Source organism: Vibrio sp. N418 (genome assembly GCF_000222565.1).
Lineage (GTDB): Bacteria > Pseudomonadota > Gammaproteobacteria > Enterobacterales > Vibrionaceae > Vibrio > Vibrio scophthalmi.
In genome coordinates this window covers 1-115,343 of the sequence record NZ_AFWD01000040.1, presented here as the reverse complement: position 1 = coordinate 115,343, position 115,343 = coordinate 1, and the positions used below count along the sequence as shown (strand labels likewise).

Here is a 115,343-nt window from a genome sequence, read left to right as displayed (position 1 = left end):
CGTGCTTGACCCTATCGATATGATCGATGGTATCGGCCTTGAAGAGCTAGTAGAAAAACGTTGTGGCAACATGATGCAGCCTCAGCTAGCGAAGAAGATCGAAAAAGCAACGCGTAAGACATTTGAAAACGGCATCGAACCATACGGTACAGATGCACTGCGTTTCACGCTTGCAGCAATGGCATCAACCGGTCGTGATATCAACTGGGATATGAAGCGTCTAGAAGGTTACCGTAACTTCTGTAACAAACTATGGAACGCTAGCCGTTACGTACTGATGAATACTGAAGAGCACGATTGTGGCATGTCTCTAGCACCTGCTGATCGCGCTAACATGGAATTCTCACTGGCAGACAAATGGATTGAATCTCAGTTTGAAATCGCAGCGAAAGAGTTTAACGCTCACCTAGACAACTACCGTCTAGACATGGCAGCAAACACGCTGTACGAATTCATCTGGAACCAATTCTGTGACTGGTACCTAGAGCTGACTAAACCGGTTCTATGGAAAGGCACTGAAGCGCAGCAACAAGCAACGCGTTACACGCTAATCACGGTTCTAGAGAAGACACTTCGTCTTGCTCACCCAGTGATTCCTTACATCACTGAATCAATCTGGCAAAGCGTTAAGCCTCTGATTGACGGTGTTGAAGGTGAGACAATTATGACTCAAGTACTGCCTCAGTTTAATGCAGACAACTTCGACGCTGAAATCGTTGCTGATATCGAGTGGGTGAAAACTTTCATCACCGCTATCCGTAACCTACGTGCAGAATACGACATCGCCCCAAGCCAAGGCCTAGAAGTGATGATCAAAGTGGCAGATGAAAAAGATGCCGCGCGCCTAGAAGCGAACAAGATCGTACTAACCTCTCTAGCAAAACTTGATGAGATTAAAGTACTGGCAACGGGCGAAGAAACTCCTGCTTGTGCAACCAAGTTGGTTGGCAAATCAGAGCTAATGATCCCAATGGCCGGTCTAATCGATAAAGATGCAGAGCTTGCTCGTCTTGATAAAGAAGTCGCTAAGACTCACGGCGAAATCAAGCGCATCGAAGGCAAGTTAGGTAACGAAGGTTTCGTTGCTAAAGCACCTGAAGCGGTTATCGCTAAAGAGCGTGAGAAGCTAGACGGTTACAAAGAAATGCTAGTGAAACTGGAAGAGCAAAAAGCGACTATCGCTGCGCTATAATTCGTTTCTCTACTGCGTTGTAAGTTAAAAAAGACCGGTCTCTGACCGGTCTTTTTGTTTCTATCATTCAATACATTCAATCGGTAAAAATCAAACCACGCGATTTTGCGACTCTCCGTCGACATAAGCACGAATATTATCCAGCAAAATTTCTACCAACCGTTGGATTGCAGAATCACTGCCCCATGCCACATGTGGAGTTAACAGCAAGTTAGCTAACCCGGCATTAGCGATCAAAGGGTTCGTTTCATCGGCCGGTTCTTGGCTAAATACATCAACCCCTGCCGCGCCTATGCGCTGAGTTTTCAATGCCTCCACCAGAGCCTGCTCATCCACTAATCCGCCACGGCCAGTATTAATTAAAATGGTGCTAGGCTTCATTTGGTACAACTCAGCAGCGCCAATCAAATTACGTGTTTCATTATTCAATGGGCAATGCAAACTGATCACGTCAGCCATCATTAATAGCTGTTCAAATGGCACATAACCCTCTCGACACTCTGTTGCGCCTTTACGCTCAGCAAACACAACCTGCATACCTAAAGCTCTAGCCAGTGTGGCTGTAGCCTGACCGAGCTCGCCGCTGCCAATGATACCCAACGTTGTCCCAGCAATATCGCCAATCGGATGAGTAAAGAAACAGAACTGCTTTTCACGCTGCCATTCACCCGCAACAATGTCATTGTGATAACCACGTAAATTGCGCCTAAGAGCAAACATCAGCGCGATCACATGTTCAGGGACCGATTGAGTGGCATAACCACGTACATTGGCGACAGCAATTCCCTGCTGCTGGCAATAACGTGTATCAACATTGTTGTAGCCAGTGGCACACACCGCTATCAGTTCCAACTTGGGAAGCTGAGACAAAATCGCCTCGTCCAATACCACTTTGTTACTAATCACAATCTGTGCTTGGCTGAGACGTTCAACGACTTGCTGCGGCTCAGTGGTATCGTATTCGATCCATTGATGGTCAAACGGCAATTTGGCAAGCTCAATGTGAGCGGGAATGGTCGAACGATCAAGAAAGACAACGGTAGGTAGCGACATAGATTCTCCTTACACTACCTAACCGTAAAGGGAGGTTTAACGTCGAGTTACAACGCTATGGCTTAGGCAGTTTTTTATAATCTGGCAATTTTCGCACAGGATCGAAATAGGTAAAGATCATCTCTTCCGCTTCAGGATAAAAGTCACAAGGAACAAAAACAGTGCGCAGCCAATCACTCTTAGGATGATAAAAACTTAATTCAGCCGCATGCAGTGCCAAGCGATCAGAGCAAGTAAACGCCTCACCTTCGGAATAAAATTCATCACCAACAATCGGATGACCTAACGCTTGCATGTGCACACGCAGTTGATGCGAGCGTCCCGTTATCGGCAATAAACGAACAATGGTCGTTTTCTCTTCACGTTTAGCCACTTGGAACAAGGTTTTTGACGGTTTACCCGTTTCATGACACACCATCTGTCTTGGGCGATTTGGCCAATCACAAATCAACGGCAGATCAATTTCGCCCTCTTCTTGCTCTACATGCCCCCATACGCGCGCATAGTAAACCTTATGAGTTAAGCGATATTGAAATTGTTTTTTCAGTGCGCTTTCAGCACGTTTGTTCTTCGCTAGCACCATTAGCCCTGACGTATCCATATCTAAACGATGGACGATTTGTGCTTCTGGATGCGTTTCTTGTACTCGGCTCCATGTGCTGTCGTGGTGCTCAGGCAAACGGCCAGGCACGGATAACAATCCCGACGGCTTGTTCACCGCTAAGATATGTTCATCTTCAAACACAATTTCAACCCACGGATCTCGTGGTGGGTTGTACTCCAGCATCGCCATAATTTTTCTCTAAGCTAAAATTTCGCGCTGATTATAACCACAACCATCAATAATGACAGAGTAGAACTCAATTCTGTCTATTTTCATCTCTATCAAAAAAGAAGACAAAATTAACCACTTGTTTGACCACTTTTGTTTGTCAAATTTCAGGCTATAACACCAATATAAGTGAATTACTCAACAGGATTAATTAGTAACAAGGATTGAAAACAGACTTTGCTCTTTACGATAAATTTCTTATCGATTTGATTGTAAAACAAAATTGACGAGATCGTCTTGATTGCGGTTTATTTGAACGATTAACAAGGATGTAAACACAAGGATAAATAATGGAAAACATCTCAGAGGCAAGTACCGCACCTGCGCGCCAAAACTCATTGACACAACTGGTTCGCTCAATGGGCCCTGGCATTATGATGGCCGCTGCGGCTGTTGGCGGTTCACATCTCGTCGCCTCAACGCAAGCGGGGGCGATTTACGGCTACCAACTCGCTTTGCTCATTTTATTGGTCAACTTATTTAAGTACCCATTTTTCCGTGCAGGTATTCAATACACAATGGGAACAGGGGAAAGCTTAGTGGAAGGCTATGCCAAAATGGGCAAGGCGTATCTCTGGCTATTTTTCCTGCTTTGTGTTTTTTCAGCCATCATAAATACAGCCGCACTACTTTTATTTAGCGCCAGCTTACTTGGCTACTTTATCCCGTTTGAGCTATCTACGATTGCACTGTGTTTTATTGTACTCATTACCTGTTTAGCGATTTTATTTGCTGGTCACTACAAAGCACTCGATGGGCTTTCAAAAGCTATTATGGCGGTACTCACAGTCGCCACGGTGGTCGCGGTTATCATGGCGGCAAGCAACCCTGTGGTACCCAGTAGCGACTTTGTCTCACCATCACCTTGGACATTAGCGGCGATTGGTTTCATTGTGGTCACCATGGGTTGGATGCCAGCGCCTATCGAGATCTCAAGCTTAACGTCTATGTGGCTCAAGAGTCAGCGCCGTTATCATAATGTCACCGCAAAATCCGCCTTATTTGATTTCAATGTTGGCTATATCGGCACCGCATTGCTCGCCATTGTATTCCTCGCTCTGGGTGCGTTGGTATTGCATGGTAGCGGAATTAGCCTATCCAAATCTGGGGCGGGCTTTTCTCACCAATTAATCAATTTGTACGCGTCAACAATTGGGGAATGGTCACGCTATCTAATTGCCGTCATCGCATTTTTCTGTATTTTTGGCAGTACCATTACCGTCATTGATGGCTACGCTCGGGTGATTTCAGAATCGCAACGTCTATTGCGTAAACAACCTGAAATGAACCCAAGAACGACGCAAAATTGGATGTTAGTCATTTCGGCTTTGGCGATCGCCATCATTCTATTCTGGGCTGGAGCACTATTGCCAATGCTCGACTTTGCTATGGTGATGGCATTCATTACTACGCCATTTTTCGCTCTATTAAATTATATTTTGGTGACAGGTACTCAATTACCCGCAGAGCTTGCGCTGAGTAAAAGTCAAAAATGGCTCTCAATTAGCGGCCTGATTTACTTATTTGGTTTCCTAGCACTGTTTGTTTGGTGGAAATGGCTAATTTAAGATATTGAATAAACGCATTAAATTCAGAAACAAAAAAGGCCTTTGCAATGAAGGCCTTTGAATTTATTTAAATCTCGATTACTGGTGAGACACCACAATCATACGCAGCGAATCTAGTTGATACTGAGCCTTGCTAATGTAGCCAGTCAGTTCTTTGATTTGCGCATCAATCGCATCAATCTCTTCATCACGAATGTTCGGGTTAACCGCTTTCAATGCTTGCAGACGTTCAAGTTCCGCATTCAAGCTCACCTGCATCTCTTTTTCTGCTTGCTGACGAATAGCATCAACTTTGCTCACCACTAACGCGTCTCCGGCGCTGATCAGTTGATGTACTTGACCTTGCACTGATGTCACCAATTTCGCCGCGATATGACGACCAATTGGGCTCAATTGACGGTTAAAGCTTTCAAACTCTACCTGCTCAGACAGATCGTTACCTTTACCATCCAGCATCACGCGAATCGGTGTTTTAGGTAAGAAGCGACTGATACCGCTACGTTTCGGTGCCTGTGCATCAACGCTGTAAACCAACTCAAGCAACATAGTACCAACGGGTAGTGCTTTATTCTTCAGTAATGAAACCGCCGCAGTGCCCACGCCTTCGCTCATCAATAGGTCAATACCACCTTGGATCATTGGGTGCTCCCAACTGATAAAGTGCATATCTTCACGAGAAAGTGCCGTATCGCGATCAAAAGTAATCGTCGCACCTTCGTAAGGCAAGCCTGGGTAGCTTGGTACCATCATGTGCTCCGATGGTGTCACAACCAGTGCATTCTCACCTTTGTCATCTTGGTTCAGCCCGATGGTATCAAACAGGCTTAAAGCGAACGTAACGAGATTGGTATCACCATCGGTTGCCGAGATTTTCTCAACGATTTCTTGCGCGCGCTCACCGCCATTAGAATGCATTTCAAGTAGACGGTCACGACCTTGTTCAAGTTGCGCTTTCAGCTCTTTGTTCATCTTAGCTGATGCATCGATCACTTCTTCAAGCCCTTCGCTAGTGCCTGAAGCCAGAATGTTAATCAAATCATCTGAGAAACGGTCATACACGGCACGTCCTGTTGGGCAGGTTTCAGCAAAAGCATTTAGGCCTTCATCAAACCAGCGAGCAAGGATCGCTTGCGATGTACCTTCAAGGTATGGCACATGAATATCGATATCACGATTTTGACCAATACGGTCCAAGCGACCAATACGCTGTTCCAACAAATCAGGGTTGAACGGTAGATCGAACATCACCAACTGGTTGGCAAATTGGAAGTTACGACCTTCAGAGCCAATTTCACTACAGATCAATACCTGTGCACCGCCCTCTTCCTGTGCAAAGTAAGCCGCGGCTTTATCACGCTCAAGAATCGACATGCCTTCGTGGAATACGGTAGCACGAATGCCTTCACGCTCGCGCAAGGCTTGCTCTAATTGCAGAGCAGTGCTGGCACGAGAAGCAATAACCAGAATCTTCTCTGCTCGCTTATCTTTAATTTTTTCCAGCAGCCAATTCACACGAGAATCGAATTGCCACCAGCTTGAATCTTCCCCTTCAAACTCTTGGAAAATCTCTTCTGGGTACAAGTTTTTCAACGCACGAGCTTCTGGGCTCATCTTGCCGCCAATCAAACCTGCTACACGCATTGAGGTGGTGTATTGCTGCGGGATCGCCATTGGCAGAAGGTTAACATTACGCTTAGGGAAACCTTTGATTGCCGCACGAGTGTTACGGAATAAAACGCGCCCCGTACCATGGCGATCCATCAAGTTGTCAATCAACTCTTGGCGCGCGCTTGCTTTCTCTGCTTCATCACTGTTGCTTTCAATAATGCGGAACAACGGCTCTACATCTTGCTCTGATAACAGTTCAGTAATTTGATTTTTAGCGTCATCAGGCAATGCTTGGCCTGAGAATAACGCGCTAACAGAATCTGCCACTGGTGCGTATTGCTCTTCTTCTTCAACAAACGCTTGGTAATCGTAGAAGCGGTCAGAATCTAATAAACGTAGACGAGCAAAGTGGCTCTCACGACCTAACTGCTCAGGCGTGGCGGTTAGTAATAGGACGCCCGGCGTACGCTCTGCCAGCCCTTCAACTACTTGGTATTCACGGCTTGGTTTGTCTTGGCTCCACTCTAGGTGATGCGCTTCATCGACTACTAACAGATCCCACTCACCTTCAACCGCTTGTTCAAAGCGCTTACGGCTCTTACGTAGGAAATCAAGTGAACACAAAACATATTGCTGGGTATCAAATGGGTTTTCTGCATCAGCAAAAGCTTCAATACAGCGCTCTTCATCAAAAATAGAAAAATGCAGATTAAAACGGCGCATCATTTCCACTAACCACTGATGTTGTAGCGTTTCTGGTACCACAATCAGAATACGCTCAGCACGACCTGCCAGCACTTGCTGGTGAATGATCATGCCCGCTTCGATGGTTTTACCTAGGCCAACTTCATCAGCCAGCAAAACGCGTGGCGCATGACGACGACCAACTTCATGAGCAATGTATAGCTGATGGGGAATTAGACCTGCACGCATACCACATAAGCCACGCATTGGGCTTTTATGTTGCTCGTATTGATTTTTTAGCGCGCGGTAACGCAAAACAAAGTTGTCCATACGATCGATCTGACCGGCAAACAGTTTATCTTGCGGTTTGTTAAAACGAATTTGATTGCTAAGCATGATTTCACGTAGTGTGATTTCTTGCTCGCCGCTATCTTCACGAGTGCCGATATAGGTATAAATACCTTGATTCTCGATAACTTGCTCAACTTGTAGTGACCAACCTTCTTGGCTTTCAATCACATCACCAACGTTAAATGTCACGCGAGTGACAGGCGCTTCGCTACGGGCGTAGACACGGTTTTCTTCTGAAGCAGCAAACATTACTGTCACTGTACGAGCATCCAATGCCACTACGGTTCCTAAACCAAGATCACTTTCCGTATCGCTGATCCAACGTTGGCCCAAAGCAAATGTCATGTATCGACTACCTCATTTCATAAATTTATTATTTATATTCAAGTGACTTCAAGATGTAGAGTTGAGAGTCTTATCACCGATTTCAGCGTACGAAAAATATCGCGCTGAAGCTGAGCCTATAACCGCTCCTCAAAGGATGAGTTCGAAGTGACTTGAGTATATTTTAGCTCTTCTTACGCCAATTCAAAGGCGGCTGATGATAGAAAATACCATTCAGCAATAGCGTAGAAAAAGGTCGCTAATATTACTCGAAGCTGTGACATTGGTCACGTGCCTACCCCACATTTCGTCGTGATTTTTTGCTGTACTTTCGCTTGACATCAAAGTGTAAGAAACCCGTGGCACAAAAGAAAAGGATGATTGCCTATACTTTTAATAGCACAAGGCGTGGCAGCCCTGTGTGCTTAGGACGATCAACATGGGTTTGCTTTAGATGCACAGCTCAATCAACCGCCTAAAGCAAACAGTTAATACCAATCGTGGCAAGTCAGTGACCGGGAAAAACGGTTCAACGTACTTATTATGATTGGCATCAGTCAGCCTCACAGCAGTGAGCATTGTGCCGCATGCGGCAGGAGACGCTTATGGGTGATACGGACAGAAAATTTTTTGTACTCGATACCAATATCCTTCTTCACGAACCTTTCGCCATCTATTCCTTTCAAGAGCACGACGTCGTCATTCCGATGACCGTATTAGAAGAACTCGACCGAATTAAAGACAGTAAACGCGATGTCGCACGCGATGCTAGAGTGGCCATTCGCGCTTTAGAGGCGCTATTTAAAGAGGCGACGCCCGATGAAATTTCTGCCGGCATTCCAATTAATCGCGACAAGGAGAATGCTGGACATATTGCGATTTTAGCTGACTTTGAATTGCAAGAAACCATCAAGGCTTTTGCGGACAAAGCCGGAGATAACCGCATTCTTAACGCAGTGTTGTACTTGCAAAATAAACGCGCTCCACGTGAAGTCATTCTAGTGACCAAAGACATCAATATGCGCCTGCGCGCTAAAGGAGCGGGAGTTCGATTTGTTGAAGATTATCGCACCGATCAATTGATTGATGATGTGCAATACCTTACCAAGGGCTTTCAAACCATCGAAGGCGATTTTTGGGCACAAGTTGATCAAGTGGATAGTCAGAATCTCGCCGGCAAAACCTATCACACCTTAGCGAAAGAACCTTTTGACCCGACTTATCTCAACCAATATATCATCGATGAAGAGAGTGATTTTGTTGGTCGGGTGGCACAAATTGAACCCGATAACCTAACCCTTAAAGATCTCAGTCGTGAACGATTAATGCATCGCCGAGCTTGGGACATTACGCCGAAAAATATCTATCAAGCAATGGCACTCGATGCACTGCTCGATCCGGAAATTGATTTAGTCATTCTAACTGGCGCAGCCGGCAGTGGTAAAACACTCCTCGCGCTTGCTTCGGCCCTAGAGCAAACCATCGAACACAAAAAATTCGATAAGATCATCGTCACTCGAAATACCCCTGACATTGGAGAATCGATTGGCTATTTACCCGGTAGTGAAGAGGAGAAAATGTTGCCCTGGTTAGCGGCAGTAACAGACACACTCGAAGCTCTGCACAAAAACGATCACTGCACAGAGGGATCGCTCAAATACATTTGTGATAAAGCCAACATTCAATTCAAATCAATCAACTTCATGCGCGGTCGGTCGATTCAAAATGCTTTTGTACTGCTCGATGAGTGCCAAAACCTCACCGCTTCACAAATTAAAACCATCATCACTCGTTGCGGTGAAGGCACAAAAATTGTGTGTTCTGGCAACCTTGCGCAAATCGACTCTCACTATCTGACCCCGGTCACGTCTGGGCTCACTTATATGGTCGAACGATTTAAAAACTTCGAAGGGAGCGCTAATATCCATCTTAATGGCGTCGTACGCAGCCGTTTAGCGGAGTACGCTGAAGAGAATTTGTAGTCAAATCATAACGCCATAACAGGCGAGTTAATTTGACTAACTCGCCTTTAATTCAAAATAATTATTCACTTTTTGTGAGTTTTTATGTTTTACTGTCATTCAGTAATCTTCACCCTCAAGGACTAGAGCATGGCGTTCAATCTTCGTAATCGTAATTTTGTTAAATTACTCGACTTCTCCCCTAAAGAGATTCAGTTCCTACTCGACCTCTCGGCAGATCTAAAAAAAGCCAAATACTGTGGCACTGAACAAAAAAGGCTACAGGGGAAAAACATCGCCCTGATCTTTGAGAAAGCCTCCACACGAACCCGCTGTGCTTTTGAAGTAGCCGCCTTCGATCAAGGAGCGCAAGTTTCTTATATTGGCCCTTCAGGTTCGCAAATTGGCCATAAAGAATCGATGAAAGATACCGCTCGTGTACTTGGCCGTATGTACGATGGCATTGAATATCGTGGCTTTGGTCAGGCGATTGTTGAAGAATTGGCTGAGTTCGCGGGAGTGCCCGTATGGAATGGCCTGACTGATGAATTCCATCCAACCCAAATTCTCGCCGATTTCCTAACCATGCTAGAGCATGGTCAAGGTAAGCAACTCAGTCAAATGACTTTTGCTTATTTGGGCGATGCGCGCAATAACATGGGCAATTCCTTAATGGTTGGCGCCGCTAAAATGGGTATGGATATCCGCCTAGTAGCACCAAAGCAATTTTGGCCAGAGGCGCACCTTGTCGCCACTTGCCAAGAGATCGCTCAGCAAACCGGCGCAAAAATCACTTTAACTGAAAATGTCGATGAAGGCGTGAAAGGCTGTGATTTCCTTTACACCGATGTTTGGGTATCAATGGGGGAACCTGCAGAAGCATGGGATGAGCGCGTAGCACTAATGACCCCTTACCAAATTAATATGGAAGTAATGAAAAAAACCGGTAACCCACAAACCAAATTTATGCACTGTTTGCCGGCCTTCCATAACGATGAAACCACAATTGGTAAGCAAGTGGCTGAGAAATATGGCATGAAAGGCTTAGAAGTAACAGAAGAGGTGTTTGAATCGTCTCATTCTATTGTTTTTGATGAAGCGGAAAACCGACTCCACACAATCAAAGCTGTGATGGTAGCAACCCTAGGTCATTAAGTTACTTACTGTTTTGCACAAAAAAACCGCTAGGTAATCGCTTGCGCTTCCATTTCTACCGCGTATAATGCTCGGCAATTTGTCTGGAGGTTGTAATCATGCCACGTAACATTTGCACTGTGATGCGCTGCCAATCGCGCGCAACATCGCGTAAGCAACATTGCTTACTGGCTGTTTATTTTACAGCTTCCTCCTCTTTTTAAAGCCTCCCCTATTGGGAGGCTTTTTTATTGCCTAAAATTTTATTCTTTCATCAGATAGGGATGACGATTATGACCAACACGCTTTACAACAAGCATATCATTTCGATTCCAGAGCTATCCCGTGCAGAGCTCGAATTAATAGTCCAAACCGCAGGGCAACTGAAAGCAGAACCTAACCCAGATCTGATCAAAAATAAGGTCGTCGCGAGTTGTTTTTTTGAGCCTTCAACCCGAACTCGCCTCTCTTTTGAAACCGCCATTCAACGTGTTGGTGGTGATGTGATTGGTTTTGATAATGCCGGTAATACTTCTTTAGCCAATAAAGGGGAAACACTTGCAGACTCGATTCAAGTCATCTCTACCTATGTCGACGCTTTTGTTATGCGTCATCCTCGTGAAGGTGCTGCTCGCCTAGCGGCTGAGTTCTCCAATGGCGTGCCAATTATCAATGCTGGAGATGGGGCCAATCAACACCCAACTCAAACCTTGCTTGATCTCTACACCATTGCAGAAACACAAGGCCGCTTAGACAACCTCAATGTCGCCTTTGTCGGCGACCTTAAATATGGTCGTACAGTGCACTCACTGACTCAAGCACTCGCGAAATTCAACAACATCCGCTTTTTCTTTGTCGCGCCTGATGCACTGGCAATGCCCGATTATATTTGTGAAGAACTCGATGAAGCAGGCATTCAATATAGCCTGCACACCGATATGGAAAGCGTGATCCCTGAACTGGATATTCTTTACATGACACGAGTACAAAAAGAGCGCTTTGACGCCTCTGAATATGTACACATCAAATCAGCATACATCCTAACAGCCGCTTTGTTAGAAGGCGCTCGTGAAAATCTAAAAGTGCTACATCCATTACCACGTGTGGATGAAATCACCACCGATGTAGATAAAACCCCACATGCCTACTATTTTCAGCAAGCAGAAAATGGCGTCTATGCACGTCAAGCATTGCTAGCACTAGTCCTTAACCAAACCCTGTAATCGAGGAGCAAGCATCATGACTAAAGAAACTCAATTGCAGGTAGAAGCAATTAAAAACGGCACGGTGATTGACCATATTCCGGCTCAAATCGGCATTAAAGTACTCAAACTGTTTAGCATGCACAAAAGTAATCAACGCGTTACTGTTGGCCTAAACTTACCCTCTTCAGCACTCGGTCATAAAGATCTGATCAAGATTGAAAATGTCTTTGTCAGCGAAGAACAAGCGAGCAAGCTAGCGCTTTACGCTCCGCATGCAACCGTCAATCAAATCGAAAACTACCAAGTAGTGAAAAAGCTCGCATTAGAACTGCCTGAGCAAGTGACTGGCGTTTTTGAGTGTCCAAACAGTAACTGTATTACCCATGGTGAGCCCGTTGATAGCAGCTTTAAAGTGTTTGCTAAAAACAATGATGTTCGCTTGAAATGCAAATATTGTGAGAAAGTGTTCTCAAGAGAAATCGTCACAGAACGTTAGGCTAAAACCAAAGCTCTAAACAGCATGGTCTAACGCTGAACGACACCAATACCTCGCCTTGGCGGGGTATTTTGATCTTTACCTAGTTTCTGAATACAGGCACACTGACGTTCTTTGTTTCAGTGAATTGATTGGAAAACCTCATGACTAAAGTACTTCACACAGAATCTGCTCCAGCAGCAATTGGCCCATACGTACAAGGTGTAGACCTAGGCAATATGGTTCTAACTTCAGGCCAGATCCCAGTAAATCCTGTGACTGGTGAAGTATCTGCTGATATCGCAGTACAAGCACGCCAATCTCTAGAGAACGTAAAAGCGGTGGTTGAAGCTTCAGGCCTTAGTGTCACTGACATCGTAAAAATGACGGTATTTGTAAAAGATCTCAACGACTTCGGCACTGTTAACGAAGTGTACGGTAAATTCTTTGATGAGCATAACGTTGCAAATTACCCTGCTCGTTCATGCGTTGAAGTTGCTCGCCTACCAAAAGATGTGGGTATTGAAATCGAAGCGATTGCGGTACGCAAATAGTCCTAGCAAATCAGAACAATTAAAAAAGGCGAGCTTATGCTCGCCTTTGTTTTTGGTGTTTGAATTATCTTGTGCTAATTCAAAAGCTATTTAAAGCCTTTGGCCTTTTTGATCAAATCATAGGCATTTTGAATCTCTTGCGATTTCTCTTTCGCAACATTCATCATTTCCGGTGGCAGACCTTTGGCCATCAACTTATCTGGGTGATGCTCATTCATCAATTTACGGTAAGCACGTTTCACCGACTTCGCATCCGCATCTGCACCCACACCCAGCACATCATAGGCATCACTCACCTGACTTGCTGAAGAAGCTTGCTGCCATGAACCCGATTTCTGTCCACCAGCCGAATGCCCATTAAAGCCACCACGTTGAAAACGGAAGGCCGCTTCTTGCATGCGTAAACGCTGCTCAAGTTGCTGAGCAGAGAAGCCCAGCTTTTCGGCTATGCGGTGTAAAACGTCACGCTCACTCGGATGCAAATCACCATCAGCAAAAGCGGCTGAGATTTGCAGCTCTAAAAAGAACTGCAGCAGATCAAACCGTCCACCTGATGAGATCTTAACTCGGTTCAGAACTTCGTTTAGAGGAAAATCTGAAGCTTTACCATCGCGAAACGCTTCCTGTGCGGCGGTGCGTTGTGCACCATGCAAGTTCATTCGCTCCATCATGGTACTGGCTAATTGGATCTCTTCACGAGTCACTTGCCCTTTCGCTTTCGCTACGTGTCCCATCACGGCAAAAGCCGCTTTAAAAAACTCTTCTTGTTTTTGTGCTTGGCTTGGGCCTCCGCCAAAAGGTGAAGAGTTAAACCCCGCCTGACTTAAGCGGCGAGCTTTATCAAACTGATGCCCCAAAAATAGGCCAAATAGCGCACCTAGTGGCCCGCCGAACATAAAGCCAAAAAAAGTGCCAAGAATTTTGCCAAAAATATGCATTATGTGCTCTCAATCTCTGAATTTTTTCATCGTTACGCGGTCTGATAGTGCCGGATGAGTTAAATTCCTTTATGATAAAGACCGTTTTATTTCTTAATTCGGTCGTTAGTCCCCAAGTAACCCTGAGATACTCGGCTCAGCGTGAAGATATCGGGATATATTAGCCGAATTTGTCTAGTTAAACAGGATAGTAAAACTCGATGCCACGTTTTCCCCGATCGTTACTTGCCGCTTCAATTAGCGCTGCAGTGTTTACACCACAGATTCAAGCTAGTGAAGCACTAGTTGACGATAGTGTGCAGGAACTACCTGCTATAGATCAATGTTTGATCGATCAACCTGATGCCGAAAATCCAACTCAACAACCAATCAACGTCGAAGCGGATAGCTTAGAAGGCATTAATGGCGATAAAGCTACTTATAGCGGTAACGTGATTGTCGTTCAAGGCAAAAAGCGTATGCAGGCTGATAATGTCACTCTGCATCAGAAAGAGAACGTCGTCGTTGCTGAAGGTAACGTGATGTTCAGTGATGGTGAAGTCAAAACCATTTCTGACAAAGCCGTTAATCATCTCAATACAGAGCATGTTGAACTCAATAATACCAAATACCAATTCCTGTGCGAACCAGGCCGTGGTGAAGCGGTATACGTAGCAAAAACGGGTAAAGCAGTATACGAAATTGAAGATGGTTCAATCACCTCATGTCCAGAAGGCGATAACTCTTGGCGCATGGTGGCATCCAGCATTGACATCGACCAAAACGATGAAGAAGCAACGTTTTACAACCCACGTTTTGAAATTCAAAGCGTACCAGTTTTCTACCTGCCGTTCTTAACCGTGCCGATTGGCGATACGCGTAAAACAGGCTTTTTATACCCAACCGTATCTTACGGTTCGAGTGATGGCTTCGAGATGGAAGTGCCAATTTATTGGAACTTAGCGCCTAACTACGATCTCGAAACAACCATCAAGTACATGCAAAAACGTGGTACTCAGCTGAATAGTAATTTCCGTTACTTGACTGATCTTGGTCAAGGTCAAATTGAATCTGAATATCTGCCCGATGATAAAAAACACCCTGAAAAAGGCGATCGATGGGGCTTCCAATATACCCACAGCGGTATTTATGACCAAGCGTGGAAGTTTGATATTGATTACTCAAAGGTAAGCGATATCGACTATTTCACTGACGTCGATTCAGGCATCGGTAATCGCGAAGACGGGCAGCTGATACAAGAAGGTCAAGTCACGTACCGCAGTCAAAACTGGGATGCATCAATCTTAGCGCGTGATTTCCAAGTGTTAACCGAAGAAGGCAACTTACCTTATCGTCTGTTACCACAATTAAAATTTAACTATTACGCCCCTGAGTTAACCCCATATCTAGACTTCGATATGGTGAGTAGTATTTCACATTTCGATACCGATGCGACCAATAAACCCTCAGCAACTCGCGTGCATGTGGAACCAGGGCTGACGATTCCGATTGGCACCACTTGGGGCACATGGACGACTGAAGCTCGCTTGTTAGGCACTTATTACCAGCAAGACTTAAGTGGTATCAACCTAAATGATGAGCAATTTAATGGTTATAACTTAAAAGAAAATGTGACGCGTGTTATTCCTGAGTTTCGCTCCCATGCAGGTATCGTACTTGAACGTGATACCTACGTCTTAGGAGGTTACACCCAAACACTTGAACCACAGGTACAATACCTCTACGTACCTAAAGAAGATCAGAGTGATATTTATTTATACGACACCACATTGCTACAAACCGACTACTATGGTCTTTTCCGTAGCCGTAAATACAGTGGCGTAGACCGAATCGCACCAGCTAACCAATTCAGTTATGGCGCCTCAACGCGTTTCTTTGATGATCAATATAAAGAACGTTTGAATATCTCTTTTGGGCAAATTTTCTATTTTGATAAATCAACCAAAAATTCAACGTCTTTAGGTGAAAACGAAGACGAGTCTACTAACTACTCAGCATGGGCAGTAGAAATGGACTTCAACTTCAACGATTATTTGTTCTACCATGGCGGAATTCAATACGATATTGATTCCAGCGAAATGCAACTAGGTAATAGCACCTTAGAATACCGCTTTAACGGCGGTTATATTCAAGGTAACTACCGCTACGTAACAAAAGAATATATAGAACAAACCGTCGATCTGAATAGTATTGATAGTACTAATGGCATAAATGGCATCACTCAAGAAGGCATTTCACAAGCTGGTTTCTTGGCTGGTTATACGCTATCACGTAACTGGAATGCCAGTGCGCAATATTTTTATGACTTAACCACCGAGCAATCTCTAGAATGGTTAGCGCGCTTAAACTACCTCGATGACTGTTGGTATATTGGTTTTACTTATAGTAACCAATTACGTGGTTGGAATCCTGATTTCGCCAGTTACCCTAATGCAGAGCCAGATTACGAAAGCAACTTCAGCATCAACTTCGGCATTATTGGTTTTGGTACCAATATCGGCGCCGGTTCTGGTCTATCAGGGCTCGATAGTGCGGGGAACTCGCTTGGCTACGGTCGCCCATTCTACTTAAACAACTAATTTTTTAGCCAGCCGAGATGGCTGGCCAAACGTCTATTTAAAGGGTTATTGATGAAAACTTGGAAATACACGCTGCTTACCCTGGTAGCGGCATGCCATATCGGAACGGCTTCTGCCGAGATGGTTGAAATGGATAAAGTCGCGATTATCGTTAACGAGGGCGTGATTCTTGATAGCGATATTGACACTGCGGTTAAAACACTCAAGTTTAACGCATTAGAGAATGGCCAAGCGCTGCCAAACGAAGATGTATTGGTTGAGCAAGTAAAAGAAAAATTGATCCTAGAAAACCTTCAACAGCAAGAAGCTGAGCGTATTGGTGTACGTATTGATGACAATCGCTTAAACGATGCCATTGCAGATATCGCAAAAAGAAACAATCAGACAATCGAGCAACTGAGCGCTGCTATTACCGCTCAAGGCATTAGCTACCCTGAGTTTCGTGAACAAGTTCGCAATGAGATCGCAGCCAGCGAAGCACGTAATGCATTAGTTCGCCGCCGCATCAATATTTTGCCGGCGGAAGTTGAAAACCTCGCGGAAGTGCTAGCGCAAGAGACCAGTGCGACCGTGCAGTACAAAATTGGCCACATCCAGTTGCGTGTCAACGATGGTGATGACAAAGCACAAGTCGAAGCACAAGCAAAAGAGCTAGTTAAAAAACTCAATAATGGTGAAGATTTTGCCAAGCTCGCTTACGCCTATTCAAAAGGGCCGAAAGCACTACAAGGTGGCGATTGGGGCTGGATGCGTAAAGAAGAGATGCCAACCATCTTTGCTGATCAAATCAAACTGCAGAATAAAGGGACCATTATCGGCCCATTCCGCAGTGGTGCTGGCTTCCATATTCTAAAATTAGAGGATGTTAAAGGTCTTGAAACTGTCGCGGTAACAGAAATCAATGCGCGTCATATTTTGATTAAGCCGACAGTAATCTTAAGTGATGACGGTGTTCAAAAGCAGTTAAATGAATTTATTCGCCAAATTAACGCTGGCGAAGCAACGTTTGCAGAACTTGCTCAACAATACAGTCAAGATCCTGGCTCAGCGGCTCAAAATGGTGAACTTGGCTACCAAACCTCTGATCTCTACGTGCCAGAATTTAAGCACCAAGTGGACACTTTAGCGGTTGGCCAAATTAGCGCACCATTTAAAACGGTACACGGCTGGCATATTGTTGAAGTACTGGATCGCCGCGAAGTAGACCGCACCGATTCAGCAATGAAGAACAAGGCTTACCGTATTTTGTTCAATCGTAAGTTCAACGAAGAAGCCAGTGCATGGGTACAAGAATTGCGTGCCGGCGCTTACGTTGAAATGGTCAAGGATCAACGTAATGTCAATTAAGCGCATTGTTGTCACCGCAGGTGAACCTGCAGGCATTGGCCCAGATTTAGTCTTAGCACTTTCAAAAGAGAGCTGGGATCATCAAATTGTGGTTTGTGCCGACAAAACAATGCTCGCCGAGCGCGCTCAGCTGCTCGGCATTGATGTGACACTACAAGATTACGATGCGACCCTTCCTGCATCACCACAGCAAGCAGGTTGTTTGATTGTTGATCATGTTGCCACCGAGCAAGCTGTTGTTGCAGGTAAACTTGATGAAGCGAATGGCCACTATGTGCTCAACACATTAGAACGTGCAGCCGTAGGCTGTATGAACCATGAGTTTGATGCGGTAGTAACTGGCCCAGTGCATAAAGGCGTGATCAATAGAGCAGGCGTCGCGTTTAGTGGTCATACTGAATTTTTTGCCGAAAAATCGAACACCCCTTTAGTGGTAATGATGCTGGCAACAGAAGGACTACGCGTTGCTTTAGTGACGACACACATCCCACTCGCCTACGTTTCGAAAGCCGTTACTGAGGAGCGATTGGAAAAAATCATTGATATTTTACATCGTGATTTGGTAGAAAAATTTGCTATTCGTCAGCCAAACATCTATGTTTGCGGGCTTAATCCTCACGCAGGAGAAGATGGCTGCTTAGGTCGAGAAGAAATTGAAACTATCACTCCTACCCTAGAGCGGATTAAAGCTCAGAAAGGAATAAACCTGATAGGTCCACTTCCCGCCGATACCATCTTCAATGAGAAATACTTACAAGATGCCGATGCGGTATTGGGTATGTACCATGACCAAGTATTGCCAGTCCTGAAATACAAAGGATTTGGACGTTCAGTTAATATTACACTTGGTCTACCCTTTATAAGAACATCGGTTGATCACGGAACAGCTCTTGACCTAGCAGGAACCGGTCTTGCGGACACAGGGAGCTTCCGAACAGCGCTGACGCATGCAATAGATTTAGTAGAGAAGAAACAATGAGAAATGATGTCCATTTAGGGCACAAAGCGCGTAAACGTTTTGGTCAAAACTTCCTAAACGATCCTTATATCATTGATGGTATCGTTTCTGCCATCAATCCACTACCAGGTCAAAACCTAGTAGAGATCGGTCCTGGCCTTGGTGCTATCACAGAACCTGTCGGTCGCGAAGTCGATAAATTTACTGTTATCGAACTTGACCGCGATCTTGCTGAGCGTCTGCGTAACCACCCAGAACTGGCAGACAAGCTAACGATTCACGAAGGCGATGCAATGCGCTTCGACTTCGCACAGCTGGTGAAGCCAAACAATAAGCTACGTATTTTTGGTAACCTGCCGTACAACATCTCAACACCATTGATGTTCCACCTGTTTGAATTCCACGCGGACATTCAAGACATGCACTTCATGTTGCAAAAAGAGGTGGTAAACCGTTTAGCAGCAGGCCCAGGCAGCAAAGCATACGGCCGTTTAACCGTAATGGCACAATACTTCTGTAAAGTCGTGCCTGTGCTTGAAGTACCACCAACCGCATTTGTTCCGCCACCAAAAGTGGACTCTGCCGTGGTACGCTTAATGCCATATGAAGTACTGCCTCACCCAACAACAAGCCTAAAATGGCTTGAGCGCGTATGTCGCGAAGGCTTTAACCAACGCCGTAAGACGATTCGCAACTGCTATAAAGGCCTGATAGAGGTTGAAACTCTAGAAGAGCTGGGCATCAATCCAGCATTGCGTCCAGAAAACCTAACGCTAGAGCAGTTTGTTGCGATGGCCAACTGGCTTGACGCAAACCATGTATAATTTTTAAGGGCGCTCAGGCGCCCTTTTCTTTTAACACCACACAATGCTACGAGGAGTTATCACATGGATGTCACTCAACCTTGTATCAAAATCCAAGTTCACAGTAAATATATTGCCGAACAATCTAACCCTGCCGAAAATCACTATATTTTTGCCTACTTGGTGACAATTAAAAACCTCAGCCGACAAACCGTACAGCTGATCAGCCGACGCTGGTTAATTACTGATGCCAATGGCAAACAAGTCAACGTGGCGGGCGATGGCGTCGTTGGCCAACAGCCTTTTATTGATGGTCTTGATGAGTATAGTTATAGCAGCGGCACGGCGATTGAAACTCCGGTTGGCGTGATGCAAGGTCAGTACATAATGCTAGATGAAAAAGGCCAGCAGTTCATTGCTGAGATTGAGCCTTTTCGCCTCGCGATCCCCAACGTATTAAATTAGGAACACTTAGTGGCAACTTATATCGTCGGCGATATTCAAGGCTGTTTCGATGAGCTACAGCAACTACTCGCAAAGGTAGAATTTAATCCAAACAATGATCAACTTTGGATCGCTGGCGATCTTGTTGCTCGCGGACCAAAATCACTAGAAACATTGCGCTTTATTAAACAGCTTGGTCGCAGTGCTGTGGTTGTTCTTGGTAACCATGACCTACATTTACTTGCGGTGTCATTAGGAATCCATCGCGTAAAAGAGAAAGATAAAACGGCAGCAATCTTTGCGGCAGAAGATAAAGAAGAGTTACTCACTTGGCTCCGTTACCAACCGCTTTTGGCTGAACATGATGAGTTTGTCATGAGTCACGCAGGTATTTCACCACAGTGGGATTTAACCACTGCCCGCAATGCTAGCCGTGAAGTTGAACAAATTCTTCAGAGCGAGCAATGGCCTTGGCTAATCGAAAACATGTATGCCAACCTTCCCGACTTTTGGCATGACAACTTACAAGGTATCGAGCGTTATCGTTATATTATTAACGCCTTTACTCGTATGCGTTTCTGCTTTAGCGATGGCCGTTTAGATATGCAATGCAAACTACCGCCTAACGAAGTGGATTCAAACGAGCTAATGCCATGGTTTGATCTACCGAGTCGTAAAGACATTGGTAAAACCGTACTATTTGGCCACTGGGCAGCGCTTGAAGGTCACTTTGGTCAGAGGGAAGTCGGCTTGGACACAGGCTGTGTATGGGGCGGAGAATTAACGATGTTACGTTGGGAAGACAAGCAATACTTTGTCCAGCCTGCGCTAACATAAATTAAGGCAGTACATTCTACTTTGCTTCGAGAGATGAGAATCGAGAGCACTAAGCTATAAGAAACGAGAAACGAGAACGTGAAGCGGATCTACAACAGAGAAACCGCAATAATATTTCAGCTCTCGCTTCTCACAACGAAGTGTTCTTACTTATCCAAGATAACAAAGCGCATATCGTAAAGGTTCTTCTCATCTGCTTTGTAGCTCTCAGAGTGGCTCTCTACAAAGCTATCATCCCAAATTGGGAATTGAGTATCCCCATCAACGTTCGCATCGATATAAGTCACATAGAGACGATTAGCAATGGGTAAACAAGCCGCATAAATTGCGCCGCCACCAATAATCATGACCTCTTCAACCTCACCAGCCGCAGCAAGTGCCTGCTCGATGCTTGTCACTGTAGTGACTCCGTCAATCTGAAGTTGATTATCTCGACTGATCACAATGTTTTGACGTCCTGGTAATGGACGACCAATAGATTGATAGGTTTTGCGCCCCATCACCACAGGCTTTCCCATTGTGCAGCGCTTAAACCATGCAAAATCAGCAGGGAGATGCCATGGCATCTGATTGTCTTTACCAATCACACGATCGTTTGCCATTGCAGCAATCATACTAATGATCATTCTTCATCCTTAGGTCCATAACAAGGTCAATGATAAGGCCGATCATACAATCGGACGACGGCGATAGAATAACAAGCCTGGCATGGCTAAGCCAACCGCTAAACCAGCGATAATGAACATCGCTTTGAGAAAGTTGGTCGTGAGCATTTCCAGCAACTGTGGTTCAAAACCACGATGGTTCAACTCCACTAATGCAATCATCGCTTTAAAGGCAAACACTCCGGGAACCATCGGAATTAAGGAAGCAACAGTAAAGACTTTCGGATGAGCAAATAACTTACGTGACCAATACACACCAATCATGCCAACCAAAGTGGCAGCAAAAAAGGAAGCCCACTCAATGGGAACCCCAAAGTGCATCATCAGGTAACGAGAGCCATGGCCAATTGCGCCCCCTAAGGCACAATAAATCAGCGCTTTTTGCGGCACGTTAAAGACTAGCGCGAAACCTACGGCAGGAATGGAGGCAAAAAACATGTCATTCAATAGACCGAACAACAATTCCCAGTTAATCATACTAACCACCCCCACACTTCAAATAAGCTCATCGCCGCAACGATGCCAAGACAGGTTGCCAATGTCAGTAAACTTGCCATCACAAAGCGGGCGATGCCCATATTGACATAACCTTTAAGCATATCGGCCACCGAGTTGATCAACGGCACACCGGGAACCAACATTAGGACCGAAGAAGCCATAACAATCGTCGGTGCATTGCCCAATTCGTGCACCACCGCTTGAACTGAAATAGCGGTCGTTACAAACGCGGTCACCGTGAAATTAACCAGAGGATTGAAATGTCGATGGCCTATTTCTTGTCGTACGATCATGCCAACGGAAGAGGCGAGAAATGTCATAGCAAAAACCATCCAGTCTCCTCCCGCTAAACGGCTAAACGCCGCACAAGATAAACCGATCATCACGACGACTAACCAACGGTTATAACGCTTGGGACTGATTTGATTGAGCTTATGCTGGGCAAGATAGTCATCAATAATGCCACGTTCAAGCATGATACAAATACGCTGAACTTGAGTAATAGCACGCATATTGATGCCACGATCTGGGCAGCGTCGAGCAGTGGTAATACAGTGGCCATGGTACACCGTAGTGACCACCAATGAACTTGCCGATAACGACACTTCCACTTCGTCCATGTCACAGGCCAAACCAATCCTTTCCATGATACTGCCAACCAATGCGCTTTCGGCGCCATGAGCTAACAACATTTGTCCTGCTTGAGCAATTAAGCGCGAGACCGCTCTTTGCTTAGTTTCCATACAATTTGGTTTCCATACAACTCAGCTTCCATACTAATTGAATAACGCCTTGCGTCCTGTCCCTCTGTCCTATCCCGATATAGAAAAGGGCGACAATATTGTGAACAAATTTAATGCAAATAACTTTGATTTAAGACGTAAAAATATTTGAGGCGAAAAAAAACCGCAAATAAATGCGGTTTTTTTAATTCGATCGGATTAATCGCGAACGTAGACAACGTGGCCGTCATCTTCTTCGTCATCCCAGTCATCATCGTCATCATCACCATCTTCAGTGATAACGTTTTTGCCTGACATTGCGTCTTTATGGTAATCATCCCACATGAAGTCGACTTTGTCTTCTTCACTAAGTTGCTCCAACTCGCGTGGTAGCGTTTCCATAAAGTCAGCAAGCTTGTAACAAAGCTCTTTAGTACCTTGACGATTTACCGCTGAAATTTTGAAGTATTCTTCTTCCCAGCCAAGTGCATCCAAAATACCTTCGATGATCTCATCTGCCTCTTCTTCAGGCATCAGATCCACTTTGTTAAACACTAACCAACGAGGTTTGTCTGCCAGTTTCTCACTGTACTGTTCTAGCTCATCAATGATCGTCAATGCATTTTGGATTGGATCCGATTGATCAACCGGCATAATATCGATCATGTGCAGCAAAACACGACAACGCTCAAGGTGTTTAAGGAAACGAATACCTAGACCAGCACCATCAGCCGCACCCTCGATAAGACCAGGGATGTCAGCGACAACGAAGCTCTTCTCTGCAACAACACTTACCACGCCTAGGCTAGGGATCAGAGTCGTAAATGGGTAATCGGCTACTTTTGGTTTTGCAGCAGACACTGCACGAATGAAGGTAGATTTACCCGCATTTGGTAAACCAAGCATACCAACGTCAGCTAGTAATAGTAGCTCTAGGCGCAATTCACGAATTTCACCTTTGGTACCTAACGTCTTTTGACGAGGTGCACGGTTTACTGAAGACTTAAAGCGCGTGTTACCAAGACCGTGCCAGCCGCCTTTAGCAACCATCACTTTCTTACCATGTTCCGCAACTTCAGCCACAATTTCATTGGTATGAATGTCGACAGCACGTGTACCAACTGGAACTCGCAGTATTTTGTCTTTACCACGTTTACCAGTACAGTTACCACCACGACCATTCTCACCACGTTCCGCTTCATAGAAGCGCTGGAAACGGTAATCAATTAGAGTGTTAAGGTTCTCATCAGCAACGATATAAATATCACCGCCATCGCCACCGTCACCACCATCAGGACCACCTTTGGTGATGAATTTTTCACGCCAAAAACTAACAACACCGCTACCGCCGTCGCCAGCTTGAACTTTAACTACCGCTTCATCAACGAATTTCATCTGTTACTCCGCATTTTGTGCGTTGCAATATCATGTTTAGAACCAAAACGGTTCCATAACCACGATATAAATTCTAGCAGATCCCATATACAGATCGATCACCTGAGATCTTGGACCGCCCTACTTTGGACCAAATAACGAGAGGTTTTCCTTTAAACGTTAGTCACTTAGGATAACGTTGCCCAAAAGCTTCTGGTTATTTGGTTCTCGTATAAATAAAAAACCCCGCCGATTTGGCAGGGCTTTTAAATTCAGCTAGAAACCTAATTCTAAGCTAGAAGCGTGAATTACTCAGCTGCTTCGATGCTTACGAATTTACGGTTCTTAGGACCTTTAACTTCAAATTTCACTTTACCTTCAGTAAGAGCGAAAAGAGTGTGGTCTTTACCAAGGCCTACGTTGTTACCAGCGTGGAATTTAGTACCACGTTGACGAACGATGATGTTACCTGCAAGAACAGACTCGCCACCGAAACGTTTAACACCTAGGCGTTTGCTTTCTGAATCGCGGCCGTTACGAGTAGAACCACCAGCTTTTTTGTGTGCCATTGTTAAGCTCTCCTAATACGATTAAGCGTTGATTGCAGTGATTTTCACTTCAGTGAACCACTGACGGTGACCTTGCTGCTTACGTGAGTGCTTACGACGACGGAACTTAACGATTTTGATTTTATCGCCACGACCGTGTTGTACAACTTCAGCTACAACTTTGCCACCCTCAAGAAGAGGTGCACCAACTTGAATGTTTTCACCGTTAGCAACAAGTAGAACTTTATCAAATTCAATTGTCGCACCAGTTTCAACGTCTAATTTCTCTAAACGAAGAGTTTGACCTTCGCTTACACGGTGTTGTTTACCACCAGATTGGAAAACAGCGTACATATTTTACTCCGCTTTTTCCGCACAGCCTTTACATGCATTTTAGCAATTTGGGTGTGCGCTAAACTAATCATCAATAGGGCGCAGATTCTACAGAAGAGCCTTGCCTATGACAAGCCATATTTTTAAAAAAATGGCGAAAAGGTAATCGCCAAATAAAAGTGCCGAGATCATGCCCTTAAAGCATGTATTTTTCAACGTTTTTTAGTGTATTATTCATCTATTAAAGAATGTGTAAACACCAGACAGGTCCTAACCTCAGCCGGAATAACAATGGATTTTAAAGCTATCCAAACGCTTACTGCCAGTGACATGGCAAAAGTGAATGAAACAATTCAAGCACAACTAAACTCTGATGTATCCCTGATTAACCAACTAGGTTTCTACATTGTCAGTGGTGGCGGTAAACGTATTCGCCCACTTCTTGCGGTCTTAACTGCTCGAGCTCTAGGCTATCAAGGAGAGGCGCATACCACTTCCGCCGCCTTTATCGAGTTCATCCATACTGCAACTTTGTTGCACGATGATGTCGTTGACGAATCAGATATGCGTCGTGGTAAAGCCACTGCAAATGCCGCTTTTGGTAACGCAGCAAGTGTCCTAGTTGGCGACTTTATCTACACTCGCTCTTTCCAAATGATGACGGAGTTAGGCTCATTAAAAATCCTCAAATTGATGAGTGATGCGGTCAACGTTATTGCAGAAGGCGAAGTTCTACAGTTAATGAACTGCAACAACCCCGATACGACCGAAGAAAACTACATGCAGGTCATCTACTCCAAGACAGCTCGTTTATTTGAAGCGGCAACTCAAATTGGTGCGATCTTAACCGACTCACCTGCGGAAGTAGAATTAGCGCTGCAAAACTACGGTAAGTATCTTGGTACCGCATTCCAATTAATTGACGACGTGATGGACTACACCTCTGATGGTGAAGATATGGGTAAAAATGTCGGAGATGACCTTGCAGAAGGCAAACCAACTCTACCATTACTCCATGCCATGCATAACGGTGATAAAGAACAAGCGGCAATGATCCGTGAAGCGATCGAAAAATCGAACGGCATGGATCGTTTGAATGATATTCTTGCCGTCATGGATCAAACAGGATCTTTGGATTACACCCGCCAAAAAGCGAATGAAGAAGCAGACAAAGCGATTGCTGAATTGGCTGTGCTGCCAGAATCAGAATACAAACAAGCTTTGATTACACTTGCTCACTTGTCTGTAAACCGCACCAAATAAGCTCAGCGCGAACAATGCGCCCTAGCAAAACGAAAAAGGTAAGCCTCGGCTTACCTTTTTTATTAATCCGTCATTAATAGTATTTGTCACAGCCCGGATGCAATTGCGGTTCATCAAACACTTCATCCAAGCCGAGCGCCTCTTGATGGTGCGTTTTCGTGTTCTTAACAAGAACTGAACGTGTCACGCTATCAACGATCAAAACTTCACTGATACCATGATGGCAATCTATCAACATACCTTTATATAGATGATCAATTTCCATTTCCGACTCCTTGTTTATGTTTGCTTACGAACAAGCAGCTACAAGGATCAAAAAAGCCGATCATAAGATCGGCTTTTACGTTGAGCTTTGATTACATTATTTTACGAAATCAACACCAACTTCAATATCACCATTCAATGTTTCTAGCATGCCGTCCAGCGCTGCTTTCTCGTAATCACTTAGCGCACCGTAGCTTAGAACTTCTTCTACGCCATCTTTACCAAGCTTAATTGGTTGAGCAAAGAAGGTTGCATGCTCACTGCCACCTTCTACATAAGCACACTCAACCACGCCTTGCTCACCTTGTAGTGCTTTCACTAGCGATAGACCAAAACGACACGCCGCTTGACCCATTGAAAGTGTTGCAGAACCGCCACCCGCTTTCGCTTCAACAACTTCGGTGCCGGCATTTTGAATACGTTTCGTCAACGCTTCAACTTCTTCAGCGGTAAACTCAACACCTTCTACTTGAGAAAGTAACGGTAGGATTGTCACGCCAGAATGGCCACCGATAACAGGAACACGAACGTCGCCTGGATCTTTATCTTTTAGTTCAGCAACAAAGGTTTCTGAACGAATAACATCCAGTGTTGTCACACCAAACAGCTTACGCTTATCGTATACGCCTGCATTTTTCAACACTTCAGCAGCGATAGGTACTGTCGTGTTAACAGGGTTCGTGATGATACCGATACACGCTTTCGGACAAGTTACCGCAATTTTTTCTGCCAACGCTTTAACAATACCAGCGTTCACATTAAATAGATCCGCACGATCCATACCAGGCTTACGCGCAACACCCGCCGAGATCAATACTACATCTGCACCTTCAAGCGCAGGTGTAGGATCTTCACCAGAATAACCTTTGATCGATACTGGTGTTGGGATGTGACTAAGATCTGCGGCCACACCTGGAGTAACAGGTGCAATATCATAAAGGGCCAGATCAGAACCTGCTGGTAGGCGATTCTTAAGTAGTAGGGCTAAAGCTTGTCCGATGCCGCCAGCGGCACCAATAACGGCTACTTTCATCGTAGTTCTCCTTGAGAAATCATCTCTTTATATATTGGTAGGGTAATTTTTAGTCTGTTCTATAGCCAAAGCTATAGTAATTAACCTCTGATTACAATTCTTTAACGTCAGCTTTGCGAGGTTGCGCACCTCGCACTTTACGTGCTACATGTCGCCCGCATAATAACATGACAAACCCCTTACATGACAATGGTTTAACAATCATTTCTATCAGCAATTAGTGATTGTTTTTGTGTGACTTAATTGACTTTTTTTCAGTGGTTAGCTGGCAGAAAATGCATATATATGCGAGAATATTCACTTGATTACGTGACGAAAAGAAAGAGAACCATGCGTCATTCAGAAAAACAAGACAACTTAGTTCGTGCATTTAAGGCACTATTAAAAGAAGAGCGCTTTGGCTCACAAGGGGACATCGTTGAAGCATTGAAAACGGAAGGGTTCGAGAACATCAACCAATCCAAAGTGTCTCGTATGTTGACCAAATTTGGGGCAGTTCGAACACGCAATGCAAAAATGGAAATGGTCTACTGTTTACCCGCTGAATTTGGAGTTCCAACGGTTTCAAGCTCTTTAAGAGAACTCGTACTTGATATCGACCACAATGCAGCCCTGGTTGTGATACATACTGGACCAGGTGCAGCACAACTTATCGCACGTTTGCTTGATTCCTTAGGTAAAGCAGAAGGTATTCTTGGCGTTGTCGCAGGTGATGACACTATTTTCATTACACCAACGGCAAACATTACCACTGAACAGTTGTTTAACTCTGTATGTCAGTTATTTGAGTACGCCGGTTAACCCTTATCAACGGTTCAAATATCATAAATCACTCTGCATTTCGTAGTGTGATTTATGTCACATCTTAAATAAAACTCCTCCCACCACCAAAAACACACATAACACCATGATATAAAACACTTTTAATTACAAATTATAACGAACAAAACCACTAATGCAGCAGCAAATGTTGCTAAAATGTTTAACAATCATATAATTATCTGTTGTTTTTTTGGTACTATTTAGCCACTTTTCTATTAAATCGCATGGAAAAGATGCCGTTTCTAATATAGGAAATTCCCATAGCAACTACACTTGCAGTGGGGTTAATAATGAATAAAGGAAGGAAAATTCATGGCATTGAACAAACTTATTCAAGCTGGCGCAATTGCGGCAGCTGTTATGGGTGCTGGTGCAGTTAACGCACAAGAATTTATTACTATTGGTACCGGTTCTGTAACTGGTGTTTACTACCCAACCGGTGGTGCCATTTGTAAACTGGTCAATAAAGGTCGTAAAGATCACAACATCCGTTGCTCGGTTGAATCAACGGGTGGTTCTATTTACAACGTTAATACCATTCGTGCCGGAGAACTTGATTTTGGTATCGTTCAGTCAGACTGGCAATACCACGGCTACAACGGCACAAGTAAATTTTCCGAGCAAGGCCCGTACAAAAACTTACGTGCTATGTTCTCGCTTCATACCGAACCTTTCAATATCATCGCTCGCTCTGATGCGGGTATCGAAAATGTTTCTGACCTAGCAGGTAAACGCGTCAACATTGGCAACCCTGGTTCTGGTGACCGTGCGACCATGGGCGTTGTAATGGACGCGATGGGTTGGACGAATGACAGCTTTAAATTAGCTTCAGAACTGAAAGGTTCTGAGCGTTCTCAAGCATTGTGTGACAATAAAATCGATGCGTTTGTCTACGTTGTTGGTCACCCAAACGGTTCAATCAAAGAAGCGACAACATCATGTGATGCGAAGCTGATCCCTGCAACGGGTGAACAAATTGAAGCGATCGTAAATGCTAACCCTTACTACGCATTTAGCTCAGTACCTGCAGGCATGTACCGTGGTACAGACCAAGATGTCAATAGCTTCGGTGTTGCGGCAACAATGGTAACGACGGCTGATGTTTCAGATGAAGTAGCTTACAACGTAGCGAAAGCCGTATTTGAAAACTTTGATACCTTTAAACGCCTACACCCAGCCTTTGCAAACCTGAAAAAAGAAGACATGGTGAAAGCAGGTCTTTCTATCCCTCTTCACCCGGGTGCAGTGAAATACTACAAAGAAGTCGGCCTTCTTAAATAAGCCGCTCTTTTAGTAACTAACAACAAGGAGGCACCGCCTCCTTGTTGACCTCCAACGTCTCACAGCAGACGTCTTTAGGCTTAACCTAAGCCTTACCTCTTTTTTACCTAGTAAATCAATCGATACGCATTTTCTAGTCAGCTAACTACACTGATAGGTGCGGATTCAGGTCCAACATTAGTTATGAATTGGACCAGTTATAATAAGGATAAGGTACATGACGCAGACTACAACACCGTCGCAAGATGTGCAGGAAATGGTCGCACAATCCGATACCGGAGCACGCTCACCATCAGGCATTCCTGGACGTATCTTATGGTTTGTACCGCTATGTTGGTCTCTATTTCAACTTTGGTACGCATCCCCACTACCGTTTATTTTTAATTTTGCAGTATTAAACGATACTGAAGCACGAGCAATACATCTCACTTTTGCTATCTTTTTGGCCTTTACTGCCTACCCTGCGCTAAAAGGATCGCCCCGCGATCGTATTCCTGTCTTCGACTGGATTCTCGCGCTAGCTGGCAGCTTCTCTGCAGCCTATATCTATATATTTTATGCTCAACTGGCCGATCGTTCAGGCGCACCAACCTCACCCGATATCATAATTTCGGTGGTCGGGATGTTATTACTGCTTGAAGCAACACGTCGTGCATTGGGGCCACCGCTAATGGTTGTAGCTGCCGTCTTCTTACTCTATACCTTCGCTGGCCCTCACATGCCAGATGTTATCGCCCATAAAGGCGCGAGTTTAAATAAAACAATGTCACATTTGTGGCTCACCACCGAAGGGGTCTTTGGTGTTGCGCTTGGCGTTTCCACCTCATTCGTATTCCTATTTGTATTATTCGGAGCCATGCTTGAACGCGCGGGGGCTGGGGCATACTTTATCAAGGTAGCCTTTTCGCTACTTGGCCACATGAAAGGCGGCCCAGCAAAAGCAGCAGTCGTCGCATCAGGCTTGTCTGGCCTAGTCTCTGGCTCTTCCATTGCCAACGTGGTGACAACCGGTACCTTTACCATCCCGCTGATGAAGCGAGTTGGCTTTCCCGGAACCAAAGCCGGTGCTGTCGAAGTTGCCGCTTCAACTAATGGTCAGCTCACACCACCAATCATGGGGGCAGCTGCATTTTTAATGGTTGAATACGTGGGTATCTCTTACGTAGAGGTGATCAAAGCCGCCCTACTACCAGCACTCATTTCTTATATTGCATTGATTTACATTGTCCACCTCGAAGCGTGTAAGGCGGGCATGGAGGGCTTACCGCGTCGACATAATCCAACCTTAATCCAAAGTCTATTGTCGTTCACCGGCACTATTTTGGGTTTATGTGTGGTCAGTGCTGCGGTTTACTATGGGGTCGGTTGGACAAAAGATGTCTTTGGCGGTGCTGCAACGCCAATCATGGCAGGAGCCTTACTGATCGCTTATATCGCCCTATTGCGCGTGTCCGCTAAGTACGCCAAAGAAGGGGATATCGAGATCGATGCGGAGTTGACAGAAGTACCCGATCCCGGCCCAACGATAAAGTCAGGTCTACATTACCTACTGCCTATTGTGGTTTTGGTTTGGTGCTTAACAGTGGAACGTTTTTCTCCCGGTCTCTCAGCCTTTTGGGCCACGGTGTTTATGATCTTTATCTTGATCACTCAACGCCCACTCAAGGCAATAATGGCAAAAACCGGCGATATCCAGGAGCAGACAAAGCAAGGCTTTATCGACCTAGCCGAAAGCTTAGTATCGGGTGCACGTAACATGATTGGTATCGGTGTTGCGACCGCCGCCGCTGGTATTGTGGTTGGTGTAGTGACTTTGACAGGTATTGGCCTAGTGATGACCGAGTTCGTTGAGTTTATCTCTGGCGGTAATATTCTACTGATGTTGCTCTTTACCGCTGTGATCAGTTTGATCCTCGGCATGGGCTTGCCCACCACCGCCAACTACATAGTGGTCTCAACTTTGATGGCGCCGGTTATCGTTACCTTAGGTGCGCAGCATGGCTTGATCATTCCATTGATCGCCGTTCACTTGTTTGTGTTCTATTTTGGCATACTCGCGGATGATACTCCCCCCGTTGGTTTGGCAGCTTTTGCCGCCGCCGCCATCGCTAAATCCGATCCAATCCGCACTGGTATTCAAGGTTTTACTTACGATATTCGTACTGCCATTCTGCCCTTTATGTTTATTTTCAATACCCAGTTATTGTTGATGGGCATTGACTCTTGGTGGCATCTGGCACTCACCGTGATCTCATCGATCATAGCGATGTTGCTGTTTTCTGCCGCGACACAAGGTTGGTGGCTAACCCGCAATAAATGGTGGGAAAATCTACTGCTATTGGTTCTAACCTTCTCGTTTTTCCGTCCTGGTTTTTGGTGGGATATGGTTTACCCAGCCAAAGATATCTCACCCGGTGTCGAAATAGCTGAAATCACCCAATCCCTTAATGTTGGCCAACCGATAGAATTGCGAGTTTCAGGAGAGAACCTGATCGGTGACTATATTGAGAAAACCGTGCGCCTTCCCTTCGATGATGACGCTGTTACGGCGGAAGAGCGCCTAAGTTCAATGGGCTTAATGCTCAATGAAAGTGACGGAAAGATGATGGTTGATATGGTTGAATTTGGTAGCCCGGCAGAAGCCTCAGGTATTGATTTCGACTGGCAAATTGACTGGGTTATTCAAGATGCAGAACGACCGATGAAAGAGTGGGTCTTCATTCCTTGCTTGATGATTGTTTTCTTAATGGGCGCCAATCAACGACGCCGTATTCGCCAACAATCATTAACAGCCTAATCCACTAAAGGCTCTAGTATTAGGGCCTCACTGAGAAAAATGTATGTATAAACAGATCCTTGTTCCGGTTGACTTAAATGAAAAAGGCTTCTCAGATCGTGCGATTGAAATTGCGGTTTGGCATGCCAAGCAATCTAATGCGCAACTGCATTTACTAAATGTGCTACCGGGCATTCATATGTCGATGGTCGCCAGCTATTTTCCTAAAGATGCTGCGCTAAAAATGAAGCAAGATGTCAGTGTTCAGCTCAACGCTTTTGCTAAACAACATATTAATGAGCAAGTACCTTATCAAGTGCATATCGCTGAAGGCAAAGCGTACAAAACGATTTTGCAATACGCAGACACGTTAGGGGCAGACCTGATTGTTATGCCAAGCCATAAGCGTTCTAAACTCGATAAAGCCGTACTCGGCTCTGTCGCCAGCAAAGTGGTACAAGCCTCACCGATACAAGTTTTGGTGGTTAAACCACAACGCTAATTCGTAGCATTACGGATTTAAACTCAACAAAAAGGCGCTCAATATGAGCGCCTTAATAGTTTTTAACTATCGATATTATATATACAAGCCATTTTTCTTTATCAAGCAACTGGCTAATAATGAACCTATCATTTCGTACATAAGCTGCTCATCATGAAAAAGACTCTGACCTTTGCTTCAATTCACTTTACTATCGCCTTTACTGTCGCCTACTTACTAACCGGTGATATTCTTATCGGTAGCATGATTGCGATGATTGAGCCAAGCGTGAATACGGTCGCGTTTTATTTTCATGAACTGGTATGGGCGAAATCTCGATCTCTACAACGTTTAGCCCAATCAGCCAAAGTAAAAACCACTAGCTTTGCGGTGATCCACTTTAGTGTCGCGTTTAGTGTGGTTTACTTATTAACAGGTGATGCTTTTGTTGGCGGTATCATGGCAGCAATCGAACCTACGATTAACACTTGTGCTTACTACTTCCATGAAAAAGTCTGGTTACGTAAACAAGCACAACATCAATCTACCCAACCTTGGGCTTGTGCTCACTAACTGACCACTACAATGGGTAGTGCTGCACACAAAGGTCTTCACATAACCCAACATTAAAACGTTGGGTTTGATCATCAAGGCTGACTTCTAACAGATATAAGTAATCACCACCCGCCTGAGTCGGATTATGGTAGATCGGCGCCTCGATTTGAAATAGAGCGGATGTATGGTTATTTCGTACATCAATCGGCAACTGGTAGGTCATGCCATTAAATTTCACTGCAGCTGAAACCAAGCCTGATGCGTAAGTCTTATAGTAAAGGTTAACCAAAAACTCACAGCCACCACCGTGGTGCCAAATCTGTTCAGTACTGACATGCTCTAAACGAACATGGCGTATAAACTGCAAATAAGGCGCTTGCCAAATACCCATGCGGGTATCGTGTGGTTGATACTGCTCTTGATTCAAAGTACACACAGCTTGCAGCTCTTCGTCTAGCAACCAATCTTCATCTTGCTCAAGAAAAAGAATTTCAAAGCGGTTACGACCAAGCTGTAAATAAGGACGTATATCTTTTTTATAGCGCGCTTGCGTGCCATCACAATCAAAGACCGCAACCCCATTGAGTCGCACCTCGGCATAATAATCCACTCCACCCATGATCAGATCAATCGCAGGAAAAGCGAGCATTGCTTCATCGACGTCAATGTCATGCATCAAATGCCACTCTTGCTCGGCGATCGTCAGCTCGGTGAGTGTCTTGGGGAGAACATGACTAAGGGGATTTGGAAAAGTGATGTCGTCTTGAGGTATCGATAAGTCCGTTAATGGCGAGAGTTGCCATAGACCCGCGAGAGATAATTCCATGTAATATAAACTTGCGCTAGATCAATTTAGCACGAGTATAGTGAATAGCATCAGAGATAGAAACAAAAATACCAGCACAGTGGCTGGTATTTTTTAGTGCTTACAAGCACTCACATTAGATAACGCGATTACTCTTCATCATCTTCGTCTTCATCAGGGTATAGAGCGTCTTCGCCCTCATAGTACGTACCCCAACCATCATAGATGATGTCATATTTTTCAGCCAGGTGAACCAGTTTAGACACTTGCTCATCAATCGCTTCTGGGTTCAATGCTGATTGCATTGTCGCATCGCAACAAAGTAGCTTTTTGCCATCTTCGTCTTCTGTTTCTTCAGCTTCTAAAACTTCAAAGCCCATCTTAAATGCTTCAACAACCGCTTTTTCTAACGTGTCAAAATCTTCAGCAAATAGATGGTGCTCGATCTCATATAGCGCATCTGGATCACTGCCATCTTCAAGCAATGCTTGGATAATATCGCGAGTCTCTTCCTTTTGAATCTCGATTAATTCTTCTACCGATAGATATTCATCTTCATGAGACATAATAGCGCTCCAGAGTGTGATAACAGGGATGATGATTTCTTGCGACGAAATATCGCATGGATCAAAAAAAAATTCCACCTAGAAACAGGACTAGCAATGATCTTTATCCGAATTTGAACGGCTTTATCGCGAAGATCCCCACCAAAAGGATCTAAATCCCCCCTCTTCGCCTGCTATTGGTCAATAATGATGAAATCAGCAGATCATATCGTTCACTCAATCCAGCCTGAAACATACATTTCGCCTTATTATGAGTATTGATTGCATAGTTCGCAGTCTGCCTTTACGTCATATTCCCCTTCTTCCCCCGTGTAAGTAACGACTCCCCCAGACAAGCTAAATGAACCCGATGAATATTAACGCATCACTAATTACATGGAGTTAAAGCAATTTTTAAGACCAATCCACTAACAAACTGTAAAACCCTAGTCATATGACCAATATAAATGGCGATATAAAGTATTAGATATTAACTACAGACTTGCATCTTTCTCGTAACATTGTCATAAATAGAAGAGGAATTAGATGTAAGGATACATAATGAGTAAGTTGTATGTAGGCTCAGAAGTTGGTCAATTAAAACGAGTGTTGCTCAATCGCCCCGAGCGTGCACTCTCTCACCTCACGCCATCGAACTGCCATGAATTGTTGTTTGATGATGTCTTAGCAGTAGAAGAAGCTGGGAAGGAACATGACGAGTTTGCCAATACATTGCGCAGACAAAATGTCGAAGTGTTGCTACTGCATGATCTGTTAGTCGAGACTCTTACCGTACCAGAAGCCCGAGATTGGCTGTTGACCACGCAGATCTCCGATTTTCGTTATGGGCCAATGTTTGCCCGCGACTTTCGTTGCTATCTAAGTGAAATGGATAACGAGCATCTCGCTTCAGTCTTATTAGGTGGTCTCGCCTATTCAGAGCTGCCGTTTAAATCAGCCTCCATTTTACCCAAGTTGCACCGCTCGCTCGATTTTGCGATTGAACCGTTACCTAACCATCTCTTCACTCGCGACACCTCATGTTGGATTTATGGTGGCGTATCACTCAATCCAATGATGATGCCAGCTCGCCAACGCGAAACCAATCACTTACGGGCCATTTATCACTGGCATCCTGTTTTCGCCGGGCAGGATTTTATTAAATATTTTGGTGATGAAGATCTTCATTACGATAATGCCAACATTGAAGGCGGTGACGTGCTAGTGATTGGTAAAGGCGCGGTATTAATTGGTATGTCAGAACGGACGACAGCACAAGGGGTTGAAAACCTAGCGGCGCAATTATTTAAACATAACCAAGCAAAACAAGTCATTGTGGTTGAACTGCCAAAAAGTCGCTCGTGCATGCACTTGGATACAGTAATGACTCATATGGATATCGACACGTTTTCCATGTACCCCGAAGTGATGCGTAAAGATCTCAATACTTGGGTGTTGACCCCTGAAGGTGACGGACAAGTGCATGTCGAATCGGCCCCCAACCTCATGAGTGCGATTGAAGATGCGCTGGGGCTAAATGCACTGAACATTATTACTACGGGTGGGGATAGCTATGAAGCTGAACGAGAACAGTGGAATGATGCCAATAATGTACTGACCGTGAAACCCGGTGTGGTAATTGGATATGAACGTAACGTTTATACCAATGAAAAATATGATAAAGCGGGTATTACTGTATTACCGATACCGGGCAATGAGCTCGGCCGTGGTCGCGGTGGCGCACGTTGTATGAGCTGCCCAATCGAACGTGAAGGGATTTGACAATAAAGAGCGGAAGCGAGAAGCGAGAAGCGAGAAGCGAGAAGCGAGAAGCGAGAAGCGAGAAGCGAGAAGCGAGAAGCGAGAAGCGAGAAGCGAGAAGCGAGAAGCGAGAAAAAGAATAGAGTGAAAAAAGGGCTAACGCAATGACGTTAGCCCTTTCAATTAATCAGTGTCAGAACCCAAGCGATCGTTTTTCAATTCTCGAAACGAAGCGTTCTGCTGTTCGTTTTATTCTGTACCGCCAACGGTGATTGAATCTAGCTTCAAGGTTGGTTGACCCACACCAACAGGGACACTTTGACCAGCTTTGCCACAGATACCAACACCGCGATCGATACTAAGATCATTACCCACCATCGAGACTTGCTGCATCGCTTCAAGACCAGAGCCAATTAAGGTTGCACCTTTCACTGGTCGAGTGATCTTACCATTTTCAATCAGGTAAGCTTCCGAGGTCGAGAAAACAAACTTACCAGATGTGATATCAACCTGACCACCACCAAAGTTTGGCGCGTATAGACCTTTCTTCACGGTTGATATGATCTCTTCAGGCGTATGTTGACCCGGTAGCATGTAAGTATTGGTCATACGTGGCATTGGTAAATGCGCGTAAGATTCGCGACGACCATTGCCCGTTGGGGCAACACCCATCAAACGAGCATTCAACTTATCTTGCATGTAACCTTTCAGCACACCATTTTCAATTAAGGTGTTGTACTGGCCCGCGACACCTTCATCATCGACATTCAATGAGCCACGCAGATCTTTTAACGTACCATCATCGACAATAGTGCACAGGTTTGATGTCACTTTCTCGCCAATACGACCACTAAAAACGGACGATTCTTTACGGTTAAAGTCACCTTCTAAACCATGACCCACCGCTTCGTGCAGTAGGACACCTGGCCAACCAGAACCCAATACTACTGGCATTGTACCAGCTGGTGCTGCATCCGCTTCGAGGTTAACCAATGCCATACGAATCGCTTCATCAGCGTATTGGTAGGCAACATTTTGACCTTCGATGCTCGTGAGGAAGTAGTCATAGTTGAATCGGCCACCACCACCTGAACTACCACGTTCACGGCGATCGCCTTTTTGCGCTAATACCGTGATCGACAAGCGCACTAATGGACGCACATCGCCAGCGTAAGTACCATCGGTTGCCGCCACCAGCATTTGCTCATGCAAACCGCTTAGGCTAATTGACACTTCTTCAATCAAGGGCTCTTTAGTGCGGATATAAGCGTCGAGCTCTTTCAGCAATGCAGTTTTCTTCTCTTTTTCCCAGCAGTTCAATGGGTTTACAGCTGCGTAATACGCCTGATTGTCAAAACGCTTAAAAGCTTGAACCTTGCCGTTTTGACCTTGTTGAGCAATACCGCGAGCAGCGATTGCACTCTGCTTTAAACCATCCAGTTGGATTTGGTCAGAGTAAGCGAAACCGGTTTTCTCACCCGTTACGGCGCGTACGCCCAAACCACAATCAATATTGAACGAACCATCTTTAATGATGCTATCTTCCAGCACCAAAGACTCATGCCAACTGGACTGAAAATAGATATCAGCGTAGTCAATTTGACGAGTGGCAATGCTCTCTAATGTATTAGCGATGTCTTGTTCGGTCAGACCGCCTGGCTTGAGTAGCGCATCTTCTACGTGATTAATTGTCATATTTCACTCTTAGTTTTTAATTTGATTAGTAAAGCGACTATGCGTCAACACCGGCATCGCCGCTCTAATCTCATGTACTGCTTGTAAATCCAGCTCAACCAATAAGTTACCTGGCATTTCATCTAAGCTGGCAAAAATTTCGCCCCATGGAGAGATCACCATTGAATGTCCCCATGTTTGTCGTCCGCCTTGATGGACTCCAGTCTGGTTAACCGCTACGACCCATGACTGGGTTTCAATTGCGCGTGCGGTGAGTAATGGTTGCCAATGGGGTCGTCCGGTTACAGCCGTAAAAGCCGCTGGTACCACAATGACGTTAGCACCACGCTTAGCCAATTCGCTAAATAACGGCGGGAAGCGCACATCATAGCAAATCGTCAGACCAAGGTGGGCAAAAGGTGTTTCGATAGTGACGATTTCACTGCCCGCTGCGAAAGTTTCTGATTCCCGATAGCGCTGATGACTGTCTGCAACATCAACATCAAACATATGCAGCTTATCGTAATGGCTCACCAGCTCACCATCACTATTAAACACCAGTAAAGTGGTCGACACGCCATGTTCGCGTTGAATCGGCAAACTGCCCATCACAATCCAAAGCCGATAACGACGAGCCATTTGAGCAATTTGAGCCTGAATTGGCCCTTGATTTAACGGCTCCGCAAAATAGTGATAGTCGCTACGAGAACCAAACACCACTGCGTTTTCAGGCGTAATAACCCAAGTAGCACCTTGCTCAGCTAAGGCAGCCACTTGTTGTTCAATGTAGGCCAGATTCGCTTGCGGATCTGGCCCTGAGGTCATTTGTATAAGTCCAACTCGATCCATGAGTTCTCCTTGCTATATCAGCGTCACTTTTACTTCACCGCATCGCGCAGTTTTTTCGGTAACTCAAACTCGCCTTTACTACGTGAAAGCTCTTTTACGACAGGTGCATCCAATGGCCCTTTAACTTCATAGTCCACCTGAGTAAACACCTCAACCACAGGGGCAATGACCGTCGTGATCGCTAACACATAGAGCGCCGTTTGTGGTGTGACAGCAAAAGCGGTCAGTACCGGAATGCCCGAGGTAATGTCAGGCACAAAATTCACTTCCGCATCAACAGTGCGATTATTTAAATTAGCGAGGCCTTTGATGGTCATCTCACCCGCAATCGCATCCATCTTGATGTTATTAGTGAGGAAAATACCGTTCTTAATCTCACCACTGCCAGTAATCGAGTTAAACGCCATCCCATCATCAAATACATCACTAAAATCGAGCTGCATTTTACGAATAATTGAATCTAAGCTAAACAAGCCCAATAATTTCGCCGCACCACTGACATCGGAAATCATGCCCTTACCCAGCTTTGAGTTTACCTCGCCAGATAGGGAGCTGACCTTCATTGACCATGGTGCACCATTCCACTCTAACTTGGCGGTAATATCATAAGGGGCTTTTTGAATCCCAGACGATATACCAAAACGCTCCATCACTTCACTGTTATTATCGCCAGCCACTGATAGATCAAATTGAGTATGACTTTGTTCGCCGTCCAATAACCACGAACCATGCATATCAACTTTACTGCTGCCACTTTCTAGCGACAGTTTTTTCCACTCCAAGCGATTACCTTGACGTTGCAGATCAAGATGAGCGGTACCCAACTTGTACCCTTGTACCCACAAATCATCGATCGCGAGCGTTATGTTAGGTACTTTCTGATGGAAGCTACGATCAAACGCCGAAATCAACGGGGAGCTTTGGTCTTCCGCTTCAAATAAGCGCTTACCTTTAAAACTCTCTTCTTCAAGCATAGGAATAAACACGTGCAAACGCTCAAGTTTTACTGAGAGATCATACGGTTCAATATAGCTTGCTTCTCCTTTCGCCTCTTGACTAGAAAGGTTCATGTGCCAACCAAGGTTTTTACGCTTTGCGTTAAACGCCACATCATTCCAATCAATTTCCGCCAACTTGAGTTCATCAACATTAAGATCAATTCGCTCAGGGCTCGGTATGGTGGGTGTGTTTAATTGTGCCAATACAGACTGATTTCTCGGTGCTGGTTGACTCAATGCCGCCAGCCACGCATCAAGATCAAATTGCGTCGCTCGTACTTGCAGATCGTGGCCTACTATCGGGCTGATTTTAAAACTGCCTTTTCCCAACACCATATTGCTCGCGGTCAATACGGGAGTTTGTGGACGAATATCAATTTCGGTTTGATATTTAAAATCAGGTAACTGCAAGCGCGCAGTAATCGATTCTTGGTTACCTGACGCTTGCAAGTGAGCCTTTCCTTGCTGACCGACTTGTCGATTAAGTGGATAAGGGTAAGTACTCGCTAACATCTGTAAATCGGCGCTGGCATCGACTTGATAAGTGAAGCCAACATCGTTGAGCTGTATATCGACATTGGTTTGCCAAGGCAAATGACCTGTGACAGGCGCTAGCCATTGCGCACCAACGTATGGCGCTAATGGTTTCACATCCCAATCGCCCAAGACATCAATACCGACACGGTAGCCGCTGCCTTCATTTTCACCATTAAAGTCAATCGAAACTGGTTGAGCTAGTAACTGAGCCGATAAGCCCGCCGCTTTTACCACATCATTATCGAATTCAATTCGTCCCGATACCGTTTCTAATTGCATTGGCGGCGTATCAATCGTGACGTGATTATTTTTAAGATCAGCATAACCCCAAGCGCGAGTATCATAATCAGAAAAAGGGACGATCAATTTGAATTCAGAGCTCACTAACCCATCAACCTGAATAGTCGTCAGTGCAGCGCCAACAGAGTCCACCAGCGGAGAGGCCATCATGTAATCGCGTACCGCATTACCTTGACCATTAGCCGATGCTTCAATTTCAATATGACCATTTTCAGCAAGATCAGGAATACGCCCCGTAATACGAGTCGCGCTTACGCCCATCAACTTGGCACTATGGGAATCAAGATGCATCGCTTCATTTTGAAACAACAAATCGAGTTGCAAATCGGTCACCGCAGGCCAACCAGTATCAAAACTGAATTTACCTTGCTCAACTTCCACCCAGACTTGGAACATACCGTCGTTTTTTTGGTAAGGAAACTCTGCTAGTTCGCCATACCAAAGCACCTTAGCGGTCTTAGCTTTACCACCTTGAATCGCGGTTGAGAGGTAATCGGTTAGCTCAGCACCTAACGCAGGTGCAGGCAGATATCGCCATGTTTCACCGGCATTAAATACATCTGCCTCTGCATACAATGATAGAAATGGACTTTTCCCTGTAGGAAAATCGAGTCTAAATGCGCCGAGTACTTGTAAATCAGGTGTGGCAGCCGTAATTTTATCCGCCCATAAACGCCAACCTTGTGGGCCAAGGTTTTGCCAAACCATATCAATTTCGGCTTGCTTGATTCTTAATGGTGCTTGGAATACATCGCCATAAGGGAGTTGGTCATCAATAACACTTAGCTTTGCGCGTGCCTGATGATAGTCACCACTCACATCTGCTTCGAGATGATTAATGCCAGGAACCAATTGCCATTGCTGGACCTTACCTTGCGCGAGTTTGGCTGAATACGTTAGTGACTCTAACTCTTTCCCCATCGCAACACGGATATCTTCAAGCTCTCCACCCAGTTTTAATTGCTCTAGAGTTTGCGTGAGAGAATCTGAATCCGGCGCCAACTTCACTAACGGGGCGATCGCAGCAATATCCAGTTGGGAAATATTTAAACGCCACTTATCCTCTTGCCAATTAAAGGCAACATCCAATTCAGGCCAAGAGTTATCATCGGTTCGCAGTTTTAGTGAGTGAGCATTTACTTGCCAACCCTCATCACTTGGTTCCAGAACAAAAACACCAGATTCGAACATCAATTCATGACGTCCACCTTCTTGCCAGACTAATTCTGATGGCAACACTTCCACATAAGCGCTCGTCGGCTTACTGCGATTAAGCGTTAGCCAACTATTTAAACTAACCTGACCTTTTTCAATCCCTGTTTCATGCTGTAGATACCCCGTTAACCATGGCGTGATCAGAACATTTTCGGCTGAAAGATAAAATTCACCAGTGACATCAACCAATGAACCGTGATCAACGAAGTTGCCTATCACATCCAGCGAGTTGAGCTGCGTCTCTGCAATCGTCACCTCACCTTCAACTGCGTGGTAACGGCCTTCATTTTTCCATTTAAGGTTTTCAATATCCAGTTGGCGCTCTTCACCATTCACCGACATAAACTGTACGGTCGAGTCTTTCAGTGCAAATTTATCTAACTGTCTCAGCAATAACTTATCGAGTTGTTCAATGACACTTTTCTGTTCGCCTTTTGGTGAAAGTTGTCGGCTTTGCTCCGTGTTTTCCCACTGAATAGCGCGAACATCTAAGTTGAGATCGTGGATATTAAGGTCAGCAATCACTGGCTCTAACTGGAACAGAGACTGGAATAGGTCGAATTCAACTTCAACCGTTTGCGCTGAAAAATCGATACCACTGCCTTCGGGCGTTTTAGCCCGAACATTCGACAGTGCAATAGAAGGGTGGGTATTGCGCCAAAAACCGCTGATTTCACCAATTTCGAAGTCCAGCCCGCTGCCTTGGTTTACCCAAGTCTGGATCTGTGTTTGAAAATGGTTTAACTGCGGTAAAGTAATTCGCAATGCGGTGACCGCAATGGCTAACGTTGCCAATACGGTCACACACATCCAAAGTAACGCTCGTGCTATACGGTTTACGGTTTTGCTCACAATCGTCCCGCTACATCATCACAACGTCAAATTGCTCTTGGATATAGAGCGGTTCTGCTTGAATTTTCACTTGTTTACCAATAAAGACTTCTAACTCAGCCAACGCGTGTGATTCTTCACCCTGCAGCGTTTCGGCTACCTTTGGTGAAGCGTAAACAACAAACTTATCAGCATCGTAGGCACGGTTTACACGCGTAATTTCACGCAGAATTTCGTAACAGACTGACTCGACTGTTTTAACGCTACCGCGACCTTCACAGGTTGGACAGGTTGAACACAATACATGTTCAATGCTTTCACGCGTTCTTTTACGCGTCATCTCAACCAAGCCTAAGTTGGTAAAACCATTGATGTTGGTTTTAACGCGATCTTTATTTAATGCGTTCTCCAAAGAAACCACCACTCGTTTGCGATGGTCTTCCGACAACATATCAATAAAATCGATAATGATGATGCCACCCAAATTACGTAAACGCAGTTGACGAGCAATCGCCTGAGTCGCCTCTACGTTGGTATTAAAAATGGTCTCTTCAAGATTACGACGGCCAACAAAAGCACCGGTATTAATATCAACCGTTGTCATCGCTTCCGTTTGATCAATGATCAAGTAACCACCCGATTTCAACTCTACCTTACGATCAAGTGAGCGCTGAATTTCATTCTCGGTATCGTACATATCAAAGATCGGCTTATCGCCTTCATACAGCTCTAACTTTTCCGTTAGCTCTGGCACATACTCTGAGGTGAATTCTTTTAGGTTTTCAAATTCCAGACGTGAATCGACAAGAATTTTAGTCAGTTCCGTGCCAACAAAATCACGTAAAATGCGCTGTGATAGGCCAAGTTCACCATACAAGGTTGCACGAGTTTTGTATTTACTACGACGCTCTTTGACCTTAGACCACAAACGCTTTAGAAAAGCGGCATCTTGTCCTAGCTCTTGTTCATCGGCACCTTCTGCTGCGGTACGGATAATAAAACCGCCATCTTCATCGCAGTAGTGTGCGACAACTTTTTTCAGGCGGTCACGCTCTTTCTCACTTTCAATGCGCTGGGATACGCCCACATGGCTTGCGCCTGGCATGAAGACTAAGTAGCGTGAAGGCAGGGTAATGTCAGTGGTCAGGCGAGCGCCTTTGGTTCCGAGCGGATCTTTAACCACTTGCACCACGATATCTTGGCCTTGACGAACCAACTCTGAAATATCGCGAACTTGGAATTGTTTCTTTTCGTTTTCCGCCACACATTCGGTATGAGGGACGATATCTGAGGCGTGCAAAAATGCCGCTTTATCTAAACCGATATCGACGAAAGCAGCTTGCATACCAGGCAAAACTCGACTGACTTTGCCTTTATAAATATTGCCGACAATACCGCGTTTGGCTTCTCGTTCGACATGAACTTCTTGTAGTACTCCACCTTCGATCATCGCTACGCGAGTCTCGCTTGGAGTCACGTTGATCAACAACTCTGCACTCATGAGCGCACCTCAATGTAAATTATAAAAATTTGTGCAAGAGCTGGTCCGTTTCAAACAATGGCAGGCCAACTACGGCGTGATAACTGCCTTCGATTCGAGTAACAAATCGTCCTCCCAATCCTTGGATCGCATAACTGCCCGCTTTATCGCATGGTTCGCCACTTTGCCAATATTGTTCAATTTCTAGTTCGGACAAAGGCTTAAACCATACATCAGTGGTCACGACGACCGTCTCTTGCTGCTGTTTGGTTGCTACCGTGACGGCCGTCATCACTTGATGTGCTCGTCCTGATAGCTGTAATAACATTTGTTTGGCATGCGCAAGATCAGACGGCTTCTCCAGCACACTCTGATCGCATACCACGATAGTATCTGACCCTATCACAACAGATTCTGCAGGAGCGCTTGCCACTCCTGCCATGGCTTTATCTAATGATAAGCGAGATACATACTGCTGCGCAGTTTCATTTGCTTGGCGCACCTCTTCTACATCGGTGCAAATCACTGAGAATGGATATCCCAACTGGGTGAGTAGCTCTTTACGACGCGGAGAACCTGACGCTAAAACTAAATGACTCATGCTTACCTCACATGCCAGCGGCGTCTAACACGACGCATTAATAGGAACATCCACGGCCACAAAATACAGTTAATCAAACCCGCCCACAGTGACATTGGATTAAAAGCGATATCTTGGATCAGGTATTCACCAAAAAAGATCATCACTTCTAACGCGATTGACAATAAACCAATCACCATCGCTTGCTGCCACAGCGCCATATTACGTATCACGAGGAAATTCAGTGCGACAATGTAGATCAGGATCGCCATCATCATGCCACGAATACCAAGGGTAGAACCCAGCAATAGATCCCAAAGCAAACCTAGAATTAATGCCGTCCCCACGTTAACACGATGCGGTAGCGCCAGCACCCAATAACAAGTCACCAGTAATAACCAAGAGGGACGCAATACATCCAATACACCCGGCCAAGGAATGGTTTGTAAGGTCAGCGCGATAATGAAGGAGGCAATGATCACCATCTTGCCTCTAAATAAACTACTCGCCATTCGCGCTTACCTCAGCCATGTTATTTGGATCCGCTTGTTGTACTTTTTCTTGGCGAGAATCACTTGGCCAAATCAGAAGCAAATAGCGCAGACGGTCAAAATCAACCACCGGATCGGCTTCAATCAGGGCAAACTCTCGATGGCTATCACGTTCAACATTGGCGATATACGCCACTGGGTATCCTTCAGGGTAAACGCCGCCAAGTCCTGACGTCACTAACAGATCACCTTGCTGAATATCGGTACTAATTGGAATGTGATCAAGATGGATGGTATCCACCTTGCTGTTACCAGAGGCGATCACGCGAATATCGTTGCGGATCACTTGTACCGGAATAGCACTATTAGAATCGGTGAGCAGCAACACACGGCTGTTGTGCGCAGAAACAAAGGTCACTTGACCAACGATGCCTTTTTCATTAGCCACCGGCTGACCAACATAAACACCATCAATTAGGCCTTTATCAATCACCACTTGATGACGATAAGGTGAGGTATCGACCGCCATTACTTCTGCAACCATCTTACGTTCATCACGGACGAATGATGAACCAAGCAGCTTGCGTAGACGTTGGTTTTCTTCTCGGTATTGATCTAGCAGCAATACATCGTTTTTAAGACGCAGCACTTCACGTTTTAAAGTACGGTTACTTTCCATCACGTCTTGACGAGCATTAAAGCGCTCATAGAGGCCATCAAACATAGTACGTGGTACATCCGCCATATACTGGATCGGAGCCACTATACTATTCAATAGATAGCGTACTTGAGCGAAAGCGCCTAAACGACTATCAGCCAGCATAAGGCTGGCTGATAAAATCACGGCGAAAAATAAGCGTAATTGAAGTGAAGGTCCTCGGCCAAAAATAGGCTTCATTGATTCTGAGTTCCTTTAATCTTTCTTATTTTGCCCAAGCCACGCTTGGGCATCAGCGATTATTCTTCGCTAAAGAGATCGCCACCATGCATGTCGATCATTTCTAATGCTTTACCGCCACCACGAGCCACACACGTTAGTGGGTCTTCTGCGATAACCACTGGAATACCCGTCTCTTCAGTCAAAAGGCGATCGATATCTTTCAGTAGCGCACCGCCGCCTGTCAATACCATACCGTTCTCTGAGATATCAGAAGCAAGCTCTGGTGGACATTGCTCTAGAGCAACCATCACCGCAGAAACGATACCAGTTAGCGGCTCTTGCAGCGCTTCTAAGATCTCGTTTGAGTTTAGACTAAAGCTACGTGGTACACCTTCTGCAAGGTTACGGCCGCGAACTTCGATCTCTTCGACTTCATCACCAGGGTAAGCTGAACCGATTTCATGTTTGATTTTTTCAGCAGTCGCTTCACCAATCAAGCTACCGTAGTTACGACGCACGTAGTTGATGATCGCTTCATCAAAACGGTCACCACCGATGCGTACAGAAGATGAGTAAACCACACCGTTTAGTGAGATAACCGCAACTTCAGTCGTACCACCACCGATATCGACCACCATCGAACCTGTTGGCTCAGAAACACGTAGGCCAGCACCAATCGCTGCCGCCATTGGCTCATCAATGAGGTAAACTTCGCGAGCACCTGCACCTAGCGCAGATTCACGAATCGCACGACGCTCAACTTGCGTTGAGCCACATGGCACACAAACCAGCACGCGAGGGCTTGGTTTTAAGACGCTGTTGTCATGCACTTGTTTGATAAAGTGCTGCAGCATTTTTTCAGTCACGTAGAAGTCGGCAATAACACCGTCTTTCATTGGACGAATCGCTGAAATATTACCAGGCGTACGGCCTAGCATCTGTTTTGCAGCATGACCGACGGCAGCAACACTTTTGCCTACGCGGTTACGGTCTTGTCGAATAGCAACGACTGAAGGTTCGTCAAGAACAATACCTTGTCCTTTAACATAAATAAGGGTGTTAGCTGTGCCTAAATCGATTGAAAGGTCATTCGAAAAAATGCCACGAAGTTTTTTGAACATATTCTTCGCTCGTCCTGAAAGAATTAGAAGATAAAAAATTGGTTTAAATGTACCAATGCCTTGCCATCACAGCAAGGCATTGTCTAATAAAGATGGAGTGAAACCCGCAATTTCTAACAGTTTCCTTACTTAACGCAGATTTTTGACAATCGCTAGAGGCCTATCAGGTCAGATTCACCACGGAAAATGATCTTATCGTTACCACGGAAGATCCCGAAAGTCGCCACCGTGGAAGGATCTTCATCCCCTAACCCACTCCAGTTATATTGAAGCCAAGGTTGTGCTGTACTGTTCATGCCACAAGTCACACCAGAACGAGATACTTGAGGAGAAGTATGCCCCGTCGCCACTGTATCATCCAATCGAAGCCAAAAACGTATTTGCTCACGAATAGAGTCATCATCGCTGTCGGCTTTGGCTGTTAATTTATCGAATTCACCATCAGTGACACTTGTCGAACTCGCTGCGCCACTCAACTGAGAGTCTGATGCTAAACCTTCACTCCACATTGTTTGCTTGCACACATAGCTTGCAGAAGAATTTAACTCAGAGCGGCTGTCATCAGTACTGAGTGTAAATTGTGAACCGTTCCAGTATTCCACTCGCAGTGGAACGGAAAGCTCTTTGCCTGACTGACCGCCGGAGCTACCAAGAGTCATACGACCAAAACGCAACGATGGCTGGTAAGAGAACGCCTGTTCGGCAACCGCATTATCGGCATCAAAAGAGGCTGGATCATGTGCTTCTACAATATTTAAGCCAAAATCAGTGCTGGTTGATAAGGGGTCAGTAGCAATATCAATATTAAATGGGCCATTTTCTTTACTAGTAATGGTTGAACCACTAACCGTACTAATCCGATTCACGCTTGCCGTATCATCATCAAGCACCCAGTAAGATGCTCCCGTATGCTTCTGCCAACTTCCTGCTGGTATATCAAGATCCAACTCATTGCCTACACGACTGTCTTGTTTTTCACTGAATGTCGCTTGAAGGTCGCTATTAAACAAATGATAGTTTTTGACTGGGTCGGTCTGTCCATAAGCAAATGCTGCGACCTTAATCGCAGCCGATTCAAACGGCTGGCTCAAATAGGTTATACCATTTTGATTCGCTGGAGCAGTCCAAGTCGACTCGCTAATAGCAAAATGACTCGGGTAGAAACGACCGATATTTTGCCGATCGTCAACGAGGCTCTCTCCCATATAAATTGCCGAGGTTTTAAATTCAATTGTACCTACTTCATCCCACCAATATTGTACTGTTAGCGGTGATGGACTCGCCGGAGAAAAAGCAGGAACCACTGACGGAGTAATAACACCTATTTCGCCCAGAGTCGGATAAGCAAGGTTATAACCAACCTCTATTGGGCCGTTATCTAGTGCATAGTTGCTCGTCACCGGATAAACACATTCATCTTGAGCAGCCCCCTTTGAATCTGGGTGAACAATAGGAATGAATGTAGCTAAAAATGGTCGACCTGCGGCCATAAAGCCAAAATCTTCCGTCGTTGTGGCTGGATTAAGATTGCTATTGTCATCACTTTCTTTAACATCACAAATCGCAATTTTGTAAGGGCGAGATTTCAATTCAAAATCGCCACTTAGCACGCCTTCTCCCCCCACTGGACAGTTATTCAAACCAGAACAGTCAAACTCATCGTCCTTTAAGGTAACAACAAATTGTCCACTTTCACTGATAATCAAAGGTGAGTTGGATTGACCATTACGGAATTGAGGCTCGTATGCTAATGTTCCTTTGCTCCCCCCAATCGAAGCACTTGGCGTTACCAACTCATAGCTAACCTTGGGCTTACCTTGATATTGGGTCGCAATTTGTGGCTTATTGTTCTTATCGCAGGTATACACACTGGCAGATATGGCAGTGGACTCGCCTGCAATGACACTAATGTCATCAATTGAGAACTCAAATGGGTAAAATTGGAAATTTCGATAAACGATATTACGTCGGTCCTGATTCATCTTCACTTTCAGTGTGTAATCAGAATTCAATTTCGTTTTATTTGGGTTGGAGGTGGATATTTCTAACTTTAATTTACCCACACCATTGGTTAAAAATTGCGTATCTGAGATTGCACTACCGATATTATCAATCACCGTCGCTTTCAAATACGGCGCATCGCCAACTTGTTGGTAATAAAGATCAACCGTGACGCCTTCCAATATAGGAACACCATCTTTTTTGGTGCTAATAGTGAATGTCGGCTTTTCATCACCACATAGCAAACCACTATCTCTTGGCGGAGTAACAATTAACTCATAGCGACCATCTGATACATAACACTGACTTGGTGGCTTGGCATCAATAATATGGTTATTACTCGTGATCAAAATTTGTTGTGCTGAAATAGAGCCTTCAAACTCAAAGCCATTACCTTGAATTGAAATCGCACTTGAAGAGTCTACATACCATAGCGCTCTCATGGTTAAGGAGTTTTTATTCGTTGCCAAATGGGAAGAATTGCCATGACCAATAAGAACTAAATCTTCATAGTCACCATGCGCATTCATGTTTACATTATTACCATCTACCTCAAACTTTTGGTAATGGATAAATACTTGCCCTTTTGTCTTTAGACTCGCGCTGTTCTCTAACTCGAGCTCTTCGATCCAATACTCACCATTAAGAAATGTTAATGTCGCATTATCGTCAATCTCTACTTCCGAATAACGCCCTGGAGTAATCACGCAGTTGCCTTTAGAGCAGGTGAATTTTTGCGAACCATGGCTAAATGATTGTAGGGCTGGAGGAAAATCAGGAAAGGTCAACGATGGATCAAGAATACACGCTTCCGTGTTCGTTCCATCATAGATACAACCACTATTTTTTCCCGAAAAATTAATAGATTGGTAAGACAAAGGGTCTAGATTCGGTAAATATATTTTTGTCTCGTTACCATTCGCACTAATGGTACCACCGAACGGTTTTCCTTGATGATAATTATTATTTTGCAAAGAACTTGGAAAGTACTCACAAAGGTCTATTTTAGGCGACCCATAGACAAAATAAGCTAGCTCTTCGGGAACAGGATGGCTGCGATTGGTATGATCTTCTTCCAAGGTCAAAGTAAAGTGATTATCAGCACTTAAATCACATGCACGAACCCATCCACCATCGCCACCATTGCGAGTTTGCTTCTTCGCTATAACACCATAGTCATGATAACTCTGTGGTAAATCAATCTTAGTATCTCTGCATGACTCAATTAAGCCTGCCAATCCATTTTTCTGGCTATAGGTTACGGGTGATTTCACAAACGAAAAATCAATGTTATCAGCGGTCACCCCAGTGAAACTTGGTGCCACTAAATAACCGACCTCTCTGGAGCGTTCTGGTAATGATGGTAATGCCTGACGGCCAAAATCTAGCGCAAAACGAAAACCACTATTGTCAGGTCGATGAATCGCCGCCGTTACCCAGAATGTTTTACTCGCGTCAGGCTGAACTTGTGCCAACACGACCGGATCACGCCCATCTAAGCTAATGCTATAAGAATGTGAATCCCAACTTTCTCCGCTCCTATTCCCTTGTCGCTGATACTGAGACGTCGTTAATCGCCCCACTTCCACCACTTTATTGGGTTGGTTAGGATCTGGCGCCCAAATACCCGGCTCAGCCACAACGTAATAAATCGGATCCATAATCTGTTTTTGAGTATTAAACACATTACGCTGTTTAATCTTAGCTTGAGTTAAAGAGACCGATTCAAGCGTGGCGATCGCAGGGCCCGCATTTGCGATATCATTCTTATCAATCGAAGACATAACAAATACCACCGGAACTTCTTTGTAAGACTTAGTAAAAACAATCGTACAAGAGGTGGTGTGACAATTTTTGCCATCAATGACACCAAACTCAAACTGAGCAAAAGCAGCATTAGCAATAAACCCAAGCATCACAACAAACAATCGCAATAATATTTTCATGGCTTATTCCCTCACCCAAATTTCTTCCGCTCGTTCCACTACACTTTTGCCTGAGCCACAGCTCACACGAGCAACCAACCTAAAGTAATCGACTTGCGCCAACCTACCTGCAGGTGTACAGCTTGCCTCTACAAGTGCGCAGTTCTGTGCGCTAATAAACTTATCATCAACATCAACCAGAGCAGAAACATCGAGCGTGGCACAATGAGTTGCAATCGCACTACTTTCACTCTGCAAGGGATAAATTATCGTTAAGGCATCTTCATTGACTGATTGTGCTAACAACCACGCCTGCGTACCTAGCACTTCTTTGGTTTGAGTGTCAGCATTAGACCACTGAATTCGGCTCAAGGTAGTGGCTAAAAAGCCCATCACGACCAAGACGAAAATCACCACAATGTATAAACTTCCACTTTGCCTGCGTTGATTAAGGAACATTGAGCACCTGCACATCTTGTTGGAATCGAGTTGATTCATCGTTTTGCGTAAAGTTTAAGTCGATATGCACCACACCATTATGCTGTACCGTTGCTGGTGTGTAACTGAGTGTACCCGTCACTAGTGCCGAGTCATGATCCGTTAAAGGTTGAGTGGTTAACGGCAAACTGCCATCCCCCTCACCACGGACAACGCGATCACCGATAATGCAATAGGAAATCTGTCGATTTATATCGGTGATATATTGGCGTTGGCTAACGGAGCCCCCCACCAAATCCTTCGCTCGATCAGGCAAAGAAAAAGTAGAACCCGCCGCACCGGAACTGGCATGTTCAACCATAGTGGTCAAGGGAAAGCTATTGGTTAGAACAGCCAGGTTTTGTCCAGCAGCTAAGCTTTGAGAAGGGTGAATCAGTAAATATTTATCTTTTAAGGTCGCCACACTGGCATCAGGATCACCGACAATAAAATTAATGTCGCCACCTGATACAACATAAAATCCAGAGTCAACGATCGGGTAGAAAGAAAAACAATTGCCTCCAGAGATAAAAATGTTCGGTACGGCATGGCGAACTTCACGTGTCATTTTTTCTAATACAAATTTCGCTTGAGTCTGCAGTCTTTGGCGATCCACGCTATCAGCATAGCCTGTCACGCCTAACTCGATAAAACCAGCAATGCCAAGTACCAAAATGCTACTCACCAACAAAGTGAGAACCATCTCAATTAAAGTAAATCCACGGCGAAACATCAGTAATTCCCCCGATAAGCAATAAACTCAAGTGCCGGCTGCTGGCCAGCTTTTATCTCTAGAGTGATCTGTTTGAGCATTTTATCTGGCGTATTAACAAAGTAATTGACCGCAATATTGACCTCGAAATTATGATAAGCGCTCTCCTCTCCAGCGGAAATCAAATCATAGAGGTTGTTAGGACAACTGCTTGTCACTGCAGATGTCGTCCAACAGCCGATAAAATCATCGACATCGTTAAACGTTGATGGTATTTCACCATCTGGCCCCAACGATGATGAAGCTCCCGAGATACCGCTGCATAGCTCTGAGTCAGTATCACTAGAAGAGCACCGAACAACACCACCTAATTGCGTACTATGCTGATCAAAGCTGCGCGCTAGAATCTGCGTCATCAAGCCATGACCGAGCGCAGAGGCTCGCGACTGATAATGAAAATCAGCAGAACGAGTAAATTGAGGGACTAAAAAGCTGGTAATAGTGACCATGGCAATCGCCATCACGACCATTACAACAATGCTTTCTATTAAGGTAAAACCATGAGATGTCTTCATTAGAAACACCCCGAGGTAGAAATCAGGCCATTAGGGCAAACAGAAACAACAGCGCGACTATTGCTGGCTTGAATTGTAATCGCGACCCCAGCACTAGCACTGCCTTGTGGGTTGCCCAGCAAATCAAACTCAATAGCATTAATGTTGGGGGTAGCTGAGAAGCTCACACTGTCATCACTGACCCAATCACTACGACTGTCACTGGGACTCGTACAGGACTGTTTTGAGCCAATACAAGACGAAGATATTGATAGCACAAAACTATCATTTAAAGCACTGGTATTGGATTGCATGCGATTAAGCTGCACTTGACGGGCAACCGAGATGACAGAATCTTGAATGGCGAATGCAGAAAAACTGCCCACGCCGATATAACGGCTAGCAGCATACGCAGAAATGATGGCCAATAGGATGATCACGACGATCAATTCGACCAAGGTAAACCCCAATCCTTTGCGAGTTTTCATTCAACCTTCGTCAATCAGAAATAAACTTTAGCAGTATACCGTAAGGGATTAAAAATGCGGTGATTTTACGGAAACTTTGAGAGCGGCGTAAAAAAGGCCAGCTAGACTGGCCTTTTAAAATTAAAACTGCTTAATTACAGTCTACAACAGCAATTGTTGGTTCAGCGTCCGTAGTCAGCATTGTATAACGCACAAAACAATTCGTTGCATTTGTCGCATCATCACCAGCAAATGTATAACTAATTACACCAGTAGCACTAGAAACCACATCCCAATCACCATCAGCATCAGCTAAACCTACAACAGCACGACCGATACCAGTTTGAGATGCTTCTGGGTAGCCGTTAACAGTATCAATATCTGCTTGACCGGCTGCTCCAGAAATAGATGAATCAGTTTCACCTTCAACACCATTAATAGCTGCGCGACCGTAAACAATACCCGTTGCACCAGCCATTGCTCCTTTTAGACCTTCTAGTGACGCATTACGTGCATCGCCTTGTAGGTTAAGAAAACGTGGTGCTGCAGTGACTGCTAGAATACCTAGAATAACAATCACCACCACTAGTTCGATAAGGGTGAAACCACCTTGTCTTTTCATAGTATCAATCTCTCTATTTTAAAATTATTAGCAGTACTACTGCAGGGTTACGGTCACACGACCGGTTTTGATTTCATACTCAAATTGATGTGCAGTGCCGCCTTCTCGCTGGATATAAATACAAGAGTCGCCAGAGTCACCCGCTTGAGCGGAATACTTAATGTTTTTATTAGCTTCAGCATTTTGAACAGTATCAACTTGAGGAGGATTCTGAAGCAAGTTCTCCATCAATAATATGCAGGTTGATTCTGATACATTGGTCGGAAAATCTGTATTTCCGTCCTTAACCGTAATTGGGTAACCATCGCGGAAGCCTGTCTCTTTACCATCAGCAGATTCTGAGCGAGTTAACCAAAAATCGACGCCATCGTAATTAACGAAGTTTTGCTTTTGATTATTTTCAGTAATCGAAGGACGCGCTTCGGCTTCCCACTGCGCACGAGCAGAGAGAACACCTGTAGCAAAACCGCCCGCAACACCTTCAATGCTGGCTTTTTTCGCCTCATCGGTTACATCTAAAAAACGAGGTAATGCGGCAACCGCCAATAATCCGACTACAACAATCACCACGACAAGCTCAACTAATGAGAAACCAGTTTGTTTATTGTTCATAATCATCTCAACTCGCTTTTTGGTATGGCGTATTATACGCTTTTTTTGTAACAAAGTAACTCAACGAGCGTCAAAAAACTTATTCTGACGAAAAGCTGACGCTTACGCTAAACTTATTATTCTTTAGTTCGACATATATCGCATGTTCATTGCTATATGAATAGTGACATGCAAAAGCTAACGCACTTGAATTATCGGTAATTTTCGTAGGTAAAGATTCTAAAACCTTCCTTTCAGGGTAAAGTACCTCCAACCAATAGCGACAGTCGGTTTTATGTGGCGTTTTCTGCGGAATAACCCAACCATTATGAGTAAAAGACAATGAGTCACCTTCAATACTCAACCGCTTTGGCTGACCCGACAATAGCCACTGCTGCTTATAATAATTAGCTCTTTCCAATATACGCTTACTCGCAACCACTAATGCCGTATCACTGGCCTCTCGCTCCACTTTTTTCCATGCTATCGTAAAAGTCAGCAAGATAACCAACAAAACCACCAACCAAATCACCCATCTGGAACGTTCAAGATTGGCGAGTAAATTACCCTTTGATGGCATCCAGCATTCCCCACATAGGCAAAAAGATACCCAGCGCCAAAATCAAAACCATACCGGCGACAACAACCAACAATAGTGGCTCAATACGCGCGGTGAGCGTTTTTAAGTCGTAGTCGACTTCTCGATCGTAAAAGTCGGCTACTTCAATCAATAGCTCATCAATACGCCCGGTCTCTTCACCCACAGAGAGCATCTGAATCACCAGTGGCGTAAAGATCCCCGTCGCAATCGCTGTATTAGAGATGGAGCCACCCGCTTCTATGGATGATTTCATTTCCATTAGACGCGCTTCTAAGTATTTATTCCCTAAAGCTTCAGCAGATAATGACAACGACTGGTTTAACGGCACACCCGCTTGTAACATCAAAGCAAAGGTACGCGAAAAACGCGCTAACTGCGCTCGGTTAACCACCCCACCCACGACGGGCATTCTCAGGCGGATCTTATCCCACTTCTCACGTCCTTCTGCGGTCTGTAGCCAAGTGCGAAAAGCGAATAAACCACCAAAGATCATCGCGACCATCAGTGCCCAGTAATTAACGAAAAAATCCGAGGTTGCAATTAAAATACGCGTAGGAAGAGGAAGATCAACGCCAAAGCGACTAAACATACTCGTAAACTGCGGGATCACTTTGACGTTCAAAATGAACATCGCCAATAAAATAAAGCTAATCACAAAGGTTGGATAACGCATCGCGGTTTTGATTCGCTTACGGGTTTCTAACTCTTGCTCGTAATAATTGGCCAATTGCAGTAATGCGTCATCCAAGCGACCCGTATTTTCACCGACGCTGAGCATGGAGACAAACAGAGGGCTAAAAACTTCTGGATGCATTTGCATGGATGCTGAAAGGCTACGCCCATTGGTTAGCTCATTGGTGACCTCTTCCAAGGCCTCTTTGAGCTGCTTATTGGAACAGTTTTGCGTCAACCCTTTCATCGCGCGCATCAGTGGCACGCCAGCTTTGGTCAAGCTGTACATCTGGCGACAGAAGATCACCAAAATATCCAGTGGTACTGCAGGGGTAAGCAGGGCTTTTAAATCGATATTAAACCCTGACGCTTTTTTGCCTTCACGCAGCTGTGTCGGAATGACCCCTTTTGCCATCAACGCTTCGGCAGCCAACTCCGCCGTACCCGCATCAATATTACCCGACACTTTATTGCCGTCGAGAGTACGTCCTTGATAATGAAACTGTGCCATAGCGTTCCCTACAAGTAGATAGCTTGAACGCTACCTGTTGAGTCACCTTCACCAAGGTTCATGACCTCGTCAAAGCTCACCACACCTTGCAGCGCCAATTCCATTGCCGAAGCAAGTAACGGTTTATAGTTTTCGGAACGACGGGCAATTTGCGCAAAGCCTACGGCGTCATTAGCGCGCAGAGCATCCATCATATCTTGCTCTAATTCTAGAATTTCAAACACACCAATTCGGCCACGATAGCCAGTTAAGTTACAGTTCTGACAACCTCGGCCACGAACAAACTTAGCCTCAACTTGATTTGGGAAACGTTGCATCAACCACTGACGCGCCCCATCATCAACATGATGGTCAGTTTTACAATCAGGACAGACTTTACGTACTAGACGCTGTGCGACGACGGCACGAACCGCACTCGCGACTAGGTATCCTGGAGCGCCCATATCCATCATACGCAGTGCGCTATCAACGGCATCGTTGGTGTGCAGTGTACTTAACACTAGGTGACCAGTTAGTGCCGCACGCAAACCAATCTCAACCGTTTCTTGATCACGCATCTCACCAATCAGGATGATATCGGGATCTTGACGCAAGAACGTACGCAGTATGGTGGAGAAGTTTAAATTAATCTTGCTGTTCACCTGCACTTGGTTAATACGAGGCAGACGATATTCAACCGGATCTTCCGCGGTAATGATCTTCTTACCCGGCTCATTCAATTCACTCAAAGCACCATATAAGGTCGTGGTTTTACCTGAGCCAGTAGGGCCAGTAACCAAAATCATACCGTGTGGTCGACGCAGTTGGCGACGTAAGCGCTCAAGCAACGCCGGCGGCAAACCTGATTCATCGAGGTTACGCACCCCAGACGATTGATTAAGGAGACGCATCACCACCGACTCACCGTATTGCACCGGCATGGTCGACATACGAATATCAACTGACTGGCCTTTGGCTTTAATATTAAAGCGACCATCCTGTGGCAGACGTTTCTCGGAGATGTCTAAGTTCGCCATCAATTTAAGGCGCAATACCAATGCCGGCGCGACATTAACCTCATTCAGCAGGGTTTCATGCAACACACCATCAATACGTTGACGCAGGCGAAGTACATTGGAATCCGGTTCAATATGGATATCCGACGCTCCAACTTGAATCGCATCTTCAAACAATGAGTTGATCAGTTTTACCACTGTCACTTCATCGCTGTCTTCATCTTCAATACTGAAATCAAACGCATCGGTCACTTGATGCTCAGCTTGCAACTGCTCAGCAAATGATGCGATTTCTTTGGTACGGCGGTAGTAGCGATCAAAGCCATCAACCAGTTGATTCTCTGGTGCGATAACAAATTCAATCGAATATTGAGGTAATTGAGAAAGCAGCGACTCTTGAGCAAACAAGTCCGCAGGATCACTCATTGCAACTCGTAAGGTATCCAAGTTACGACCGATCACCAACGCCCTTAGTCGACGAGCATGCACCTCTGGCAGCAGCTGCACCGCATCAACATCGACGTTCATACGGCTAAGATCAATCAAAGGCAAATCAAGCTGTTGCGAGAGGAATGTTAGCATCTGCTTCTCGCTCAAAAAGCCGAGATCAATCAGAGTTGCCCCCAATTTACGCCCAGTCGCCTTCTGTGCTGCCAGTGCTTGCTCTACTTGATGCTCACTAATAATGCCTTCTTCAACCAGCAAGTCACCGAGGCGTTTACGTAACTTAATCTGCACTTGGCTGCTCCTCTAATCGGTTTAACACACTCAAACGGTCACGAATGAACTGCTGAGATTGGCTAGAGACACCCACTTTAGTCAGTGCCTGCTGGTAAGCTTGCTTAGCACCTTGCAACTCGAACGCTCTCTCTTGCTGAATCGCATAGCCAAGCCACCAGCGGCCGTTTTCCGGCTCAATAGTGACTAATTGTTGATAGCTTTCCAATGCCAATTGGTCTTGATTATTCTTTTGTGCTAATGCTGCACGCAGTGATAAGTAATCACGGCTTGGATTGGCAGGCAAATAAACCAATGGGGTTAATGCCGCCGCGTTTTGTTGCTCTTTAAGCAATAATTTCGACAGCGCCAAACGAACGTTCATATCATCGTTATCGATCGCAATGCCTTTTTGCAGCAGATCAACCGCCTTACGCGCATCCCCTTTGCCATAATACAAAGCCGCTAATGTTTGACGGACTTTACTATCTCGTGGGGTATAACGTAGTGCATCATTATATTGTGCAATTGCCTCAGCCAAATTATTGGCATCAAGTGCTTTTTTAGCCCGCTCTTGAGCCTTAAATGAAAGTTGCGTTGGCGTTAATTCCACTTGCTCAACAACGATTGCACCTTCCTCAACAAAATGTTCAGCCGCCGAACGTTTCAATTGTTCTGGACTGTTTTTGGCCAACGATAGCGGCTGTTCATTCAGCGATGTTTCACTCATGACGTGATTATCGAGTGACTGCTCAGAGACATCCGCAAGTGGCGCGGTAATGGTATTGGACTGGACGATGGGTGATTCAACCTCAGGAGCTCGCAGATTTTTTTCAGCAACCACTGACGCTTGGCCCGCTTTTAACTTCACTTCCGCTCGCGGCGCATCATGGATAGCAGCCGGATTAGTCTCGGCTGGCTCACTCACTGCCGCGACTTCAACCTTCACCGGAGCGCTATAAATCGCCTCACTCGCTTGCGTTACTTTAGCGGTTGGCGAAGGCACATTGGTGATCGCATCAAGCGCCGCAGTAGAAAGCGGAGCTTGCTGAGTAATCGGTTCGGATGAACTAGTCAGTGCAGTTTGCTCAATTGGAGCTTGTAAGGAAATTGCCCAGCCACCAACCGCTAAACTCAAACTGAAACCACCAATCAACCACGGCAACCTTGGTTTTTGCTTAATCGTTTGAACCTGAACTCTCTCGATATCGTTAATCGACGTCGTTTGCGACTTTGATAACTCAGATAGCGCGTTATTAATCGCACTCATGCTCTAACTCCAACCCCAACACATTGGGTTTTTATACTTTGGCTTACAAGCATCGAACGTATCATGCGCTGCTGCATGTAAGTGTGAATGTTTAATCGTGCTCGCGCCTTGACTGCTCGCCAGCAGCAAGCTTTTATGACAAAGCTGGTTTATCAAGCGAGGTATCCCTCGACTGGCACGCCAGAGCGCCTTTTTTTGACTCAGAGAGAAAACCTCATAACAGCCACCCGCCTTTTCAATACGGGTCGTAATGTAGGTAACCGTCTCTTCAATCGAAAGTGGCCTGAGTTTAGCGCTAAACGTAATGCGTTGACGAAACTGTCTTAAATGATGCTGCTCAAGCCTTTCATCCAACTCAGGCTGACCAAACAAAACGATTTGTAATAGCTTTTGTCGTTCCGTTTCTAAATTGCCAAATAAGCGCAAGACTTCTAATGCATCATCACTGAGCGCTTGCGCCTCATCAACCAAAACGACCACTTGCTTGCCCGCTTTGGTTAACTCAATCAAGCGATGTTGGATATCATCCACGATCGAAGCCGCATTCTGGCTATGAACCAGTAACTCTGCCGCTACAGACTGGCGCAATTCATGACCTGATAATACTGGGTTCGGCAAATAGACCAATTGGATATGGGGCTCAAAATGATTGACCAACATGCGGCAAACCATGGTTTTGCCGGTCCCCACTTCACCCGTCACTTTAATCACCCCTTCCCCCATATTAAGCGCGGCATTGACCGTTTGAATCGCTTCATAATGAGGCGCTAACCCCAAAAACAACTCAGTATTTGGGGTCAAATGAAAAGGCAACTGGTTAAAACCAAAATGCTCTAAATACATAGCGAATTACTGCTGTTGGTCTGGGAACCACTCTTGTAACAAATCACGTGAGCGTTCCAACTCTTTTTGCCACGTATTGACACCAACAACCGTCGGTTTAAGCAAAATAACCAGCTCTGTTTTTTGTTGCAGCTGTGATGTATTGCGGAACAAATACCCCAAGCCAGGGATGTCTCCTAAGAATGGAACTTTCGACGTTTGATCAATGCTGTTCGACTTCATCAAACCACCAATCACCACCACATCACCATCTTGTGCGCGGATCACTGAATCTGATTCGCGAATTGAACTTTGAGCTAATGGCAGTGTTAAGCTATTGGCACCAAAGCCAATCTCTTTGACTTGCTCTTTGACATCAATCACTGCCGGGTGAACATGCAGTAGTACATTACCTTGATCGTCAATTTGCGGTGTCACATCCAATGAGATACCAGAGAAAAATGGTGTCAATTCCACCTCTGGTGAAGGCTCTGAATTATCCGCAGTACCAACAACACTCGAAAAATCAGTTACATAGTACTCATCTGTACCAACCTTAATCACCGCTTTTTGGTTATTTGATGCTGTAACACGCGGGCTGGAAAGCACATTTAGATCGCCTTGAGTCGCCATAAAATTCAGCACTGCGTCAAAGCTACCACTGGAAATAACCAGATTGGTTTGCCCACCCAATAAAGTACCGATTGCATCCAAACCCGGTAGAATTTGCGGCAAAATATTACCATTAGGATCTTTAACTATCGTACCTTGTCCGATCGAGTAATCGGTACCATTTGAAGTAAAAGCTTTATTCCAGTTGATCCCTTGCTGATAACCATCACTCAAAGTCACTTCCAAAATTTTTGCTTCTAAAATCACTTGGCGATGCATACGCTGCTGAGAAATGCCTAAAAACTCACGGACTTGGCGGATTTCATCCGGGAAAGCACGTACGGTAATCACACTTGCTTGCGGCGTCACGACAACTGACTGACCTTTACCGCTACCTATAAGTTGATCAACAGCCTGTTCTAATTGCGGCCAGAAATCACTTTCACTGGTAGTTTCAATTTCAGTACCGCCTTTTGAGGTACTGGTACTAGAAGATGAAGACGAAGATGAATCGGAATCACTCGATGAACCGCTGTCGGTATTAGTAATCGTACCGGTAGTGATCGAGGTTAATGAGCGGCCTGAGCGTTTAAATTGCAAATAGTCGACCGGAATCGTCACCGTACGTAGACCCGCAGGGTAAACCTGAATGACTTTACCGGTTTTTTGAATGTCGTAGCCATACATATCGCTGACGACAGACAAAACCTCATCCAAAGTAACATCAGACAAGTTCACCGTGATCTTGCCCGTCACATCGGGGTGAATCGCGACGCTAAACTCAGTGCCTTTCACCAAGCTAGTGAAGAATGCCCGAGCGTCAACACCGCTGGCTTTAATTCGGAAACGCTTAACCGTCTCACTGCTACTGAGACTATCGCTATCTAGCTCCGGCATTAGGTCTGCTTCAACAGACGCAGGCAACTCTTGCAGCGCGCGACCATTGGACTCATTGATAGCTTCATTTAAAGCGTTTTTAGCCTCGATAGGGTCGCGATGCCCCATAGAACAGCCAACTAACGAAGCAATGGTGATTGCTAAAACGAGTTTACGCATACGATCTCATTAACCTTATTGTTTTACTTCTAGAGGAAACAGCTCCAGTTTCCACTGTTTACTGCCTCGAGCGACGGTGACGTAATCCGCTCTCACTTGTTTCACTTGGAAACCATTGATTCGTTCACCTTGCGCCAGTGCTTGGCCATTTAGAATCGCGATACACTCTTTTTCACCTTGGCAAACAATGCTCTGTAAGTTAGGTACGCGATATTGTGTAACTTTTTTTGCTTGTGTACTTTTTGCCGCGGGCTGCCAATTCAGCGGAGCCGTTGGATCTTGCGATGCAACGGCGCATGACGCCATGGCCAATGAAGACAAACTCAGCATAGCAATCAATAACTTACTACCCACCGATAAACTCCTGTCTTGTACCTAGCGTGTAGACTTCTAAGACCAATTTCGCCTGAGGATAATCTTCCACTTGATAGCTAAAATTACGCCAATAGTAATTCACCGGTAGCGACTCTAATGTTTCTAAATAGCTCAAAATGGCAAAGTAGTTTCCGGTTAACTCCAGTCGCACTGGGTGAACGTAATAACCGTCATAATTCTCTGTCGCTTGACCATTTACAATCGGCTCTGCCTTTAATGACTCGAGTGACACTAAGTGCAATCCTTTTGTGCCAGCCAATACGTCTTCAAGCAGTTTGGCCATTTGACTTGGCGAAATCAGATCTTCAAAAACTTTCGCCAATTGCTCAGAGAGCATTTGGCTTTCAGTGAATAATCTTTTGTACTCAATATTGATCGCTTGGTCAGGATCTTTTTTGAGTTTGGCGGTAATCGCGAGGATTTCACCTTCCAATCGTAAATTACTCTGTTCAGAGGACATGATTTGCTGGCGTAATGATTGATTTGATTTAAACGTTGGCTCAACCAACAACACATACCCGCCCAAAACAATACCGACCCAACTGCACAAAGCGATCAGCCACTTTTCTCGCGCACTTAAGTTAGCAAACTTTTCAGTCATGTTTAGCCAATGCGCTTTCATTGCTCGGCTTCCTCTTTGGTATGCAGTTCAAACGTCAGGATATTCTGCTCATTACGACCGATTTTCAGTTTTTCAAACGAACGCCCCACTAGGTTAAGCTCGCCTTTAAATTGATTGACCCAGTTAGGAATAGCTTGAGGATCTCTCGCCAACCCTTTGATATCCAAAGTGTCGTCATCCATATGGATGTAGTTAATCGAAATATCGTTACGTCCTAATTGCGCTAATGACGCCATAATGCCGGAATAACCCGCTTGTTGCGCGCCATCATACTTAGATACCGCATTCAGCGAATCACGTTTGGAAAGAATATCTTCTTTTAGACGCTCGACAGCATGAACCTTCTCTGGCGATGGACGGTGCTTAGCCAGTCGCTGGTTTAAACTCGTCAATTGCTGATTAAATTCTTTCTCTTGAGATTTCACCACGCTCAAATCTTGAGTTAGTTGTGCGTGCTGCCATGCGTTGTAGCCGTACGCAGAGCACATCACTACCATCAACAAGGCGCTCGCTAATGCAACGTTATTAAGCGTAAAGTGGTCAACTTTAGGTTGCAGATGCGCTGGATATAGATTGATCCCTGCATCGTAGTTTTGTGAGATGAACTGAGTCAGTAACGCGCCAGATTCTAAACCGGTGTCTGTCAACGGCGCCACACTCACACTGAGTCGTTCATCCAGCGCTTTCGCTAGCTCGCCATTGTCTTCATCATCACAGCACACCTTCATGCGGTGCAAGGTTGCACCGCGCATCTGCGATGATAAGTAATCAATCGAACGCTGCAGTTCTAGTGCGACACTATCCAGCTGAAAACTGGCACTCGCCACACCGGTTAATGGTGCGGTAACACCACGAATGGTGCGCTGAAACACACAGCGGTTATCGACAAAAGCACTGACTTTGTATGCGCCATTTTGGCTACGTTGAAGTAAGACAAAGCGTTCCGTATCAGTTGCGACACGGCCCCAAACATCATCCTCAACCAGAATATGCCCTAGCTTTAAGTTTACTTGAGCGAGAGACTCTGCCAATCCCAACACCATCGATTTCGGTACCACGTACACTTGTAGCTTATTGCTACTTGGTAACGGCATCGCATCGGCAATGATCTCGGTAATTTTTTCGCTGATGAGATCTTTGAGTAAAAACGGTAACGTTAAGCTCAGTTCTTCTTGAGGAACATTTGGTTTTTCTATTTGGTAGTTTTGATAAAGGCTTGAGTTAAGTACGACGTCGATAGCGGTATCGGCGACCTGTCCTTTAACTAAAGTATTAACTAATACTTTTTGCCAATCGGCACCTTCTGTAGAGACTCGCTTCGGTAATATCGCGGCATCAAATTCAGAAAAATAGATCGCGCTCGGTTGGACAACTACCCTCAGACAGTTTCCCGAACGCGTACCAGAGCTAAACTTTTCAATTAAAGATTGAATATTCATCTACAACTTAACTTCTTCGCCAACGGTTACGTCGTCCAACTTGTACATTGGATTTGGACTGTATGATGTGCTCAGTTTGCTGTTCAGGAAGCATCTGTTGTTCCGCGGAAAAATAACGGCCTTGAACACCTTGAACACCAAGCTCTAAAATTGTTTTGTATTCTTGCTTTTGGTCGACACCGACCGCAATGACTTGAGTTTTTAATCCTTTACAGGCACCCAAGAGACTACGTACAAACAACTGATTTTCATGTCGTTGATCGATTTGTTTAATCAAGCTGCGATGCAACTTCAAATAATCAATCGATAAATCTTTTAAATAATGAGTACTTACGATGGATCGACCTGCTTGCCCGACAACCACTTTACAACCTAAACCGGTTAACATCTTGATCACAGGTCGCATATAGTCAATATGTTTCACTAAACGCGCTTCGGCGAACTCAAAATAGAGCTGATGTCTCGATTCTGTTGGTAATTGCAGCAGCTCATCCCTAAACCAACGAAAGTATTTACGATCAGAAAAGGGACTAACATGAAGGTTTACAGAATAACATAAACTATTTTTTGACGCCTTCAAAAATCTGGCGATCGATAAAAAAACTGAGCGATCTAAAAGACTTTCGTAACCGACCGACTCAATTGCAGAGTTAAAACGTGACGCCTTAATCAATCCTTTTTCAGGGTCATTAATACGCACAAACAGCTCATAATGGTTCAACTCTGGCTCTTGTTGCGTATTCAACAAATAACAAGGTTGAGAAAACAGATATATTTTTTCTGGGGTTAACACTTTATCAAACAGAGTTCGCCAACGAACGCTACCCCGTTCATCTTGTTGGTCAGAAAGTTTATTAAAACGACTCCAAGTATTAACCTGTTGAATATGAGCGCTTTTTAGCGCAGTTTCTACTTCATCCATGATCTTCCCTTGACGCTCCCCTTCTTGAAACATACTGACGCCAATATGGCACCAATTGTCTTCATCGAGAGGCATGGGCAAATCCAGTTTATTCAATTGCTTTAAACAATTGATGGCGATACTAGAGACTTCTTTACTACTTAAGTTAGGGGCAAAGATGGCAAAATCAGCATTATAGTAACGCGATAAAATCACATCAGGGTAACGCAGAATAATATTATTGATTGCTTCACCGACCGCAACAATAAAGTCATTCGCCTGCTGTTTACCACACTCTTCTTCGATTTGCTCCCACTCATCAATACGCAAAAGCAATACGCCACCACGGGCGCCACTTTCAGACAATGCCGATTCCAACTTACTATCAAATAGCACCCGATTAGCCGTACCGGTTAATTGATCAAGAAAGGTTTGCGTGCGTATGAAGGTGTCAAAACGACTGCGTTCTTGCCGAGCGTCTTGTAACTCTTCAATTAATCTATCTAACGCTTCACTGGCAGTATAAGGCCATTCATTACTATCACCCTTGGCAAACTCTTCGACTCGTCCGGCCAAGATCATCCGGCCGCGCTCTTCAAGTAATTCTGATCCGAGCAACTGTAACTTGAGCCATTTGACCCCTTGCATTAAGCCAAAAATAATCAGCAATACCGCGACAGTAATTGACCATAACGCCTGTATTGAATAGCCATAACCAAGATAGGGAGGGATCGCCACAAAACGAATGGTATAACCATTATTGCGTTCAAGCTGATAATCCACTCGATAAAGCAATGAAGGATCAAACGTATTGGACGTGTCTTTATAGCGGTAGATTACGCCCGATTGCGATGAAAGCTCCATTTCAACGATATTGGACGCTTGCAGCATTTTCGGCATCCAGCGCTGCATAGAATAGGCCGCATCAGGGTCTTCCATTTCTTTATCCACCACTTCAACGATTCCATTGAGGGAGTGGTCTAGATATTCATGGCCTAAACTGCGAAAAGATAAGGTTCCCCCAAGAAAGAGGATAAACATCGCGCAAATCACGATCATGGTGACAAAAGCCACCAAGCGAGTGCTCAATTTTAAGGTAGGCGTATACCTCATAAATAATGAATTCCCTTCACCTTGAGAGTGTCATCTATACAGAATGAGAGCCCACATAATACGTTAAAAGCTATCACCTAGCACGAGAACTCCCGATCCTTAGGAGCTAAAGTAAAACTCACTATATAAAAAAGCCGCGATAATCGCGGCTTTTTTTCAGTTTGGATAGATTAAAACGGGATGTCGTCGTCAAAATCCATTGGTGGCTCATTATATTGAGGCTGTTGTTGCTGAGGTTGCTGCTGTTGTGGCTGATGCGATTGCTGCTGCATTGCAGGTTGTTGTGGCTGACCCCAACCTTGCTGTGGTTGCTGTTGCTGCTGAGGTTGACCACCCATTGGTGCACCTTGACCGCCTTGACGACCGCCTAGCATTTGCATCACACCATTAAAGCCTTGTACCACAACTTCCGTTGTGTACTGATCTTGGCCTTGTTGGTTTTGCCATTTACGCGTTTGCAGTTGACCTTCAATGTAAACTTGAGAGCCTTTGCGTAGGTACTCACCGGCCACTTCTGCTAATTTTCCAAACAGAGCAACACGGTGCCACTCTGTTTTTTCACGCTGTTCACCGGTAGCTTTATCACGCCATGACTCAGAAGTAGCCACAGTAATATTTGCTACTGCACCGCCACTAGGCATGTAACGGACTTCAGGATCTGCGCCCAAGTTACCGACCAAGATTACTTTGTTTACTCCACGGCTAGCCATGTTTCGCTCCGTCTAGATAGAATTTCTTAAATTTGATAGCGCATAAGAATAACACCCTAGTTACGCCACAAACAACTCTTGATGTCCTACCACTAAACAACTTTTCGGTTACTCGTCTCAGAATTCAATACTTACTCATCTTCTCCTCGCCCATTTTCAATGAGATAAAGATAAATCACTTATCAAATATGAAACAAGATGCAATTGTTATTGACCACCAATCGCTCTTTCAAGGCAAATGAGACAGGATAGATTAAAAATAACTAATAAATACAAACCTTAACGACGAGAAAATCCTATGGCTAAGAACATCTACACTAGAACCATCTATTTCCTATGTGAAAATAAACACGCTCACTATCCAATTGTAGATCGTATTGAAGCAACCCTCGGCTTACCGATACCGCGTATGGAACCGCAAGACTGTATGCTCGCCATGCAGCAACACAAACATAAAATTCTGCTGATCGACCATAACAACTACCAGACGTTAAATAGCACCATTCGCAACTTGCCGTTATCGAATAAAATATTTGAAACGATTATTTTTAATGTCGAGAGACGCCTCACGACTGACGAGCTACTCAGCTTTGGTAATTTAAAAGCGCTTTTTTATCGCAACGATGACCTCAATGACGTTGCATTTGGCTGTGGTGAAGTGATCAATAGCCATAATTGGCTGCCAAGAAAAGTCGCCGCACAACTATTACATTACTATCGCCATATCTTTGATAGCCAAACCTCACCAGCCACCGTTGACCTAACCACCCGTGAGATCCAGATTTTACGCAGCTTAAAAACTGGCGCATCGAATAATCAAATTGCAGAAGACCTCTTTATTAGTGAATTTACCGTCAAGTCCCATCTATACCAAATCTTCAAAAAACTCTCGGTAAAGAATCGAGTGCAAGCAACCTCTTGGGCAAAACAGCACTTAATGTCTTAAAAATAAAGCAAGTGCTAAAAAATCAACTTTTGCACCACAGGAGTGATTATCTGATGGTAAAAGCGTGCTATCTTGTCGCCAACTTACTAAATACATCAGTTAGATAAAGGGTTTTATCATGATTAAAAAATGCCTATTTCCAGCGGCTGGTTATGGCACGCGTTTTCTTCCAGCTACCAAATCAATGCCAAAAGAGATGATGCCAGTGGTGAATAAACCATTGATTGAATACGGTGTAGAAGAAGCGATCCAAGCAGGTATGGACGGCATGTGTATTGTTACTGGCCGTGGCAAACATTCAATCATGGATCACTTTGATAAAAACTATGAGCTAGAACATCAGATTAGCGGCACCAATAAAGAAGAACTTTTGGTGGATATTCGCGACATCATTGATTCAGCGACCTTCACTTACACCCGTCAGCGCGAAATGAAAGGCTTAGGTCATGCAATTTTGACTGGTCGTGAGTTAATTGGTGATGAACCTTTTGCTGTTGTACTAGCCGATGACCTTTGCGTTAATGAACAAGAAGGCGTGCTAGCACAAATGGTGACACTGTTTAAACAGTTCCGTTGCTCAATCGTGGCAGTACAAGAAGTTCCTGAAAATGAAACGCACAAATACGGCGTGATCTCGGGTGAGATGATCAAAGATGACATCTACCGTGTGGATGACATGGTGGAAAAACCAGAAGCAGGTACGGCGCCAAGCAATCTTGCGATTATCGGCCGCTACATCTTAACGCCTGATATTTTTGAGCTGATTGAAAACACGGAACCAGGCAAAGGTGGCGAGATTCAAATTACTGATGCGCTACTAAAACAAGCGAAATCTGGTTGTGTTTTAGCATACAAATTTAAAGGTCAACGTTTTGACTGTGGTAGTGTTGAAGGCTACATCGAAGCAACCAACTACTGCTTTGAGAACATGTACCTCAAAGACAGTCAGAAAACAGAGCTTGGTAAGCAAACGACCGCAAAACAAGCTTAAGTTACTCGCATTTAATCTTTATTTATTCAAGGCAGCCTTCATGGCTGCCTTTTTGTTACTGTTTTTTTATCCAGTATCTTCTTTGAACATTTCTTCCGCTGTGCAATACTAAGGCAAACTGCGTATAACAATACGCCATCAGTTTAGCCATTCTTAGTATTCTTCCCATATAGAGCGATAACAATGGATAAGATAGAAGTTCGCGGAGCCCGCACTCACAATCTCAAAAATATCAATCTCACTATCCCGCGCGATAAACTTACGGTGATTACGGGTTTATCCGGCTCTGGGAAGTCCTCGCTAGCCTTTGATACTCTTTATGCAGAGGGCCAACGTCGCTATGTTGAATCCCTCTCGGCCTATGCGCGTCAATTTCTCTCATTGATGGAAAAGCCCGATGTCGACCATATTGAAGGACTCTCGCCGGCGATTTCTATCGAACAAAAGTCCACTTCGCACAACCCACGTTCGACGGTCGGCACCATTACCGAAGTGTACGATTATCTGCGCTTGCTTTACGCCCGCGTTGGTGAGCCTCGCTGCCCGACGCACAAGGAACCTTTAACAGCGCAAACCATTTCTCAGATGGTTGATAAGGTACTAGAGCTACCGCAAGGCTCTAAAATGATGTTGCTTGCACCGATCGTAAAAGAGCGCAAAGGTGAGCATGTTAAGACATTAGAGAATTTAGCCGCGCAAGGTTTTATTCGTGCACGTATTGACGGTGATACCTGCGATTTAAGCGATCCTCCACCGCTAGAATTACATAAAAAACACACCATTGAAGTGGTGGTTGACCGCTTTAAAGTGCGTGACGACTTACAACAGCGCCTCGCAGAATCTTTTGAAACCACGCTAGAACTTTCGGGTGGTATTGCGATTGTCGCACCAATGGAAGGCGATGGTGAAGAAACCGTATTCTCTGCCAACTTTGCCTGCCCACATTGTGGCTATAGCATGCAAGAGCTTGAACCACGCCTGTTCTCGTTTAACAACCCCGCAGGTGCTTGTGGAACGTGTGATGGCCTAGGCGTACAACAATACTTTGATCCAGCACGAGTGATTCAAGATAAATCGTTAAGTCTTGCACAAGGTGCAATTCGTGGTTGGGATCAAAAGAACTATTACTACTTTCAAATGCTCAGCTCATTGGCTAAGCATTATGATTTTGATCTTCACCAGCCATTTAATCAGCTGCCAAAGAAAATCCAATCGGTGATTTTAACCGGTTCTGGCCGCACTGAAGTGGAATTTAACTACATCAATGATCGCGGTGATATTCGCGTTAAACGCCACCCATTTGAAGGTATTCTCAATACCTTAGAGCGTCGCTATCGTGATACGGAATCAAACTCGGTTCGTGAAGATCTGGCTAAATATATTGCCACCAAATGCTGCGCTAGCTGTGATGGCAGTCGCTTGCGTCTTGAAGCACGCAACGTCTTTATTGGTGATACCGCCTTACCTGAGATTGTCGAACTGAGCATTGCTGATGCGTTAACGTTCTTTGCCGAACTGAAATTGGAAGGGCAACGCGCTAAAATTGCGGAAAAGGTAATGAAAGAAATCAACGACCGACTAGAGTTTCTCGTCAATGTTGGTCTTAATTATCTTAATCTGTCACGCAGCGCAGAAACCCTCTCTGGCGGAGAAGCGCAACGTATTCGTCTGGCCAGTCAAATTGGTGCAGGCTTGGTTGGCGTGATGTATGTACTTGATGAACCCTCTATCGGCTTGCATCAACGTGATAATGAAAGACTACTCAAAACATTGGTGCATCTGCGCGATCTAGGCAATACCGTTTTGGTGGTTGAGCACGACGAAGATGCAATCCGCAGCGCTGATCACGTGATCGATATCGGTCCTGGCGCTGGGGTTCATGGTGGCCAAGTGGTCGCTCAAGGCACCATGGCTGACATTCTTGCCGAACCAGAATCACTAACCGGCCAATATTTATCGGGGGCGAAACAAATCGCTATCCCTCAAGTTCGAACACCGTTTGATAAGAAAAAGGTGGTCGAACTGATTGGCGCATCAGGCAACAACTTAAAAGACGTTAATCTAACGCTTCCGGTTGGCTTATTCAGCTGTATCACTGGCGTTTCAGGCTCAGGGAAGTCAACCTTAATCAATGATACCTTCTTTAAGATCGCTCACACCCAGTTAAACGGCGCAACCACTGCAGTCCCTGCGCCATTTCAGAAAATTAAAGGCTTAGAGCATTTCGATAAAGTAATCGATATCGACCAAAGCCCTATAGGCCGTACGCCACGCTCAAACCCAGCAACTTACACTGGTATTTTTACGCCAATCCGCGAACTGTTTTCCGGTACTCAAGAAGCACGTACCCGCGGTTATAAACCGGGTCGATTTAGCTTTAACGTGCGTGGTGGTCGATGTGAAGCGTGTCAGGGCGACGGGGTCATTAAGGTAGAAATGCATTTCTTACCCGATGTCTATGTGCCTTGTGATGCTTGTAAAGGTAAGCGCTACAACCGCGAAACGCTTGATGTACGTTACAAAGGGAAAAGTATTGATGAAGTACTAGAACTTACTGTTGAAGACGCGCGTCACTTTTTCGATCCCGTGCCGGTGATTGCACGCAAACTGCAAACCTTGATTGATGTGGGGCTTTCTTACATTCGTCTTGGCCAAGCGGCAACAACGCTATCTGGCGGTGAAGCACAACGCGTCAAACTGGCACGTGAATTGTCCAAGCGCGATACCGGTAAAACCTTGTACATCTTGGATGAGCCAACGACCGGCTTGCACTTCCACGATATTCAGCAACTGCTGACCGTACTCCATCGCTTACGTGACCATGGCAATACCGTTGTGGTCATCGAACATAATTTAGATGTGGTAAAAACCGCAGACTGGATTGTCGATTTAGGCCCAGAAGGTGGCCAAGGTGGTGGTGAAATTATTGCTCAAGGCACGCCGGAAGAGGTGGTCAAGGTCAAAGGCTCGCATACTGCGCACTTCCTCAAAGAGATATTAAAGTAATCTCGGTGAATGCTATTTGTGGCGGCATAAGTGATTTACCAAGCAGAGCGCTTATATTTCAAAGCCTTTGACTTGAATAAATAACCAACAACCGCTGCAAAAATTAGCTCAAAAGGTCAACAGCCCTTCGAAACCAGCGTATCATACGCTGGTTTTATTTTTGTAAAAGTGACTCCTATATGGCAACCCTACATGTAACCGGAACGCAACTTGAGCCTCAAGTACCAAGATTGCCACTCATCCGCCCATTTTTAGCCTCAATTGGGCTTATTTTCATTGTTGCCATGCACTTTTTTATGCCGAACCCTGGCGGATCAGGATTGGCTTTATCATTTAATGCCACCACTTGGATTGCTTTAGCATTAACCATTGCCATTGGCCTGTATCAAATTGGCACTGCGGGCGTAATTCGTTACAACAAGCTGACCATAGTGTTGTTTATTAGCTGCCTAATGCTAACAGCACCCGCTCTCTACCCTAATGCCGAATTCCTACTCGCGATTAATCGCTTAACTGGTCTTTGGTTCGGCTTTTTGCTATTTGTAACCTTGCAGCAGTTTCGTTTTAGCAATCGTCAGAAACAACGTCTGTTGTGGTTCATCGTGATTGCGGTTGCCATTCAAGCATTGCTCGGTTGGGTGCAATATTGGTTACTCGAACCGGGCAACTGGCTTGGTTACAACACAGTGCAAAATCGCCCTTATGGCATTTTCCAACAACCCAATGTAATGGCCAGCTTTCTAGCGACCGGCTTAGCTATTTCTGGCTACTTACTGGCTCGCCAACCAACCAAGTATCAACGTAAACTGAGTGATGTCAGCCTACTCTACATCATGCCAGCCCTAACCATTCCGCTATTGATTGTGTTAGCTTCGCGAACAGGCTGGTTAGGCGCCATTATCGCGGTTGCACTAGTGCTGCCATACCTTTATCGCTTTGCGACTCATAAACGTGTGATTGGTTGGTGCCTCTCGGCGGTGATCGGTGTGATGGCAGGTCTGGTTGGCCCAATGATGCAAACATCAGGCAGCGCAGATCTCATGGCGGCAAAAGCCAATTTAGAAAGCCCGCGCAGCTATATGTTCCCTCAGGCACTAGACATGTTCATTGAAAAGCCATTTACCGGTTATGGTTATGGTAATTTTGAAGCGGACTACATGCTCTACACCGCTCGCCAGCATCAGCTCAACCCTGACTACCATATTGGTTTACCAGCGCTAGATCATCCACATAACGAACTGTTGTATTGGGCAGTCGAAGGTGGGCTATTACCGATTTTGGCCATTTTCTTAGCAGCGATCTTTGTCTTGATTCGTATCTACCAATGTAAAAAAGGCACTCGACTGGCGATGTTTGGCTTACTGGTACCGATCGTACTGCACAGCCAACTGGAATACCCATTTTACCACTCGATGGTACACTGGCTAACGTTCATTATTCTATTATATTGGATCGATCAACGAGCAAACTCATATCGAGCCGCTGGTTTTAGTCGCATCACTCAAACCTTGTTGAGAGTAATGAGCCTAGTGGTACCGATTACAGTAAGTCTGTATATGCTCAGCTCATTACACACTAACTATGTGTTAACCCAATTTGAGAAATCGAGCCCTAAAAATCCAGATATCCTTAATAGTGTCAGCAACCCCATTGTCTGGAAAGATCGCTATGATTGGGATGTCTATAACACCTATCTCAATATTGGTTTGATGAGTCAAAATCCAGATTACATTCAACCTTATATTGATTGGTCTTTGCAGATCATTAAGCACAAGCCGCGTCCGGCTTTCTATAACAACCTAATCTTGGCCTATCAAGGCATTGAAGAGACACAGAAAGCCGAGCAGATTCGCAGCGAAGCAAAGTTTCTCTTCCCTGATCGAGACTTTGACAAGGTGCAATATATCGCTCCAGATATCGACGCACTAAAACCCTCCGCGGCTCAATAAAAAAGAGCGGCCTCAAGGCCGCCCTTATTCGTTCTTACCACTTTGGTATCTAGTGCTTTGTCTAACGCTCTGAACAAGATTATTGCGTGATGGATTCTTCTAACGCTCGCAGACACAACGCAATATTCTCTTCTCTTGCACCATATCCCATCAAACCTATGCGCCACGCTTTACCCGCCAAAGCACCAAGCCCGGCACCGACTTCGAGATTATAAGTCTGTAGCAAATGGCTACGCACCTTCGCTTCATCAATACCTTGTGGAACAAAAACCGCATTCAATTGTGGTAAGCGATACGCTTGTTCGACCACAAATTCAAAACCTAACTTTTCCAAACCCAATTTGAGCTTTTCATGCATCAATTGGTGACGATGCCAAGCATTCTCTAACCCTTCTCGTTGCAGAATCAGTAATGCTTCATGCAGCGCATATAAACTGTTTACGGGCGCCGTGTGGTGGTAACTCCGCTTACCTTCACCACTCCAATAGCCCAACACCAAGCTCTGATCAAGAAACCAACTCTGCACCGGTGTGGTACGAGCCTGTATTTTTGCAATCGCTTTGGCGGAAAAGGTCAATGGTGATAAGCCTGGCGCACAAGAAAGACATTTCTGGCTGCCTGAATAAACGGCATCTAACTGCCACTCATCCACTTTTAATGGCACGCCACCGAGTGAGGTTACGGCATCCACAATCGTCAGAGCACCATATTGCTTAGCTAGAGCTCCTAACGCTTGCGCATCTGAGAGCGCTCCTGTGGACGTTTCGGCATGCACAAAGGCAACGATCTTGGTATCCGGATGCTCCACCAGTGCTTGACGCACCTTGTCGATAGAGACTGGGCATCCCCACTCATCATCCACCACCACAACCTCGCCTCCAGCGCGGATCACATTTTCTCGCATCCGTTCGCCAAACACCCCATTGCGGCACACTATCACTTTATCGCCAGACTCAATTAAATTAACAAAACAGGCTTCCATACCCGCACTTCCCGGGGCCGAAAGCGCAATGGTAAACTCATTTTTAGTTTGAAAAGCGTATTTTAAGAGCTGCTTTAACTCATCCATCATGGCGATAAAAAGCGGATCTAAATGCCCAACGGTTGGGCGGCTCAACGCTTGCAATACTTGTGGCGAAATATCAGATGGCCCCGGCCCCATTAAGGTTCGGTGTGGTGGAATAAAGCTGGTAATCGTCATTGTCACTCCTTGCTGTATATCAGGATTAATCTCAAGCTAATTCACCATAGAACAATACCTTGCTAACAACAATTGGCCGTAAGTCTAGGTAGCAGCAATTTTGTTATATTTGTAAATTTTTAATTGACTTTGGTCACATAAAAACGTTCAATATTTAATCACAGAAGAGGAGCACTGCCTAGGTAGATGCATCGTGGAGCCACAACTCCGATACGGTGTGTTGAAGGGAGAGCAGTGCCGAGATTGCGCTAAATTGTCGGATTAGAGCAGTCGGTTGACTTGAGTTGATTCTCATCAATTGTCATCAGCACCGCCTGATGAAGCGCTTCTGAGGTGAACTATTCACAATAAATACGAACCTCTTTATACCGCTCAGGAAATTCTCTTCTCGTTTGAATCATCAAACAAAAAACATCGGACGTTGGGATTCCAACAACAATTTAGGAAGTCGTGGGAGAAATACTGTGAGCTCTTTTAATGTCGCCAAATTTGGCGGTACTAGTGTCGCAAACTTTGAAGCAATGAGCCGTTGTGCGGCCATCATTGAAAATAACCCTAGCACCAGGTTAGTCGTTAGTAGCGCCTGCTCTGGCGTAACCAATCTATTAGTTGAACTGGCTAATGGCGTACAAGAACAACAGCAACGTAGCCAAATCTTAAGCCAAATTGCAGAAATTCATGAAGCAGTACTTGGCCAACTTGAAGATGCCACCAATACCGCCGCTGAGATTTACAAAATTCTCGATACCGTCACCAGCCTTGCTGAAGCCGCTTCGATTCAAGCAACAGACAAACTCACTGATCACTTAGTTGCCTGTGGTGAACTAATGTCAACGCATCTACTTGCTCAACTGATGCGAGAGCGTGGTATCAATGCTCAGCGTTTTGATATTCGCCAAGTACTACGCACAGATAATACCTTTGGCAAAGCCGAACCGAATGTAGAACAAACCGCTCAGTTAGCGACACAACATTTGGTCCCTCTCTGCCAAGAATTCGTTGTCATCACGCAGGGCTTTATCGGTTCTGATGAGCTCGGTAACACCACGACTCTCGGTCGCGGAGGTAGTGATTACAGCGCAGCATTGATTGCAGAAGCCGTTAAAGCAGAAGGTTTAGAGATCTGGACTGATGTTCCGGGTATTTACACCACCGATCCTCGTATTGCTGAAAAGGCGTCTCCAATCCCAGAGATTAGCTTTAGTGAAGCATCTGAAATGGCCAACTTTGGCGCCAAGATCCTACACCCTTCAACGTTAGTACCAGCGCTACGCCATGATATTCCGGTATTTGTAGGATCATCAAAAGAGCCAGAAAAAGGCGGCACATGGATCCGTCATCAGGTGCAAAGCTCACCTCTTTTTCGTGCACTAGCCCTGCGCTGTAATCAAACTATGGTAACGCTACACAGTGCTAACATGTTCCATGCTTATGGCTTCCTCGCGAAAGTATTTGAGATTCTGGCCAAGCATAAAGTCTCGGTGGATTTGATCACCACCTCAGAGATCAGTGTGTCACTCACTCTCGATCAAACGGGCACTTCTGGCGGCGCACCACAATTGCCAAGCGAGGCACGTGAAGAGCTCGAAGCATTATGCACCGTCGAGGTAGAACATAATCTATGTTTAGTGGCGCTGATCGGTAACAACATGAGCGAAAGCCGCGGCTACGCAAAACAAGTGTTTGGTACCCTAGAAGATTTCAACTTACGTATGATTTGCTACGGCGCAAGCCCGCACAACTTATGCTTCTTACTGCATGAATCGGTGTCACGCCAAGCGATCCAAAAACTGCATCAAGAGCTATTTGAAAAATAATCTTGAAACCAAAAATAAAAAAACCGAGCTGTATGCTCGGTTTTTTTGTCCATAAGATCCCTATCAATCCATATCAATGGTGATATCAGCCAGAGACCCACTCGTTAAAGACTCTCCGCGCTCCGTTTTAAGCATAATGCGTAAATCATTGGCAGAGTCAGCACTGTGCAGCGCATCCTCTTCACTAATTTTGCCATCAACCAGCAACTGAAATAACGACTGGTCAAAAGTCTGCATACCCGTCTGCTGCGATTTCGCCATGGTCGCTTTCACTTCGTGCAACTCGCCACGACGGATCAAATCAGCGATGCGAGGGCTATTGAGCAGCACTTCAAAAACACCATGACGACCTTGACCATTTTTATCTCGCAGCAACTGCTGAGCAACCACGCCTTTCAGGTTCATCGACAAATCAAATAACAACTGCTCTTTTTTCTCTTTGGGCACCAAATGTAAAATACGCTCTAACGCTTGATTGGCATTATTAGCGTGCAAGGTTGCCATACACAGATGACCAGTTTCCGCAAACGCCATTGCATATTCCATGGTTTCTCGACTACGAATCTCACCAATTAAGATCATATCCGGCGCTTGGCGCAGCGAGTTTTTCAGGGCGACTTCATAGCTTTCAGTATCGAGGCCGACTTCACGCTGAGTCACAATGCAACGCTGATGTTCGTGAACAAATTCAATCGGATCTTCCACGGTGAGAATGTGACCGCTGCGGTGTTGATTTCGATAGCCAGTCATTGCCGCCATGGTGGTCGATTTACCAGAACCGGTTGCTCCAACCACCAGCACCAAACCTCGTTTGGTGGTCGCCAACTCTTGCAACACCGTAGGGAGATTAAGTTCTTCACAAGTTGGAATCTTCGTTTCGATACGTCGAATTACCGCCCCGGGTTGCTCACGTTGAAAAAAGGCAGAAACACGAAATCGTCCGCAATCTCGCACCACGGCAAAATTCGCTTCACGACTGCGTTTGAACTCGCTCAAGCGCTCGCTATCCATCAACGAGCTCAATAACGCGAACACCTCTTGCTCACCAAGCTTATCGCCTTGTGGCTGTAATTCACCATCAACACGATAAAGCACTGGAGCGCCAACGGTGATATACAGATCTGACGCTTTTTGCTTACTCATTCCTTGAAGGAAGGCATCCATATTGTTTTGCTCCTTTAGAAATCTAGCGAGCCAATTTTTTGCTCAACCTCAGCTTGATCGACCAAGCCCTTGGCAATCAAAAGTTTGGCATTTTGTTCCATAGTTTGCATGCCTTGAGCCGATCCTGTTTGGATCACTGAATACATCTGCGCGACTTTATCTTCACGGATCAAGTTACGGATTGCAGGCGTCGCCATCATAATTTCATGACAGGCAACACGACCACCGCCAATACGCTTCAGCAGTTTTTGTGCAATCACTGAACGTAGTGATTCCGAAAGCATAGAACGCACCATGCCTTTCTCACTGCCCGGAAAAACATCAATAATACGGTCAATGGTTTTGGCTGCAGAGCTGGTGTGCAACGTAGCAAAAACTAAGTGGCCCGTTTCCGCTGCCGTTAGCGCCAAACTAATCGTTTCTTGATCACGCAACTCACCAACAAGAATGACATCAGGATCTTCACGTAAAGCACTACGCAACGCCGCTTTAAAGCTGCGAGTATCTCGATGTACTTCACGTTGGTTGACCAAACATTTTTGATTGCTGTGAACAAATTCAATCGGATCTTCAATGGTAAGAATATGCTTGTTATGGTTTTGATTAATATAATCAACCATCGCCGCCAATGTGGTCGACTTACCAGAACCCGTGGGGCCCGTCACCAGCACTAAGCCTTTTTCCAAGTTAACGATACTTTCAAATATCGCCGGCGCTTCAAGCTGATCCAACGTTGGAATAGAGGTAGGAATAGTACGAAAAACCGCTGCGCTGCCGCGTGCTTGATTAAACGCATTAACACGAAAACGACCGATATCGGGAAGTTCAAATGAAAAATCAACTTCTAAGTGTTCTTCAAATTCGCTACGCTGAGCATCGTTCATCACTTCAAAAATCAAGCGATGGACTTCGGCGTGGCTAAAAGCAGGGATTCCCAGCTTGCGAACTTCGCCATCAATGCGCACCATCGGAGAAACACCCGCAGAAAGATGTAGATCTGACGCATTATGTTTTACACTAAAATCCAGTAACTCAGCGATATCCATTTAAATTCCTTAGTAAAGTAGGCTATGAGTAGTATTCAACAAAACATTGAACAGATCACCTCACAGATCTCTAGCGCACAGCAAAAATGTGGCCGTGTTCAAGAGTCAGTGCAACTTCTCGCGGTAAGTAAAACCAAACCCAATCAAGCAATCCTTGATGCCGCCCTTGCCGGGCAACAGATGTTTGGTGAAAACTACGTTCAAGAAGGGGTTGATAAAGTAACATATTTTTCTGAGCATCAACCTAACCTTGCTATCGAGTGGCACTTTATTGGCCCTATTCAATCCAATAAAACTCGTCCTGTAGCGGAACACTTTGCTTGGGTACACACGGTTGATCGCGCTAAGATCGCTCAACGTTTAAATGATCAACGTCCAAGTGACATGCCGCCGTTGCAAGTACTGATTCAAGTAAACACCAGCGGAGAAGACAGCAAGTCAGGTATTGAAGAGCATCAAGTGTTTGAACTGGCAGCGTTGATTTCGACACTGCCTAACCTCACATTAAGAGGATTGATGTCAATTCCGGCTAACGTGCCAGATTACACATCACAATTGCGCGCGTTTAAACAACTTACAGCGCTAAAACAGGCACTGGCTGAACGCCATCCAAACCTCAAGCTCGATACCCTTTCAATGGGAATGAGTGGGGATATGGAAGCGGCGATTGAAGCCGGTAGTACCATGGTGCGTATCGGCACCGCTATTTTCGGCGAGCGGGATTACAGCACTAAAGCGTAACAATGCAAAATTAGTAAAAATAACAATATTACCCATTTAGGAAGTCATCATGGAACATAAGAAAATCACCTTTATTGGCGCAGGGAACATGGCGCGCTCTATCATCGCGGGCCTAGTGGCAAGTGGCTATCCGGCAAACTTGATTACTGCAACGGATCCTAATCAAGAGCAACGTGATTTTCTTTCTAACCAATATGGTATCAATACCGAAGCCGACAATGCGATTGCCGCGACACAAGCGGATGTGGTGGTACTGGCGGTTAAACCACAACTGATGGAAGTGGTTGGCCAAGGTATGCAAGATGTCGAATTTTCGCATAAATTGGTGATTTCGATTGCAGCAGGCATCAGTGCCGAGCGCCTCAACTCAATGTTTGCAGCCGAGCTAAGCCTAGTTCGCGTTATGCCAAATACTCCAGCGCTAGTCAGCCAAGGTATGAGCGGCCTTTATGCTCCTGAAAATGTTTCAACACAAGATCGTCAATTTGCCGCAGATCTTATGAGCGCGGTAGGCAAAGTATGTTGGGTTGAACAAGAATCAGGGATCAACAATGTTATCGCCGCCGCTGGTAGCGCGCCGGCTTACTTCTTCTTGTTTATGGAAGCCATGCAAGCTGAAGCGATTGCACAAGGTTTTGATAATGAGACTGCGCGCCTGCTGGTACAACAATCCGCACTGGGCGCAGCCGAAATGGTAATTGCTAACCCACAAATCGAGCTTTCTACCCTACGCGAACAAGTCACATCTAAAGGTGGTACCACCGCTGAAGCAATTCGTACTTTCAATGAGCACCAATTATCGGATATCGTAGCGAAAGCAATGCAAGCTGCGGTTATTCGCGCTCAAGAAATGGAAAAGTTATTTTAATAAGCAGAGCCAATAAGGCTCGATTGATTTAAGGGCAACCTATGAGTTCACTCAGTTTCTTAATTTCTACCGTGTTTGATTTGTACATCATGGTGGTTCTTTTGCGTCTTTGGTTACAAGCAACACGTGCCGATTTTTATAACCCATTCTCACAGTTTATTGTTAAAGCAACTCAACCTGTGATCGGCCCACTACGCCGTATTATTCCTTCGGTCGGTAGTATTGATTTATCCACGGTACTGTTTGCTTACGTACTTTGTGTGGTGAAATTTGTCGCGGTTATTTTAGTTGCCTCTAACGGCTCTGTTGCCTTCAGTGCTGATTTCTTATTCCTCGGCGCACTATCACTAGTGAAAGCAGCGGGCGGATTATTATTCTGGGTGCTGCTGCTACGCGCAATCTTGAGCTGGGTAAGCCAAGGCCGCAGCCCGGTGGAATACGTGTTCTATCAATTAACTGAACCAATGCTAGCACCAATTCGCCGTATTCTGCCTGAAATGGGTGGTTTCGACTTGAGTGTGTTAGTGCTGTTCATCGTGCTGCAATTTGCCAACTTCCTTATGGGCGACATCATCGGTCCTATTTGGTACCAACTATAGTGTCTGTAGCGGTTTGGAAGGAAGGTGAAGACATCGTGCTTCGCCTTTATATTCAACCTAAAGCCAGCCGTGACAAAATCGTCGGCTTGCATGGTGAAGAAGTCAAAATCGCCATTACCGCTCCGCCAGTGGATGGCAAAGCCAATGCGCACTTGTCTAAGTATCTGGCAAAACAATTTAAAGTGGCTAAGGGATTGGTCAAGATTGAAAAAGGTGAACTCGGACGGCACAAACAAGTGCGTATCGTGACTCCCAACCAGATCCCTGCTGAAATTGAAGCCATCCTATGATGGCTTTTTATCTCAGGAATATCACAATGACAAAATACCTCATCGCTTTACTTGCATGCGTTCTATCACTGCCAAGCATTGCTGGTCAGTTCACTACCATCAAAGATGTTGAAGTGCACTACTCAGCATTTAATTCAACTTTTCTTACCCCTCAAGTCGCCCGTAGCTACCAACTAAAACGCAGTGGCTACTCCGCCATTTTAAACCTCAGCCTACTCGACCGTTCACAGCTAGGTAAGCCCGCTATCAGTGGCAAACTGACTGGCACGGCAAAAAATTTAATTGGTCAAACTCGCGAGCTAAACTTTAGGAAAGTAGAAGAAGGGGATGCCATATACTATTTGGCTGAATTTGCCATCACTGAAGAAGAAACTATTCGCTTTAATATCGAACTCGATGCTGGCAATAAAGGCAAAGGCACTTTAAAGTTCACCCAAAAATTTTATGTTGAAGAGTAACTAGGATAGAGCATGAGCAAGATTGTATTAGCGACAGGTAACCAAGGTAAGGTACGTGAAATGGCCGACCTATTGGCCGATTTTGGTTTCGACGTATTTGCTCAAAGCGAATTTAACGTCATTGACGCCGAAGAAACCGGTACCACCTTTATCGAAAATGCGATCATTAAAGCACGTCACGCAGCAGCAGAAACGGGCCTAGCGGCGATTGCTGATGACTCAGGTCTTGAAGTCGATTATCTACAAGGTGCTCCTGGCATTTATTCTGCTCGTTACGCAGGCGAAGATGCGAGTGACCAAGACAATATCGATAAGCTACTTAAAGCGATGGTTGACGTGCCAGCAGAGCAACGTACTGCACGTTTTCACTGTGTTTTAGTCTTTATGCGCCATGCGGCCGATCCAACTCCTATCGTGTGCCATGGTAAATGGGAAGGTCGTATTCTTACTGAAGCTCAAGGTGAAAACGGCTTTGGCTACGATCCGATTTTTTATGTTCCTGAAGACGATTGCTCATCTGCCGAGCTTGAACCGACGCGTAAAAAGCAGCTTTCACATCGTTCAAAAGCGTTGCAAAAACTCTTTGCTGCGTTATCTGAGCAGCGCTAATTTATGCATCTAATTCCACCAGAACTCAGCTTGTACATCCATATTCCGTGGTGCGTACAAAAATGCCCTTATTGCGATTTTAATTCTCATGCGTTGAAAGAGCAGATCCCAGAAGATCGCTACATTGATGCCCTACTGGAAGATCTTGATCGGGATATCAGTAAGTATCAACTTAACGATGCTCCAAGGCCTTTGCATTCGATATTTATTGGTGGTGGTACGCCAAGCCTGATCTCAGCCCAAGGCATTGAGCGTTTGCTCAAAGGGGTTGAACAGCGCATTCCGTTTAAGCCCGGAATCGAAATTACCATGGAGGCAAATCCAGGAACGGTAGAAGCAGAACGATTTGCGGGTTACAAAGCAGCTGGCGTAACTAGAATTTCGATTGGTGTACAAAGCTTTGCTGAAGAAAAACTGGTGAGCCTTGGCCGAATTCACGGAAAACAAGAAGCGCTCAATGCCGCCAATTTGGCTCATCAAATTGGCTTAAACAGTTTTAATCTTGATTTGATGCATGGTCTGCCGGATCAAACCATCGATCAAGCATTGGCTGATTTAGATCAGGCGATTGCATTGAATCCACCGCATTTGTCTTGGTATCAGCTGACCATAGAACCGAATACCATGTTCTATTATAAGCAGCCGACCCTGCCTGATGATGATGAATTGTGGGATATCTTTGAGCTTGGTCATCAAAAATTGACCGAGGCCGGTTATGTTCAATACGAAATTTCTGGCTATAGCAAAGTGGGTTATCAATGCCAACACAATCTTAATTACTGGCGCTTTGGTGATTACCTTGGCATCGGTTGTGGTTCGCACGGTAAATTGAGTTTTAGTGATGGACGCATTATCCGCACCACCAAGGTTAAACATCCACGCGGCTATCTCGCCGCATACCAAAACTTGGTGAAACCCTATTTAAGCGATGAAGTGGAAGTGGCGGCAGAAGATCGCCCGTTCGAATTTTTTATGAACCGCTTCCGCTTAATCGAATCATGTCCAAAGCAAGATTTTATCGATACCACCGGCTTACCATTGAGTGCAATTCAATCCACCATTGATTGGGCGCTAGAGCAGCAATACCTCTCGCAAACCGAGACGCATTGGCAGATCACCGAGAAAGGTAAACTATTCTTAAATGATCTATTGGAAGCGTTTATGGCGGAAGAAGAGTAAACACCAAAAAACTGAGAAGAGAGATTTTAGAGTCGTTGTATTAACGTCAATCGAAAATTTCAGAAACGAAAAGGGTCAGCAAATGCTGACCCTTTCACTATTCATGCGACTCAATAAGACCCATAGCGATCGCTTCTCGATTCTCGGATCTAAACTCTCGTATATTCCTAGCTAAAAGATCGACCGACCAATTCGCTCTGAAAGCAATTCGAGTGCATAAGTGCCTGCTAATGAGTTGCCCGAAGCATCAAGCTCTGGTGACCATACTGCAATCGTCATCTCGCCCGGTACGATCGCGATAATCCCACCACCGACACCGGACTTACCCGGCATACCAACACGATACGCAAACTCCCCCGCGCCATCATACAAACCACAGGTTGCCAGCAGAGCATTTAACTGTTTGGTTTGCATTGGCGTAATGATCTGCTTACCCGTTTGTACCGACACGCCTTTATTGGCGAGATAGCTAAATGTTTTTGCCAAATCGACACAGTTCATCTTCAACGCACAAGCATGAAAATAGTTATTCAGCACCGGAATTACTTCATTTTCAAAATTACCAAATGCACGCATCAAGTAGGCGATAGCTGCATTTCTATCGCTATGCATCATTTCTGACGCCGCTACGACCTTGTCGTAAACGATATGACTTTCACCTGATAACTGACGCACAAAATCCAAAAGACGCTGTCTCGGTGCAGATAGACGGCTGTGAAGCATGTCCGCGACGATAATTGCACCAGCATTGATAAATGGATTGCGCGGAATGCCCTGCTCCATCTCAAGCTGAATCATTGAGTTAAATGCTTGACCAGACGGCTCTTTACCAACACGAGTCCAAATTTCTTCGGGCTTATAGAGAGACATAGCAAGCGTTAAACTGAGCGCCTTAGAGATCGATTGAATCGAAAATCCCTCGTCGGCATCACCCGCTTTAATCACTTCACCTTGGTTGGTATAGACCGCGATCCCGAGCTTTGTATGTGGCACTTTTGCCAAGGCTGGAATGTAATCTGCGACTTTCCCTTGTCCTATTAAAGGACGAACTTCTTCCAAGATGTCCGCCAGAATCTCATATGTTGGTTTCATCATGACCTGCTTATGCTTGTAGTCTGAACCCGTAATTTTGGGGATGGTAAGGTCAAAAAAGCCAACATGATAATGTTGGCTTATTGTCTATATTCTATACCTAGTTAGGCTAAGTATAGGGAGGTATTAAATCGCTATTACGCTGTGCGTTTGTATTTAATATCCCAAACGCCGTGACCTAAACGGTGGCCGCGCGCTTCAAATTTAGTCAGTGGACGCTCATCCGGACGAGGGATGTAGTCACCATCAGTGGCAATGTTAGCAAAACCAGGCGCTTGGTTCATCACTTCAACCATGTGCTCTGCGTAGTTCTCCCAGTCTGTTGCCATGTGGAAGATACCGTCTTCTGGCTTCAGCTTTTGACGCACCATTTCAGCGAAATCAAGTTGAACGATACGACGCTTGTGGTGACGCTTTTTGTGCCATGGGTCTGGGAAGAACAGTTGCAATGTGCTTAGGCTGCCATCTGGAATCATGTTCTCAAACACTTCAACCGCATCATGGCACATTACACGTAGGTTGGTAATGCCAGCTTCGCGAGCGTCAGAGAGACATGCACCCACGCCAGGACTGTGCACTTCAATACCAAAGAAGTTTTTCTCAGGAGCATTTTTAGCCATTTCAACTAATGATGCACCCATACCGAAACCAATTTCCAACACTACAGGATTGTCATTACCGAACACTTCTTGCCAATTAAGCAGCGTATCTTGGTAATCGATACCCATCGTTGGCCAGCAATCTTTCATTGCACTTTCTTGACCTTTGGTTAGACGACCCTCACGGCGCACAAAGCTACGTATTCTGCGGATCAACTTACCTTCGTCATTGTATTCGTTAGTAGTCACTTCACTCATGATTTTGCCTGTTTAAAAATTGGTCTCGATACAAAGGGATTGTGATTATCCAAAGAATCGTCATTGGTGCAAGCATTTCCGAATAAAACCACATACTTTATCGGTTGTACTTTACCCACAATCTGTGATGCAATTTTAGCCCAATATCGAATAAATAATAAATGAGCACGTCGTGACGCCTTTTGCCCAAGCCATTTTGCAATGGTATGACGCTTATGGAAGGAAAACCCTTCCATGGCAACAAAACAAAACTGCCTACAGTGTTTGGCTGTCGGAGATCATGCTACAACAAACCCAAGTAGCTACCGTTATTCCTTACTTTGAGCGCTTTTTAACGCGCTTCCCAACGGTGACCGATTTGGCCAATGCCGAACAAGATGAAGTACTTCACCTATGGACCGGCCTTGGTTACTACGCGCGTGCTCGTAATCTACATAAAGCAGCGCAAATCGTTGCCAACGAGTATCACGGCGAGTTTCCAACCGATATTGAAGCGCTCAATGCGCTGCCAGGAATTGGCCGTTCAACAGCGGCGGCGATCCTCTCCTCCGTCTACAAGCAGCCACATGCCATCTTAGATGGCAATGTGAAGCGCACTCTAGCTAGAAGCTTTGCGGTAGAAGGTTGGCCAGGACAAAAAACAGTTGAAAATCAACTCTGGCAATTCGCCGAGCAGCACACCCCGAAACAAGATACCGATAAATACAATCAAGCGATGATGGATATGGGCGCGATGGTTTGCACTCGCAGTAAGCCAAAGTGTACCTTGTGCCCGATTGAAAAATTGTGCCTTGCTAACAAGCAAGGTAACCCACTCGATTATCCGGGTAAAAAACCGAAAAAAGAGAAGCCAGTGAAAGAGACTTGGTTTGTGATGTTGCATTACAAGGGCCAAGTCTGGCTAGAGCAACGTCCACAATCAGGGATTTGGGGCGGCTTATTTTGCTTTCCTCAGCATGATAATTCCGAAATCACACCGCAATTAGAGCGTCGCCACATTGATCCTTTACAGATCATTAGTCAGCAAACTTTGATCGCATTTCGCCATACCTTTAGCCATTACCATCTCGATATTACGCCGATTTTGCTGGATCTATCAAAACAGCCTGACGTGATAATGGAAGCCAACAAAGGTCTTTGGTATAACTTATCTCAACCAGAAGAAGTTGGCCTTGCTGCCCCAGTAAAACAATTACTGCAAAGCTTGCCTCATGAACTTCGCTAGTCAAAAGGAATCTAATATGAGCCGCACTGTATTTTGTGCTCGACTACAACAAGACGCTGAAGGTCTTGATTTCCAACTTTACCCAGGAGAGCTGGGCAAAAGAATTTTCGACAATATCTCAAAACAAGCATGGGCTGAGTGGCAACAGAAACAAACCATGTTAATCAATGAGAAGAAACTGAACATGATGGATCCAGAGCACCGTAAGCTCCTGGAGACGGAAATGGTTAACTTCCTGTTTGAAGGCAAAGACGTTCATATTGAAGGTTACACACCGCCAAGCGCATAACGTTAAGCCCATCGAAGTGAAATGACACCGCAGTTTTCTACGGTGTCATTTTTGTATTTGTAGTTAGGATACTCATGAGAAAACTCGTTTACTTTTTTACCGCCCTAATGCTGGTCGGCTGCAGCCGTGAATTCGTCGAGAGCTTTTACGACGTAAACTATGAGCCAACCAACCGCTTTGCAAAAAATTTGGCACAACTGCCCGGTCAATTTCAAAAAGATACTGCCGCGCTCGATGCGCTAATTAGTAGCTTTTCAGGCAATATCGAAAAACGCTGGGGAAGCCGTGAAATCAAAGTTGCGGGTAAAAATAACTACGTTAAATACATTGATAACTACCTCAGTCGCTCTGAAGTCGATTTCCAGAAAGGTACTATCATCATTGAAACCGTTTCTCCGACGGATCCTAAGCTGCATCTAAAAAATGCCATCATGACGACACTGTTAACACCTGATGATCCCGCTAACGTCGACCTGTTCTCTTCAAAAAGTATCACGTTAGAAGGTCGGCCATTTTTGTATCAACAGGTGGTCGATCAAGATAACAAGGCGATTCAATGGTCTTGGCGTGCTAACCGCTTTGCCGACTATTTGATTGCCAACAAGCTAAAAGTCAAAGACGTCGATTTTAAGAAAGCCTACTACGTCGAAATCCCTCTGGTCGAAAACCAAGTGGAGATCCGCAGTTATCAATATGCCGACATCGTGCGTCGTGCGTCCCAAAAATACGATATTCCGGAAGACCTGATTTACGCCATCATCAAAACTGAAAGTAGCTTTAATCCTTATGCGGTAAGTTGGGCCAATGCCTATGGTTTGATGCAAGTAGTGCCAAAAACTGCCGGCCGCGACGTATTCAAGTTAGTCAAAAAGCGCTCTGGTGAGCCAAGCCCAGAATATTTATTCAATCCGGAAAACAATATTGATGCGGGAACCGCTTACTTTTACATCTTAAAAAATCGCTATTTGAAAGATGTACAGCATCCACTAACGCTTGAGTACACCATGATCTCCGCCTACAACGGTGGGACTGGTGGTGTTTTAAACACTTTTAATCGCAACAATCGAAAACAAGCAATGAACGACATCAATTCTTTGCAACCTAATCAGGTTTTTTGGGCGCTCACCAATAAACATCCCAAAGCAGAAGCGCGTCGTTACCTAGAAAAAGTTACAAAATTCAAAAAGGATTTTAACTCTGGCAAAACCTAATGGTGACTTTCGCACAAAAACCGAGCAAACAATCGTTATTTTGAAATTATTTTCAAAAACACGTTGACGGATGACCTGAAAATCCGTTTAATACGCTCCGTTGCCCGGATAGCTCAGTCGGTAGAGCAGAGGATTGAAAATCCTCGTGTCGGTGGTTCGATTCCGCCTCCGGGCACCACAATTTGATTGTTGGTGTCTTAGACGTCAACGAGTTAGCAAAGAATTTAGTGTGCCGACTTAGCTCAGTAGGTAGAGCAACTGACTTGTAATCAGTAGGTCACCAGTTCGACTCCGGTAGTCGGCACCATTCTTTTGCCTCGATAGCTCAGTCGGTAGAGCAGAGGATTGAAAATCCTCGTGTCGGTGGTTCGATTCCGCCTCGAGGCACCATTATTTGGTGCTTATCTCGTAAGAGATGACACAGATAATTCCCCCTTAGTTCAGTCGGTAGAACGGCGGACTGTTAATCCGTATGTCGCAAGTTCAAGTCTTGCAGGGGGAGCCACTTTAAGAAAACCGTATCGCAAGATACGGTTTTTTTTCGTCTCAAGCTTGGTAAACAAAATCGACACACTTTCCGCATCATAACTTCCTCCCTACTCTTTCACTTTTCCCTGCAAGCGATCGTTTCATTAAACGTAAAAATCAACAGAGTCCTTCATCTCAGTTTCATATTGCGTTATATTTATACAAAATATCGTTCCGTAACTATTTTTTTGCTGCGTAATAAATGGCTAGATAATTAGAAAACGTCTCGTAATCTGACTACAGAATTCCAAAACTCCGGACTTAATACAGTCAAATCAGATCTTTCCATGCATTTATCTCGATTCATCACCTTTTTTATTTTGTAGCAAAAATTTAATCAGCGTCATATTTTTGAGCTTTGCCGCTATACCGCGCCAAGGTGGAGCGTAATAATTTTGTCATATTCGACGATACCAAAAGCTAGCCACTGTTAAAGGCAGTCTAAATTGACGTATCACTAACAACGTAAACTCGCGAGGGCGTATGAAACTCAAAACTCAGGCCTATATTCTGTCAGCTATCATTTTAACCGCACTTTTAGCACTGACAGTGACAGGATTATGGACACTGCGTGTGGCCAGTAATTTGGACAACAAAGCTCGAGTCACCGAACTATTCAAAAGTGCTTACAGCATTTTGACTGAAGTTGAACAAATGGCCGTAGAAGGCTCATTAGGCGAAGACGAAGCAAAAGCACTTGCCACTCGCCTGCTACGCAACAACATCTACAAAGATAATGAGTATGTTTACGTGGCAGACGAAAATATGATTTTCGTTGCAACCCCATTAGATCCACAACTTCATGGCACCAGTTTTAACGACTTTAAAGACGGCGATGGAAAAAGTGTTGGTCAGTTGATCCAACGTGTGCTTGGAAACACGACGGGTCAGATCGTCGAATACACTTGGACACAAAAACTGGAAGACGGCACGATTGAGGAAAAACTCTCGATCGCTGAAAAAACACCACATTGGGGTTGGGTTGTTGGCACTGGTATTGGCTTCAATGAAGTCAATGCGCGCTTCTGGTCTACCGCACAATGGCAGCTACTACTTTGCTTCGCCATCGCTATCGGTATCTTTGGCGTGCTACTCGTCTCTATCCGTAAAATGCTGGCGCTACTCGGTGGCGAGCCACAAGACGTGCACAGTGCGGTACAGGCCGTTGCACAAGGTAATATTCAAGCATCATTTAATAAGTCTGCACCGAAAGGCAGTATCTACGAAGCCGTACAGCAAATGAGCCTATCACTGGCTCAGCTAGTGAAAAACCTCGATACCTCGATGATCGCATTACGACAAGAACTGGCCAATGTTGAAGACCGTTCTGCTTCAATCGCAGGTTTGACAGATTCACAGCAACAATCGACTGAAATGATTGCCACTGCGATGACAGAAATGGCATCTTCTGCGAATAACGTCGCGGATTCAGCGCGAGATACTGCAAGCAATACCGAAGAAGCCGATAAGCAGAGTCAACACACTCAGCATCTAATTCACAATACCGTGGATAATATCCAAGGTTTGGCATCTCAACTCGGCACGGCAAGTCAAGCCGTGGCTGATCTTGATAGCGACGTAAATAACATCGTAAAAGTACTTGATGTGATTGGTGACATTGCTGAGCAAACTAACCTACTCGCGCTGAATGCGGCAATTGAAGCTGCGCGTGCTGGCGAACAAGGGCGTGGGTTTGCTGTTGTAGCCGATGAAGTTCGCAACTTGGCGGGCAGAACACAATCAAGCACTAAAGAGATCCAGCAGATGATCACTAATCTGCAAGCGGGCTCTCGCAATGCCATTAACACGATGGAAGTGTGTGCAGAAACCAGCCAAAGCACAGTAGTGGAATCACAAAATGCCTCTGAAGCACTGCAGCAGATCGTTATTGCACTCGAATCGATTACTCAAATGAGCCATCAAATTGCCACGGCAGCAGCTGAACAGACTCAAGTAGGTGATGATATTGCTAAGCGAATTAACCTAATTGAAGAGAGTGGTAATCAGCTAAGTAATGTGGTTGCAGAGAGTCACAGCAGTACACAAAGCCTAAATACTTTGGCGAATGACTTAGAAAACTGGGTAAGTAAGTTCACTGTTAAGCAATAATTCCTGACAGAAACCATAAAAAGCACGCTTTAACGCGTGCTTTTTTTCTGCCTGATAGCAACTAATGCTGCGCTTTTTTAGAGAAAATGCATGGCTCAACTAGCCTTACAAGCCTATAAATGGCTAAAAACAGCCCATTAAGTATAGAAAAGCAACAAACGATATTTTTTTTGCATTTTAATGTTGACCTAAAAAGCAAAAAGCCGTTTAATACACCTCGTCGCCCGGATAGCTCAGTCGGTAGAGCAGAGGATTGAAAATCCTCGTGTCGGTGGTTCGATTCCGCCTCCGGGCACCACAATTTGATTGTTGGTGTCTTAGACATCAATGAAAAATAAAGAAATAGTGCGCCGACTTAGCTCAGTAGGTAGAGCAACTGACTTGTAATCAGTAGGTCACCAGTTCGACTCCGGTAGTCGGCACCATTCTTTATTTGAAAAGATAATTCCCCCTTAGTTCAGTCGGTAGAACGGCGGACTGTTAATCCGTATGTCGCAAGTTCAAGTCTTGCAGGGGGAGCCACTTTCAATTGACGAGCGAAGCTTGTTGATGAAAAACGTGCCGACTTAGCTCAGTAGGTAGAGCAACTGACTTGTAATCAGTAGGTCACCAGTTCGACTCCGGTAGTCGGCACCATCTTTTCCCCCTTAGTTCAGTCGGTAGAACGGCGGACTGTTAATCCGTATGTCGCAAGTTCAAGTCTTGCAGGGGGAGCCATATTCGAGAAAGCCTCATCATCTGATGAGGTTTTTTTTTTGCCTGTCATTTACCCTTCCCTGCTTATCGCTCGTCACGCATAGATGACTCATTACAGTAAATAGGCCAATTGTTTAATGGTCGTGAGTGTTGGCATGCTCGGCATATCGTAGTTTGCCCCCGTCGCGACAATCACCGCTTGTTTTCCTGGTAGCATCATAATGTACTGCTCTCCGATACCTACCGCCGCTACTGCCCCATTGACAGTTGGAACCTGCCAAAAGTGCAAACCATAACCCATATTATAGCCATGAAACTGACTGTGCTTTAGTTGCTCAAACCAATGCTTAGCAACAATTTGTTGCCCCGCAAAATGCCCTTGATTAAGCCACATCAAGCCAAACTTTCCCATATCCTCTGGCGTGAGCATTAACCCCCAGTCTGCGCCAGGCTCATTGCTGCCATGCTGATTCGACCAACGATAATTTTCTATCGCTAACGGGGAAAATAGCTTCTCTTTCATGACCACAGCAAAGGGTTGACCATATACCCGCTCAATCACCTTGGACAAACCGACCGTTGAAAGACCACTATAAGCAAAACGAGTTCCTGGCTTAAAAGCGAGATCAGTGGAGAGGAACTGTTCTAACAAATCTTTAGCCATATAATGGCGCGTAAATGCATTGCCTGAACTATACGAAGCGGCAAGTTCATCCAAGGCATAACCTGTCGACATATTTAACATATCCCGCACGCTAATTTGCATCTTCTCCGCTCTATCGTTCGCTTGATACTCGGGAAATAAACTGAACACCGGCACATCCAAACTGGCGAGCTTACCTTCATCAACCGCAATGAAGATTAATGTGGCAACAAAGGATTTCGTCACCGAATGGAGATTATGCAGTTCAGAGGATCCTACAGGCACACTAGGCCGACTTTGTGAGCCAATGCGGCCACTGCCCTGCCTATGCAGCTCAAACACCTTATTTCCGTGCTGCCACGCAATCAAAGAGTGGATATTATTTCCTTTACCGCTTTCCACTCGCTTTTCGATAGGCGCAAAACGCCCTGCACTGATCACAACCTCAACGTTGGGCTTGGAACAACCAAATAGGAATAAGCCCATCGCTAAGGTGAATAACTTTTGCTTCATCTTGTTACTCTCCATTGACTTCAGGCCAATAAAACAAAAAAAGAGAGCGATTTCAGCGTGCTGCTACAGATATAAAAAAAGCGTGCGACTAAGCGCACGCTTTCTCAATTCATTTTGTCACTATCATCAAGCGAAGGTTATTTGCTTTGGTTTAGAACCTTTACTTCTTCATTCAGCTCAGCCAGCTTTTGTTCCATTTGCTCACGGCATACATTCGCTACTTCACGCACTTGCTCTTTCTTACAGCCTTGTGTGCTCACTGGAGGTAGCATTTCAACGATAACATGACCATTATTCCAACGGTTGAGCTTTACTCCTTCTGTTGAGCTACATACGATAGGCACCACATCAACCCCTGCACCAATAGCCGTATGGAAAGCACCGGTTTTAAATGGCAATAAACCACGGCCACGTGAGCGTGTGCCTTCTGGGAACATCCAAATAGACACATCACTGTTTTTCATTTTATCAATCACCTGATCAATGGTACCCATCGCTTTACTGCGATTCCCACGATCAATCAAAATATTGCCTGTCAGCCAGTACAACTGACCAAACAACGGTAAGAACGCTAAACTCTTTTTACCAACAGTAACAACTTTAGGCGTTACCGCTGCGGCCACAGTGAAGAGATCCCAGTTATTCTGATGGTTAGCAATATAAACATGCTGACCACGTGTGTACGCATCTTCAGGCATTCTTAGCTCTAACTTAATGCCAAATACGCGAGCCATCTTGCCGAACAGGCGCCCGAAGGTGAACACGTGTTTTGGGTTACGTGGGCTCAGCAAACAGTAGCCGCAACCAAAGACAAACATGACAATCGCAAATATCGCGACAGCAAAAACACGGAACAGTGCAATCATTAATGTTCTCCAAGAACAAGAGGGAAAAATTATGGCCATAATCTAACGTATCTTTTGGCCATAAAAAAGCCGAAACATGTGTTTCGGCTTACATTTGTTCGCTAAACTGTATTGTTACACAGTAAGCTCAGTTAATTAGCATCACGAAAACGTTCGATGTTTGCGCCCAACGCTGACAGTTTATCTTCAATCTTATCGTAGCCACGATCGATGTGATAAATACGGTCAACAATGGTTTCGCCTTGTGCGATACAACCCGCGATAACAAGGCTTGCAGAAGCGCGTAGGTCAGTTGCCATCACTTGAGCACCGCTTAAAGACTCAACATCACCACAAATCACTGTGTTGCCTTCGATTTCTGCTTTAGCGCCCATACGCATCAGTTCTGGCACGTGCATGAAACGGTTTTCAAAAATCGTTTCAGTGATCACGCCGCCACCCTTAGCCATAAGGTTAAGTAGCGTAAACTGAGCTTGCATATCGGTTGGGAAACCAGGGTGTGGTGCTGTACGGATAGTCACCGCTTTAAGCTCACGACCAGTCATATCTAGCGAGATCCAGTCTTCGCCAGTTTCAACTTGTGCGCCCGCTTCTTCAAGCTTAGCTAGCACCGCTTCTAGTAGATGTGCACGAGTATTACGGCATACCACTTTACCGCCAGAAACCGCCGCAGCAACTAAGAAGGTACCCGTTTCAATGCGGTCGGCAACAACAGCGTGTTTACCACCACCAAGGCGTTCAACACCTTCGATAGTAATGGTATCAGTACCTGCACCGGTAATTTTAGCGCCCAAAGCGTTTAAGAACTCAGCCGTATCAACGATCTCAGGTTCACGCGCAGCGTTATCTAATACTGTTTTGCCTTCAGCAAGCGTTGCAGCACACATGATAGTGATCGTGGCACCAACACTGACTTTATCCATTACGATATGGGCACCTTTAAGGCGGCCATCAACAGACGCTTTTACGTAACCATCTTCCAACACAATCGTTGCGCCTAATTGCTCTAGACCATGAATGTGTAGATCGACTGGACGCGCACCGATAGCACAGCCACCAGGCAATGACACTTGGCCTTGGCCAAAACGCGCCACAAGTGGACCCAGCGCCCAGATAGAGGCACGCATAGTTTTCACTAGATCATACGGCGCACAATATTCATCGATGCTGCTTGGATCTACGTGCACAGAACCATTGCGTTCTACCTTAGCACCAAGGCGCTTTAGCAGTTCCATCGTGGTATCAATGTCACGTAAGTGAGGGACGTTAGTCACTTCAACCGGCTCTTCCGCCAAAATTGAAGCAAAAAGAATTGGTAGGGCGGCGTTCTTCGCACCAGAGATAGTGACTTCACCAACTAGGGGCTTGTTAGAACCTGTTACTCTAAATTTTTCCATTACTAAACCTTACAGTGACATCAACTTTTTATCACGAGCCCATTCAGTCGGCGTGTATGCCTTGATGGAAAGCGCGTGGATGTCATTTCTTTGGATATATTCCATGAGGGGCGCATAAATGGTTTGTTGTTTCTTAACGCGGTTCATTCCCTCGAAACAAGCATCAACAGCGATCACTTCGTAGTGGCTACCCTCGCCCTTCACGTGTAGTTCTTCTAGGTTTAGTGCTTCGTTTAAAATCTGTTGTACTTTTGCGCTATCCACAATTTACCTCTAATTAATCTTTATGTGCTCAGCAATGTGTTTTTCAACATTACTCAGTGCCAGCAAAGTGCTGAGTTGCTTTGGCACGAAGCTGAGCATTATATGACAGTTTCGTTTTTTTGCATGCTCTAATAGGTGGATGAGCATCACCATTCCAGCGGAATCCACTCGCTCAAGCTGAGAAAGATTCAGCTCTAGCGTCGTTTGTTGTGGTTGCCATGCTTTTAACAGCTTCCACAGCGCGGGAACAGTGTCACGATTCAATAAACCTGTAAGCTTAGCCGTATTGTCATCAATACGCTGATATTGCTCATGGGCTATCATTTTTGTGCCTCAAAACGGATTGGTTGTGCCGCAAGCGTATCGAGCTCTTGCGCCACGGCTAAAATCCCTTCTTGACGCAGTTTTCCACTCCACTCTGATTGCTTACTGGACAGCAAACTAATGCCTTCAGCAATCATATCAAACACTTTCCATTCACCCGTTTTTTTGTCTTTACGCAGCTTGAATTCCAATTGGATATTCGGCCGTGGCGCATCAACAATATCGACCTTAACGCTAGTAATGGTCTTACTTGGATCAATCTTCAACTCAGGGCCAAACTCGATCTCCTGGTCGGTGTATTGGGTTAGAACCTGAGCATAAGAAGCAATTAAGTAAGAACGGAAAGCAATGATGAACTCATTAACGTCTGCACGTTTAGCCCCTTTCAAGTTTGAACCGAGTAGTTTCAATGCCGCATACTTATAGTTCACGTACGGCATCAACTCTTCTTCAACAATCACTTTTAAGTGATTAGGGTCTTGTTTGATGAGGCCTTGCTCTGCTTTTAAGCGCTCAAATGCCATGCTACCGACTTGTTCCATCATTGAGTATGGCTGGGTTTTATCAATTTCTGCACTGACTGCGTAAAATGGCAATATCAAGGTACAAACCGTTAATAAGAATTTTTTCAACATTACTTCTCTCCAGAGTCAGAGCCGCCACCAACGCTATACAGCACTTGGCCAATAAGATCTTCTAGCACCAAAGCCGATTTGGTGTCTTCAATAAAGTCACCATCAACCAGCATCTGTTCATCATCGAACACGAAACCAGGCGTCAGGCCGATATATTGCTCACCAATCAAGCCTGAAGTGAGAATTTGCACACTCGAGGTTTCAGGGAACTGATCGTACTGGCTATTCACCGCCATACCAACCACAGGCAAAAGTGATTCAGGGTTCAATGTGATAGACGTAACACGCCCCACGACCACACCGCCCACTTTCACAGGAGAGCGAACTTTTAGGCTACCAATGTTATCGAACTCGGCATTTAAGCTATAAGTATCGTTTGAACCAATACCTTTTACGTCAGCGACTTGAAAAATCATAATCAAGACTGCGCAAATTCCCGCTAAGATGAAGCTACCCACCCATAATTCTGTTTTACGTGTCTGTTGCATGTTTAGTTCCCGAACATCAATGCGGTCAGTACGAAGTCTAGTCCAAGTACTGCCAAAGAAGAGTGTACTACCGTGCGAGTGGTTGCGCGGCTGATGCCTTCCGAAGTCGGAATCGCATCGTATCCATTAAATAAAGCTATCCAAGTCACGGTAATGGCAAAAACAAAGCTTTTGATAAAGCTATTGCCAATATCTTGACCTAATTCAACTGACGATTGCATCGCCGACCAGAAGCTACCGTGATCGATGCCTTTCCAATCCACACCCACCAGCTGACCACCCCAAATACCCACCGCCATAAAAATCATCGTGAGTAAGGGCATAGAAATAACACCAGCCCAGAAACGTGGTGCAATCACGCGCTTCAAAGGATCAACTGCCATCATTTCCATCGAAGAGAGCTGCTCGGTGGCTTTCATTAAGCCAATCTCTGCTGTCAATGCCGAGCCCGCCCGACCAGCAAATAGCAGTGCAGTGACGACAGGGCCTAGCTCACGCAATAACGATAGCGCAACCATCTGACCTAATGCACCTTCAGCTCCGAAATCAATCAGAATGACATAACCTTGAAGGCTCAATACCATGCCAATAAACAGACCAGATAAAATGATGATCAGCAAAGATTGAACGCCAACGCTATACAATTGCTTAATTAACAACGGTGCGTTTTTGATAGGACGAGGTCTGGCTGCTAGTGCGCCAAATAGCATCAAGCTAGCACGACCAACAGACGCACTAAATTTCATACCTCGTCGACCTAGAGAGGCTATAAAATTAAGAACACGAGTTATCATTGAAATAGGTCCTCACCTATTGGTTTAGCCGGATATCGAAACGGCACCGGGCCGTCGGCATCACCCACTAGGAATTGTTGAACTTGCGGATCCGGATTGGCTCGCAGCTCCTCAGGAGTACCACTGGCAATCACTTGACCATTGGCAAGAATGTAGACCCAATCGGCAATACTCATCACTTCAGGCACATCATGAGAAACCACAATCGCAGTAATCGCCAAAGCTTGATTAAGGTTACGAATCAGTTCCACCAACACACCCATGGTAATCGGGTCTTGGCCAACAAAGGGTTCGTCGAACATGATAAGTTCAGGGTCTAAAGCAATAGAACGCGCAAGAGCCGCACGACGTGCCATACCACCAGAAAGCTCACTTGGCATAAGCTCAGCGGCGCCACGCAACCCCACGGCTTCTAGTTTTAGTGAAACTAAGGTGCGCAGCAACTCTTCATCAAGCTGAGTGTGCTCACGCAACGGGAAGGCAACGTTATCGAAAACGTTTAGATCGGTGAAGAGTGCGCCCGATTGAAAAAGCATACTCATGCGTTTTCTTTCTTGATAGAGCTTACGGCGACTCAATGTAGGGATATTCAGACCATCAAATAAAACCTCTCCACTATCAGGAGAAATCTGTCCGCCGATCAGGCGTAACAAGGTCGTTTTTCCGATCCCTGAGGGTCCCATAATGGCCGTCACTTTGCCCTTGGGAACATGTAGGTTTACGTTGTCAAAAATCTTCCTATTTCCACGTGAAAAAGTGAGATTATTGACTGTAACCAAATCAGTTGATGACATTCGGTACTCGTCGTCAGAATCCTTTATATGATGCGCAATCATAAGCAGATTAATCTCGAATTTAAAGCACTGTTCAATTAAATGTGAAGTACTTAAATTCCCGTCTTATATTCAAGCCACATATGGAATTACAAAATGGGCGGTAAATAATTGCATGTTCAGCTTCCATTTTACCCCCCAACGCGTCAAAATTGACGGTTAAATTGTTCAGTTTGTAGATAAGTTAGGATATATCATGATCGAAGCGGTAGCGTTTCTTATTATTGGTCTCATTTTTCTGGTATGGAGTGCCGACAAACTGGTTTATGGCTCTGCAGCCCTAGCGCGTAACTTCGGTATTTCACCACTGGTGATTGGTATGACGATCCTAGCAATGGGCTCTTCAGCCCCTGAAATGATGGTGTCCGCAACGGCAGCGCTGGATGGCAAAACCGACACTGCGGTCGGTAACGTGATTGGTTCCAACATCGCAAACATCGCACTAATTCTTGGCATCACCGCCATGATTAAGCCACTCTCGATTAGTTCACCGGTATTACGTCGTGAACTGCCACTGATGATCGGTGTCACCCTGATTGCGGGTGCAATCTTGTGGGATAACCATCTTGGCTTCTACGAAGGTGTGCTGCTGCTAGGTCTATTCGTTATCTTTATTCTTGCTATGTTGCGCATTAGTCGTAAAGAGCAACCAAACGGTGATGTGCTACTTGAAGAACAAGAGCAAGACGTCCCTGAAGGCGTAGACAACAAAATTGCCTTAATGTGGGTTGTTATCGGTTTAATTATTTTGCCTATCGCTGCTGACACTCTGGTAGATAGCTCTGTTGTCATTGCAAAATATTTTGGCATGAGCGATCTGGTGATCGGTCTAACGATTATCGCGGTAGGCACAAGCTTACCTGAATTAGCTGCTTCGGTAGCTGGCGTAATGAAAGGCGAAGATGACATGGCCGTTGGTAATATCATCGGCTCAAATGTATTTAACATCCTTGCGGTAATGGGTATTCCCGGCATTCTTAATCCTTCAATTCTAAGCGAGCTCGTCATGGGTCGCGATTTTTGGGTCATGTTGGCGGTATCGCTACTGCTGGTTGTGATGGCGCTAGGAAAATCGCGCAGCATCAATCGTTTTGAAGGCGCATTCCTTGTGGTCGTATTTGTTGCGTACCAGAGCTACCTTGTTATCAATATGAACGCGTAATTGTTCGCTGGAGATTGTGATGTTTGATTATCGCGCTGCCGCATTAGAAGTGCTTAATATTGAAATTGAAGCATTAAAGCAGCTAGACCAATATTTCAACGACAGTTTTGCTCAAGCTTGTGAGACGATTTTAGCCAATAAAAATGGCAAAGTAGTGATCATGGGAATGGGTAAATCTGGACATATTGGCAATAAGATTGCCGCCTCTCTGGCGAGTACAGGTACTTCAGCGTTTTTTGTTCACCCAGGAGAGGCTGCACACGGCGATCTTGGTATGATTGAGCCAGGAGATATCGTTCTGGCGATTTCAAACTCGGGTGAATCAGGCGAAATATTATCACTATTCCCTGTGCTAAAACGCCTCAAAATCACCATCATCAGCATGACGGGTAAACCGACATCTAACATGGCAAAGCTGGCAGATATTCACCTGCAAATTACCGTGCCGAAAGAAGCGTGCCCACTCGGTTTAGCTCCGACCTCCAGCACCACTGCAACGTTAGTGATGGGAGATGCCCTTGCGGTTTCTTTATTACAAGCTCGTGGCTTTACTGCTGAAGATTTCGCATTGTCGCACCCAGGTGGGGCACTTGGCCGCAAGCTGTTACTAAAATTATCAGACATCATGCACACTGGTGATGAACTCCCCTTAGTTTCACCACAAACCTTAGTGCGTGATGCATTGCTTGAAATAACACAAAAAGGCCTCGGCATGACGGCAGTTGTTGACCAAGATAAACAGCTGCTCGGTATTTTTACCGATGGTGACCTCCGCCGAATTTTAGATAAACGCATTGATATTCATAGCGCTCTTATCAGCGAAGTGATGACCAAAAACCCGACCGTTGCCAATCCAAACATGTTGGCGGCTGAAGGTGTAAACTTGATGCAAGAGAAAAGCATTAATGGATTACTGCTTTGTGAAAACAACACCGTGGTTGGTGCATTGAATATGCACGACCTACTCAAAGCTGGGGTCATGTAATGACTGAAAAAGTCAGCACCTTATATGGTGAAGTTGACGCTGATATTTTAGCGATTGCCAAACAAATTAAGCTATTGATCTGTGATGTCGACGGAGTCTTCTCTGACGGCCTTATCTACATGGGTAACCAAGGGGAAGAACTAAAAACTTTCCACACTCGTGATGGATACGGCGTAAAATCATTAATGAACGCAGGCATTGAAATTGCCATCATTACTGGACGTCAGTCTCAGATCGTCGAAAATCGCATGAAAGCGCTGGGCATTAAACTGATTTATCAAGGCCAAGACGATAAGGTGAAGGCTTACCACGATATTTGCCAACAGCTAGGGATTGCTCCCGAGCAAACCGGCTATATTGGCGATGATCTAATTGATTGGCCGGTCATGGAAAAAGTCGCACTAAAAGTGTGTGTGGCTGATGGTCATCCTTTGCTTGTTCAACGTGCGAACTACGTCACAACCATTAAAGGTGGCCATGGCGCAGTGCGTGAAGTTTGCGATCTGATCCTTCAGGCTCGTGACGAACTAGACGTACACAAAGGTTTAAGTATATGAGTTTATCTCGTATCGGTTATTTACTGCTGGTCGTCATCATTGCCATTTCTGGCTATTACTTGATGACCAACAAAGCCAGTTACGATATTCAGGTCGAACCGAATGTAGAGCTACCACTCTTTACCGGCCATGACCTAACCAACACCTCATACAATGAACAAGGTGTTCGTAGTTACGTGATCATATCCACTGAATTGGACAACTATGCCAGCAGTGGTGATACCGTGTTTGATAAGCCAATATTGAAAGTCTATCTCAATGGCGATATTCAAGAATGGGAGATTACCGCAGAGCATGGCGTATTAACTAAAGATCATGTGCTTACACTGCAAAGCAATGTATTAGGTAAAAATTTACTACCTGACTCCGGATTTGACACATTATCAACTGACATAATGCATATTCAGTTGGATAATCGTGATTTTTGGGCGGATAACCAAGTTACCCTAATTGGCCCTCAATTTGAGACGGTAGGTCAAGCGATGAAAGGCAATTTCGCTGACAACACCGCGATACTTTACAATCATGTACAAGGCAGATATGAAACTCTCACACCTTAGTTTAATCGCCTGTTTGTTCGCAGCAACACAGGCTATGGCATTGTCGACTGACCGCGATCAGCCTGTATACATTGATTCAGACAGTCAACACCTTGATATGCAAAGCAACCAAGTCACCTTCCTTGGTGATGTAAAGCTTAAGCAAGGCAGCATCAATATCAATGCCGACAAGATTATCGTCACTCGTAATAAAACAGATGGCTCAATCAACAAGATTGATGGCTATGGCAATCTAGCGACCTTTTCTCAGCTCACTGACGATGGCAAAACCTTATACGGTGAAGCAAAAGAGCTGCATTACGAAGTGAGTAACGACCAACTCACGATGATTGATGACGCAATGTTGGCACAAGATGACAGCGAAATTCGCGGTAATCATATTCGTTACCATATTTCATCACAAAAATTAGTTGCTGACGGTAAGCAAAAGGGCGATCGAGTGTCGACCGTACTTCAGCCTCAAGCAGTACAAGAATAATTATGGCGATTTTAAAAGCAGAACACCTAGCGAAAAGCTATAAAAATCGAAAAGTGGTTTCTGACGTCAGCTTACAAGTTGAATCAGGCCAGATAGTGGGATTACTAGGCCCTAATGGTGCCGGTAAAACAACTTCGTTCTATATGATCGTCGGCTTAGTGGCTCGTGATGAAGGTGTTATCAGTATTGATGGACAAGACATCAGTATCTTACCGATGCACAGCCGCTCACGCATGGGGATTGGCTACCTACCACAGGAAGCCTCTATCTTCCGTAAATTGTCGGTACAAGACAACATTATGGCAGTTTTAGAAACCCGCGAAGAGCTAACCCGCGAAGAGCGCCAAGATAAGCTGGAAGATTTATTAGAAGAATTCCACATTCAGCACATTCGTGAAAGTGCGGGTATGGCACTATCAGGGGGTGAGCGTCGACGTGTAGAAATTGCACGCGCACTGGCCGCTAACCCACAGTTTATTCTGTTGGATGAACCTTTCGCTGGTGTCGATCCTATCTCGGTAATCGACATCAAGAAAATCATTGTCCATCTTCGTGATCGAGGCCTTGGGGTTTTGATTACAGACCACAACGTTCGTGAAACGCTTGATGTATGTGAAAAAGCCTACATTGTAAGCCAAGGACATCTTATTGCAGAAGGGACACCAGAAGACGTGCTTAACAACGAGCAAGTGAAACAAGTTTATCTTGGTGAACAATTCCGACTATGATTATTAAAAAGTCTGTAGAACTTTAAAAGGCATGTATTACTGAATGAAACCCTCATTACAACTCAAGCTAGGACAACAGTTGGCGATGACGCCACAGTTACAGCAGGCCATTCGCTTGTTGCAGCTGTCTACATTAGATCTTCAACAGGAGATTCAAGAAGCCTTGGACTCCAACCCACTGCTCGAAGTGGAGGAAGGCAATGAAGAACTGACCACCAGCGAAGAGAAAAACCGTAATGAGGAAAAAGAATCCAGTGCGGAAGTCGCAGAAAGTGAGCAGCAAGATAGCTCAGAGCTGATTGAAAAATCAGAGATCAGTTCTGAACTTGAAATAGACACTACATGGGATGATGTCTATAGCGCAAATACTGGCAGTACGGGCATCGCCGTCGATGACGATGCACCGATTTATCAAGGTGAAACCACCGAATCTCTTTACGACTACCTCATCTGGCAACTCGATTTAACCCCATTTAGTGAACTTGATAGAACCATTGCACTTGCACTGATTGATGCCATTGATGATTACGGTTATCTAACCGTACCGCTTTCCGAAATTCTGGAAAACTTTGATCATGAAGAAGTAGAACCAGAGGAAATTGAAGCCGTTCGTAAACGAATTCAGCAATTTGACCCACTCGGTGTCGCCTCTATCAACTTACAAGACTGCCTACTACTCCAGCTAGCGACTTACCCAGAAGACACGCCTTGGTTAAACGAAGCTAAACTGGTGTTGACCGATCATATTGATCAACTTGGTAATCGGGATTACAAGTTGATCATCAAAGAGACTAAGCTTAAAGAAACGGAGCTACGTGATGTACTCAAACTGATCCAACAATTGGATCCGCGTCCGGGTAGTCGCATATCGAGTGAGCAAGCCGAATACGTGATCCCTGATGTATCCGTATTTAAAGAACATGGAAAATGGATGGTGACCAGCAACCCTGATGCCATTCCACGTTTAAAAGTCAATCAACAGTACGCCGCACTCGGCAAAGGCAGCAGCCCAGATAGCCAGTACATTCGTTCTAATTTGCAAGAAGCAAAATGGCTAATCAAAAGCTTAGAAAGCCGAAACGAGACACTGCTCAAAGTTGCCAAGTGTATTGTTGAACATCAAAGAAATTTCTTCGAGTATGGCGAAGAGGCGATGAAACCAATGGTACTCAATGACGTCGCTCTCTCCGTGGATATGCATGAGTCAACTATCTCTCGTGTTACGACACAGAAGTATATGCACACGCCACGCGGTATATTTGAATTGAAGTATTTCTTCTCCAGTCACGTCAGTACAGACAATGGTGGAGAATGCTCTTCAACTGCAATTCGTGCTTTAATTAAAAAGCTCGTCGCTGCAGAAAACAGCGCTAAGCCTCTTAGCGATAGCAAAATTGCAGCTCTACTCGCTGACCAAGGGATTCAGGTCGCTAGACGAACAATAGCTAAATACCGAGAGTCCTTGGGCATTGCCCCTTCAAGTCAGCGTAAACGCCTACTTTAAGGCAACAACCGAGAAGGAAAGCCTATGCAAATCAATATTACTGGCCACCACGTTGATCTTACCGACTCAATGCAAGACTACGTAAACGAAAAATTTCAAAAGCTGGAGCGTTTTTTCGACCACATCAACAGTGTTCAAGTGGTTTTAAAAGTTGAAAAACTTCAGCAAATCGCAGAAGCTACCCTTCATATTAATCAAGGCGAAATACATGCGTCAGCTGATGACGAAAGCATGTATGCCGCAATCGACTCGCTAACCGATAAACTGGTTAGACAGCTCAATAAGCACAAAGAAAAACTACATAATCATTAACTATGCAACTTAGCGAAATTCTAACCTTGGACTGCACCAAAAGTGCAGTCCAATGCACCAGCAAAAAACGCGCTCTTGAGATGATCAGTGAAATCGTCGCAGAGCATACCGGACAAAACTCAACCGAACTGTTTGAATGCATGCTCAGTCGTGAAAAGATGGGCAGTACTGGCATTGGAAATGGAATAGCCATTCCCCATGCTCGTATGCAGTCAAGCGACCAAGCTGTCGCCGTCCTTTTACAATGCGAAAGCCCAATAGAATTCGACGCGATTGATAACCGTCCCGTTGACCTCCTATTTGCTTTACTTGTGCCTGATGCACAATGCAAAGAACACCTCAAAACCCTCTCATGTATGGCTGAACGTCTTAACGACAAGCTGATCCTCAAGCAGCTTCGCAAAGCGCAGTCGGATCAAGAGCTGTATGACATTATGATCAACAGGTAGTCGTTGTTATGCGTTTAATTGTAGTCAGTGGCCAATCAGGAGCAGGTAAAAGCGTAGCGCTACGTGTGCTTGAAGATTTAGGTTACTATTGTGTTGATAACCTTCCTGTTAACCTATTGAATGTATTCGTACAATCCATTCAAGGCAGCAAGCAAAATGTCGCGGTCAGTATCGATATTCGTAACCTACCCGAAGAACCAACCTTGGTTAACGATGTACTACAAAAGCTAAAACAAGAAACCGATGTAAGCGTGCTGTTTCTTGATGCCAATAAAGACACTTTACTTAAGCGATACAGCGAAACTCGCCGTATCCACCCCCTCTCATTGGCACATGAAAGCACCTCGCTCGAGCAAGCGATTGAAAAAGAAAAAAGCATTCTTTCGCCACTCAAAGAACACGCTGATCTCATCATTGATAGCAGCAATCAATCGCTGCATGAATTGAGTGAGAATGTTCGCCGGCGAGTAGAAGGGCGTGAACGCAAAGATTTGGTGATGGTATTCCAATCATTTGGTTTCAAATATGGCCTACCCAGTGATGCTGATTATGTCTTCGATGTGCGTTTTCTTCCCAATCCACATTGGGAGCCCGATTTACGCCCACTCACTGGGCTAGATGCACCAATTAAATCCTATTTGGAAAGCCATCAAGAAGTGATTGAATTAAAACTCCAAGTGCAGAAATTCATTGAACACTGGCTACCAATGTTAGAAAAAAATAATCGCAGCTATCTGACGGTGGCGATCGGCTGTACTGGCGGCAAGCACCGCTCAGTCTACCTCACCCAACAAATTGGCGAGTACTTCGCTGAACTAGGCCATCAGGTGCAAATTCGCCACACCTCGCTTGAGAAAAACCGACAGGATTAACGCATGCCGCAAGAGAGTAAAACCGTCCTAATTGAGAATCGACTTGGGCTACACGCTCGTGCGGCAGTTAAACTGGTTGAACTCGCACAATCATTTAATGCCATTTTGACCATTCAAAACCATGATGGAAAAGTTGCCACTGCCGACAGTGTTATGGGCTTATTGATGCTCGAATCAGCACAAGGCGAGCATGTCACCATTCACGCTGAAGGGAATGATGCAAGCGAGGCATTAATCGCGGTTTGCCAGTTAATTGAGCATAAATTTGACGAAGATGAGTAACCCTTCACCTACACTGATTACATCTACGGCTCACTTATCAACAGATAATTAGATTTTCTTAACACTAACTTATTAAACAAGCCGTTAAATTAAGTTACTATTCAACGCATTGTAACCATATAGAGTCAGGGGGAATCGATGGCCGAGCAAATAGAGTTTGATCAAGCTCACCAAGCCCTCCAAGAAGTCACAGATGCTCTAGAAAATGGCCGTTTCGTCCACGTCCGCCGTCAGCTGCAGGACATGGAACCGGAAGATATCGCTCATCTCTTAGAAGCCTCTCCGCGTAAAAGCCGTGAAGTTCTTTGGCAACTAACCGATCCAGAAGATTATGGCGAAATCCTCGATGAATTAAGCGAGGATGTAAAAGACGATCTTGTGTCTAGAATGGCGCCAGAGATGTTGGCTGAAGCAACCGAAGGCATGGACACCGATGATGTCGCTTACGTCCTCCGAAGCCTGCCTGACGATGTTTCGCGTGAAGTACTTTCGCAGATGGATGTGGAAGATCGTCAACGTGTTGAAACTGCCCTATCGTATTCAGAGGATACCGCAGGTAGTTTAATGAATACCGACGTCATTACCATTCGTGGTGATGTCGATATTGACGTTGTGCTCCGCTACTTACGTATGCGTGGTGAACTACCTGAAGCGACCGATGCGTTGTACGTCATTGATGAAGAGAATCGCCTAATTGGTGAGCTCTCATTAACGGCCATTCTTACCACCCAACCCGATGTCAAAGTTGCGGATGTGATGGAAGATGCGGACGATGCAATCGAAGTGACGATGAAGGACTCCGATGTCGCGAGCCTATTCGAACGTCGTAACTGGGTTTCTGCTCCTGTCATTGATGAGAACCAACTACTCGTAGGTCGTATCACCATCGATGACGTGGTTGACGTTATTCGTGAAGATGCCGAGCACTCAATGATGAGTATGGCGGGTCTAGACGATGATGAAGATACCTTTGCCCCGGTGGTGAAATCGGCGCGCAAACGTAGTGTTTGGCTTGGTGCGAATGTACTTGCAGCCCTTGCAGCGGCCTCAGTTTCCAACATGTTTGAAGCCACTTTAGATCAAATGGCGGCCATTGCAGTCTTGATGACTATCGTACCTTCGATGGGTGGGGTTGCGGGTAACCAAACCGTTGCTCTTGTCATTCGTGGCTTAGCATTAGGCCATATCGGTGATTCAAACAAACGTGAATTGTTAATCAAAGAAGCCGCGATCGGTTTTCTCAATGGCATCATGTGGGCGTTAATCATTGGTGGTATTGTGGTTGCTTGGAAAGGCAATTGGATACTTGGTGGTATTATTTCCGCAGCGATGATGACCAACTTATTGGTCGCGGGTATCGCGGGGGTAACCATCCCTATTATGCTGAAGAAAATGAATATCGACCCAGCGCTAGCGGGTGGTATGGCGCTAACAACCGTTACGGATGTAATTGGTCTATCGGTTTTCTTGGGCTTAGCGACGATTTTTATTTAACTCGTTCACAGCAAAATCCCAATAAAAAAGCACAGCTTCAAGCTGTGCTTTTTTGTCTCTTTAGCGGCTAGCAAAGGCGTATTAATTCATGTTGGGCCCGAGCCATTTTTCAGCTTCCAACATATCCCAACCTTTTCGGTCAGCATAGCTTTCCGCCTGATCTTGCTGAATTTGCGCAATGGCAAAGTAACGAGAATCAGGGTGCGAGAAGTACCAGCCCGAAACCGCCGCGCCCGGCCACATCGCATAGCTACTGGTCAGAGACATCTCTATACTCTCTTCAACATTTAGCAACTCCCACAACGCTCCTTTTTCGGTATGCTCTGGGCAAGCAGGGTAGCCAGGTGCAGGGCGAATACCTTGATACTTTTCTCGAATCAAATCATCATTAGAGAGCGCTTCATCACTTGCATAACCCCAGATTTCCTTACGTACTTTCTCATGCAAATACTCAGCAAATGCTTCAGCTAAACGGTCCGCAACCGCCTGAATCATAATGGCGTTGTAGTCATCACCAGCAGCTTTATATTGATCGGCCAACTCTCTTTCACCGATACCTCCGGTAACCGCGAACGCACCAATCCAATCAAGTTTACCGCTCTCTTTCGGCGCGATGTAATCTGACAGACAGTAGTTAAACCCTTTCGGTTTCTCGGTTTGCTGGCGCAGGTTATACAGCACTTTGGCCACTTCTGTACGTGATTCATCGGTATACACTTCAATGTCGTCACCAACACTTGCTGCTGGTAACAATGCACACATACCACGCGCTTCCAGTAACTTTTCACGCTCAACACGATCAAGCAACTCATTGGCATCTTTGAATAGTCGCTTAGCTTCCTCGCCTACTTCTTCATGTTCTAAGATTGCTGGATACTTACCCACCAACGACCAAGTCATAAAGAATGGCGTCCAATCGATATATTGGCGCAAAGTAGCAATATCAAAATCTTTAAATATATGCACACCCGGTTTAGCTGGAGCTGGCGGCGTGTAGCTAGCCCAGTCAATCGCGACCTTATTCGCTCGCGCCCTTTCAAGTGTCACAGGGCGAGTACGTGGCTTCTTACGACGGTGCTGATCTCTCACCACTTCATAATCCGCATCCAACTTCTCAACAAAAGCAGGATAAAGTTCTTTGGACAACAGCGAGGTACACACCCCTACCGCTCGTGATGCATTATTCACGTACACAACTGGCTTGTGGTAATTCTGCTCAATCTTCACCGCCGTATGCGCTTTAGAAGTCGTTGCACCACCAATTAACAATGGTAGTTCAAAGCCTTGTCGTTCCATCTCTTTAGCTACATGCACCATCTCATCAAGTGAAGGGGTGATCAGGCCAGATAAACCGATGATATCGACATTCTCTTCTTGCGCGACTTTGAGGATCTTTTCACATGGCACCATGACGCCAAGATCGATAATTTCATAGTTATTACATTGCAAAACAACACCAACAATGTTTTTGCCAATGTCATGAACATCCCCCTTCACTGTAGCTAGAAGAATCTTACCGTTGGTCGAGCCCACCTCTTTAGAGGCATTGATGAACGGCTCTAAGTGAGCAACCGCCTGTTTCATAACGCGTGCAGATTTGACAACTTGCGGTAGGAACATTTTGCCTTCACCAAACAAGTCACCCACCACGTTCATGCCATCCATCAATGGGCCTTCAATGACCTCGATAGGACGAGAAGCATTAACACGCGCTTCTTCCGTGTCTTCAACAATAAATTCGGTGATACCTTTAACCAGTGAGTGCTCTAGTCTCTTTTCAACCGGCCACGTTCGCCACTCTAACGACGACGCGTCTTCCACCTTGCCCACGGCTTTATCAAGATACTCTTGGGCGATGTCCAGCAGGCGTTCAGTCGAATCATCACGACGGTTAAGCACCACATCTTCCACTGCTTCACGCAGGGTTTCTGGCACATTGTCGTAGATCTCAAGCTGACCCGCGTTAACGATTCCCATATCCATACCATTCTTAAAACAGTGATAGAGGAAAACCGCGTGAATCGCTTCACGTACATAGTTATTGCCACGGAAAGAGAACGAAACGTTCGACACGCCACCAGAAATCATCGCATGTGGTAAGTCTCGTTTAATATCTGCCACCGCTTCGATAAAATCGACCGCGTAGTTATTGTGCTCTTCAATGCCCGTCGCAACAGCAAAAATATTTGGGTCGAAGATGATGTCTTCTGGCGGGAAACCCACTTCATCAACCAAGATGCGGTAGGCGTTGGTACAAATCTCAAGTTTGCGCTCACGAGTCTCTGCTTGGCCAACTTCATCAAATGCCATGACAATAATCGCCGCGCCATAGCGACGAACAAGCTTGGCTTGAGCGACAAACTTTTCTTTGCCTTCTTTCAGCGAAATCGAGTTAACGATGCCTTTGCCTTGAATGCACTTTAAACCCGCTTCAATGACTTCCCACTTAGAGGAATCAACCATGATGGGCACTTTGGAAATTTCCGGCTCCGATGCACACAGGTTCAAAAAGCGTACCATACAGGCTTCGGCATCAATCATGCCCTCATCCATATTGATATCGATGATCTGTGCGCCGTTTTCAACTTGCTGACGCGCAACATCGAGCGCTTCTTCGTACAACTCCTCCTTGATTAAGCGTTTAAAGCGAGCAGAGCCGGTCACGTTAGTTCGCTCACCCACATTTAAGAACAAGGTATCTTTCTCGATCGTTAAAGGCTCTAAACCTGATAAACGACACGCAACTGGCAAATCCGGTAATGATCTTGGCGTCACACCTTCTACGGCTAGCGCCATTTGGCGAATATGTTCAGGTGTTGTGCCACAACAACCACCAATCAAGTTTAAGAATCCGCTCTGCGCCCACTCAGTCACATGTTCAGCCATATCCTCTGGTGATAAATCATACTCACCAAACGCATTAGGCAGACCAGCATTTGGGTGGACTGAAACAAAGGTTTCCGAGATACGCGATAGCTCAACCACATAAGGACGCAGTTCGTCAGGGCCCAATGCACAGTTCAGGCCAAACGAAATAGGTTTAACATGACGAAGAGAGTTATAAAACGCTTCTGTCGTTTGCCCAGAGAGGGTACGCCCAGAAGCATCGGTGATCGTACCGGAGATCATCACTGGCAGTGAATACCCTAGCTCTTCAAACACCGTTTCTACCGCAAACGCACACGCTTTGGCATTCAGAGTATCGAAGATCGTTTCAAGTAAAATGAGATCCGCGCCACCTCGAATCAGCGCATGAGTCGACTCTGAATAAGCTTCGACCAGCTCATCAAAACTCACATTGCGATAACCAGGATCGTTAACATCGGGAGAGATCGAACAGGTTCGGTTAGTTGGGCCTAACACACCGGCGACATACCTTGGTTTATCTGGTGTCTTAGCCGTCCATTCATCTGCGGCCTCACGAGCAAGTTTAGCCGCAACGAAGTTAATCTCTGCACTCAGGCTTTCCATGTCGTAATCGGCCATGGCAATAGTGGTCGCATTAAAAGTATTGGTTTCGAGAATATCTGCACCGGCTTCCAGATAGTCGAGGTGAATATCTTTAATCAATTTCGGCTGTGATAACACCAACAGATCATTGTTCCCTTTGAGGTCACAATGCCAATCCGCGAATCGCTCTCCACGGTATTCTTGTTCTTCTAATTTGTAATCTTGAATCATGGTGCCCATGCCACCATCAATCAATAAGATGCGTCGCTTTAGTTGCGCCTCGATCTGTTGTCTTATTTTGCTTCCCACAGTACAGCCTCATTCCTTTGTGTATGACACCATCCTATCATACAATTCAAAGGAGTCTAGACGTCTAAAATAGTTAATCCCTAACAGCACCATGACGAAATAATATTTGCCATTTGCTCATCTTAGGCACAGAATTCTTATTCACAATTTGTTACACAAGAGTCCAAATATGTCCGTCTACTACACTCTTTGTTTTTTATCTGCTGCCGCGATGCTTATTGCTTTTATCAATAGCAAAATCGGCAAGATGCAAACAACCATCGCGATCACCGCGGGCTCAATGATGCTTTCATTACTCATCTTGATTGCAGGCCAAAATGACTGGTTTCAATTGACGGAAATTGCGACTCACACCATGTCGAGTATTAACTTCGAAGATTTCTTGCTTAAAGGCATTTTAGGTTTTCTACTGTTTGCCGGTGGTCTTGGGATTAAATTACCAAACCTTAAAGATCAGAAATGGGAAATAACCGTATTAGCCTTAGGTGCTACGCTGTTCTCTACCTTCTTTATTGGTTACGCTCTATTTGGTTTTTGCCAACTTATCGGCATCAAATTTGACCTCGTTTACTGCCTGCTGTTCGGTGCACTTATTTCTCCAACCGATCCCATCGCCGTTCTTGCCATTGTAAAAAAACTCAATGCACCAAAACGCATCTCAACTCAAATTGAGGGAGAATCGTTATTTAATGACGGCTTTGGTTTAGTCATTTTTGTGACCATCTATACCATCGCATTTGGCAATGAAGCACCAACGCTAAGCAGCGTCTCTATGCTATTTGTTCAAGAAGCGATTGGCGGCATTGTTTATGGCCTACTACTCGGCTTAGTGTTCCACTATCTGATCTGTGCAACGGACGACCACTCAATGGAGTTGCTATTAACCATCGGTATCCCAACCGCAGGTTATGCATTGGCTGACATTCTTCATGTATCCGGTCCTCTGGCGATGGTGGTCTCTGGTATTATGATTGGCAACTGGACGCGCTATATTGGCTTTTCAAAAGAGAGTGAAGATCATCTCGACCATTTCTGGGAGTTGGTCGATGAGTTCTTTAATGGCGTACTGTTCTTACTTATCGGTATGTCGATGCTGCTATTCAAATTCCACCAAGAAGACTTCATTCTAATGGCGTTTGCCATTCCATTGGTCTTAACAGGTCGCTTCCTCAGCGTATTTTGCTCTTATATAGGTTTTAAACGTTATCGAACCTATAATCCTTGGTCTATCCCTATCTTAACCTGGGGCGGCTTACGTGGGGGCTTAGCGCTCGCCATGGCACTATCGATTCCTGCAGGCATTTGGGTTATCCCAGAAAAACAAATCGATGTAAGAGAAATTATTCTGGTCATGACATACGCCGTCGTTGTTTTCTCGATTTTGATTCAAGGGTCGACCATTACCCCAATGATTGAAAGAGCGAAAAAAGCAGAAGTAAAAATAGAATCATAAATCATATAAAAAATAAAAAAGGCAGCCGAGGCTGCCTTTTTTATTGTAATCGTATTGCTCACACTAACCTTTAGGTAGCTTTTAGATCATCGTAACCCAAAAGCCCTAATATGGCTTAACGCTCTACTTTTTCAACAATCGGTTTCACCTTGCTGGCTTGTTGCTCATTCAAAGCACGACGGACACGCATTGTAATAAAGCCCAATAGCGCGGTAACAAAAGTGATCACTGGAGCAGCCATTAAAGCCATCGTCACTAACTTGCTGATGTTTTCAGGCAACAATGGTAACAGCATACCGAAAGAGCAAAGTAACAAGGTCCATAAAATAGCGCTTAACCATGCAAAGTAGTGGAATTTGTTCACTTTATTAGCACGCATACCCATCATCAACGGCAGCAGAGAGCGCACCACTGGCACAAAACGCGCACAGAACAAAGCGACTAATCCATGCTTACCCAAAAGCATATCAACTTGCTGTAAACGCTTTTGCGGAACTGCATTTACCCAACCTTGAACTTTAGGCAGACGATTGAGTAGACGTCCTTGTACATAGGCAGCCCAACTTCCCGTTGCCGCGCAAGTCGCGATAATAATCAACACCAGAAATGGATCTAATACGCCAACAGCCGCTAACGTACCAGATAACACCACTACGCTATCGCAAGGAAATGGTGCCGCGGGAATAAAGCCACTTTCTAAGAAGATCAGCGCACCCACCACAAAATACACCATGGCAGCACTGCCTGGTGTCATTAAGGTCGCAAAGTCTTGATGCCATAGCGCCATCAAGACCGAAATAATTGAATCCAACATTTTTTTACCTCATAAACAGAACAGATTTTATTAACCAATCTGCAAATGATTTCGGCTATGTATAAAGCGATAAATTAAATTAGATTCATAGTGTTGTTTAACTCGATAACCCATTGCACCAATGGGTTCTTCAACAAGCAGTGACAATGCACGAAACGCCAGTGCACTGAGTGTGTCGTTGGTCAACAAGCAGTAACTTAGCTGATTTTGCCGTTCGGCAGGTTTGTTTAGATAACGGCTCAGTAAATAGTAATGGAAGTCTTTATAGTTAAGGATCGCTAATTGACGAGAGATTTGATGCTCAGAAGGCAGCCGAAGTTGATAAGCTTCGGCGATAAATTCAGGATCACGAGGCAATACCTGTTCATCCGTCGCATTGGCAAGCAACAGAACTAAACAAGCCGCAGAGAAAAAACCTCTTACTCGCAAACACTCCACTCCAGATCAATTTTCACAGCGACATTGCTGCAAAACTATAAACTCTATGTGGGTTTTAGCCCCACTTGCCAATAAGTTCAATAGTGATTATCTATCGTAACCATCACTACAAAATAAAAGGAAAATAAAGGTAATGAACCAACGTAAAAAGCACAGATATTCTAAGAAGTTGCACCTATCCCTATCAGTACGATTAGCAGGCTTAGCGGTATAAAGTATTTGAAAGATAGGGCGAGAAGCGAGAAGCGAGAAGCGAGAAGCGAGAAGCGAGAAGCGAGAAGCGAGAAGCGAGAAGCGAGAATATTGTAGCCGCCAAGATCTCCAATAAAAGGCCTAACTTACTGAATAGTCGTTATTTTTTAATACAGACGTAAAAAACCTGCTATTGCTAGTAGGGCTTCTCCAAATAAGTGGCGGAGTGGACGGGACTTCTAATAACCAAGAAAGCAACCCGCCCCCGGAGTGACAGGTCGCCAAGCTCTTCGATAAAAAGCCTAACCAACTGAACTACCACTATGTTCATTTCCTATAGACGTAAAAAAGCCCTGCTATTGCTAGCAGGGCTTTTTCAAAA

The 115,343-nt window shown here is 45.1% G+C and carries 106 protein-coding genes, 9 tRNA genes and 1 riboswitch (1 of these 116 running past the window's edge); of the genes, 58 read left to right on the top strand and 57 right to left on the bottom strand.

Annotation, left to right across the window (positions count from 1 at the left end):
* Nucleotides 1-1,192, top strand: the final stretch of a protein-coding gene (locus RH86_RS08120) for a valine--tRNA ligase (protein WP_009385862.1). It extends 1,682 nt beyond the left edge of the window; 1,192 of the gene's 2,874 nt are visible here — the last part of the coding sequence; its start codon lies off the left edge, out of view; the stop codon is at nucleotides 1,190-1,192.
* A gap of 90 nt (nucleotides 1,193-1,282) precedes the next feature.
* On the opposite strand, the gene RH86_RS08115 is transcribed toward RH86_RS08120, so the two are convergent.
* On the bottom strand, nucleotides 1,283-2,245 hold the full coding sequence (locus tag RH86_RS08115) for a D-2-hydroxyacid dehydrogenase (RefSeq protein WP_009385861.1): 963 nt from the start codon (nucleotides 2,243-2,245) through the stop codon (nucleotides 1,283-1,285).
* A gap of 55 nt (nucleotides 2,246-2,300) precedes the next feature.
* Nucleotides 2,301-3,038 carry a bifunctional tRNA pseudouridine(32) synthase/23S rRNA pseudouridine(746) synthase RluA gene (gene rluA / locus RH86_RS08110; RefSeq protein ID WP_009385860.1) on the bottom strand — a complete coding sequence of 246 codons (738 nt, stop codon included), beginning with the start codon at nucleotides 3,036-3,038 and terminating at the stop codon, nucleotides 2,301-2,303.
* A 329-nt stretch (nucleotides 3,039-3,367) separates the two neighbouring features.
* On the opposite strand from rluA, the gene RH86_RS08105 reads away from it, so the two are divergent.
* Nucleotides 3,368-4,645 carry an Nramp family divalent metal transporter gene (locus RH86_RS08105; RefSeq protein ID WP_009385859.1) on the top strand — a complete coding sequence of 426 codons (1,278 nt, stop codon included), beginning with the start codon at nucleotides 3,368-3,370 and terminating at the stop codon, nucleotides 4,643-4,645.
* Between the two features lie 78 nt (nucleotides 4,646-4,723).
* Here the strand turns inward: RH86_RS08105 and rapA are convergent, their stop codons facing one another.
* Nucleotides 4,724-7,633, bottom strand: a complete 2,910-nt coding sequence (gene rapA, locus RH86_RS08100; RefSeq protein WP_009385858.1) for an RNA polymerase-associated protein RapA — start codon at nucleotides 7,631-7,633, stop codon at nucleotides 4,724-4,726.
* A gap of 584 nt (nucleotides 7,634-8,217) precedes the next feature.
* Between rapA and RH86_RS08095 the strand changes: the two genes are divergently transcribed.
* From RH86_RS08095 to RH86_RS08075, 5 genes are all read left to right on the top strand, one after another.
* Nucleotides 8,218-9,594, top strand: coding sequence for a PhoH family protein (locus tag RH86_RS08095; protein ID WP_009385857.1), 1,377 nt, complete (start codon nucleotides 8,218-8,220; stop codon nucleotides 9,592-9,594).
* A 129-nt stretch (nucleotides 9,595-9,723) separates the two neighbouring features.
* Entirely contained in the window at nucleotides 9,724-10,728 is a 1,005-nt protein-coding gene (locus RH86_RS08090) for an ornithine carbamoyltransferase (protein WP_009385856.1), read from the top strand.
* 272 nt (nucleotides 10,729-11,000) lie between these two features.
* Nucleotides 11,001-11,930 (top strand): aspartate carbamoyltransferase, encoded by a 930-nt coding sequence (gene pyrB / locus RH86_RS08085; protein WP_005593165.1) that lies wholly within the window; start codon nucleotides 11,001-11,003, stop codon nucleotides 11,928-11,930.
* A gap of 16 nt (nucleotides 11,931-11,946) precedes the next feature.
* Nucleotides 11,947-12,408 carry an aspartate carbamoyltransferase regulatory subunit gene (gene pyrI, locus RH86_RS08080; RefSeq protein WP_005593164.1) on the top strand — a complete coding sequence of 154 codons (462 nt, stop codon included), beginning with the start codon at nucleotides 11,947-11,949 and terminating at the stop codon, nucleotides 12,406-12,408.
* A gap of 143 nt (nucleotides 12,409-12,551) precedes the next feature.
* Complete coding sequence (locus RH86_RS08075; protein ID WP_005593163.1) at nucleotides 12,552-12,941, top strand: RidA family protein; 390 nt, start codon at nucleotides 12,552-12,554, stop codon at nucleotides 12,939-12,941.
* Between the two features lie 86 nt (nucleotides 12,942-13,027).
* On the opposite strand, the gene djlA is transcribed toward RH86_RS08075, so the two are convergent.
* The gene (djlA, locus tag RH86_RS08070; RefSeq protein WP_009385855.1) at nucleotides 13,028-13,879 is read right to left on the bottom strand and encodes a co-chaperone DjlA; all 852 of its coding nucleotides are present in this window, start codon (nucleotides 13,877-13,879) and stop codon (nucleotides 13,028-13,030) included.
* Nucleotides 13,880-14,079: 200 nt separating this feature from the next.
* Between djlA and lptD the strand changes: the two genes are divergently transcribed.
* From lptD to apaH, 6 genes are all read left to right on the top strand, one after another.
* Complete coding sequence (gene lptD, locus RH86_RS08065; RefSeq protein ID WP_009385854.1) at nucleotides 14,080-16,458, top strand: LPS assembly protein LptD; 2,379 nt, start codon at nucleotides 14,080-14,082, stop codon at nucleotides 16,456-16,458.
* A gap of 51 nt (nucleotides 16,459-16,509) precedes the next feature.
* Nucleotides 16,510-17,805: a peptidylprolyl isomerase SurA gene (gene surA / locus RH86_RS08060; RefSeq protein ID WP_009385853.1), complete on the top strand. Its 1,296-nt coding sequence runs from the start codon at nucleotides 16,510-16,512 to the stop codon at nucleotides 17,803-17,805.
* Nucleotides 17,795-18,784 carry a 4-hydroxythreonine-4-phosphate dehydrogenase PdxA gene (gene pdxA / locus RH86_RS08055; RefSeq protein WP_009385852.1) on the top strand — a complete coding sequence of 330 codons (990 nt, stop codon included), beginning with the start codon at nucleotides 17,795-17,797 and terminating at the stop codon, nucleotides 18,782-18,784. Before surA ends, pdxA begins: the two co-directional genes overlap by 11 nt.
* Nucleotides 18,781-19,587, top strand: a complete 807-nt coding sequence (rsmA, locus tag RH86_RS08050; protein ID WP_005593157.1) for a 16S rRNA (adenine(1518)-N(6)/adenine(1519)-N(6))-dimethyltransferase RsmA — start codon at nucleotides 18,781-18,783, stop codon at nucleotides 19,585-19,587. Before pdxA ends, rsmA begins: the two co-directional genes overlap by 4 nt.
* 63 nt (nucleotides 19,588-19,650) lie before the next feature.
* Nucleotides 19,651-20,031: a Co2+/Mg2+ efflux protein ApaG gene (gene apaG / locus RH86_RS08045; RefSeq protein WP_009385851.1), complete on the top strand. Its 381-nt coding sequence runs from the start codon at nucleotides 19,651-19,653 to the stop codon at nucleotides 20,029-20,031.
* 9 nt (nucleotides 20,032-20,040) lie between these two features.
* Nucleotides 20,041-20,847, top strand: a complete 807-nt coding sequence (gene apaH / locus RH86_RS08040; RefSeq protein WP_009385850.1) for a bis(5'-nucleosyl)-tetraphosphatase (symmetrical) ApaH — start codon at nucleotides 20,041-20,043, stop codon at nucleotides 20,845-20,847.
* Between the two features lie 146 nt (nucleotides 20,848-20,993).
* Here apaH and folA read toward each other — a convergent pair whose 3' ends face one another.
* The 6 genes from folA to rplU all read right to left on the bottom strand — a co-directional run bounded on the left by folA (nucleotide 20,994) and on the right by rplU (nucleotide 25,008).
* Nucleotides 20,994-21,473 carry a type 3 dihydrofolate reductase gene (folA, locus tag RH86_RS08035; RefSeq protein ID WP_009385848.1) on the bottom strand — a complete coding sequence of 160 codons (480 nt, stop codon included), beginning with the start codon at nucleotides 21,471-21,473 and terminating at the stop codon, nucleotides 20,994-20,996.
* A 42-nt stretch (nucleotides 21,474-21,515) separates the two neighbouring features.
* Entirely contained in the window at nucleotides 21,516-21,989 is a 474-nt protein-coding gene (locus tag RH86_RS08030) for a threonine/serine exporter family protein (protein ID WP_009385847.1), read from the bottom strand.
* Nucleotides 21,986-22,753: a threonine/serine exporter family protein gene (locus RH86_RS08025; protein ID WP_005593152.1), complete on the bottom strand. Its 768-nt coding sequence runs from the start codon at nucleotides 22,751-22,753 to the stop codon at nucleotides 21,986-21,988. Before RH86_RS08025 ends, RH86_RS08030 begins: the two co-directional genes overlap by 4 nt.
* A gap of 198 nt (nucleotides 22,754-22,951) precedes the next feature.
* Nucleotides 22,952-24,127, bottom strand: a complete 1,176-nt coding sequence (cgtA, locus tag RH86_RS08020) for an Obg family GTPase CgtA (protein ID WP_005593150.1) — start codon at nucleotides 24,125-24,127, stop codon at nucleotides 22,952-22,954.
* Between the two features lie 287 nt (nucleotides 24,128-24,414).
* Nucleotides 24,415-24,675 (bottom strand): 50S ribosomal protein L27, encoded by a 261-nt coding sequence (gene rpmA, locus RH86_RS08015; RefSeq protein WP_005593148.1) that lies wholly within the window; start codon nucleotides 24,673-24,675, stop codon nucleotides 24,415-24,417.
* A gap of 21 nt (nucleotides 24,676-24,696) precedes the next feature.
* Nucleotides 24,697-25,008, bottom strand: a complete 312-nt coding sequence (gene rplU / locus RH86_RS08010) for a 50S ribosomal protein L21 (RefSeq protein WP_005593146.1) — start codon at nucleotides 25,006-25,008, stop codon at nucleotides 24,697-24,699.
* A 270-nt stretch (nucleotides 25,009-25,278) separates the two neighbouring features.
* On the opposite strand from rplU, the gene ispB reads away from it, so the two are divergent.
* Nucleotides 25,279-26,250: an octaprenyl diphosphate synthase gene (gene ispB / locus RH86_RS08005; RefSeq protein WP_009385846.1), complete on the top strand. Its 972-nt coding sequence runs from the start codon at nucleotides 25,279-25,281 to the stop codon at nucleotides 26,248-26,250.
* A gap of 73 nt (nucleotides 26,251-26,323) precedes the next feature.
* Here ispB and RH86_RS08000 read toward each other — a convergent pair whose 3' ends face one another.
* Together RH86_RS08000 and mdh are read right to left on the bottom strand one after the other, a co-directional pair.
* Nucleotides 26,324-26,515, bottom strand: a complete 192-nt coding sequence (locus tag RH86_RS08000; RefSeq protein ID WP_009385845.1) for a hypothetical protein — start codon at nucleotides 26,513-26,515, stop codon at nucleotides 26,324-26,326.
* A gap of 96 nt (nucleotides 26,516-26,611) precedes the next feature.
* Nucleotides 26,612-27,547, bottom strand: a complete 936-nt coding sequence (gene mdh / locus RH86_RS07995; protein WP_005593143.1) for a malate dehydrogenase — start codon at nucleotides 27,545-27,547, stop codon at nucleotides 26,612-26,614.
* A gap of 330 nt (nucleotides 27,548-27,877) precedes the next feature.
* Between mdh and argR the strand changes: the two genes are divergently transcribed.
* The 5 genes from argR (at nucleotide 27,878) to RH86_RS07970 (ending at nucleotide 33,480) form a co-directional block, all read left to right on the top strand.
* Complete coding sequence (gene argR, locus RH86_RS07990; protein ID WP_005593142.1) at nucleotides 27,878-28,348, top strand: transcriptional regulator ArgR; 471 nt, start codon at nucleotides 27,878-27,880, stop codon at nucleotides 28,346-28,348.
* 333 nt (nucleotides 28,349-28,681) lie between these two features.
* Nucleotides 28,682-29,650, top strand: a complete 969-nt coding sequence (locus RH86_RS07985; RefSeq protein ID WP_005593141.1) for a TAXI family TRAP transporter solute-binding subunit — start codon at nucleotides 28,682-28,684, stop codon at nucleotides 29,648-29,650.
* Between the two features lie 217 nt (nucleotides 29,651-29,867).
* Nucleotides 29,868-32,447, top strand: a complete 2,580-nt coding sequence (locus tag RH86_RS07980) for a TRAP transporter permease (RefSeq protein ID WP_009385844.1) — start codon at nucleotides 29,868-29,870, stop codon at nucleotides 32,445-32,447.
* A gap of 43 nt (nucleotides 32,448-32,490) precedes the next feature.
* Nucleotides 32,491-32,928: a universal stress protein gene (locus tag RH86_RS07975; RefSeq protein ID WP_009385843.1), complete on the top strand. Its 438-nt coding sequence runs from the start codon at nucleotides 32,491-32,493 to the stop codon at nucleotides 32,926-32,928.
* A 153-nt stretch (nucleotides 32,929-33,081) separates the two neighbouring features.
* Nucleotides 33,082-33,480, top strand: coding sequence for a DUF2061 domain-containing protein (locus tag RH86_RS07970; RefSeq protein ID WP_009385842.1), 399 nt, complete (start codon nucleotides 33,082-33,084; stop codon nucleotides 33,478-33,480).
* A gap of 7 nt (nucleotides 33,481-33,487) precedes the next feature.
* Here RH86_RS07970 and RH86_RS07965 read toward each other — a convergent pair whose 3' ends face one another.
* Nucleotides 33,488-34,288, bottom strand: a complete 801-nt coding sequence (locus RH86_RS07965) for a glycosyl hydrolase 2 galactose-binding domain-containing protein (RefSeq protein ID WP_009385841.1) — start codon at nucleotides 34,286-34,288, stop codon at nucleotides 33,488-33,490.
* Between the two features lie 128 nt (nucleotides 34,289-34,416).
* A complete protein-coding gene (gene rraB, locus RH86_RS07960) occupies nucleotides 34,417-34,833 on the bottom strand; it encodes a ribonuclease E inhibitor RraB (protein WP_009385840.1) in 417 nt (138 codons plus the stop codon).
* 540 nt (nucleotides 34,834-35,373) lie between these two features.
* On the opposite strand from rraB, the gene arcA reads away from it, so the two are divergent.
* On the top strand, nucleotides 35,374-36,594 hold the full coding sequence (gene arcA / locus RH86_RS07955; RefSeq protein ID WP_005593119.1) for an arginine deiminase: 1,221 nt from the start codon (nucleotides 35,374-35,376) through the stop codon (nucleotides 36,592-36,594).
* Between the two features lie 228 nt (nucleotides 36,595-36,822).
* Here the strand turns inward: arcA and tldD are convergent, their stop codons facing one another.
* From tldD to RH86_RS07825, 26 genes are all read right to left on the bottom strand, one after another.
* Entirely contained in the window at nucleotides 36,823-38,268 is a 1,446-nt protein-coding gene (gene tldD / locus RH86_RS07950) for a metalloprotease TldD (protein ID WP_009385839.1), read from the bottom strand.
* 9 nt (nucleotides 38,269-38,277) lie between these two features.
* The gene (locus tag RH86_RS07945; protein WP_009385838.1) at nucleotides 38,278-39,096 is read right to left on the bottom strand and encodes a carbon-nitrogen hydrolase family protein; all 819 of its coding nucleotides are present in this window, start codon (nucleotides 39,094-39,096) and stop codon (nucleotides 38,278-38,280) included.
* A gap of 29 nt (nucleotides 39,097-39,125) precedes the next feature.
* Nucleotides 39,126-42,998 carry a YhdP family protein gene (locus tag RH86_RS07940; RefSeq protein WP_083823366.1) on the bottom strand — a complete coding sequence of 1,291 codons (3,873 nt, stop codon included), beginning with the start codon at nucleotides 42,996-42,998 and terminating at the stop codon, nucleotides 39,126-39,128.
* 10 nt (nucleotides 42,999-43,008) lie between these two features.
* Entirely contained in the window at nucleotides 43,009-44,478 is a 1,470-nt protein-coding gene (gene rng, locus RH86_RS07935) for a ribonuclease G (protein ID WP_005593115.1), read from the bottom strand.
* 19 nt (nucleotides 44,479-44,497) lie between these two features.
* Nucleotides 44,498-45,058, bottom strand: coding sequence for a Maf family protein (locus RH86_RS07930; protein WP_009385836.1), 561 nt, complete (start codon nucleotides 45,056-45,058; stop codon nucleotides 44,498-44,500).
* 2 nt (nucleotides 45,059-45,060) lie between these two features.
* A complete protein-coding gene (gene mreD, locus RH86_RS07925; protein WP_005593111.1) occupies nucleotides 45,061-45,549 on the bottom strand; it encodes a rod shape-determining protein MreD in 489 nt (162 codons plus the stop codon).
* A complete protein-coding gene (gene mreC, locus RH86_RS07920) occupies nucleotides 45,539-46,426 on the bottom strand; it encodes a rod shape-determining protein MreC (RefSeq protein WP_005593109.1) in 888 nt (295 codons plus the stop codon). The genes mreD and mreC overlap by 11 nt, the downstream gene beginning before the upstream one ends.
* Nucleotides 46,427-46,485: 59 nt before the next feature.
* The gene (locus RH86_RS07915) at nucleotides 46,486-47,529 is read right to left on the bottom strand and encodes a rod shape-determining protein (RefSeq protein WP_005593107.1); all 1,044 of its coding nucleotides are present in this window, start codon (nucleotides 47,527-47,529) and stop codon (nucleotides 46,486-46,488) included.
* 152 nt (nucleotides 47,530-47,681) lie between these two features.
* Nucleotides 47,682-51,476, bottom strand: a complete 3,795-nt coding sequence (locus RH86_RS07910) for a DUF6701 domain-containing protein (RefSeq protein WP_009385835.1) — start codon at nucleotides 51,474-51,476, stop codon at nucleotides 47,682-47,684.
* 3 nt (nucleotides 51,477-51,479) lie between these two features.
* Nucleotides 51,480-51,914, bottom strand: coding sequence for a hypothetical protein (locus tag RH86_RS07905; protein ID WP_009385834.1), 435 nt, complete (start codon nucleotides 51,912-51,914; stop codon nucleotides 51,480-51,482).
* Nucleotides 51,904-52,665: a type II secretion system protein J gene (locus RH86_RS07900; protein ID WP_009385833.1), complete on the bottom strand. Its 762-nt coding sequence runs from the start codon at nucleotides 52,663-52,665 to the stop codon at nucleotides 51,904-51,906. The genes RH86_RS07905 and RH86_RS07900 overlap by 11 nt, the downstream gene beginning before the upstream one ends.
* Nucleotides 52,665-53,219: a prepilin-type N-terminal cleavage/methylation domain-containing protein gene (locus RH86_RS07895; protein ID WP_009385832.1), complete on the bottom strand. Its 555-nt coding sequence runs from the start codon at nucleotides 53,217-53,219 to the stop codon at nucleotides 52,665-52,667. The genes RH86_RS07900 and RH86_RS07895 overlap by 1 nt, the downstream gene beginning before the upstream one ends.
* Nucleotides 53,219-53,686, bottom strand: a complete 468-nt coding sequence (locus RH86_RS07890; protein WP_009385831.1) for a prepilin-type N-terminal cleavage/methylation domain-containing protein — start codon at nucleotides 53,684-53,686, stop codon at nucleotides 53,219-53,221. Before RH86_RS07890 ends, RH86_RS07895 begins: the two co-directional genes overlap by 1 nt.
* 130 nt (nucleotides 53,687-53,816) lie before the next feature.
* Nucleotides 53,817-54,287: a prepilin-type N-terminal cleavage/methylation domain-containing protein gene (locus tag RH86_RS07885; RefSeq protein ID WP_009385830.1), complete on the bottom strand. Its 471-nt coding sequence runs from the start codon at nucleotides 54,285-54,287 to the stop codon at nucleotides 53,817-53,819.
* A gap of 36 nt (nucleotides 54,288-54,323) precedes the next feature.
* Nucleotides 54,324-54,899 carry a prepilin-type N-terminal cleavage/methylation domain-containing protein gene (locus RH86_RS07880; RefSeq protein WP_038219440.1) on the bottom strand — a complete coding sequence of 192 codons (576 nt, stop codon included), beginning with the start codon at nucleotides 54,897-54,899 and terminating at the stop codon, nucleotides 54,324-54,326.
* 79 nt (nucleotides 54,900-54,978) lie between these two features.
* Nucleotides 54,979-55,458 carry a hypothetical protein gene (locus RH86_RS07875; RefSeq protein ID WP_009385828.1) on the bottom strand — a complete coding sequence of 160 codons (480 nt, stop codon included), beginning with the start codon at nucleotides 55,456-55,458 and terminating at the stop codon, nucleotides 54,979-54,981.
* A complete protein-coding gene (locus RH86_RS07870) occupies nucleotides 55,442-56,662 on the bottom strand; it encodes a type II secretion system F family protein (RefSeq protein ID WP_009385827.1) in 1,221 nt (406 codons plus the stop codon). Before RH86_RS07870 ends, RH86_RS07875 begins: the two co-directional genes overlap by 17 nt.
* A gap of 8 nt (nucleotides 56,663-56,670) precedes the next feature.
* A complete protein-coding gene (locus tag RH86_RS07865) occupies nucleotides 56,671-58,395 on the bottom strand; it encodes a GspE/PulE family protein (RefSeq protein ID WP_009385826.1) in 1,725 nt (574 codons plus the stop codon).
* A complete protein-coding gene (locus RH86_RS07860) occupies nucleotides 58,385-59,644 on the bottom strand; it encodes a tetratricopeptide repeat protein (protein ID WP_009385825.1) in 1,260 nt (419 codons plus the stop codon). Before RH86_RS07860 ends, RH86_RS07865 begins: the two co-directional genes overlap by 11 nt.
* Before the next feature lie 3 nt (nucleotides 59,645-59,647).
* Complete coding sequence (locus tag RH86_RS07855) at nucleotides 59,648-60,487, bottom strand: ExeA family protein (protein ID WP_009385824.1); 840 nt, start codon at nucleotides 60,485-60,487, stop codon at nucleotides 59,648-59,650.
* A gap of 6 nt (nucleotides 60,488-60,493) precedes the next feature.
* Nucleotides 60,494-62,134, bottom strand: a complete 1,641-nt coding sequence (gene mshL, locus RH86_RS07850) for a pilus (MSHA type) biogenesis protein MshL (RefSeq protein WP_009385823.1) — start codon at nucleotides 62,132-62,134, stop codon at nucleotides 60,494-60,496.
* A 15-nt stretch (nucleotides 62,135-62,149) separates the two neighbouring features.
* Nucleotides 62,150-62,473 carry a hypothetical protein gene (locus tag RH86_RS07845; RefSeq protein ID WP_038219438.1) on the bottom strand — a complete coding sequence of 108 codons (324 nt, stop codon included), beginning with the start codon at nucleotides 62,471-62,473 and terminating at the stop codon, nucleotides 62,150-62,152.
* A gap of 7 nt (nucleotides 62,474-62,480) precedes the next feature.
* A complete protein-coding gene (gene pilO / locus RH86_RS07840) occupies nucleotides 62,481-63,131 on the bottom strand; it encodes a type 4a pilus biogenesis protein PilO (RefSeq protein WP_009385821.1) in 651 nt (216 codons plus the stop codon).
* A complete protein-coding gene (locus tag RH86_RS07835) occupies nucleotides 63,128-64,570 on the bottom strand; it encodes a hypothetical protein (RefSeq protein WP_009385820.1) in 1,443 nt (480 codons plus the stop codon). Before RH86_RS07835 ends, pilO begins: the two co-directional genes overlap by 4 nt.
* Nucleotides 64,571-64,577: 7 nt before the next feature.
* Nucleotides 64,578-66,584 carry an RNase E specificity factor CsrD gene (csrD, locus tag RH86_RS07830; RefSeq protein ID WP_009385819.1) on the bottom strand — a complete coding sequence of 669 codons (2,007 nt, stop codon included), beginning with the start codon at nucleotides 66,582-66,584 and terminating at the stop codon, nucleotides 64,578-64,580.
* Between the two features lie 170 nt (nucleotides 66,585-66,754).
* A complete protein-coding gene (locus RH86_RS07825; RefSeq protein ID WP_005593087.1) occupies nucleotides 66,755-67,294 on the bottom strand; it encodes a single-stranded DNA-binding protein in 540 nt (179 codons plus the stop codon).
* 298 nt (nucleotides 67,295-67,592) lie between these two features.
* Here RH86_RS07825 and RH86_RS07820 point away from each other — a divergent pair, with 298 nt between their 5' ends.
* From RH86_RS07820 to RH86_RS07805, 4 genes are all read left to right on the top strand, one after another.
* Nucleotides 67,593-68,240 carry a LuxR C-terminal-related transcriptional regulator gene (locus RH86_RS07820; protein WP_005593085.1) on the top strand — a complete coding sequence of 216 codons (648 nt, stop codon included), beginning with the start codon at nucleotides 67,593-67,595 and terminating at the stop codon, nucleotides 68,238-68,240.
* A gap of 118 nt (nucleotides 68,241-68,358) precedes the next feature.
* The gene (galU, locus tag RH86_RS07815; protein ID WP_009385818.1) at nucleotides 68,359-69,231 is read left to right on the top strand and encodes a UTP--glucose-1-phosphate uridylyltransferase GalU; all 873 of its coding nucleotides are present in this window, start codon (nucleotides 68,359-68,361) and stop codon (nucleotides 69,229-69,231) included.
* Nucleotides 69,232-69,414: 183 nt separating this feature from the next.
* The gene (gene uvrA, locus RH86_RS07810; RefSeq protein WP_009385817.1) at nucleotides 69,415-72,237 is read left to right on the top strand and encodes an excinuclease ABC subunit UvrA; all 2,823 of its coding nucleotides are present in this window, start codon (nucleotides 69,415-69,417) and stop codon (nucleotides 72,235-72,237) included.
* Nucleotides 72,238-72,416: 179 nt separating this feature from the next.
* Complete coding sequence (locus RH86_RS07805; RefSeq protein ID WP_009385816.1) at nucleotides 72,417-74,186, top strand: PglL family O-oligosaccharyltransferase; 1,770 nt, start codon at nucleotides 72,417-72,419, stop codon at nucleotides 74,184-74,186.
* A 79-nt stretch (nucleotides 74,187-74,265) separates the two neighbouring features.
* Here the strand turns inward: RH86_RS07805 and RH86_RS07800 are convergent, their stop codons facing one another.
* Nucleotides 74,266-75,387: a pyridoxal-phosphate-dependent aminotransferase family protein gene (locus tag RH86_RS07800; RefSeq protein ID WP_009385815.1), complete on the bottom strand. Its 1,122-nt coding sequence runs from the start codon at nucleotides 75,385-75,387 to the stop codon at nucleotides 74,266-74,268.
* A gap of 156 nt (nucleotides 75,388-75,543) precedes the next feature.
* Nucleotides 75,544-75,723, top strand: a riboswitch (Lysine riboswitch).
* Between the two features lie 128 nt (nucleotides 75,724-75,851).
* On the opposite strand from RH86_RS07800, the gene lysC reads away from it, so the two are divergent.
* Entirely contained in the window at nucleotides 75,852-77,204 is a 1,353-nt protein-coding gene (gene lysC / locus RH86_RS07795; protein WP_009385814.1) for a lysine-sensitive aspartokinase 3, read from the top strand.
* Nucleotides 77,205-77,267: 63 nt separating this feature from the next.
* Here lysC and RH86_RS07790 read toward each other — a convergent pair whose 3' ends face one another.
* On the bottom strand, nucleotides 77,268-78,368 hold the full coding sequence (locus tag RH86_RS07790) for a PilT/PilU family type 4a pilus ATPase (RefSeq protein ID WP_009385813.1): 1,101 nt from the start codon (nucleotides 78,366-78,368) through the stop codon (nucleotides 77,268-77,270).
* A 14-nt stretch (nucleotides 78,369-78,382) separates the two neighbouring features.
* On the bottom strand, nucleotides 78,383-79,414 hold the full coding sequence (locus RH86_RS07785; protein WP_009385812.1) for a type IV pilus twitching motility protein PilT: 1,032 nt from the start codon (nucleotides 79,412-79,414) through the stop codon (nucleotides 78,383-78,385).
* Between the two features lie 24 nt (nucleotides 79,415-79,438).
* On the opposite strand from RH86_RS07785, the gene RH86_RS07780 reads away from it, so the two are divergent.
* From RH86_RS07780 to hemW, 7 genes are read left to right on the top strand one after another with little or no spacing between them, the layout of a single operon-like run.
* Nucleotides 79,439-80,155, top strand: coding sequence for a YggS family pyridoxal phosphate-dependent enzyme (locus tag RH86_RS07780; protein WP_009385811.1), 717 nt, complete (start codon nucleotides 79,439-79,441; stop codon nucleotides 80,153-80,155).
* Between the two features lie 49 nt (nucleotides 80,156-80,204).
* Nucleotides 80,205-81,023: a pyrroline-5-carboxylate reductase gene (gene proC, locus RH86_RS07775; protein WP_009385810.1), complete on the top strand. Its 819-nt coding sequence runs from the start codon at nucleotides 80,205-80,207 to the stop codon at nucleotides 81,021-81,023.
* 41 nt (nucleotides 81,024-81,064) lie between these two features.
* The gene (locus tag RH86_RS07770) at nucleotides 81,065-81,622 is read left to right on the top strand and encodes a YggT family protein (RefSeq protein ID WP_009385809.1); all 558 of its coding nucleotides are present in this window, start codon (nucleotides 81,065-81,067) and stop codon (nucleotides 81,620-81,622) included.
* Nucleotides 81,622-81,912, top strand: coding sequence for a DUF167 family protein YggU (gene yggU / locus RH86_RS07765; RefSeq protein WP_005595633.1), 291 nt, complete (start codon nucleotides 81,622-81,624; stop codon nucleotides 81,910-81,912). Before RH86_RS07770 ends, yggU begins: the two co-directional genes overlap by 1 nt.
* 26 nt (nucleotides 81,913-81,938) lie before the next feature.
* A complete protein-coding gene (locus tag RH86_RS07760; protein ID WP_009385808.1) occupies nucleotides 81,939-82,370 on the top strand; it encodes a DUF4426 domain-containing protein in 432 nt (143 codons plus the stop codon).
* A 12-nt stretch (nucleotides 82,371-82,382) separates the two neighbouring features.
* Nucleotides 82,383-82,979, top strand: coding sequence for an XTP/dITP diphosphatase (locus tag RH86_RS07755; RefSeq protein ID WP_009385807.1), 597 nt, complete (start codon nucleotides 82,383-82,385; stop codon nucleotides 82,977-82,979).
* Between the two features lie 3 nt (nucleotides 82,980-82,982).
* The gene (gene hemW / locus RH86_RS07750) at nucleotides 82,983-84,158 is read left to right on the top strand and encodes a radical SAM family heme chaperone HemW (protein ID WP_009385806.1); all 1,176 of its coding nucleotides are present in this window, start codon (nucleotides 82,983-82,985) and stop codon (nucleotides 84,156-84,158) included.
* A 171-nt stretch (nucleotides 84,159-84,329) separates the two neighbouring features.
* Here hemW and glsB read toward each other — a convergent pair whose 3' ends face one another.
* A complete protein-coding gene (glsB, locus tag RH86_RS07745; protein ID WP_005595627.1) occupies nucleotides 84,330-85,250 on the bottom strand; it encodes a glutaminase B in 921 nt (306 codons plus the stop codon).
* A gap of 137 nt (nucleotides 85,251-85,387) precedes the next feature.
* Nucleotides 85,388-86,107: a tRNA (guanosine(46)-N7)-methyltransferase TrmB gene (trmB, locus tag RH86_RS07740; RefSeq protein WP_009385805.1), complete on the bottom strand. Its 720-nt coding sequence runs from the start codon at nucleotides 86,105-86,107 to the stop codon at nucleotides 85,388-85,390.
* Between the two features lie 172 nt (nucleotides 86,108-86,279).
* Here trmB and mutY point away from each other — a divergent pair, with 172 nt between their 5' ends.
* The 13 genes from mutY to RH86_RS07675 all read left to right on the top strand — a co-directional run bounded on the left by mutY (nucleotide 86,280) and on the right by RH86_RS07675 (nucleotide 92,186).
* Nucleotides 86,280-87,332: an A/G-specific adenine glycosylase gene (gene mutY, locus RH86_RS07735; RefSeq protein ID WP_009385804.1), complete on the top strand. Its 1,053-nt coding sequence runs from the start codon at nucleotides 86,280-86,282 to the stop codon at nucleotides 87,330-87,332.
* Nucleotides 87,333-87,348: 16 nt separating this feature from the next.
* The gene (locus RH86_RS07730) at nucleotides 87,349-87,621 is read left to right on the top strand and encodes an oxidative damage protection protein (protein WP_005595621.1); all 273 of its coding nucleotides are present in this window, start codon (nucleotides 87,349-87,351) and stop codon (nucleotides 87,619-87,621) included.
* Nucleotides 87,622-87,695: 74 nt separating this feature from the next.
* On the top strand, nucleotides 87,696-88,832 hold the full coding sequence (gene mltC / locus RH86_RS07725; protein WP_009385803.1) for a membrane-bound lytic murein transglycosylase MltC: 1,137 nt from the start codon (nucleotides 87,696-87,698) through the stop codon (nucleotides 88,830-88,832).
* A 102-nt stretch (nucleotides 88,833-88,934) separates the two neighbouring features.
* Nucleotides 88,935-89,010 (top strand) — tRNA-Phe (locus tag RH86_RS07720).
* Nucleotides 89,011-89,063: 53 nt separating this feature from the next.
* Nucleotides 89,064-89,139, top strand: a tRNA-Thr gene (locus RH86_RS07715).
* A 7-nt stretch (nucleotides 89,140-89,146) separates the two neighbouring features.
* A tRNA-Phe gene (locus RH86_RS07710) sits at nucleotides 89,147-89,222 on the top strand.
* Between the two features lie 39 nt (nucleotides 89,223-89,261).
* Nucleotides 89,262-89,337 (top strand) — tRNA-Asn (locus RH86_RS07705).
* A 506-nt stretch (nucleotides 89,338-89,843) separates the two neighbouring features.
* Nucleotides 89,844-91,469: a methyl-accepting chemotaxis protein gene (locus RH86_RS07700; RefSeq protein WP_009385802.1), complete on the top strand. Its 1,626-nt coding sequence runs from the start codon at nucleotides 89,844-89,846 to the stop codon at nucleotides 91,467-91,469.
* Nucleotides 91,470-91,691: 222 nt separating this feature from the next.
* Nucleotides 91,692-91,767: transfer RNA gene (locus tag RH86_RS07695), tRNA-Phe, on the top strand.
* A gap of 51 nt (nucleotides 91,768-91,818) precedes the next feature.
* Nucleotides 91,819-91,894 (top strand) — tRNA-Thr (locus tag RH86_RS07690).
* Nucleotides 91,895-91,915: 21 nt separating this feature from the next.
* A tRNA-Asn gene (locus RH86_RS07685) sits at nucleotides 91,916-91,991 on the top strand.
* Nucleotides 91,992-92,029: 38 nt separating this feature from the next.
* A tRNA-Thr gene (locus RH86_RS07680) sits at nucleotides 92,030-92,105 on the top strand.
* 5 nt (nucleotides 92,106-92,110) lie between these two features.
* Nucleotides 92,111-92,186: transfer RNA gene (locus tag RH86_RS07675), tRNA-Asn, on the top strand.
* Between the two features lie 91 nt (nucleotides 92,187-92,277).
* Here the strand turns inward: RH86_RS07675 and RH86_RS07670 are convergent.
* From RH86_RS07670 to mlaF, 9 genes are all read right to left on the bottom strand, one after another.
* Nucleotides 92,278-93,321, bottom strand: a complete 1,044-nt coding sequence (locus tag RH86_RS07670) for a serine hydrolase domain-containing protein (protein ID WP_009385801.1) — start codon at nucleotides 93,319-93,321, stop codon at nucleotides 92,278-92,280.
* A 137-nt stretch (nucleotides 93,322-93,458) separates the two neighbouring features.
* A complete protein-coding gene (locus tag RH86_RS07665; RefSeq protein ID WP_005594974.1) occupies nucleotides 93,459-94,187 on the bottom strand; it encodes a 1-acylglycerol-3-phosphate O-acyltransferase in 729 nt (242 codons plus the stop codon).
* Nucleotides 94,188-94,318: 131 nt separating this feature from the next.
* Nucleotides 94,319-95,584: a UDP-N-acetylglucosamine 1-carboxyvinyltransferase gene (gene murA, locus RH86_RS07660; protein ID WP_009385798.1), complete on the bottom strand. Its 1,266-nt coding sequence runs from the start codon at nucleotides 95,582-95,584 to the stop codon at nucleotides 94,319-94,321.
* A 9-nt stretch (nucleotides 95,585-95,593) separates the two neighbouring features.
* On the bottom strand, nucleotides 95,594-95,848 hold the full coding sequence (gene ibaG, locus RH86_RS07655) for a BolA family iron metabolism protein IbaG (protein ID WP_006713549.1): 255 nt from the start codon (nucleotides 95,846-95,848) through the stop codon (nucleotides 95,594-95,596).
* 9 nt (nucleotides 95,849-95,857) lie between these two features.
* On the bottom strand, nucleotides 95,858-96,172 hold the full coding sequence (locus RH86_RS07650; RefSeq protein ID WP_009385797.1) for a lipid asymmetry maintenance protein MlaB: 315 nt from the start codon (nucleotides 96,170-96,172) through the stop codon (nucleotides 95,858-95,860).
* Entirely contained in the window at nucleotides 96,169-96,807 is a 639-nt protein-coding gene (locus RH86_RS07645) for a phospholipid-binding protein MlaC (protein WP_009385796.1), read from the bottom strand. Before RH86_RS07645 ends, RH86_RS07650 begins: the two co-directional genes overlap by 4 nt.
* Entirely contained in the window at nucleotides 96,807-97,295 is a 489-nt protein-coding gene (gene mlaD, locus RH86_RS07640) for an outer membrane lipid asymmetry maintenance protein MlaD (protein ID WP_005593715.1), read from the bottom strand. The genes RH86_RS07645 and mlaD overlap by 1 nt, the downstream gene beginning before the upstream one ends.
* A 2-nt stretch (nucleotides 97,296-97,297) precedes the next feature.
* Complete coding sequence (mlaE, locus tag RH86_RS07635; RefSeq protein WP_005593714.1) at nucleotides 97,298-98,089, bottom strand: lipid asymmetry maintenance ABC transporter permease subunit MlaE; 792 nt, start codon at nucleotides 98,087-98,089, stop codon at nucleotides 97,298-97,300.
* A complete protein-coding gene (gene mlaF / locus RH86_RS07630; protein ID WP_009385794.1) occupies nucleotides 98,086-98,883 on the bottom strand; it encodes a phospholipid ABC transporter ATP-binding protein MlaF in 798 nt (265 codons plus the stop codon). The genes mlaE and mlaF overlap by 4 nt, the downstream gene beginning before the upstream one ends.
* A gap of 235 nt (nucleotides 98,884-99,118) precedes the next feature.
* Here mlaF and RH86_RS07625 point away from each other — a divergent pair, with 235 nt between their 5' ends.
* The 12 genes from RH86_RS07625 (at nucleotide 99,119) to mgtE (ending at nucleotide 108,305) form a co-directional block, all read left to right on the top strand.
* Nucleotides 99,119-100,084, top strand: coding sequence for a calcium/sodium antiporter (locus RH86_RS07625; protein WP_009385793.1), 966 nt, complete (start codon nucleotides 99,119-99,121; stop codon nucleotides 100,082-100,084).
* Between the two features lie 19 nt (nucleotides 100,085-100,103).
* A complete protein-coding gene (gene kdsD / locus RH86_RS07620) occupies nucleotides 100,104-101,069 on the top strand; it encodes an arabinose-5-phosphate isomerase KdsD (RefSeq protein WP_005593708.1) in 966 nt (321 codons plus the stop codon).
* A complete protein-coding gene (gene kdsC / locus RH86_RS07615) occupies nucleotides 101,069-101,626 on the top strand; it encodes a 3-deoxy-manno-octulosonate-8-phosphatase KdsC (RefSeq protein WP_009385792.1) in 558 nt (185 codons plus the stop codon). The genes kdsD and kdsC overlap by 1 nt, the downstream gene beginning before the upstream one ends.
* Nucleotides 101,623-102,186 carry an LPS export ABC transporter periplasmic protein LptC gene (gene lptC, locus RH86_RS07610; RefSeq protein ID WP_009385791.1) on the top strand — a complete coding sequence of 188 codons (564 nt, stop codon included), beginning with the start codon at nucleotides 101,623-101,625 and terminating at the stop codon, nucleotides 102,184-102,186. The genes kdsC and lptC overlap by 4 nt, the downstream gene beginning before the upstream one ends.
* Nucleotides 102,167-102,664, top strand: coding sequence for a lipopolysaccharide transport periplasmic protein LptA (lptA, locus tag RH86_RS07605; protein WP_005593705.1), 498 nt, complete (start codon nucleotides 102,167-102,169; stop codon nucleotides 102,662-102,664). The genes lptC and lptA overlap by 20 nt, the downstream gene beginning before the upstream one ends.
* A 2-nt stretch (nucleotides 102,665-102,666) precedes the next feature.
* Nucleotides 102,667-103,392, top strand: a complete 726-nt coding sequence (gene lptB / locus RH86_RS07600; protein ID WP_005593704.1) for an LPS export ABC transporter ATP-binding protein — start codon at nucleotides 102,667-102,669, stop codon at nucleotides 103,390-103,392.
* A gap of 43 nt (nucleotides 103,393-103,435) precedes the next feature.
* Nucleotides 103,436-104,896 carry an RNA polymerase factor sigma-54 gene (locus tag RH86_RS07595; RefSeq protein WP_009385790.1) on the top strand — a complete coding sequence of 487 codons (1,461 nt, stop codon included), beginning with the start codon at nucleotides 103,436-103,438 and terminating at the stop codon, nucleotides 104,894-104,896.
* A gap of 24 nt (nucleotides 104,897-104,920) precedes the next feature.
* Nucleotides 104,921-105,208: a ribosome hibernation promoting factor gene (hpf, locus tag RH86_RS07590; RefSeq protein WP_005593702.1), complete on the top strand. Its 288-nt coding sequence runs from the start codon at nucleotides 104,921-104,923 to the stop codon at nucleotides 105,206-105,208.
* Nucleotides 105,209-105,210: 2 nt separating this feature from the next.
* Nucleotides 105,211-105,657: a PTS IIA-like nitrogen regulatory protein PtsN gene (gene ptsN / locus RH86_RS07585; RefSeq protein WP_005593700.1), complete on the top strand. Its 447-nt coding sequence runs from the start codon at nucleotides 105,211-105,213 to the stop codon at nucleotides 105,655-105,657.
* Between the two features lie 8 nt (nucleotides 105,658-105,665).
* On the top strand, nucleotides 105,666-106,529 hold the full coding sequence (gene rapZ / locus RH86_RS07580) for an RNase adapter RapZ (RefSeq protein WP_005593699.1): 864 nt from the start codon (nucleotides 105,666-105,668) through the stop codon (nucleotides 106,527-106,529).
* Between the two features lie 3 nt (nucleotides 106,530-106,532).
* The gene (locus RH86_RS07575; RefSeq protein ID WP_005593697.1) at nucleotides 106,533-106,811 is read left to right on the top strand and encodes an HPr family phosphocarrier protein; all 279 of its coding nucleotides are present in this window, start codon (nucleotides 106,533-106,535) and stop codon (nucleotides 106,809-106,811) included.
* A gap of 138 nt (nucleotides 106,812-106,949) precedes the next feature.
* On the top strand, nucleotides 106,950-108,305 hold the full coding sequence (gene mgtE / locus RH86_RS07570) for a magnesium transporter (RefSeq protein WP_005593695.1): 1,356 nt from the start codon (nucleotides 106,950-106,952) through the stop codon (nucleotides 108,303-108,305).
* An 81-nt stretch (nucleotides 108,306-108,386) separates the two neighbouring features.
* Here the strand turns inward: mgtE and metH are convergent, their stop codons facing one another.
* Nucleotides 108,387-112,064: a methionine synthase gene (gene metH / locus RH86_RS07565; RefSeq protein WP_009385789.1), complete on the bottom strand. Its 3,678-nt coding sequence runs from the start codon at nucleotides 112,062-112,064 to the stop codon at nucleotides 108,387-108,389.
* Nucleotides 112,065-112,233: 169 nt separating this feature from the next.
* Between metH and RH86_RS07560 the strand changes: the two genes are divergently transcribed.
* Nucleotides 112,234-113,517 (top strand): cation:proton antiporter, encoded by a 1,284-nt coding sequence (locus tag RH86_RS07560; RefSeq protein WP_009385788.1) that lies wholly within the window; start codon nucleotides 112,234-112,236, stop codon nucleotides 113,515-113,517.
* A 115-nt stretch (nucleotides 113,518-113,632) separates the two neighbouring features.
* On the opposite strand, the gene RH86_RS07555 is transcribed toward RH86_RS07560, so the two are convergent.
* Both RH86_RS07555 and RH86_RS07550 read right to left on the bottom strand, forming a co-directional pair.
* Complete coding sequence (locus tag RH86_RS07555) at nucleotides 113,633-114,331, bottom strand: DedA family protein (protein ID WP_009385787.1); 699 nt, start codon at nucleotides 114,329-114,331, stop codon at nucleotides 113,633-113,635.
* Nucleotides 114,332-114,361: 30 nt separating this feature from the next.
* Nucleotides 114,362-114,769, bottom strand: a complete 408-nt coding sequence (locus RH86_RS07550; protein WP_223296331.1) for a hypothetical protein — start codon at nucleotides 114,767-114,769, stop codon at nucleotides 114,362-114,364.
* Between the last annotated feature and the right edge of the window lie 574 nt (nucleotides 114,770-115,343).

Excerpts from the sequence above, each read along its gene's own strand:
- RH86_RS08115 (WP_009385861.1), bottom strand. The coding sequence starts at position 2,245 with ATGTCGCTACCTACCGTTGTCTTTCTTGATCGTTCGACCATTCCCGCT.
- rluA (WP_009385860.1), bottom strand. The coding sequence starts at position 3,038 with ATGGCGATGCTGGAGTACAACCCACCACGAGATCCGTGGGTTGAAATT.
- RH86_RS08105 (WP_009385859.1), top strand. The coding sequence starts at position 3,368 with ATGGAAAACATCTCAGAGGCAAGTACCGCACCTGCGCGCCAAAACTCA.
- rapA (WP_009385858.1), bottom strand. The coding sequence starts at position 7,633 with ATGACATTTGCTTTGGGCCAACGTTGGATCAGCGATACGGAAAGTGAT.
- RH86_RS08095 (WP_009385857.1), top strand. The coding sequence starts at position 8,218 with ATGGGTGATACGGACAGAAAATTTTTTGTACTCGATACCAATATCCTT.
- RH86_RS08090 (WP_009385856.1), top strand. The coding sequence starts at position 9,724 with ATGGCGTTCAATCTTCGTAATCGTAATTTTGTTAAATTACTCGACTTC.
- pyrB (WP_005593165.1), top strand. The coding sequence starts at position 11,001 with ATGACCAACACGCTTTACAACAAGCATATCATTTCGATTCCAGAGCTA.
- pyrI (WP_005593164.1), top strand. The coding sequence starts at position 11,947 with ATGACTAAAGAAACTCAATTGCAGGTAGAAGCAATTAAAAACGGCACG.
- RH86_RS08075 (WP_005593163.1), top strand. The coding sequence starts at position 12,552 with ATGACTAAAGTACTTCACACAGAATCTGCTCCAGCAGCAATTGGCCCA.
- djlA (WP_009385855.1), bottom strand. The coding sequence starts at position 13,879 with ATGCATATTTTTGGCAAAATTCTTGGCACTTTTTTTGGCTTTATGTTC.
- lptD (WP_009385854.1), top strand. The coding sequence starts at position 14,080 with ATGCCACGTTTTCCCCGATCGTTACTTGCCGCTTCAATTAGCGCTGCA.
- surA (WP_009385853.1), top strand. The coding sequence starts at position 16,510 with ATGAAAACTTGGAAATACACGCTGCTTACCCTGGTAGCGGCATGCCAT.
- pdxA (WP_009385852.1), top strand. The coding sequence starts at position 17,795 with ATGTCAATTAAGCGCATTGTTGTCACCGCAGGTGAACCTGCAGGCATT.
- rsmA (WP_005593157.1), top strand. The coding sequence starts at position 18,781 with ATGAGAAATGATGTCCATTTAGGGCACAAAGCGCGTAAACGTTTTGGT.
- apaG (WP_009385851.1), top strand. The coding sequence starts at position 19,651 with ATGGATGTCACTCAACCTTGTATCAAAATCCAAGTTCACAGTAAATAT.
- folA (WP_009385848.1), bottom strand. The coding sequence starts at position 21,473 with ATGATCATTAGTATGATTGCTGCAATGGCAAACGATCGTGTGATTGGT.
- RH86_RS08030 (WP_009385847.1), bottom strand. The coding sequence starts at position 21,989 with ATGATTAACTGGGAATTGTTGTTCGGTCTATTGAATGACATGTTTTTT.
- RH86_RS08025 (WP_005593152.1), bottom strand. The coding sequence starts at position 22,753 with ATGGAAACTAAGCAAAGAGCGGTCTCGCGCTTAATTGCTCAAGCAGGA.
- cgtA (WP_005593150.1), bottom strand. The coding sequence starts at position 24,127 with ATGAAATTCGTTGATGAAGCGGTAGTTAAAGTTCAAGCTGGCGACGGC.
- rpmA (WP_005593148.1), bottom strand. The coding sequence starts at position 24,675 with ATGGCACACAAAAAAGCTGGTGGTTCTACTCGTAACGGCCGCGATTCA.
- rplU (WP_005593146.1), bottom strand. The coding sequence starts at position 25,008 with ATGTACGCTGTTTTCCAATCTGGTGGTAAACAACACCGTGTAAGCGAA.
- ispB (WP_009385846.1), top strand. The coding sequence starts at position 25,279 with ATGGATTTTAAAGCTATCCAAACGCTTACTGCCAGTGACATGGCAAAA.
- RH86_RS08000 (WP_009385845.1), bottom strand. The coding sequence starts at position 26,515 with ATGGAAATTGATCATCTATATAAAGGTATGTTGATAGATTGCCATCAT.
- mdh (WP_005593143.1), bottom strand. The coding sequence starts at position 27,547 with ATGAAAGTAGCCGTTATTGGTGCCGCTGGCGGCATCGGACAAGCTTTA.
- argR (WP_005593142.1), top strand. The coding sequence starts at position 27,878 with ATGCGTCATTCAGAAAAACAAGACAACTTAGTTCGTGCATTTAAGGCA.
- RH86_RS07985 (WP_005593141.1), top strand. The coding sequence starts at position 28,682 with ATGGCATTGAACAAACTTATTCAAGCTGGCGCAATTGCGGCAGCTGTT.
- RH86_RS07980 (WP_009385844.1), top strand. The coding sequence starts at position 29,868 with ATGACGCAGACTACAACACCGTCGCAAGATGTGCAGGAAATGGTCGCA.
- RH86_RS07975 (WP_009385843.1), top strand. The coding sequence starts at position 32,491 with ATGTATAAACAGATCCTTGTTCCGGTTGACTTAAATGAAAAAGGCTTC.
- RH86_RS07970 (WP_009385842.1), top strand. The coding sequence starts at position 33,082 with ATGAAAAAGACTCTGACCTTTGCTTCAATTCACTTTACTATCGCCTTT.
- RH86_RS07965 (WP_009385841.1), bottom strand. The coding sequence starts at position 34,288 with ATGGAATTATCTCTCGCGGGTCTATGGCAACTCTCGCCATTAACGGAC.
- rraB (WP_009385840.1), bottom strand. The coding sequence starts at position 34,833 with ATGTCTCATGAAGATGAATATCTATCGGTAGAAGAATTAATCGAGATT.
- arcA (WP_005593119.1), top strand. The coding sequence starts at position 35,374 with ATGAGTAAGTTGTATGTAGGCTCAGAAGTTGGTCAATTAAAACGAGTG.
- tldD (WP_009385839.1), bottom strand. The coding sequence starts at position 38,268 with ATGACAATTAATCACGTAGAAGATGCGCTACTCAAGCCAGGCGGTCTG.
- RH86_RS07945 (WP_009385838.1), bottom strand. The coding sequence starts at position 39,096 with ATGGATCGAGTTGGACTTATACAAATGACCTCAGGGCCAGATCCGCAA.
- rng (WP_005593115.1), bottom strand. The coding sequence starts at position 44,478 with ATGAGTGCAGAGTTGTTGATCAACGTGACTCCAAGCGAGACTCGCGTA.
- RH86_RS07930 (WP_009385836.1), bottom strand. The coding sequence starts at position 45,058 with ATGAGTCATTTAGTTTTAGCGTCAGGTTCTCCGCGTCGTAAAGAGCTA.
- mreD (WP_005593111.1), bottom strand. The coding sequence starts at position 45,549 with ATGGCGAGTAGTTTATTTAGAGGCAAGATGGTGATCATTGCCTCCTTC.
- mreC (WP_005593109.1), bottom strand. The coding sequence starts at position 46,426 with ATGAAGCCTATTTTTGGCCGAGGACCTTCACTTCAATTACGCTTATTT.
- RH86_RS07915 (WP_005593107.1), bottom strand. The coding sequence starts at position 47,529 with ATGTTCAAAAAACTTCGTGGCATTTTTTCGAATGACCTTTCAATCGAT.
- RH86_RS07910 (WP_009385835.1), bottom strand. The coding sequence starts at position 51,476 with ATGAAAATATTATTGCGATTGTTTGTTGTGATGCTTGGGTTTATTGCT.
- RH86_RS07905 (WP_009385834.1), bottom strand. The coding sequence starts at position 51,914 with ATGTTCCTTAATCAACGCAGGCAAAGTGGAAGTTTATACATTGTGGTG.
- RH86_RS07900 (WP_009385833.1), bottom strand. The coding sequence starts at position 52,665 with ATGTTTCGCCGTGGATTTACTTTAATTGAGATGGTTCTCACTTTGTTG.
- RH86_RS07895 (WP_009385832.1), bottom strand. The coding sequence starts at position 53,219 with ATGAAGACATCTCATGGTTTTACCTTAATAGAAAGCATTGTTGTAATG.
- RH86_RS07890 (WP_009385831.1), bottom strand. The coding sequence starts at position 53,686 with ATGAAAACTCGCAAAGGATTGGGGTTTACCTTGGTCGAATTGATCGTC.
- RH86_RS07885 (WP_009385830.1), bottom strand. The coding sequence starts at position 54,287 with ATGAAAAGACAAGGTGGTTTCACCCTTATCGAACTAGTGGTGGTGATT.
- RH86_RS07880 (WP_038219440.1), bottom strand. The coding sequence starts at position 54,899 with ATGAACAATAAACAAACTGGTTTCTCATTAGTTGAGCTTGTCGTGGTG.
- RH86_RS07875 (WP_009385828.1), bottom strand. The coding sequence starts at position 55,458 with ATGCCATCAAAGGGTAATTTACTCGCCAATCTTGAACGTTCCAGATGG.
- RH86_RS07870 (WP_009385827.1), bottom strand. The coding sequence starts at position 56,662 with ATGGCACAGTTTCATTATCAAGGACGTACTCTCGACGGCAATAAAGTG.
- RH86_RS07860 (WP_009385825.1), bottom strand. The coding sequence starts at position 59,644 with ATGAGTGCGATTAATAACGCGCTATCTGAGTTATCAAAGTCGCAAACG.
- RH86_RS07855 (WP_009385824.1), bottom strand. The coding sequence starts at position 60,487 with ATGTATTTAGAGCATTTTGGTTTTAACCAGTTGCCTTTTCATTTGACC.
- mshL (WP_009385823.1), bottom strand. The coding sequence starts at position 62,134 with ATGCGTAAACTCGTTTTAGCAATCACCATTGCTTCGTTAGTTGGCTGT.
- pilO (WP_009385821.1), bottom strand. The coding sequence starts at position 63,131 with ATGAAAGCGCATTGGCTAAACATGACTGAAAAGTTTGCTAACTTAAGT.
- RH86_RS07835 (WP_009385820.1), bottom strand. The coding sequence starts at position 64,570 with ATGAATATTCAATCTTTAATTGAAAAGTTTAGCTCTGGTACGCGTTCG.
- csrD (WP_009385819.1), bottom strand. The coding sequence starts at position 66,584 with ATGAGGTATACGCCTACCTTAAAATTGAGCACTCGCTTGGTGGCTTTT.
- RH86_RS07825 (WP_005593087.1), bottom strand. The coding sequence starts at position 67,294 with ATGGCTAGCCGTGGAGTAAACAAAGTAATCTTGGTCGGTAACTTGGGC.
- RH86_RS07820 (WP_005593085.1), top strand. The coding sequence starts at position 67,593 with ATGGCTAAGAACATCTACACTAGAACCATCTATTTCCTATGTGAAAAT.
- galU (WP_009385818.1), top strand. The coding sequence starts at position 68,359 with ATGATTAAAAAATGCCTATTTCCAGCGGCTGGTTATGGCACGCGTTTT.
- uvrA (WP_009385817.1), top strand. The coding sequence starts at position 69,415 with ATGGATAAGATAGAAGTTCGCGGAGCCCGCACTCACAATCTCAAAAAT.
- RH86_RS07805 (WP_009385816.1), top strand. The coding sequence starts at position 72,417 with ATGGCAACCCTACATGTAACCGGAACGCAACTTGAGCCTCAAGTACCA.
- RH86_RS07800 (WP_009385815.1), bottom strand. The coding sequence starts at position 75,387 with ATGACGATTACCAGCTTTATTCCACCACACCGAACCTTAATGGGGCCG.
- RH86_RS07790 (WP_009385813.1), bottom strand. The coding sequence starts at position 78,368 with ATGGATGCCTTCCTTCAAGGAATGAGTAAGCAAAAAGCGTCAGATCTG.
- RH86_RS07785 (WP_009385812.1), bottom strand. The coding sequence starts at position 79,414 with ATGGATATCGCTGAGTTACTGGATTTTAGTGTAAAACATAATGCGTCA.
- RH86_RS07780 (WP_009385811.1), top strand. The coding sequence starts at position 79,439 with ATGAGTAGTATTCAACAAAACATTGAACAGATCACCTCACAGATCTCT.
- proC (WP_009385810.1), top strand. The coding sequence starts at position 80,205 with ATGGAACATAAGAAAATCACCTTTATTGGCGCAGGGAACATGGCGCGC.
- RH86_RS07770 (WP_009385809.1), top strand. The coding sequence starts at position 81,065 with ATGAGTTCACTCAGTTTCTTAATTTCTACCGTGTTTGATTTGTACATC.
- RH86_RS07760 (WP_009385808.1), top strand. The coding sequence starts at position 81,939 with ATGACAAAATACCTCATCGCTTTACTTGCATGCGTTCTATCACTGCCA.
- RH86_RS07755 (WP_009385807.1), top strand. The coding sequence starts at position 82,383 with ATGAGCAAGATTGTATTAGCGACAGGTAACCAAGGTAAGGTACGTGAA.
- hemW (WP_009385806.1), top strand. The coding sequence starts at position 82,983 with ATGCATCTAATTCCACCAGAACTCAGCTTGTACATCCATATTCCGTGG.
- glsB (WP_005595627.1), bottom strand. The coding sequence starts at position 85,250 with ATGAAACCAACATATGAGATTCTGGCGGACATCTTGGAAGAAGTTCGT.
- trmB (WP_009385805.1), bottom strand. The coding sequence starts at position 86,107 with ATGAGTGAAGTGACTACTAACGAATACAATGACGAAGGTAAGTTGATC.
- RH86_RS07730 (WP_005595621.1), top strand. The coding sequence starts at position 87,349 with ATGAGCCGCACTGTATTTTGTGCTCGACTACAACAAGACGCTGAAGGT.
- mltC (WP_009385803.1), top strand. The coding sequence starts at position 87,696 with ATGAGAAAACTCGTTTACTTTTTTACCGCCCTAATGCTGGTCGGCTGC.
- RH86_RS07700 (WP_009385802.1), top strand. The coding sequence starts at position 89,844 with ATGAAACTCAAAACTCAGGCCTATATTCTGTCAGCTATCATTTTAACC.
- RH86_RS07670 (WP_009385801.1), bottom strand. The coding sequence starts at position 93,321 with ATGAAGCAAAAGTTATTCACCTTAGCGATGGGCTTATTCCTATTTGGT.
- RH86_RS07665 (WP_005594974.1), bottom strand. The coding sequence starts at position 94,187 with ATGATTGCACTGTTCCGTGTTTTTGCTGTCGCGATATTTGCGATTGTC.
- murA (WP_009385798.1), bottom strand. The coding sequence starts at position 95,584 with ATGGAAAAATTTAGAGTAACAGGTTCTAACAAGCCCCTAGTTGGTGAA.
- RH86_RS07650 (WP_009385797.1), bottom strand. The coding sequence starts at position 96,172 with ATGATAGCCCATGAGCAATATCAGCGTATTGATGACAATACGGCTAAG.
- RH86_RS07645 (WP_009385796.1), bottom strand. The coding sequence starts at position 96,807 with ATGTTGAAAAAATTCTTATTAACGGTTTGTACCTTGATATTGCCATTT.
- mlaD (WP_005593715.1), bottom strand. The coding sequence starts at position 97,295 with ATGCAACAGACACGTAAAACAGAATTATGGGTGGGTAGCTTCATCTTA.
- mlaE (WP_005593714.1), bottom strand. The coding sequence starts at position 98,089 with ATGATAACTCGTGTTCTTAATTTTATAGCCTCTCTAGGTCGACGAGGT.
- mlaF (WP_009385794.1), bottom strand. The coding sequence starts at position 98,883 with ATGTCATCAACTGATTTGGTTACAGTCAATAATCTCACTTTTTCACGT.
- RH86_RS07625 (WP_009385793.1), top strand. The coding sequence starts at position 99,119 with ATGATCGAAGCGGTAGCGTTTCTTATTATTGGTCTCATTTTTCTGGTA.
- kdsD (WP_005593708.1), top strand. The coding sequence starts at position 100,104 with ATGTTTGATTATCGCGCTGCCGCATTAGAAGTGCTTAATATTGAAATT.
- kdsC (WP_009385792.1), top strand. The coding sequence starts at position 101,069 with ATGACTGAAAAAGTCAGCACCTTATATGGTGAAGTTGACGCTGATATT.
- lptC (WP_009385791.1), top strand. The coding sequence starts at position 101,623 with ATGAGTTTATCTCGTATCGGTTATTTACTGCTGGTCGTCATCATTGCC.
- lptA (WP_005593705.1), top strand. The coding sequence starts at position 102,167 with ATGAAACTCTCACACCTTAGTTTAATCGCCTGTTTGTTCGCAGCAACA.
- lptB (WP_005593704.1), top strand. The coding sequence starts at position 102,667 with ATGGCGATTTTAAAAGCAGAACACCTAGCGAAAAGCTATAAAAATCGA.
- RH86_RS07595 (WP_009385790.1), top strand. The coding sequence starts at position 103,436 with ATGAAACCCTCATTACAACTCAAGCTAGGACAACAGTTGGCGATGACG.
- hpf (WP_005593702.1), top strand. The coding sequence starts at position 104,921 with ATGCAAATCAATATTACTGGCCACCACGTTGATCTTACCGACTCAATG.
- ptsN (WP_005593700.1), top strand. The coding sequence starts at position 105,211 with ATGCAACTTAGCGAAATTCTAACCTTGGACTGCACCAAAAGTGCAGTC.
- rapZ (WP_005593699.1), top strand. The coding sequence starts at position 105,666 with ATGCGTTTAATTGTAGTCAGTGGCCAATCAGGAGCAGGTAAAAGCGTA.
- RH86_RS07575 (WP_005593697.1), top strand. The coding sequence starts at position 106,533 with ATGCCGCAAGAGAGTAAAACCGTCCTAATTGAGAATCGACTTGGGCTA.
- mgtE (WP_005593695.1), top strand. The coding sequence starts at position 106,950 with ATGGCCGAGCAAATAGAGTTTGATCAAGCTCACCAAGCCCTCCAAGAA.
- RH86_RS07560 (WP_009385788.1), top strand. The coding sequence starts at position 112,234 with ATGTCCGTCTACTACACTCTTTGTTTTTTATCTGCTGCCGCGATGCTT.
- RH86_RS07555 (WP_009385787.1), bottom strand. The coding sequence starts at position 114,331 with ATGTTGGATTCAATTATTTCGGTCTTGATGGCGCTATGGCATCAAGAC.